Origin of the sequence: Nostoc sp. (genome assembly GCF_036919675.1) — a bacterium.
Lineage (GTDB): Bacteria > Cyanobacteriota > Cyanobacteriia > Cyanobacteriales > Nostocaceae > Nostoc.
In genome coordinates, this window is the sequence record NZ_JBALCP010000102.1 from 57672 (window position 1) to 173014 (window position 115343).

A 115343-nucleotide genomic window follows, 5' to 3' on the forward strand; every position below is an offset into this window, starting at 1 on the left:
GAAACGCCTGAATAAAGCATATCCGGAATTGAATCTTCAACCAGAAGAGTGTTTGGCAATTGAAGATACTCCAGCTGGTATAGCAGCAGCAAAGCGATCACAAATGCAAGTTGTAGGTGTAGCGAATACTTACCCATTCCATATGCTCCAGCGCTGCTGTAACTGGACTGTTGATTATCTCAGTGATTTGGAACTGGAACGTGTGCAGAAGGTTTATTCCCAAAAACAGCCTCAGCCATCGGTAACTGAGTGTTAGAATACTTTATGGTGAGCGGGTGTTGAGCTAAGGAGTGATATTACTCTTAACTCACCGCTCATTAAGGGGAATTAGCTCAGTTGGTAGAGCGCTGCGATCGCACCGCAGAGGTCATCGGTTCAAATCCGTTATTCTCCATGTGTCCATTAAATAATTATTGTCAGTTTTAAAGAATTATTGTCCAATTTTACGAAATTCGGGAACATAGGTCACCCATTTTCGAGACTTTCAGCAATTAAACCAGTTTTAAAGAATTGTTGTCCAGAGTTGAAACCAGTTTTAAAGAATTATTGTCCAAAATTAGCTTGTAAAACTCGGACAAATATATGTTTTCTAATTTAATAGATTACAGCAAGCCCAAGGCTCTTGAATTACAAGACTAGCTTTAAAGCGTTTTATTTGCAGTCTAATCACAAAAATATACTACCTCTTCTTTTCTTGTTTTTACTCAAGCAGAGGCATCACTACTATAAAATAGCTACGTCTTACGTGCGATCGCAGCGCTCCTTTCAAACCACCCTAATGCAAAATTATATAACCAAAGCGCCTACTTCGGTGATCAGAACTTTCAACCCACCACCTAACGAGAGGGCTTTGGAAACACCGCTAAACAAGCCCGTCAGAGATATCCTGATTCTTTCAACCCACCACCTAACGAGAGGGCTTTGGAAACCTTTTCCGTTAGCTTTGTGAGATGGATCTGTCATTCTTTCAACCCACCACCTAACGAGAGGGCTTTGGAAACCGCACCCGTGAAAACTCTTGCCAACAAGGGTTTCTGAAGGCAAAATTGACAAGCCTCCTTTAATTCCTATTTTCTACAGTCAATGAATAAAATTTTCTTCATGACTAAAATAGTAATACCCAGTGCAGACACGAGTTTTGAACATTTGGCAGCACCCCAGGGATTTTGCCCCCGCTTTGACCTGCCAAAAATAAAAATTAGGGGGTGGTAGTTCGGTAGCCACCATGACGGTATACCCGTACCCTTACTTTAGTTGTAAAGTAAGAGGTAATGACACTCCTCGTAAAACCAAAATCTAAGATTTTAGTAGTACAGGCCGCTCTGGCACTTAACACCAAGCTAAAAGAGTTTGATGTCAAGAGCAAAGGTTCTGGGCTGTTTGGAACCCTAACACCTTATACTTCCCATGCGTCTCGGTGCGAGTACTTTCTCATCTACCAGCAACATTAGCTTACCCAAGCAATTACTGCTAACAAACATTTAGATGACCGCATAGGTAGAGTTGGCAGCTACCAGGGTCAGAAAGAATACGCTTTTCCAAACGTTAAACTAACCCATTCCACAGTATTTACATAAAGGGGTTAATACTGTAGCATCATACAGTTAAGGCTCAAAAGAGCATGTACGACGGCACCGATTTAACGTCTATTAAATCACAATACGGTTCAGTTAAGGCTAAAACTTTTTGTCAAACTTAATATCTTTTAACGTAGACGCCGAGGGTAGCCTGCGGCAATCTACTCTACGCGCAGAGGACACAGAGAGAAGGGAGAAATGCTTAACTAAACCGTGTCCTATTAAATCATACTTTTTGAATAGAAATTTTATTTACTAATAGTATTAATTCGACATTGGTAAGCATAAAATGCTAAATCTCTGGCTTGTTCTTGCAGAGTACCATAATGGGGCTGAATGCCAAATTCAATACTAATTTTTAATTCAGCAGATTTCGACTTTATGCATTCTTGGAGTCTGTTGTAACTCCAATTGTGTATTTGACGGTTATATTCTTTAACGTATAATTTTTGACCATTTACATCTCCGGGAATTTTAGTCTCAGCTTTTGCTTGAATTGCACTGGTGCGAATTTCTCTTATGTCTTTTAATGTAGGTAGTGCAATACAACCTGCCTGATAGGACTTAGCGATTTCTACTATTCTCTTTGCTAGTAATTTATCAACGTATTCCCCTAGTTCCGATTCACCCATATTGCATAGCGAATCTTTTTTCTGAGCTTTTTCTCTCTCTTTTCTTAAATGTACTTGTTGTCGTTGTCTACGGCTTAACAGGTGAAAAGCATTGCCTAGTAACTGGTTTACTGTTTTACATACAAGTACTTTTTTGGTATTTATATCAATTATAGCAACCGTTGCTAACTCAACAGGATGAAAACTGATGCCAACAATTATGTTAGATTGACCTTGATAAGCTAGCTTACTAGGACGAGTGAATGAATTATTAAGTCGAGACAGCGAAGATTGATTTGCTTTCAGGTTTTTTTGTTCCTGTTCATCTAAACTTTTATTTTTATTATCCTCTGCTTCACTTACTACTTTTTGCACCTGAGCAGTCTTTTTTTTTCTAACCTCCTCAGTACCCTCTACTGTCCATAGATGAGCATCATAGGTGCAATGTAGCGCTAATTTATGAACTTTCCACGGTTCACCCTTGCCTTCACCTTGTTGCCATAATAACTGTATAGAACGTAGTGTAGACAAGCTGCCTGAAAGCTTTTCTTCACCTTTTTCGCTTTCTTTAAAAGTTTTGTAGTCTTCTAGAAAGCGTTCAAAAAAATGACGTTGCCGTTGATTGCAACAAATTTTTAAGTGATAATTAGCCCAGCCATTAAAGTAAACGAAAATATGTCCTTTTTCGTTTTTATAACAACCTCTTAAATCATCATACAAATAATGGATTGGATATGGTAAATTAGATGTTTTTTTAGATAGATTATCTATCCATTCCTTGTACTCTTCATTATTTTTAGGTACTTGATTTATTAAATTATCAAATGCCTCATTATATATTTCTCCAGTTATATCTCTACCATTAGGCAATCGGTTATTTTGAATCTGTTTCTCCAAACGTCTAATCTGGACTTCTTTTTCAGTACGACGTTTTTCAAGTTTTTTGATATTTTCCTCTACTTCACTGACCTTATTATAATTTTTGAGCAAATAACTAACTGCACAGCGTGTTACAACTTCCTGTGTTGTTCTGTGAATCTCATATAAAATTCCATTCAATGTTTTGGGAATATTTTTATTGACATCTTGTTTTGGAGCGCTATTTTGTTTTCCACTATTTTTTTTACTTCTTTTCGGGCTGGATTTTGTTTGTTTTTTATTCGCATTATTAATTTGTTTTAAGAATTCTTCCGGTTGACTAAGTATTTCTTGTGCTTTAGAACGTATTGTCTGTAAATCGCAATTACTTTCTTCCACAAGTTCAACATCACTTTTGAGTATATTGTTAAGAAAGTACTCTTTACCCTCTTTTTGTTTTTCTCGTTTTTGATATGAAGTAAGCCATGCAGAATAAACCTCTTTTACAAAAGAGTCTGCTGATGATCCAAGACGACCTGACTGTTCCTCCAATTCTGAATCCTTTGTTATAGATTTACGTAAATTTGTGATTTCTTTATTAGTTATATTTCCGTTTTGTTTATTGGTTTCAAATTCCGGTTGTTTGCTTACACTTTTTAACAATTTAATAATTAGAGGAGTATTCTTTTGAGTCATTTCTTCCCATATTTTACGAAGTATATCTTCGCTAGCGTCTAGATGACATCGTATAGTTTTTAGGGTTGAACCTTTGGAATTATTCTTACTATTGCGGCTCATAGTTACCAAATCTCCACTAAATAAATAATTTTTATTTGTGTACTTAGAACTAATTACTTATTCGTCTTCATCAGATGACGATCGCCACTTGACACGATCGCCATAAAAAAAATCTCGATAGTTTTCAATCTACCATAAAAACATTGCTGCACATTGTTAAACATTATTGAGCCTTGTAACAAGGTTGTGAGGCTATGATGGATTGGCGACAAATCCTTATAGAGTTGATGAGCCAGAGCGATCGCGTACAAACTTCGATATATTTCCCCAAAGATATCCATGAGGCTTTGGTGAGATGGGCGGAGGAAGAAGACCGTCCCATCAGTAATCTTGTGGTGCGAATTGTCAGTAAGGCAGTTGAAGAACGAGACAAGAAGCAGAATTCGCCGCAATAATTATGTTGTATCCGTTACAAGTAAGACAATTTTCGGATTCGTGGTATACGATATATCCTCAGCCACTACATGAGCAAAATCCTTGCGTGTGGTATGTTATTGGTTCTTTGAACGATGTAAAAACTTCAAAGCAAAGTGTCAGATGGGCTTGAAAACGTCTGGCAAAGTTGAGCAGGGGATGTCTGTTGAAGGCTACACGAAATGGCAATTAAGAAAAGTGAACTATATAGTTCGTTATGGAAAAGCTGTGATGAACTGCGGGGTGGTATGGATGCCTCGCAGTATAAAGATTATGTACTGGTATTATTGTTCGTTAAATATGTATCTGATAAATATGCTGGTGTAGCAGATGCCCTGATTGAAGTGCCTGAAGGTGGAGGCTTTCAGGATATCGTTGCCCTGAAAGGACAGAAAAATATCGGGGATGGTATCAATAAAATTATCGCCAATTTAGCCGAAGCTAATGATTTAAAGGGTGTTATTGATGTAGCTGATTTCAATAATGCCGACAAGCTGGGCAAAGGTCAGGAAATGCAGGACAGGCTTTCCAATTTAGTGCGTATTTTTGAGAACTCAGCACTTAATTTTAGTAAAAATCGCGCCGATGGTGATGATATTCTGGGCGATGCTTATGAGTACCTGATGCGGAACTTTGCCACACAATCAGGTAAAAGTAAGGGACAATTTTATACTCCGGCGGAAGTCTCCCGCGTCATCTCTAAAGTTATTGGCGTTAATTTAGCCAAAAGCCAGGATCAAACAATTTATGACCCAACCTGTGGTAGTGCTTCTCTGTTAATTAAGGCTGCGGATGAGGCGGAACACGGTTTAACTATCTACGGGCAGGAAATGGACAACGCTACTCGCGCGTTGGCTAAGATGAACATGATTCTGCACGGACATGATACGGCAGAGATTTGGCAGGACAATACTTTATCAACTCCTTACTTTAAAGAAGTGGATGGTAGCCTCAAAACTTTTGATTTCGCTGTGGCTAATCCTCCGTTTTCCTCCAAGGCTTGGAGTAACGGAATTGATCTAGTTAAGGATAAGTTTCAACGGTTTGATGGCTATGGCATCCCTCCGGCTAAAAATGGCGACTATACTTTTTTGCTGCATATAGTGCGATCGCTCAAAAGCAACGGTAAAGGTGCAATTATTCTGCCGCATGGGGTACTGTTTCGGGGGAATGCAGAGGCGGAAATTCGGAAAAATCTGATTAGCAAGGGCATTGTCAAAGGCATTATTGGGCTACCGCCGAACTTATTTTTTGGGACAGGTATTCCTGCGTGCATTATTGTTTTAGACAAAGAAAATGCCGAAAATCGCCAAGGCATTTTTATGATTGATGCCAGCAAGACTTTTGTTAAAGACGGCAATAAAAACCGCCTGCGGGAGCAAGATATTCATAAAATTGTTGATGTCTTCAACAAACAGCTTGAGGTGGCGAAATATTCGCGGATGGTGTCGCTTGGGGAAATTGAGGGGCATGAGTACAACCTGAATATTCCCCGTTATATCGACTCTCAGGAAGAGGAAGATATTCAGGATATTGAGGCGCATCTTTTGGGGGGGATACCCAAGCAAGATATTGAAGCTTTGAGCAATTATTGGCAGGTTTACCCGACGCTGCAACAGGATTTATTTACGGTAGCAGATCGGCCAGGTTACTTAATGCTGAAAATTCCAAGTTCGGAGGTGAAAGCCTGTATTTTTGCCCATCCTGAATTTATCAGCTATGGGGAAGAAATTCGGGCAGTTTTTGAAAGATGGCAAGGGAAACACACGCCTTTGCCGCAGTTGACGAGTAAGGTTGACGAGTTGACGGCTAAGGTTGAGGGGCATTTGCAGAGAATGGGGTTTGTGTGGTGATTAGCATGAACATACCACAAGGCTATAAACAGACTAAGATAGGTTTGCTCTCGGAGGATTGGGAGATTCATTTTTTAGGTGAAAAAACTACCAAGATCGGAAGTGGAATAACCCCTACTGGTGGTGCAAAAGTTTACAAAAAGGAAGGTAGACCTTTTGTGAGAAGTCAGAATGTAGGATGGGGACAGATATCATTAGAAGATATTGCATATATTGATGATGTAACTCATGACACTTTTAAAAATACTGAAATTATGGAGGGTGATGTTTTTTTAAATATAACTGGTGCTTCAATTGGCAGAAGTGCTGTTGCTGATAAAAGAGTGGTTAACGGAAATGTTAATCAGCACGTTTGCATCATTCGACCAATAGAGGAAGAACTCAATTCCTATTTCCTCAATTGCTTTTTGCTTTCAAATAAAGGTCAAAAGCAAATAGATGCTTTTCAGGCAGGTGGAAATAGACAAGGGCTAAATTTTGGACAAATAAAATCCTTTGAAATTCCTCTCCCTCCAACACTAGAAGAACAAAAAACGATCGCCCAATCCCTCAGTGATGTCGATGCCCTAATTACAGAGTGCGATCGACTCATCACCAAAAAGCGTAACACCAAGCAAAGCACGATGCAGCAACTCCTCACGGGCAAAAAAGGCCTGCCTGGTTTTAGTGGCGAGTGGGAGGTGAAGACGTTGGGGAACTATATCACTGATTTTAAAGGAGGCGCACCTCTTGCTCCAAGTGATTTTACAAAAAATGGAGTTAAAGTTTTGCCGAAAGGGGCAGTTAGTAAAGGAGGTATTTTAACTATTGAAAAAGATAAATTGCAATATTGCAGTGTTAAGTATGCAGACATTCATAAATCAAATCTTGTAGACAACACATACACAATAGTAGTGCTGAGAGATTTAGTTCCCAGTGGCCCAGCTATTGGTCTAATCGTAAAAATTAAAACTAATGATATTTTTATTCTTGCACAAGGAGTTTATGGATTTAAAGTTAAGGATGAAGATATTGATATAGACTTCATTATTCAACTGTCCAACAGTTGGGAATATAGAAATCTCATGAAAAATATCATGGTTGGAAGTACCCAAGTTCATATTACTAATACAGAATTTTTAAAATTACAAATCTATCTCCCCCCACTACCCGAACAAAAAGCGATCGCCCAAGTCCTCAGCGACATGGATGCAGAAATCGCAGCCATAGAACAAAAGCGCGATAAATACAAAACCATAAAACAGGGCATGATGCAAGAACTTCTCACCGGAAAAACGCGCTTAAAAGTAGAAGGAGAAGAAAATGACCCCGATTGAATTATATAGAAAAGGATTTCAAGCCCTAGTAGATGCTTTGGGTTATGCTGATGCCGTGCGATTTATTCATTTACTTGACAGTGGGAAAAGAGACTATATCCAATAACGTCATCAATGGTTAGATAATGTCAGCAAAGAGCAAATATTTGCAGATATTAAAAAGATACAAAATAATCTAGATGATCCTAACCAATATAATGAAATTATAGATTAATCATACTTAACTATAGAAGCAGGAATAAGAGCTAAATCGTACTATGGAACACATTGCTACTAGCGAACTACCTGAAACCCTGCAACAAATATTTGCAGAAATACAACGCACTAAAACACCCGTAACCGTCACCCATGACGGAGAACCCTTAGTTATTATCTATCCTGCCACTCCTCAACCCCAACGCCCAGCATTTGGAGTAATGAAGGGTAGCGGCGAAATATTGGGAGACGTAATTGCTCCAGTAATCCCTGCTACCACATGGGAAGCACTCCAGTGAAGCTATTACTTGATACTCACATCTGGCTTTGGTATTTGCTGGGTAACGAACGCCTATCTCCTGGGCTGCAAACCACCATCGCAGCAGCAACAACCGAACTTTGGCTTAGTCCAATTAGTATCTGGGAAACGCTACTTTTAGCAGAAAAAGGACGAATATCTTTACAGCCTAATCCAGTTACATGGATCGATTTAGCCTTAAATACCTTAGAAATGCGTGAAGCTCCACTTAACCACCACATCGCTATTTTAAGCCGTCAGATTAAGCTACCACATCAAGACCCAGGCGATCGCTTTATTGCAGCCGCCGCAGTTTACCACCAGTTGACATTAGCTACAGTTGATACCAATCTCACGGGTACTTCCTGGTTACAAACATTAAGCTAGACAGAAAATTCACGGTTGACACAAATTAAAGATGACATACTTTGATAAATAGTGTCATCTTTAAAGCTGAGTAAATCAGTGATTATAACAGTGAGAGAGTTGCTATGAGCCAGTTCGCACAACCAGAACGCCAAACCCAAAACCGCATAGTGCAACTATTCCAACAACAATTAAGCTATCGCTATCTGGGTAATTGGCAAGACCGACCGAACAACAGCAACATCGAAACCGACATCCTCACCGCCTTCCTGTGCGACAAACAAGGCTACAGCAACAGCCTTATCACCAAAGCCTTGGATGAACTCAACAAAGTCGCAGGCGACCAAAGCAAAGGTCTTTATGACATCAACAAAGAAGTTTACAGCCTGCTGCGCTATGGGGTCAAAGTTAAAGAAGAAGTTGGCGAGAACACCCAAACCCTTTGGCTAATTAACTGGGAAGAACCCCAAGAAAACGACTTCGGCATTGCCGAAGAAGTCACCGTCAAAGGCGAAAACACCAAACGCCCAGACATTGTACTGTATGTTAACGGCATCGCCCTTGGTGTCCTCGAACTTAAACGCAGCACTATCTCCGTTTCCCAAGGCATCCGCCAGAACCTCGACAACCAAAAATCAATCTTTATTAAATCCTTCTTCCACACCATGCAGTTTGTCATGGCAGGTAACGACACCGAAGGACTCCGCTACGCCACCATAGAAACCCCAGAAAAGTATTACCTCACCTGGAAAGAAGATAGTCACAGCCACATCGAAAAACTCTTAGACAGAAATCTGCTGCAACTGTGTGAAAAAGAGCGTTTTTTAGAACTCATCCACAACTTTGTTGTCTTTGACAGTGGTATCAAAAAACTCTGCCGTCATAACCAGTATTTTGGCGTTAAAGCTTCCCAAACTTACATCCACCGTCGAGAAGGGGGAATTATATGGCACACCCAAGGCAGTGGTAAAAGCCTGACAATGGTTTGGCTGACCAAATGGATTCGGGAATATAACTCTAATGCTCGTGTCTTAATTATTACTGACCGTGATGAACTCGACCAGCAAATTAAAAGCGTGTTTTTAGGGGTCAATGAAAATATCTATCGCACTACAAGCGGTGCAGACTTAATTACCCAACTGAATAATACTACTCCTTGGTTGCTCTGCTCTTTAATTCATAAATTTGGCAGAAAAGACGGTAAAAAAACTCAAGCCGACTACGACAACTACATAGCCGAACTCAAGCGCAGTTTACCCCAAGATTTTCAAGCCAAAGGCGATATTTATGTCTTTGTCGATGAATGTCACCGCAGCCAGTCAGACAAATTGCACAAAGCGATGAAAAAAATTCTGCCTAATGCTTTGTTTATCGGTTTTACTGGTACACCCCTACTCAAAAAAGACAAACAAACAACCATCGAAGTTTTTGGTGATTACATTCACACCTACAAATTTAATGAAGCTGTAACCGATAAAGTTGTCTTAGATTTACGCTACGAAGCCCGCAACGTTGACCAGTACATTACCTCACCAGCCAAAATTGATCAGTGGTTTGAAGCCAAAACTAGAAACTTAACCGAATCTGCCAAAACCGAACTCAAAAAACGCTGGGGTACGATGCAAAAAGTCCTCAGTTCCAAATCACGACTAGAAAAAATTGTTGCCGACATCATCCTAGATTTTAATACTAAAGACCGCCTGCAAAACGGTCGAGGCAATGCCATGCTCGTCAGTAGCAGTATTTATGAAGCTTGCAAATATTACGAGTTATTCCAAAATGCTGGCTTGACAAAATGTGCCATTCTTACTTCCTATGATGCCTCTCCCCAGAGTATTAAAGGTGAAAGCACGGGAGAAGATGAACTCACCCAAAAGCTAAAGCAGTACGAAATTTATCAAAAAATGCTCAATGGCAAAACGCTAGAGAAATTTGAGGAAGAAGTCAAAAAGAAATTTATCGAATCACCCGCGCAAATGAAGCTGTTGATTGTAGTGGATAAGCTGCTGACGGGTTTCGATACTCCTCCAACCACCTATCTTTACATCGATAAATCTATGCGTGACCATAGTTTATTTCAAGCCGTTTGTCGCGTTAATCGCCTAGATGGGGAAGATAAAGAATGTGGTTACATTATCGACTACAAAGACCTATTTAAAATCTTAGAAAAATCAGTAAATGACTATACTTATGAAGCCTTTGAAGATTATGAAATAGACGATGTTGATGGGCTATTAAGCGACAGATTAATCAAGGGTAGGGAGCGCCTAGAAATTGCCAGAGAAAGCATCAAAGCTCTGTGTGAACCAGTGGAGCCACCCAAAGACACCGATGCTTATGGACGCTATTTTGGTGGTGCTAACGACGAGCCAGACAAGCTCAAAGACAACCAGCAAAAACGCCTTGCACTCTATAAATACACAGCCGTTTTAATTCGAGCCTACGCCAACCTAGCTAATGACATGGTGGAAGCCGGATATACCCCAGCAGAAATCGAAATTATTAAACAAGAAGTTAAATATTACGAACAGGTACGCGCCGAAGTAAAACTACGCAGTGGCGATTATATCGACTTAAAAACCTATGAACCCGCCATGCGTCACTTGATTGATAGCTATATCGGTGCAGAAGAAAGCGAAGTTATCTCAGCCTTTGACGACATGACACTAATTCAGTTGATTGTCGATCGCGGTGTAGATGCAGTTGACGCATTACCCAAAAGCATCAAGCAAAACTCAACAGCCGTAGCCGAAACCATCGAAAATAACTTACGCAAAGTCATTATTGATCAGCAGCCAACTAACCCCAAATACTTCGACAAAATGTCCACGCTGCTGGATGAGTTAATCCAAGTCCGAAAAGCAGCCAGCCAAGACTATCAAGCCTACTTGCAGAAAATTGTTGAGTTAAGTAAACAAGTTGTTCAACCTAGCAGTTCCTCACAGTATCCTCAATCATTGAACTCTCGCGCTAAAAGGGCGTTATACGACAACCTGAATCAAGATGAAGTATTAGCTTTAGCGATAGATGCAGCGATTCGCAAAACCAAAAAAGATGGTTGGCGGGGAAACAAAATCAAAGAACGCGAAGTAAAAAATGTGATTAAACAACATCTAGATTCTTCGGAAGATTTAGAACGCATTTTTGAAATAGTCAAAAGCCAAAGTGAGTATTAAAATGCACCAAATAACCATCGGTGAACTCATCATAGACGTTGCCAGAAAAGACATTAAAAACCTACACTTAGCAGTGCATCCCCCTGATGGTCGGGTACGTATCGCCACACCCCTACACATAGATGACGAAGCAGTGCGTTTATTCGCCATCTCCAAACTAGGCTGGATTAAAAAGCATCAAGCTAACTTTGCAGCACAAGAACGCCAATCCCCAAGAGAATTTGTATCTGGTGAAAGCCATTATTTTCAAGGTAAACGCTATTTACTAAATGTCATTTATTACCAGGGAACTGGCAAAGTAGAAGTTAGAAATAATACATATATTGACCTTTATGTAAAAGAAGGAAGTAATGAAGCGCAACGCCAACAAGTCATGATGTCCTGGTATCGACAGCAGTTAAAACAGGAGATTCCCCAATTAATCGCCAAGTGGCAACAGAACATGGGCGTTCATGTTGAGGACTGGGGGATAAAACTGATGAAAACCAAATGGGGTACTTGCAACATCCAAGCCAAACGCATCTGGCTAAACCTGGAACTAGCGAAAAAAGACAAGCACTGCCTAGAGTATGTTGTAGTTCATGAAATGGTACATCTGTTAGAACGTCATCATGGCGATCGCTTCGTGGCTTTGATGAATAAATTTCTGCCGAATTGGAGATTTTATAAGGATGAGTTAAAGCGTTCTCCCCTTGGAAGTTACTAAGTTTGACTTCTAGATATCCAATTCTCAGGTACTAACGCCCTTCCGTCAGTCCAAGGTTCTTCTACTAAAGCATTTTGAAACCTCTCATTATTACCGAGATTTGCGTGTTCCATAATGATGATTTGAAAATTGGGAGATAGTTCTTCACATACATCAAATATAAAATTAAACATCCTTTCAACTGCTGCCATGTCAGTATTCGCACCACTGATTTCATCTGATGGTGTTGCCTGTAAATTTAGATACCCTTCGTTTGATGGAAAATAAATTTGAGTAGGCTGATCTAAAAATAAAAAATGCGGCACTGGACGTTTGCGTTCAACAAAATGTTTGTGTAGAGCAAGAAGTGTAATCAAGTGACAACCAAGCCAGTTTTCTCCTCCTCCCATTCTTGCCATAGGGATTGGTCGTTCAGGTCGGTCTGCAATTACAGTCAATTTATTTAATTCAAATCGGTAGGGAGAGTCACTATGTTCAAGTTTTAGTTGTTTAGCCCATTCTGTCATCTGTTGTCCAATTCGATTTAATATGGAAACTAAAATTGCTTTTATTTCACCAATATTTAGTTGTTGTTCGTAACTGGCAATTAGTTGCTTCAATTGCTCAATATCTGAGCGTATTTGAGAATTTTCATCTGTAAATTCTAAAGTTTCGAGATATAGACTAATACGACCCACTGTGCGAGCTATATGAGCGTTAGTATCACGAATTTGTTGGGCTGCTTCTTGCTCATCTATAGCAGCTTTAATAGCTATTTCTTTTTCTTGAATCTCTAATCTTAGCGTTTCACGCTGTTCTTTAAGTTGTTGAATATGCTCAAGTAGCCTTGGCTGGCTAACTTCTACATTTTTGACATTATTTTGTAAACTTATCAAAGATTCTTTCATTGCGGACAGACTGGGAATAGGTTCTGGTAAACTAGAGTTACAGAAAGGACACTCATTTGGATAACTATTCTCAGTTTTAAACAAATTTATAGATTCTAGTCTTAATAGTTGTTGATTGGCTTCTTTGGAAAAACCTGTTTCTTTTTTTAAAAAAGTTTCTGTAGCAATAATTTTTTCATGTATTTGTTTGAAATTTTGGCGAATTTCTTCAACTTCAGCCTGTAGTTCTGGAAACTGATCATTTCCTGGAAGTATAACTTCAGTTACTCCCCATTGCAAAGTAGACTGGAGTGCATCGAAAATATCAGTCGCATCTTTAGCAATAAAATTAGAATGTATTAAACCTACTTGTTGAGCCTCAATCAGAAGATTACTACCTATAACAACTCTTTTTTTTGTAATCGTTTCTACTTCTTTAAGGCTACTTTGAGCTTCCCCTAACTTCTGACGAGCTTGATGCAGTTCTTTTTGCAATTTAAGTCTATCTTCTTGAATTGCACCTAAAAAATATGGAATTGTATCTTTGATTGTTTGTGGGATATAATTCTCTTGCTGACGATGAAATAAAATATCCTGATTTGCAATAGTACCCTGTTTTTGAAAAAGATAATAAACCGCGTGTCTTATATTTGTTTCAAATTGTTGTCTTGATCCTCCTTCTTCAACAATAGTTTGGTTAGCAGAAATTCCAATTAATTCCGATAAAGAATTCTTTATCGCATCGTCGTTAGAGTTTGGTTCTAGTTGAGCTAACTCAGGAATGACAATATTAGTGCCGAAATCATAATAGACTTGATTCTGTGAAGCACTATTTTCCGATGGCTTAGGTTTTGCAATAAAAACCTGATTTTTATTAATTTGAAAAAGAACTGCATACCAAGCAACTTTATCTCGTATAACACCATCAGGAATCCGAAATTCTGTCCGTCCAAGGCAATAGTCCACAATTTCAAGGAGAGCAGATTTACCTCTACTGGAATCGCCAGTAATTATATTAACTTTTCCTAATTTAAAGTCTATAGTTCGTTTATTCCCGACAGAATTGTAGAGAGTTATGGACTTGATTTGCATACAGAGTAACTTTACGGACAAATGCCCCACATAGTATAAATTGTTGATACTTCTCCTGCTTGAGCAAGCCAACGTCCAACAAATTCAGCTTTCTTGCAGCAGCTATATGGTTCCGTATCTTCAGACCATGATACAGCCAATATACGCTTTAATTTACCGTTTACATAAGTGAATTTTCCATCGTCACAGATATTAACGATACCAGTTTGCATTCCAAAAGCTAAAGCTTCTTTTGTGTAAGGGACTAAGTAACTTGTGCGATCGCCAAATCCAACACGAGCTTCAGGCTGTCTTTGCAGCCAAATATGTAACTTAGTTACTGTTGTTTTTGGTAAAGCATTTCTCGTTGAGCCATGAAGAACAAGCGGCAGAACGAGAAAAAGAAGAGAATATGGCATACCCTGCTTCTTTTGAGCGTGATAGTTCTTGATGGCATTTCGCAGCAGAATCGAACAAAAAGCCGGATTTAGAAGATTGGCATATTCAAATGGACGCTGCTCCCAAGATTGCACAAATTTCTCTCCTAGACACTAGCTAATAACTGAGTTAGTCTTTCTAAAAATTTGGGATGCCAGTGTACGCGGCGTTCATCTGCAAGTATGTGATAACTACCACGCATTACGTATGGTTCTGTAACTTGATCACGAATACAAATGTTAGCATCTCGCTCCATCCAATTAAATACTTTTCTACCGAATTTCTTATATTCAAGCTCATCATCATTACCGTCTAACATTTCATCTTGAAGCGCAAGCTTATAACGCTCCCATTCATCTATTAGCTTTCTCTCATATTTTTCAATTTCGCCTCCAAACAATAGTTCCTCACGCGCCCACCGAGAACGCTGCTCAAATGCTCTGTAGTAGTCTAATATGGCGTTTTCAATTCGCTTGTGATGAACAGCAATTTCTTTTAACTGATCAACAAAACATCTATTGTCTTGTGAAATATCAGGTTGTTCAGGAATTTCTAAATCATAAAAGTCAATTGGCAAAGCATCAGGTTTAAATTGGTCGTTAATCTCGCAAATTTTCTCGCGCACTTCAAAACCCGATATGAAGTTAACAGAATCGTCACGAAGATGCTTTACAACTTTCGCAAACCACCAGCCTTCTAGCCGTTCATAAACACCATCTCGATGTTCTCTCCTAACTGCAACCAACTTTTCTTTAATTTTCGGTGTTATGTCAATAATATCTGGAGAACCATCAATAATTTGTATAGAGTCAATTAGGAGTTCTTTTCGTGTATGATCTAAAGCTTTAAATGCTTCAAAAGATTTAGTTAGAGCTTGGTTATTTGATTTATTGGCAACCTCAATAAGTTTTTGGAGAGCAAGTTTAGCGTTTCTAGCTTTAATAGGACGCAATAAAAATGCAGCAGAAGTTTCAGGAGCTTCAGCCGTAGTTACTAAAGTTAGCAACGTATCAGGTAAAGAAATTTTGTTTTCTTGCAGTTGGGTACTCCAGACACGAAGAGTTTTCCAAAGGTCAGTGCTACTGTCTGTTAAAGAAGCTTGAGTCGTATGATGCTTCAACTGTAATAATTCTGTAGGATTATTTTCTTCCTCAAAAAATGTGATATCGTCTAAACTCTCAACTGCAAGCTCTAATTCTTCTTTATTAGTTAAAATTAAATACAGAGCATAGCGTGCTTGGAACATATATCCAAGCGCTTGTGAACCTGCTGAAAACCCTGTACTCATATCGTTTACTCACCTCGACTAAGTTAACTTACTAGCCAAAGCCAATTTGTCTATCTCGTACAACTTTTTTTATATATTAGAATCAAAATCTAACCTATGTTATTTGTCATTCCTCAAAGTACTGTGACATATAAAGAACTTAGTATATTAGCTTGATACATGGCTGACTGTAATTCATGGTCACTTACTGGTCATAGTCGCATATTTCAAAAAACTATGCTAGCAATCTTCAAAATTCAATAATGTACTAATATTTTTTGCTCATGTTGAACTTATGTAAACACACTCAGAACTCGTTTAACTTTTAGTATATAGAATATTTGTACTATAAGATATATCTTGCAACAAAATTTGGTTAGCAGACGTAAATCGGGTTTTTGATCCAAATGATAGGTAATGGCAAGCTCTGAAACGCCTGGGTAAAGCAATAAAAAATCAAATGGAAGTATTGCTTAATAAGCTTTCTGTCGCTTTGCCATACTTCTAAAAGGAGCATGACATTTTTTGCATTCTCCGTTTTCCCACAAAGCAGGGATAGAAAAACGTTCTTTGCAATAGGGGCACTCTGATAACAAACGTAGTTTATGACTATCACACCCCACCTTTGATTGAAACTGCCACTCCAATCTATGAAATGCTTGCTCTCCATAACACGCAGCACACAAGCGTATTGGCTCTATTTTCATTTTTTCACCCTTGGGAGGGAACATTAGAGCAATTCGGTCTGCTTCCAAGCCAATTAATTTACCGATCGCCTCTAATTCCTTTTGACTAGGAAACGGATTAAATCGAAATTTCTCCCATCTTGCTAATACTGGGCCAATTCCTGCGGCTTTACTTAAAGTTCCTGGATACGATACGCAAACTGCTTCGTGTCGCCTAAATCTACCAAAATAGTGGCTGATACTCTCCCCTTCCTGGGGTTCGATATACCAAGGTGGATGTTGAACAGTTTCTGGCTCCATAAGTTACATTTCAATACCTAAAGGGCTTGCCATAAACCAGGAAAATAAAACTGTTGAACAACTGCCATAGCAGTTCAGTCAGGTATATTGGCAGCAAGCTGGTTGAAATTCTGGATGTTTAGAGTATTATTCGGTTAACCGAACAATTAGATTCGGTTAACCGAATAATACTACAGATAAGTGCGAACATAAATTTTAGGAATTTTGCCTCAGAGTTTTTAGACACCCGAATCCTCAACTGTCTTACTAACTGTCTTCACGACAAGATCACTAATGGAGATGGCGTTCTTCGTGCGCCAATCTCACCAAAGCCTCGTGGATATCTTTGGGAAATTATACAGAAGTTTGTACGCGATCGCTCTAGCTCATCATCTCTAGAAAGATTTATCGCCAGTTCATCATATCACTGCAAAATGTTTAACAATGTTTAATAATGTGTAGCAAGGTTCTTCTGTTAAAGTAACAATATTGGAAAAAATTAATTTAATGTTTGCAATCACCCGAAAAATGCCTAATTTTTGAGGTATGAGAAAACCCTATGCCTGATATTCTCCCCCAAATACCGCCAGTGGCCTTACCGGAGGTTATTCCCAGCAAATTACCTCAGCAGAAATTTCATCTCGGTGAATGGGTACGATGGTTTCAAGTACCCAACGGCGATTTTGGTCGCATCATTGGAGTCATATACACCCAACAAGCTAGTTGTATTGCCACTGGATTACACTACCTAGTTCTTTTTGATCAGCGCAGTCCCTCTCGTGAAATTTGCACCTGCGATTTCGCTTTCGAGGAAGATATCGAACCTCTGGATAATTCATCATTGTCAAGGCTTCAGGGCAATCATGTCTGAAGCTCAACAACATCAGCAATTGCTAGAATTACACAACAAAATGTTTATGTCTCCCCAAGAGTTTAGTTACCGTTGGGGATTGGGTTATGAAGAATTAGCAAAAATCTGTACCATCTCTAAATCGACGGCTTATCACTGGTTGGGTGGACAAGCTAGCCGCCGAGAAGCTGGATTACCTTACCAGAGAATTATGGCTGTGGCTGATTTTCTTTTCGCCAACACCGAAGTAATTAATCCTCTCTTGGAACAGTGGCATAATTCTCAACCACCAAATTAATTTTTCAATTTTTGCAAATTGACAAAACTTTTCTCCATCACCTTGACCGATATAAAAAATAGGTAGTAGGGTGCAATTTATCGTCACCAGCCTACTTACTGTTCATGAACTCCTCCACCAATGACTCCTATTACCTGCCCCCCAGTATTGAATTAACAGAAAACCATGTCCTAATTTATCGCATGGCAATCCCTCTCAAAAATGCCATCAGCTACTTACAACAATTTCACCAGTCAGAATACGAGGATATTTGTCGGGATGCTTTTGAGTTAGGATTTCTTTGCTTGCAAACGGCTCAAACCCGTCATGGCAATGAATTAATTAAGCAGCAGATGGAATCTTTATTGGTGGAGTTTCAGCAGGCAGTTAGGGTAATAGCTGAGTCTTTTGGGCAGGAATTAGTTAATCAAGTAGGGACAGATAATGGTCAATTGTTAGCTCCACTACAAAATCAAATTAATCTCACTTCAGCCATCCTCACTGAAAAACTCAATAGCGTAGGCACTTTGCTTACACACGAAATTGACCCCGCCAGGGAAACTTCTGTTGTTGGCCGCTTTCTCTGTTCATTACGTCAACTTTTAGATGCTAAACGCTCTGATTCTATTCAGGGGGCATTTAAAGCAGCATTAGTAAATGCCACTAAGGAAAACGGTACTCTGGCAGTGGCAGTAAAAAATGTGGTTTCTGAGTCGGTCAAACCGCTAGCTGAACAAGTAGAAAAACTGACTAGGGAAATTCGAGATCAACAGGTAACACAACAAGTACTTTCGCAGACAACTACAAAAGGCATAACTTATGAGGAACTAGTCGTTGTCGATCTGCAAAATTGGTCAAAGTTGAGTGGCGCAGAGGTAGAGTATATTGGTCATGATGGAGACACTGGCGATATTCTGGTAAAGTTTACGAGTAAATCGCTAGCTGCAATCGAAGTATCAATTGTGATCGAGCTAAGAAACCGGCCCTCAAAACCTTTTGGTCGCCAAGCAATCACTCAACATTTACAATCAGCAATGGTGCGACGTTCTGCGAATTCGGCAATTTTTTTAAGTTATTCCCGTGAAGGGTTAGCGCAGGAAATAGGCGACTGGGCAGAGGGAGTTACTGAGTCAGGTTATTGGATCGCCACAACCCATCCATTTTTAATCATTGCTATCCGCTTTTTGGTAATCCAGCAAAGGTTAAATAAATTACGTACCTTTCAATCAGAACTGGATGTGATTGCTGTTGAACAACAAATTCAGCAAATTCGCACAGCTTTGGGCAGAATTAGAACCATGAAAAAATCCCTGACAGAAGTTGGTAAGAGTGTGGCTGTAATTAAAGCTGAGGCGGATGCTATGAGTACAGATATTCAATCAGCCCTGAAATCAATTGAGCAAACGCTGAGTTTTGTAACTGGTGAAAATCTCGGCTAACAGATTAAGTTCCATAATCCTGCAATATTTATTCGCCGATAACTTGCCCAAAAGGTTTTTTTATAAGTAAGGTTGTAAAGTATTACCGTTAAACTCCTAACAGCTTTAGATATAGAGCAAGCAAAAATTCAGCCTTTTCTATTAAATTTAACTTTTGGTTCTTTTCGTCTCCCAAATTTTCTAGTCAGATTAGCTTGGCTCAATTCAAAGGCTGGCTCATCTAGTTTCAATATTGCAATTTTGCGAAGTAAATCATATAAAGGCTCTATCAAGCCTCCAGACTTTAGCCGCAAATAAGAAACTACGTTCTGAATTTTAGTAAGATTTAATCGACGATTTTCAGGAAGAAATTTTTTCTCCCAGTCGTCTACAACTTCAATAATGTCTTCTTCCGCTAAATTAGGAAACTCGTATGACTCTAAAAATGAGTCATGAACACGCACGTATGGAAGACTTTTCCGTTCAATAATATTATCACCTAGATAGTAAGTCCCAACTAAGATAACGGGGATTCGCAGTTTTGTAAAAATATCAATTAGCTCATTAAAGGCTTCCAAAGTTAAATAGTCGGCATTACCAATTATGAGTATTTTGACACCATAAGCTTTGAGAGTTCCCCATGCCCGCGATCGCAAATCTCGAAGTGTTCCAACATGAGCAAGTGGATGACCTATTTCTTCCATAATGGAGCAATATAAATCCGTTGGCCCACCATGTTGATGAATTTCTGCATAGATAACAGTTGCAGGAATTTCCAAAAGCGTCCCTCGTCGTTTAACATATTGCGTCCTGTACAGTTGACTGGCTTTTAATAAGCCAGAACCCGTAGCAGATGCAACATAACCACAGAGTTTTGCATCACGCTGGTCATCAAGCCAGTCAAACAATTCTGTATCGCGGTCTAGGGGAAAGTAAGTGTCAGCTTTACCAATCCGCTCAACCTCAGCCTGAATTTCTCGCGATCGCCGTTGTTCCTCGGCAGATTGAAAACCTGCATTAGACTGCTGTTGAAATTTGAGATTGACATGGGCTAAGTTTGTCTCCGACATTTCACTTACCAATTATCCCTCATGAATTGATTCCAATCATTTACACCTACCCTCGGTCGTCGTCTAGCTTTGGCTGTTTGATTAGTATCAGGTTTATTCTGTGTAACTTGCTTATCTACTGAATTTACAATGTCTTGTGAACCTGCGTCAAATGTAGATGTTAAATTTTCTTGTAATACGGTTATTTCCTCCACTGCTGCATTTTGAGGAAATAACTCAACTACTGTTGATTTATTAGACTTAACCTCATGTTGATGTTGGGCCTGTTTACGGCGTTGTCTGCGTCTCTCCTTGCGCTTTTGCTCAACATCCTCGAATCTAGACAACCGCTCATTCAAAATAGAAGAATTATCAACTTCTTTACCTTCATCCCGCAATTTTTTCTTGATGTAATTCAATTCGGCCAGAGACATCCTTTCTCGTTCACAATCTCTAGCTTGCATAATCCCAATAAACTCTCCTGGCTCACCGTTAATAGGGCGACTATAAGCAAGAACTGTTGTAATATTACGCTTATCATATCTTAAAGAAACTTGCTTACCTTCATAATCTAATAAGTAATCTCCTTGATATACCCAACCAAGAAAATTCACAGAACCATGTTTTTCTACATTGCGATACGCAACTTTCATTAAACAAATGTCTAGTTCACGCTCATCAATAAGCTCAGGTTCTTCTAGTAAAAAACTTGAATTCCATCGCTTAATACGTTTTTGATTTTTGACTCTTGGATAATTATGACAATTATAGTGATCTACAAAATATCTCACTAATATTTTCTCTAGATCATCCAGCGTCAGACAGGCAGTTCTTTCTGCTTCTCGAGGACGTTCTTCAATACTTGAACCAGTGTATCCACCATAGAAAGACAAAATTTCTTTATTAATCTTGTCAAATATCGATTCAATTAAACCACCTGCTTGGGGAAAAGCACGCAAACGTCGTATAAAACCTAACTGTAGTGAAATTTGTTTTAAATGTTCCGACTTAAATTCCTTTGCACGGTCTGTCATTATATATTCTGGAATTCCACAAATCTGCCATGTTTTTTGGAGTTCGTACTCCGCTCCGTAGTGCTTTGGCAGAATTGCATGACGTAGAGCCAAGCCAACTTCATGTGAGCCAGCAGATTCAAAACCTAGATAAAAACCTGTGACACAACCAGAATAACTATCCATTACCAAGGTGATGTATGGACGACTGATAACTTTCCTATCTTTTTCGTCAATCAATAAAATATCTAATATAGTATGGTCTATTTGCCAAATCTGATTGCTGTGGGTGATTTCTAAAATACCTTCAGTTGTTTGAAGAATTTTTCCTTCTATCGGTAAACCTGGATGGCGAACTGTACTATCTTGTTCTTGTAGATAGGAATTAATGATTTTATAAACAGTGACATGAGAAGGGTACTTTCCTAATATTAAATCTTCTCTCACCTGAGAGTATCCTTGAAAATTTTCATCATATTTATTATGTTGCAGTTTCTCTCCTTTGAAAGCTAAAGCTTTTAAATACACAAAAATCTGATTGTGATTGATCCGAGAACCTTCTTTGTTACCCCATTCATGAAGGTTCACAATAAAATCATGCCACTGTTTAGAAATACGATATTGTCCCTTATCCTTACGCCCAACAGCTAGAGTCGCAACCCCTACCTGTTCAACTTTCTCTACCATGCGCTTAATAGTTCGAGTGCTTTTATCCAGAGCTTTCGCTGCATCTGCGATCGCATCCCTACGAGCTGCTTTGTTAGGTGCTTGACGGATACCATCAATTAATTCCACCTTTTTAAGATAATCTGGTGAATCTTCGTTAACAAGCAGGTGCTTTGTATGTTCTTCCTCCATTTTTGCTGCCTTCTCAGTCTCCAATGCTGGAAAGACTTTGCTCGTAGGCTTCCTGGGCATAAGCGGCTCTCAAAAAATATGTCATCATTTACTTTAAAAGTTTACAGTATTTCTGACATCATTTGATTTAAAAGTGTTTGCAGAATGATTAAGATAATAAAATCGTCACAACCCTTGACTATTATGAGTTTTGACGATTATTGCTATTCATTGCAAAGATGACAAGAATTATTTAAATTGGACAATAATTATTTAATGCACACCATGTTCACTAAATGTAGGATGCGTTATTGCGAACATCAATTTTCATCTTACAGGTTTTCAGGTAGATAATTAATATCAAGTAACTGTTCTAAGCTATAAGTGCAATATTGAGGTAAGCTATCTAGTTTACCCTCAGTTTTTTCAATTACATATCCTAAAGCATCATCATAAATAGATGCTAATTCCTTTTCTAAATATTGATATAAATTCGTTGTCAAGTTGCGTTTTAATTGATTCCTAAAACTTCTAACTTCTGCTTTCCAATGTCCAGAATTAAATTGAGATTCTTCTTGCCAATATTGCAACAATAAAAGATGTCTAATAACTTGTTCTAGTAAACTAGCCACCTTCGCTTTGTCTCGACGACCCAAATTTTCTAGTTCCTCAATTAAATTTTCTAAATCTAATTCTTCTAAATGATTAGATTTCAATAGCTTGATTGTTTCTTCTAACCAGAGATGCTCATCAATTTCATAAAGATTTTTTAAACTCAAATTAGAGCTAACTCTTTGCATAAAACCTCCTTGACTTAAATCTGACAAGATTAGGTTAAGTATTGCTTATCCTACTGTATTATAACTTGTACTGCGATCGCCTATTAGAGTTAACGTGAGTTCAACGAACCTCTTCCTGCCTTGAACTAAAATTCAAGTCTATATCTCTGGGAGTCGGAGAGGGACGGTTTTGCGTAGTAAAATATCTTAGAGGTCTTTTAACTCAGCCCTCTTCATAAACTACTAATTAATTGCCCCAGAGTTTCTGTAATATTTTTTTAGGATGGGATTCTAGAAACTCTAAAAACTGTTCTGACTGATCAGAATTATTAGGAAAGAATGTTAAAAGCTCTAAATATTGATTCGTTTTTTTGGGCATTGGTTGATTCTGTTTTTTCGGGTCTTGAAGTAATCGGACAACAGGATACATTCGATGCCAAAGTTTGCCAATTTGCCCAACTTCACCAGTCACGGATGAGCGATAGATAGAACCTTCAGAAATTTTGGTTCTGGGAATCGCTTCCCGGTAGGGACTATGTAACCAACGAATCGCTTCACAGTCTTCTGCTTCATCAGCCAAACGTCCCCAAATTTGCACGGTTTCTGGATGCCATGCTTCCCACCAAGGTGCATAATTATGAGGATCAGGAGTAATGCCTTGCAAGTGCATCCAATTGCTAGCAGCTTGACGCACTTCCTGAATAAACTGGCTGACTTGTTCCAGCTTGCGGACTCGCACATCTTGGATTAAGGATTTTGTTCCTAACCACTGCCAATGACAACCAATCAATGGTTTTGGATCTTCTTGCTCATAATATTCTGGTAAGAATAACCGATGATCTGCTCGTCGCCAAGATTTGCCAAACCCACCCAGCAGCATTGCAAACCGAGTTAATGCTTTGACTAATTTCTGCAATGCTTCGCGTTCTGTATCGCCTAAGTTTTGCGTTAATAACCAAGAAAGATATCCTTTAACTTTGTAGGTAGGCGTTGTGTAAGAACGCTGTCCAAATTCTTCTAGTTCTAATTCAGTTTCGCCAAAAGCCATGCTCAACAAACCGAACTTTTCTTGATGGGAACGCACGCCACCAAACAAAGTTTCTACCAAACGGTCAGCTGTATCAGCATTAGTTAAGCCGCCAAAGATTCGCAAAGCATGACCCCGCAGTGCATCTCTAAATATATTCGGGCGAAACTCACCAGTACCATCCAACTGTTTAGATACTTGACCTTGCCCTTGTATTTGAACGCGGTAAATAAGTTCACCTGTGTGGTGTTCCGGTTGTCCATAGCCTGCACAAACTCGACAACCTATTCCGGTAGAAAGTGCTTTTTCCCAGATGTTCCAGATAGTTTCCCACTCACTTGCTTTTAGGGTAATCGTGCTGGAAATACCAAATATTAATTCTGGTTTATACAGCGAGATTTGCACAAAAGCACCTGCTGACTTTTTATCGTCTTTAACTTGCCAATCCTGTTGGGGATGGACAATATCAACGAGTTTTTCTTGCCAAGTGTCAGTGGTGGGATAGCCGCCATGAAAGCGGAGAATTCCTGGCTCAAAGTCTCCAGCTTTGATGTCTTTGCCGCAGTAGCGTTCTGCTTGTTCTATTGTGCAAGCGCGGCGAAAAATCCCTTTCATTCTGCTACCAGGATAAAAGGGCCATCCTCTAGCACCAATTACCGGACGAATCACACCATCATCCTGTCCGCTATTGGTAACAAAGCGCCAACTGATGGTGTAAGAGCGAGTTTGCACCTCGTCACCAAATATCGGAGGATTCGGGTAGGCTTTGTCTATTCATTGTTCAGCCCAGCGTTCTGACTGTTGCGATCGCTTTTCCTTTCGGGCTTGATCATCTATATATTGTATCTGGCAACGCCCTTTGGTTTGCGCTTGAAACATCAAGGGGACTTTTTTGGCAGCGTCAGGGATGTTGTTAGGCATATAGGGGATTTTCAGCCGATGAATATGTAGTAGGATGTATGGTGTCAAAATTGGGTTAAAACATCATTTATTTCATAGGACAAAGGTTCACTTTGAAAGGGCTAGGATAAAGGGATGTGGGAGTTGCGCTCCAGCAATTCATTGTTCATTTTGATTATCTAAGGTTTCCCGATGTCAAAACCTCCCTCCATTATCAATGCTGATATAAGTCGCTCGGTTACTCCAGAACTTCTCTTAGGTCTGCAAGGTTTCGTTGCCTTTATCGATAACGGAGCAGATATCGAGGCAGTTTTTGATATTGCTGCTGCGTTAGCCAACCATGAAGTTTCTACTGCCGCGATTACCTATCTCAAGTCTCATCCTGAAATCGCTCAACTTTTTGAAGAACAATATATTGCACCGACTCCCAATCTAGAAGCGTTACTCAAGCTGCCATCTGATTCGTTAGGCTTTGTCTATGCCTCTCACATGCGAGCCGCTAACCTTAATCCAGAGTTTTATCGCAAAGTCGAGCTTCAAGATGACGCAAGCTATTTAGCTCTGCGGATGCGACAAACCCATGATATTTGGCATACCGTTACAGGATTTGGCATCGATTCTGCTGGGGAACTTGGGCTGCAAGCATTTCAGCTCGCGCAAAATCGCTCTCCGCTTGCAGTGATGTTGATTGCCGCAATAACGCTGAATATGATCAAGATGAACAGCGATTTAAACCCGCTTGTACGTATCATTCAGCAGGGTTACGATTTGGGGTATCAGGCAAAACCCTTTCTGGCGCAGAAGTGGGAAGAGGCTTGGGAAAAGCCGCTAGTAGACTGGCGTAAAGAGTTAAATGTCACTCCTCTAAGATAAAGCCTGATCACAAGATGGCAGAGAATGATAGGGCAATCGGCTTTGAGGCAGGCGTGTGAAGAGGGGTTTTCCAAGTCGCGGTTTAGTTGTAACTGTGATGATTTTGCGCGGATTCTGGCAAATCTTCAAAACCCTGATTCTGTCGTTGCGATCCGCGCTGTTTGTCCAGTCAGGGTTTCAGCGATTTTGTTTGAATGTTGCGGTTGAGTTGTGGCAACATAATTTGCAATTCGCGCAAATCATCTCTGGATGCTATTGTTTGTATGGGTTTCAAAACCCTGCAATTCCCAGCGACAGGGTAAGGTCGCTTTGTTGGAAACCCCTTTTGCTCGATAACAAAAGTTAGGTAAGAATGGATTCCCGGCGACAGGGTAACGTCGCTTTGTTGGAAACCGCACAACTTTGGTGCTTAGTTTATGGTTAAAGGCATATTCCCGGCGACAGGGTAACGTCGCTTTGTTGGAAACACCAGCATTACCTATCGGCCGTTTAATTCCACCATGAAATATTCCCGGCGACAGGGTAACGTCGCTTTGTTGGAAACATTTGGTTCCCAGTTTCATCGAAGTTGAGGGGGAAATTCCCGGCGACAGGGTAACGTCGCTTTGTTGGAAACCCAAAATTATCTTTTTTCCCTTAGGTTAGATATTGAATTCCCGGCGACAGGGTAACGTCGCTTTGTTGGAAACATATCTGGTAGAAGACCTGCGATCGCACCCACGGATTCCCGGCGACAGGGTGACATCGCTTTGTTGAAATAATCAAACAAATAACCGTCAGCGAACAGTGCCAAACACTGCTGACGGCTTTATAGTGGTTCTCAATCAGCCTGCAATGCGATTGTTTCGACTGCAATGGCATTGTATTGACTAACAATGCCATTATTTCGACCTACAATGCGATTGTTTCGACTGCAATGGCATTGTATTGACTAACAATGCCATTGTTCCGACTGACAATGTGATTGTTTCAACTTACAATGCCATTGAATCAACTTACAAAAATTAACTTATACCAATTTCAACAATGATTGCAACAGATGAAACACCAAAAGCTCATCCCATAACTCTTTCTCTACAAGACACTACACATAGCTTGCTTCACCATCGGAGTACACAATTCAAAATCTAAAATCCAAATTGGGACTTGTTCGGCTCGTTTTTCTGAAGGCGTAAATGCTCACCCCAAAAGCGTTCCAGTCCGTAAGCAACAGCCATTCGCATTTTATACGACTGCTTGAGAGAAGTTTGATCGCGCAGTTTTGCTGCTAAAACTAGCTTTTGCGCTTCTTGATCTAAACCGTAAGAATTCCAAGCCATTATAGATAATCTCCTCCCAAGGTGACACGGTAACGACCAAACCCGATTGATTCCAAACCGCCAAAATACAGTTCACTGGATGCAGAATTACCAAAAGGTTTCCACCCCTTTTGTTTCAAAGCGACGGGAAACACTAAGACGCTACCTTCTGGCAAAGCTTCCACATCAAAAAACGCTCCCTTTTTCGCTTTTTTCTGTGTATCTTCCAATGCGACTCGACTTTGACGATAGAGTGCCATGTCGTGCAGAATGGCAATATCGTTATCTCCCACCACCACAAGGTTAGATTCTGGTAAGTCAGCACCGATTGGTATCCATTGTGATAAATCTGCTGACTGTTCTATCTCCATAAATCCCAAGTTGAAAAATAGGACTTTGCGATTTACTCCTACCTGTCTACCTTGGAGAGTCTTCGGTGCAGTGTAAGTAGCCGGAAGTTCTGCGGAAATTCCCGCAATCATTTTGTATCTTTTTAATAATCTGGGACAAGTAATCCAGACAACGGGTTGACCGGGACAAAACACTGGCAACCACACTAAGGAGGCATATTCAAACTTTACCAGTGCTTCAGTAGTGCCGCCGTCTTCTTGGTTTTCGACAACATGCTGTCCATACCATAAGGCTTCTAGACCTTCTTTAGTTAGCACGCATATCGGCACGGAAGCGATACCAGCCATCTGCCAGAGAAATGTTACTGAGGTAAATTAAGCAAGCATCAGGATGCATCTGCACGGCGTTTTCTAAAAAGAGACTGCCTTGGGTGCTGTCTCTATCAACTTTGCGCTGATTCAGTTCGATTCTGGGATGCAAGTGCGGCAAGAATTCCCAAGGTTCTTGATATATTTTTTCCGGTTGATGCCAAGAATTAATTGGAATCCAGTGATTTCCCTTGTCAAACTTGCCGCTTACCGATTCACCTGTTTCTGTTAGCCATTCCTGTGTTTCAGAATACCAACGCAATTGGTGTATTTCCCCCTGTTTCACCAAGGAACTAAAGGGTATGGGGACGTAAAAATTTTCTGGTTGCTGACTACACGCCCAAAAAGGCCCAGCGATTTTCAGAGAGGCGATCGCTTCTTCGTTTAAACTGGCAGCATATAACCCCGATACTGTAGCAGCACTGGGGGGAAAGCTGATACCAGAACGCCCGACTAAATTTTCTGGTGAAAGGAACCTGCCTGCACTGCCATACAGCAATCCCAGAGGTTCAATAACAATTAGATATTGGAACAACATATAGTGCTTTTTGTTTGACCTCTCTCCAAACCTCTCTCCTAAAAGGAGAGAGGCTTTGAATTCTTACTCCCCTTCCCACACTCCGTGCCGCTATGCAAACGTAGGGAAGGGGTTGGGGGTTAGGTCTCTATTGGACTCTGTTGTACCTGACATTAGATGAAACCCAACTTTAGCAAGGTTAATAATCCACTCGTTGAGACTTTGATGCTTGTCTTTACAGTCTTCCAGACGATTCCCCAAAATCCCAGTTTTGCCGTCACAGTCCCACAAGTATTTCTCCAAGGTGGCGCGATTATCTTTACCAAAGTAAACTTCAAACATTGCCAAAGCGACTTCTGATTGATTTTCCCCGAAAGCGTGCCGAGATTTCAGCACGGCGACATCATTCTATATATGTGTCCAATTTTTACCGTGGTTGCGATCGCCATAATTCTCTAAAACATCCTCCAGAAACCACCAAGGACAAACCCATTCCATCCAGTTACCACCGTTAAAAAGGATTCGCAAGCCAATGCGATCGCGTCCCATGCCGAACCAAGCGATCGCATCTGCACCAGATAGAGTAGAACTTTCACCTTGCCAGTTGATGCCAATCCAGTCGCGCGATCGCTTAATATTGTTCAGCTTTCGCCTGACATCGCCAATACTGTTACCTTGCTGCCAAAAGAACTCCCAAGCATGATTTGTCCACAATTCCCACTCTTGCCGCCATTGATACTCTTGTTTAATCTGATCTACAATCCACTGCTGACAAGTGAACAACGGCTAAAAGCCATTCCAGATCAAGAGCGAATTCTCGGAATGCTGTTACCGCCTGACGCTGATAATTATATTTTCCTTTCCCCAGCAGGTGAGATTCTCTGGCGACGAGTTACCCAACAACACCAAGCAGCAGAAATAGTAGCAGAACCTTCCGTTTCAGAAATCCAAATCTCAGAAAAAATCAGCAATTCTGTTAAAAGTGTCAAACATCATTATCCGCAAGGAACTTTAGAATTTGCCGAAAACCTTGCTCAACTCGCTTTTGTAGAATCTGTTATTGGTGGTCATTTTGAAAACACCACAATGCGACGCATCAAAAGTGTGAATGATGATGGTTCGATTCGCCTGTTGTGGGCAGATAATCAAAAAGCAGTTAACATTACTGTTCAGACTACCGCACGGGGACAAGTTCAAACATTAAAAGTGTGCGATTTTATCCGTCCACTACTGGATGCTTAACAATTTCTAGCGATCGCTTCAACCAATCTAGTATTTCTATTTTTACAAAAACCGTAATAAAAAAAGGAGCCTGACTCAGACTCCTTAATAAAAAACTAGTAATAAAATTGTGACTACTTAACAGTCACCTTACCGCCAGCTTCTTCGATCCGCTTCTTAGCATCTTCAGCAGCATCCTTAGCAATACCTTCTTTAACTGCCTTGGGTGCAGCTTCTACCAAGTCTTTAGCTTCTTTTAGACCCAAACCGGTCAATTCCCGGACAATCTTCAGCACAGCAATCTTCTTATCAGCTGGGACTGATTCAAGAACCACTTCAAACTCGGTTTGCTCAACAACTTCCTCAGCAGCAGCAGGACCACCAGTACCAGGCATCATCATCATGCCACCAACCGGTGCAGCAGCACTCACGCCAAAAGCTTCTTCAATTTGCTTGACTAACTCAGAAGCTTCCAGCAAAGAAAGGGTTTTTAGTTGTTCTAAAATTTGATCGGTTGCAGTAGACATTGATATAACTCCTGTAATTTTGATTATTTATTTGTCATGGGTCATTGGTCTTTAACTATTGACTTTTGACTCTTGACTAATGAACCACGAAATCTATTCAGCAGCGGTTTCGGTGCTGCTATCTGGTTCAGCAGCGGTTTCGGTGCTGCTATCTTGTACAGCAGCAGTTTCAGTACTGCTATCTTGTACAGCAGCAGTTTCGGTGCTGCTATCTTGTACAGCAGTAGTTTCGGTACTGCTATCTTGTACAGCAGCGGTTTCGGTGCTACCACCACTTTGCTCTTGGTCAGCCACAGCCTGCAAAGCACGAGCCAGTGAACCAGGAACTTCGTTGATACCCACAGCAATCTTGGTAGCCAAGGCGTTGATAGCTCCAGCAATTTGGGCTATGAGTTGTTCCTTAGATGGCAAGTCTCCCAGTACCTTGACATCAGGTTCTTTGAGTAGACGACCTTCCAGTACACCACCGCGAAGTTCTGTTTTCTTGGTGACTTTTTGGAATTCTTGGTATGCCTTAATTGCCGATGAAAAATCTTCTTTTACCAGCAAAAAGGCGGAAGCACCCTTAAGCAATTCTGACAAAGGCTGCCATTTTTCATCATCTTTAATGGCAATGCCCATTAGGGTGTTCTTCGTCACCTTACAAACGGTGCCACTGGGACGCAGCCGCCGCCGTAAATCGGTGATTTCAGAAACTGTTAGCCCCTGATAGTCAATTACCAGTGCCAGAGTTGACTCACTCAAAGTTTCTTTGAGGTCAGCTACTATCTCTTTTTTATTTTCTACTGTTCTACCCATTCCAATCTCACCTCCTTAAAATAATCGGTGATTGCCCTAGTTGTACGTTTCTTCTAAACTTGAACCCAAACAACAAACCCCAGCTAATATAGCCGGGGTTGAGTAGTAAGACTCCTGATGCCATAGTTATCACACCTTTATAGGTGGTAATTCTGACAATTAGAGTTTTAACCTCGGCAGGATATTAAGCTATTAGCACCTGCTGTCTCCGGCTTTGCCTATTTAATTTAAAGTTAGGAACAAGTAGTTAGGAGGAGAGACGCGATTAATCGCGTCTGTACAGGAGTTAGGAATAAAACTCATAACTCTTAACTCCTAACTTATAACTCTTATTAACCTGCTTCGCTCAGTTTCAAATCTCGTAGGGCGGTGATATCAATTTTAATCGATGGCCCCATAGTGGCTGACACATAAAATGTGCGCCAATAACGACCTTTAGCTCCTGAAGGACGGTTACGGTCAATCGTCTCCTGCAATGCCTTCAGGTTGACTAACAAATCTTCAGGCGAGAAAGTTGCCTTACCAAACATAACATGGACAATACCAGTTCGATCGGCTCGAAATTCTAATTTACCAGCTTTAAATTCGGCGATCGCACTTGCTAAATCAAATGTCACGGTTCCACCCTTAGGCGATGGCATTAAACCACGTGGCCCAAGCAACTTACCCAGCTTTGCCACCTGTGGCATCACATCGGGTGTGGCAATCAGCTTGTCAAAATCCATCCTACCTTTCTGGATTTCGTCAATCAGTTCTTCTGAACCTACTATATCAGCACCAGCGTTGCTTGCTTCGTTTACCTTTTCGCCTCTGGCTATCACCGCCACCCGGACGATTTGTCCTGTACCTTTAGGCAGTCCTACTGTTGTCCGTAACTGTTGGTCTGTATACTTGGGGTCAATTCCCAGCCTGATATGCGCTTCAGCAGCTTCAGCAAATTTAGCTGTTGCTGTGTCTTTGAGAAGGGCTAAAGCCTCTAGGGGTTGATAGTCCTTATCTTCTACTTTTGCTTGCAGGGTCTGCAAACGACGCGATATTTTTACCATTTTTTTCTCCTGGGGTAATTCCGAAGCTTCGCCTCTCCCCCGATACAATTTTGGATTTTAGAGTAGGAAGTTAAAAGTGAGGAATGAGGAGTTACTAATTTAAAATTCATAACTCTACCAATTTTAGATTTTGAATTTTGGATTTTGGATTAAAAAAAATTTAAAATCTAAAATCGTTCGACTGAGCGTAGCCGAAGTCTAAAATCCAAAATTGAATGACTCATAACTCATAACTTTTTTAATCTGTGACTGTTACACCCATATTCTTAGCCGTTCCTGCCACAATCTTCATTGCCGCGTCTATGTCGTTGGCATTAAGATCGGGGAGTTTCGTTTGGGCTATTTCTTGCAATTGTGCTTTGGTAATTGACCCAACCTTCTTTTTGTTGGGTTCATTTGAGCCTTTTTCAACTTTCGCCGCCTTCCGAATCAGCACTGATGCTGGTGGCGTCTTGAGTACAAATGTAAAACTCCGGTCTTCAAAAACCGAAATTTCTACAGGGATCACCATTCCAGCTTGATCTGCTGTTTTGGCGTTGTATTCTTTACAAAACATCATAATGTTGACGCCGTGTTGACCCAACGCGGGCCCCACTGGCGGCGCTGGATTGGCTTTTCCAGCATTCAGGGCCAGTTTAATGACCGCTACTATTTTCTTCGCCATTTGTATTTAGCTCTGTTTCTCTACCTGATTAAATTCCAATTCTACTGGTGTATCCCTGCCAAAAATTGAGAGCAAGGCTTTGAGCTTACTCCGCTCTGGAGAGACTTCAATCACCTCGCCTTCAAAGTCTTTAAATGGACCAGAAAGCACCATTATCTTATCACCAGTAGCCATGTCAATTTTGACAACAGCTTCCTGTTCGCTGGTTTGTTTGAATATGCGTTCGACTTCTGAAGAACTCAGTGGTATCGGGTTGACATGACCGCGACCCTTACTACTACCACGTTTTTGTTCTGAACCCACAAAATTAATTACATGGGAGGTGTTTCGTACCACCTGCCAGGTATCATCATCCATCATCATCCGCACCAGCACATAGCCAGGGAAAACTTTTTCTTCTGTATGCTGGCGACTCCCATCTTTGCGGATTTTCACCGCTGGCGTTTGCGGAATTTCTACCTGGACAATTTTGTCAGCTACATCAAAAGTTTGAATGCGTTGCTCTAAGTTAGTCTTTACACGCTTTTCACAGCCTGAGGCTACTTGCACTGCATACCAGCGTGCTTCTTTTGACGCTGCTTCTGCTGTTTCTCCTGTTTCCTCGGACTGCAACGTGGAGTTGCGAGGTTCGTCTGTTGCAAAAGTCATCAGAACACCTGTTTTGCTGCCCAACCAAACAATCCATCGACCAAGTATATCAAAGATGCGGAGAGTGCCACCATTAACAACACAGCGGCGGATTCGCTCACTATTTGTTTCCGACTGGGCCAGACTACTTTCTCAAGTTCTTCTTTGATTCCCTGTATGAACTTGCCCAAGCTAAACCCATTTGTGGTTTCTGGCAATTCTGCTTCGCTTTTTTTGGCCACGACCCTTTATTCCCCCGTTTGTCACTCAATTTTGGATTTTGGATTTTAGATTTACCCCATACCTTAAGGCAAAGGCATTTAATTTTAGATTTTGGGTTGTCGATTTTAAATTTATTCTCAATCTAAAATCGGCAGATTTTGTCTTTTTAATCCAAAATCTAAAATCTAAAATTCGGTTATCCCAGTTTGCAGTTTCGACTTTATTTCACTTAACTGAAAGCAAAACAACTGCAAATACAATAAGTTTACCCAAAATTATTATCGCTAACTGCCATATTAGCAGCTGCGTAATTATTTTGGGCTTTGTTTTTTGCTCTTGAGCGCGCCCTGGAGGACTCGAACCTCCGACATCAGGTTTTGGAGACCTGCGTTCTACCAACTGAACTAAAGGCGCACAAGCTGTTTTTGATTCAGTCATTGCGCTGAACTAAATTTCAGTTTAACGCAATATGCGATTTATATCATACCTCAATTTTGCCTTTGGGAACAAGTCAGCGGCAGATGCCGCTTGAGGCTTGAGATTTCTCCCATACTTTTGAAGAACGAATCACAAAGGGCGGTCAAACCGTTGCTTGATCCGGGTTGCCTTACCTACGCGATCGCGGAGATAATACAGTTTAGCACGGCGTACCTTACCGCGGCGTAATACCTTGATGCTGTCAATCCGGGGAGAATGCAACAGAAACACCCGCTCAACGCCCACGCCTTGAAAAACCTTACGGACTGTAATAGTTTCGTTGATGCCACCATTCCGCATGGCAATCACTACTCCCTCGTAGGGTTGTACACGGTACTTTTCGCCTTCCTTGATTTTCACTCCGACTTTTACTGTGTCGCCCACATAAATGTCGGGCAGATTCGATTTTTTCTGTTCCGCTTCAATGGAGCGGATAATCTCTTGAGCGTTCATAGTCTTTCCGTCTGCTTACAAAAAACTCACAATCATCTATGATAAATCGATAATCTTCTTTCAGTCTACTTATTAAAATTGATAATTTTACTGATACAACAGCCTACAGATCAAAGCTATATTCACAGAATGCTGTACCACAGAGGTGAAATTTATGAAATTTAGCGTCGTCATCACTACCTATAATCGCTTGAACTTGCTGCAAAGAGCAATTGACTCGGCTCGTAACCAAACGATTGAGTGCGAGGTGGTTGTTGCTGACGATTGTTCATCTGATCACACCCAAACATATCTCAAAAGCTTGGGGGACAAGGTTGTTTACCATCGTAACGAAGTTAACCAAGGTCATGCAGCAACCGTAAATGCTGGAGTTGCTAAAGCTAGCGGCGACTGGATTAAGTTTTTAGATGATGACGACTATTTAGCACCCAACTGTATAGAAGAGATGGCGAAGGCGATCGCACTTCGTCCCAATGCTGTAATCTGCTCTTGTGTGGCGGCTCAGGTGGATGGTAATGAAGTTGAACTCAGTCGTACCCCCCAAGTTGGCCCTGGTTTAGCTTTTTATGTCCCACAAGCTGATATTCACTACGGTATGCTCTTAGAGATTGTACCTTTTGGCACACCTGTACAAGTAGCTTGCCGGCGTGATGCTTTTCTACAAACTGGTGGTTGGGACTCCAGACTCGATGCTAACTGTGATGACATCGATTCCTGGATTCGGATTGCTCAGTTTGGTGATGCTATTTTCTTCAACCAGCGTCTTGCTTACCGCACTATTTGGCCGGGTGCGTATAATCAAAAGTTTTCTTTGTCTCGGCGGTTGGCTACAAATATTTTGATGAAGGAGAAAATTTACTCTTTGGTAAATGAACAACATCGCTCAAAGATTCCCGTCTTTCAGGATATAAAAAATTACCTGAAACTCCATTGGATTCTAGTAGCGCTGAAGCAAAAAAATATCAAGAGTTTTCTTTCAATGATAGATGCGTCTATAATTTCTCCTCAGTCTTGGAAGTTTTTGCTAACTGCTGTTTCATCACGCCACTTTCAGGGAAACAATTCTCAGGTTCGCAAACTTGTATTAGACATCTCCAGAAAAGAATCTAGAGACGCGAAATTTCGCGTCTCTACAATGGTTCTGGATAACGCATATTTAATTTCTGAAAATGTCTATTAGACATCTCCGAAAACAATCAAAGCCTTGGTATGGCTAGGATATAGGACGTAAAGGCAATCATCGGAAATTAGCTATAGCGGTTCCCAACCTAGTCAGGTACGTATTTAAAGCTGCTTATTTTACTATAAAAAATTTAGGTGTACCTCAGTTGTTTAGGAAAAGCTATAGTATGTACGATAAAATAAGGCTTTGAGATATTTTTTATTGATAATTAAGCAAAAATATTTAGGCAATGTGCGTTAATTTTAACCTGATGACATAGCGGATATTTCTGCTGGTAATATTAGCCCTCTAATTCGCAACCTTACTAGTCCACAAATCGTCAACAGTTCGGCTTCTCTACGAGACGCTACGCGAGCCCCTGAGCGACTTGTACTGACTTCTACTGAGCGGCGTCGTTGGCGCAGCCTCTCGTAGAGAAATAGCGCAGTCGAAGTAAGCCAAGGGTTAAAATTACTTGTTCATATTTTTGGGGATTTCACCTAAATCTTTCTTGGACAATTCAAAATATTTTAACTAACCGAATTAGATGCTCAACATATATTCGTTTGGCTGAAAATGCTTTGTTTAGTTCTGTCTTGAAAAATTGCTCCTCTTGGGGTAAACCCCAAGACCGCATTTTCTGCTTTTTGTTCACTTGTTAAGTCTCTATTTCTGGGTTTTTTAATTGGAGTTGTAATTAAATCTTCTCCTTGATAAGCCTTATCTCCTTTAAATCTTTGTTTGGGGTCAAACTCCGAGCGATATTCTCGGAATAAAGTTATATCACTTTTTGGGAATTAGAATTTTAGCTCCCTTTTTAAGGAGGTTGGGCGATCTAAAACGATGGAAAATTGGGTGTTTGAGCTTAAGTTGACACCAATGAACCTGACTTACCACCCACTCACACAGAATACATTCTCTATTCTGACTCCTGAATTCTGAGTTCTTTCTTGGTGTGCTGTAAGTCCGATGCCAGGGTATTGGCTTATGCTGGTCATAGCCATTGGGGAATATAAAATAAGGCTATAGCGACTGAAATAGCAGATTCAGTCTTCAGAATTTTGGAGTTTTACCCCGATTTATCGAGCCGTTACTGAATAAGTCTTTAAGCTAAGTAACTGGTTATAAGCGCTCTTAGTCAGTAGTTATTGGTCAATTTTATGTATTACTGGCTACTTTTGAGTTGTCACTGAAAACCTCAATAATTATGTTGATTTACACTCAGTTACTTATCTTGATTTTTTATACATATCTCAAAGATTATGCAAATCATACATATTTTGAACGACGTTCAAGAAATAGGTAACGGTATTGTGAATGTGGCAGTGGATTTGGCTTGTTTACAGGCAAAATCTGGTCATGAGGTAGCGGTTATTTCTGCTGGTGGTGAATATGAGAAATTACTAGATACATATGGTGTCAAACACTACCAACTAGACCAAACTAGGAAACCGATAAATATTATCAAAGCAGCTGGGCGTTACCGAGCGATCGCAGCAGAATTTCAGCCGGATATCGTTCATGCACATATGATGACCGGAGTCATACTAGCACGCATTTTTAAAGGGCACAAATATGCTTTAGTTTCTACAGTCCACAACGAATTTCAGCGTTCTAGCCTGCTGATGGGTTTAGCTGACAGGGTAATTGCCGTTAGTAAAGCTGTAGGAATATCTATGGCACGGCGCGGTATTTCAGAAAACAAGTTGCGGGTAGTATGTAACGGAACTTTAGGCAGTCCCCGCACCCGGCAAATACAAGATTATCAACCTTTACCATTACAACGTCCAGCGATCGCCACCGTAGCCGGGATGTATCAACGCAAGGGAATTACTGAGTTAATCGCTGCCTTTGAACAAATTGCCTCAGATTTTCCCCAAGCGCACCTTTATTTGGTAGGAAATGGTCCTGATAAACAGCTATTTGAGGCACAAGCACAAGCAACTTCTGTAAAAGAACGCATTCATTTTGAAGGCTTCCAGCCGGAACCTCAACGCTATCTCATATCTTGTGACATATTTGTGTTGGCTTCTCACCGTGACCCTTGCCCCCTGGTACTTTCCGAAGCTAGAGAAGCTGGAACTGCGATCATTGGCACTCAGGTAGACGGGATTCCTGAAGCTTTGGACAATGGGCAAGCAGGTCTTTTAGTCCCAGTAAAAGATAGTAATGCTTTGGCTGGAGTTTTAGTGCAATTACTGAGCAATGCCGATATGTTGCATGAGTGGAAACAGCGGGCAAATCAAAACCTACAGTGGCTGAGTGTTGCCCGCGTCCATCAGGAAACACTGGCAGTGTATCGTGAATTAATTACAGAGTGAGGGCATTGGTGATTAGTCAGTTATGTTGTACTAATCCCCAGTCCCCCGTAACAGCGTTAACAGTGTAGCGATCGCTTTAGTTTTAAAGCTACGCCTAAAGCGCCAAAGAGCAGTACACTCGAAACGCTAGTTGATTCAGGAACAGCAGTATAATAGCTAGCCACTCTGATCGGCCCATCTTTATCCACTTTCTCTGGTGGCACTGATGGAATGATTCCAGCACCTGGCGCTAGATTGGGCAGGGTAGCGAATGGATTGTAAAACAGGGTTCCGTTTGGGATTACGCCACCACTAAAAGTGATGATGTTATCTTTGATGGTAACGTCTGTAAAAATATTCTTTAGTTCAGGGTTATTGGAGTAACCAATCTTGCCATCTCCATTAACATCTCCCCACTGCACTGGTTCATTATCAAATGGTGGAGTAGAATTCTGATTACTATAGGACAGCGTTTTTAAATCAAAGACCAAGCTATTTATATCGTACCCGGTGGCATTGAGAAAGTTATTAGCCACATCTGGGACACCATATTCTACTATTTGCCCTGGTTGATATTCTGGCCCAAGGGTTCTTGGCTTTTTCGTGTCGAGTATATCTTGATTTTTAGTCGTCACAATCGGTTCTACCAAGATGAAGGCTCTGGCTGGTGTCAAAGACAAAAAACTAATTCCTGCTGCTCCTAGAACAGACAAGGCTATTTTGGTTGCTATTGTAGTCATATTTGTGTCCTCTTCATATTGAGCGAGAGAATGTGATACCGCGTAGGTTAAATCAAACAGCAAAACTTACTTTGAAACTGCTATCTACCTGCTAGATAAATAGTGGTTAATATATGCCTGCTTGGTGAGTTTAGATTTACTCATAGGTTGATTTATAAAGCAATTCTTGTAATGCTTTATCACCATAACTAGTAATTTCACGCAATCTTTATAAAAAATCTAAATTAGAAGTTATGCGTTGACAGATTGAGCAATATGTGGATTAAAAAAATTTGATTTAGATTCTCAGTGTGCAAGTATGCTGACAAAATTTAATTTGTCGTTAGGATGCTAACCATTTCATGGTTAGGTATCGTTTATTCTCTTGATAAGTGCCTGCTGGGGCATTTATTACTAAAATAAAGTTGACGTTTGTTAAAGTCACACTACGTCTTTGAACTCAGGACTTACGCACGGACTACGATTTTACGTCATTACGAGCGAAGCGAAGTAATCGCAAAGGCTTGGTTTTTCGTCACGATTGCGTAAGTCCTAGAACTATCAAAAATACATCATTTTCATCGCCGTTAGTTTACACCGACTACGAACAATGGCGCTAGTAAGTAGATGGATCTAAATAAATATATTTGTACTAAAATTCTGGGGCAAGAATGAATGATGCATATCAAGATTCGGCGTAGGCGTAGCCAGCCTTCTCTACGAGACGCACTCGGATTCAGCATTGCCTGACCAAAAATTGTCTTAGGGTAGCAAATGGATTGTAAAACAGGGTTCTGTTTGGGATTACGCCACCACTTTTCCCTGTAGTGGGTTACTGTGGAGGGTTTATCCGTTGCCCCGTGAAAGTGAACGTCCCCTCTAGCGGGACATTATCTTTGAGCGGATTTGCCTTTAGTGAGAACAACCTCAGTGTTACTGTTCCTTGGACTATCCCAGTTTTCGGATCAAATGTTGCACGATAATCGGTTCTGGTAATTTTGCCGGGTAATGTCGCTGTTGGGTAATTAAAGTCGAGTCCCGTGGCAGTAATCTCTCTGTCGGAGGTACACTTCCAACTGCCCTGTATATTACCAAAAGGTTGAAAAGGGGGAACATTACTTTGGACTGAGGCAGTGGAAACAAAGTTGCCATCTTGAGTGAACGTTGTAATCCCACGAAACGAACCGAAGTTACCAGAGTTTGTCGTAAGGTACGTGCCTGTCACCAATTTGCGACAATCCGTTATAGATTCAGCTTCGGCTTTGTGCAGATTCACAAAGTTCGGAATAGTGAGTGCCGACAATACACAAATCGTTAACGTGGCAAAAGGATTAAAAGGGCTGCGGATAAATGACTCTAACATAATCAAATAGCCTGGTAATTTCAGCAGTAGATGATCTTAACTGGAAATAATTGTCAATTTTGGGTGAGTGTGGGCTACTGCGGTAGTATCCACTCCCGACAATTCTATGTATAAACAAATAAACTTATTCAACTTCATGAAAAGTTTATAACTGGATACTTTTCGGTAACAACTACCAACAGCTAGTTGATAAGCGTTAAGTATGCTGTGGTCAGATGCTTTTTCCAACCAGCCCTTTGCCAGTTTTGTCCTGACGAAGGGCTATTAAATGCTCTTAAAATCCTGTGGATAAACATCATGGAGGTTGGGTTATGGGCAATGAATGGAGGAGTTAGAGAGAAACAAACTTGATAAGGAAGGTTGAGTATTAAAGGAGGGATAGTTTTTTATTAATCCCTCTCAGGAACTCAAATAAATTTTTTCGTAAATCTACGTAACCGGATAAACACTGGCTTTGCCCAATTCCCACCCAGCAAATCGTGCAGCAGGATATAAAAACAGGGGATGATAAATAATGTCAGCATTGTTGCGATCGCCATTCCAAAGAAAACTACAATCCCTAAAGGCTGCAAAAACTCGGAACCTTCGCCAATGCCCAATGCCAAAGGAAACAGTCCCAAGATAGTGGTGACTGTGGTCATGATAATTGGGCGCAAGCGTTGAGGAGCAGCTTTCATGATCGCAATTTGGCGAGTACAACCTTCTTCATCGCGAATTTGGTTTGCTAGTTCGACCATTAGAATCCCTGCGTTCACCACAATTCCCACCAGCAGCACAACGCCAACAATTACAGTTGCACCAATTGCAGTTTTGGTAATGTAAAGTCCAAAAATTCCCCCAGCTAACGCCAGTGGTACGGTGAACATGATTACCAATGGGTCAATTAGCGAATTGTATTGCACCGCCATGACTACAAAGATTAAGAACGTTGCCAACGCCCCCAAAGTTTTTAAAGCATCCTGAAGTTGCTGATTAGTTTCTTGGGCAGAACTAGTACCGCAAGGCGGAAGTCAAAAGTCAAAAGTCAAAAGTCAAAAGTATTATGGAATGGGCTTTTTAGGGATTTTAAATGGTTGCTCTATTTACGCCGTGGCGTACTAGGCACAATTGAAACGCCATCAGGTAAGTCTACATCCTTGAGTACCTCGTTGACTTCTGCGATCGCTTCACCAAGACTAGCTCCCTCGCTGAGATTGCCTGCCACAATAAAAGCTTGGCGCTGATTAATCCGTTGCACCTCACCAGGGGCTTGACCTTCTTGAATGTTTGCAACATCTGAAAGCCGGATTAGGTGATTGTTTCCTGTAAATAGCGGTAATTGCTCTAGCTGGGAAGGACGCTGAATGGCTTGTTTATTTAGCTGCACCCGCACATCAACTAAACGATTACCGCGTTGAATTTGCGTGGGAACTGAACCTTCAATTGCTGTTTGAACTGTTGCACCAATTTGCCCGGCGCTCAACCCTAAAGCCGAAACCCTTTCCCAGTCGGGGCGAATTTGGATTTCCGGTTGTCGGGGGTCGGCATCTGGTCGGAATGTCGCTAATTTTGCCCTTTCCTGCAAAGCTTGCAGCACTTGCGCCCCTGCTTGCGTTAAGTTTTCTTCATTTTCACCTTGCAGAATCACGTCAACTTCTGACCCTTGCACTGGAGAATTACTCAAGATTAAACCCCGCACCTGACCAGGATTGAGGCGCAGCAGAATTCCTGCTAAGTTGAGTTTGTTAAATTCCTGAGTTACTTTTTTGACGAAGGCTTCGACATCTGTGCCTGGTTTAAGATTGATGGTGCTGCTGGCACGTAAAGGATTTTCTGTAGTATTGCTGCCAAATAAATTACCACCCACGGTTGTGAAAGCAGACTCGGTTTCTGGTTGTTTGAGCAAAATGTCATCGACAATTTGCATAACTTTTTCAGAAGTTGCTAAAGGTGTACCGGGAGGAAACTGCGCTCTCAAGTTAGCTTGACCAGTACTGATCCGGGGTAAAATTTATTGGGGAATTTGACCAAACATAAAGAAGCTGCTACCGCCTAAAATTACCAAAGCAGCGGTAACTACGAGGAGCCGATAGCGTAAAACTCTGGTTAAGAAGTTACCGTATCCCCGCGTAGCATCTTCAAATCGGTGATTAAATTGTTTAAGCAGCCAAAATTCGCTGATCCGACTCGACCAAGGAATTCCCAAGGGTCGAGAAGACAGCATCGGCACTACTGTGATTGCGACGACAAGAGATGCTGCAACTGCGAAGCTAATTGTCAGAATCAGTTCATTAAATAGCAGTGCGATAAAGCCGCCAATTAAGAGGAATGGCACTACAGAAACTAAGTTAGCACCTGTAGCAGCAACTAAAGCAGATTCTACTTCTTGGGACGCAGCGATCGCACTGTCAATAAAGAATTTTTTATTGAGATTTCTCCCCTTTGCCTCTTCTCCCCCTCTCTGTTTGTCCAACTCTCTCTGATTGGGAGTCATGCCTGTTTTTTCGGAAATGTTTTCTAGGATCACAACCGATGTGTCAATTGCTTGTCCGACTCCTAATGTCAGACCTGCTAAACTAAACACATTCAAAGTCAAGCCAAATATTTTCATCAAAGCGATCGCTGCCAGAGTACACAGCGGAATCGTCAAACTGATAATCAATGTTTGCCTGAATGATCCCAAAAATAACAACACTGCTGCTGCTGCTAACAATGCCCCAGAAATCCCTGAAAAGATGACATCATTTAAAGAATTGCGGATGAAGAGAGATTCATCTGTGGTGGGACTCAAAGTCATGTCTGCTGGAATTAAACCCGATTGTCGTAATTGTTCAATTCGCCGCTTCACAGCATCTACAACTGTGATTGTGTTGGCCTCAGGCTGCTTTTGGACTGAAAATTTCACAGCAGGCTGACGGTTGAGGTAAACAAATAGTCGCTGGTCTTCTGTATCATCAATTACCTCCGCAAAGTCTCGCAAATAAACGCGGCGGGGAGGTGTAGGGGAGGCAGGGGAGGCAGGGGAAGTAGAGGGAGAGGAAACTTCCAAGGAGAGGTTTTCAATTTCCCTGGCATTTTGGAAGCGTCCTACAGTCCGAGTTAATGGCTCAGAATTTTGTCCCAGAATCCGGCCACCAGAAGTGTCTTGGTTACGGGCTGTTAACTCATTTAATACATCATTTAACCCCACACCCAAAGCTTGCAATCGGTTTAAGTCAACAAGCACTCGTACTTCTTCTTCAGCACCGCCAGATACATCAACTGAGGCAACCCCTGGTACGACACTGAGTTCACGCGTTAACTGTTCATCAGCAAATACGCGTAAATCTTCACCTGGCAACGAGGCAGATGTCAACGCCAATTCATAAATCGGCAATTGGGAGGGATCGACTTTAAATAAGCGCGGCTCCTCTATCGTATCTGGCAGTTGTCCCCGTCCTCGGTTAAAAGCAGCAGTAGCATCGTTGAGGGCTTGGTCAATATCGCCCCCTGGTTGGAAGTATAAATCGAGGCTTACTTGTCCTTCACGAGTCCGGGAGAAAACTTGCACTACATTCTCGGTTGCCGATAAAGCTTCTTCTAAGGGTCTGGTGATTTCATCTACTGCTACTTCTGGTGAAATACCAGGGGCTTCTAGCCGAACCCCAATTCGCGGATAGGTAATTGACGGTAGGAGATCGACTTGGATAGTTGTCAGAAAAAATACCCCAATGACAATTACTGCCACCGTGAGCATGAGTGTGCCAATGTGTTGGCGGATAGCGATCGCACTAAGGCTAAATCCGCCATTGCCATTATTATTATTTACCTGTTGCATGATCCTAAGTGATAAGTGCTGACTACTGAGTACTGAGTACTTTTTTCATTGGTATGGTGGTTATTGTTCACCCTACTATCGCTTTTCTGAAAGAATTGAAAGACTTACAGTGTCACCTTCTTTTAACGGCTTACCACTACGAACAACATAGCGCTCTCCCGCTTGCAAACCGGATAAAATTTCCACTCTCCCATCAGCCCTTTTTCCCAACATTACAGCTCGTGCTGTTACCTTCGTTTTGCCTTCTATGTCTTTGACGACAAATATTGCCCCACTTTGGTCTTGTAACTTTGCCTCTGCTGTACTAGATGTGTTAGGCAAAGAAGAGTCCTGCCGCACATTTGTTTGCGTCTCCCCTGTACCCTTGGAGTTATTACTGCCTGCTTGTTTTTGAATAGCTGTTTGCGGCACTACAACCCGTTGTTGTGTCTGGTTTTCAAAATTGACTCGCGCCAGCAGTCCGCTACCAATCTTGCCTTGAGTGTTGGGAATCACTACCTCTACAGGTATCAAGTGAGCGGTGGCATCGGCAGCTGGAGAAATGCGCGTAACTCTGCCAATTAATGGTTGATCCGGAAAGGCATCTAAGCGCACTTGTACAGACTGCCCAACCTGAATTTGTGCCAGTTCTAATTCGGAAACTTGGACGACGACTTTAACACGGTTAAAGTCGCCAATTTTTAAGACTTCATTACCTGCTTGCAGAAGATTGCCAGGTTCTGTCACCTTTTGTGTGACTACGCCAGTGATCGGGGATGTGAGTTGAGCGTAAGACCTGCGCTCTTTGGTTTGGGCAACTAATGCCTGTTGGGCCAATACTCTGCCTTGAGCGGCAGCGACAAGCTTGCTGTTCTGTACGGACTTGTTCTTGAGTTGCCCGCAGCGCCTGAGCAGCTGTTTGCGCCTGGGTACGTGCTCGTTGAGCGACTTGTTCAGCGATCGCTCCAGCTTTAAATAGATTTTGTTGGCGTTGTGAGTCTGCCTGAGCTTGTACCACTTCTAGTCGCGCCCGTTCAACGTTTGCACGGGCATTGCTTACCTGATTGGTTGCCCTAGCTACTTCTGATTTGAGGGCTGCTAGTTCTGCTTCTGCTTGCTTTAATTCGGTCAAAAGTATGGCATCATCTAACTGCCCGATGTTTTGTCCAAGCTTTACCGAATCGCCCACATCTAAGTTCAAAGCCAATAACCGGGCTTCCACCTGCGATCGCACTGATACAATCCGAAAGGGTGTTGTATTACCTGTATATTCTGGTTGTTTTTGCAGCAAATCAGTTCGAGCGATCGCCACATCTACAGCCGTTGCACTACCACCACGTTGTCCACTACCAGGACTTTGAGATTCTGCATCAGCCGATTCCTTGGGTAGTGATCCGCAATTCGCCATCAGCAGTCCTATGCCCAGCAAACAGGGAATCAATAATATTGATGCAAAAGGAGAAGACACCTTTGTGTGAACGCTACTCTTTACATCTGCGACAGCCACATCAGTCTTCACAACTGAATCTAGCAGGGTATTAATTACCTGGTTAGCGGCTGCGAAAGGTGAGATTTTCGCCTGCTTTTGCGGCTTATTTCTGTCCAAAATCATTTATTTTTCTCCTATTTGGGGAGCTTTTGGGATTAAACAGCCGTGCATTACCAAGTAATTTTGAGACATTATGACCAATGAAAAGCGGCGAGAGTAAATTAACTATCTTCTTGCAGAATTATGTATCAAAAATTACTTTTTATCGCAAAAAATTCTCACCACTTTAACTCATTACATCGAGGAGGCAATTTTTTCGCTGACGATGCAATTATTAATTTAGTATAAATACTTTTAAATTTATTGCAATCTGCCCTTAGTAGAAGACTTGCGTTTCCTGAAGATATCGGACTTTCACGCCCCTACTTCTAAAATGGGCAGTATCAAATAACTATACTTATGCTTACATACCAAAACTTAACTATAGCAAAATGCCTAGTAATTTTTACGGTTGATTAGATATATTAAGAATAGTAAAGATAAATTGCTTTTTTTGATGCTGTAATATCTCGATCAAGCAATTGCATATACAGCAAAGAAAAGACCGATATTTACTACAGCCACAAATCTTAAATGAGGAAAGTTACGAGTGACATCATTATTAAAAATTGTCCAAACTACAGATGAATCCCAGATTTCGGAATTTTTCCAGGAATCAGCGGGTAAGTGGCGATCGCAACGACGCTATTACACCCTACCTCAGGGAGAAACCAAGGAGATGGAGAGTATAGTTACGATCAATTTTCTAGAGCAGGGCTGTGATGAATTGCAAAAGCTAGCTCAGATGCACGATTTGGCTGATACAGTCAGTTTGATCTGTGGTGCAGCAGTTACATGGGAAAGTACGGATGTGGCCAAGGACAGGAAAGAGTCGCAAGGTTCAACGATATTTGGGGCTATGGGAAACATTTTGTATCGCGATCGCGGTTTTGCCATATCCAAACCAGTCACCGCCCAGTATTATTTCTCCAACCCGAAAACACTGTGTTTGCGAACTGAATACAACGGTTCAGTGTTTGAAGAAGAGTTAAAGCTAATTGGCAGCAAATACCGCACCAGACAGACCATCATCTCCCGTGCTGGTGAGCAGTTGATGATTGGTCAATATTTAGAAAAGAGAGTGGAGGATTAGTTTATCGGGTGGGTGTGGCTGGCAGCTATAGCTTCACCCGTTTTGGTATTACCCAGCACTTAGCGATTAACTGCTATATAACTTTTTATAACATTTTGTCAAACTTTACTCCAGAAAATTAGTTGCCATGTCATCATGGGAAGTGAAATGAGAATTAATTCGGCGACAGTGTTTGTTTTTAGTATTGACAGGCTTTTTCCTCTTGGTATTACAGACTTCTCTCCGAAATCTAAATCTCTACAAACTTATGATTTTGGAGACATTTAATGTCAATTTACGTTGGTAACCTCTCCTATGAAGTTACACAAGATGCGCTGAGTGCTGTTTTTGCAGAATATGGTGCTGTAAAACGTGTTCAGTTGCCTACTGACCGTGAAACAGGTCGTTTACGCGGCTTTGCTTTTGTGGAAATGAGTTCGGAAGATGAAGAAACAAAAGCTATTGAAGCTCTTGATGGAGCTGAATGGCTGGGTCGTGACCTGAAAGTAAATAAGGCCAAGCCCAGAGAAGACCGAGGTGGTTCCTTCGGTGGTGGTGGTAATCGTGGCGGTGGTGGCGGCGGCTACAACCGTGGCGGTGGTGGTCGCTACTAAGCTAAATAGGCGAAAGCAACTTAGTTGAATCTAGAAAAGGCTCAGGCAGCAATGCTTGAGCCTTTTCTATGCAAAACTTGAACTATGAATAATTTCGGATAGTTGCTAATCATAACCGCACCTATGATTCTCTAAATAAAACTTCAGCGGGTTTTGGAGTGTGTGCCGGCGAAGCCCCAAGTTTTGCCTCACGGGGTAAATATATGTCCTTTAGTGTCCGTTGCAGTTAATCTTGATTGGACATCCTAATTCACCCTCGGAGAATTGAATGCGCTTTGGTTTTTTTACTTTATGTGTTCTCGCACTAGTGACAACAAGTGGGCACGCCGCTGAGTCTCCCAAGATCCCAGTACTGGTGATGACCAGCCCGGATTCAGCTGACGCCAACTACGAAGATAAATGCAGCAACGGCGGCAACCTTGACAAGGTAAATCGCGATAAGTATCTTTTACTTATGCTTGCTGATAAAAAATCAAAGCTATCTCAACTGAAAGTAGCTCTCCTCAATGAAATTAAACAAAGTGGTGATCAGCCACGAGGCGAGGGTGTCCATATTGGTGAATGGAATCAAACCTTCCATGACCGAAGTGGTTGTAGCACAAACACTAACAGTTACTCAGCATTTGTTGTCACCGTGACTGGTGGAAATGCAAACCATACGGTCGTGAAATACCTGGTCACGATTGATGACGACGATAACGCAGGCAAAAGAACCCTCAAGATCCGCGACATCCGCCCAATTAACCTACGAAATGATAACTGACCGTTTATGCGGTCATATAGCAGTTCTAAATCATTTGTAAAAATAAATTAACCGCAGAGGCTAAAGAGACGCAGAGGAGGAATCAGAGGTTTTCACGACTCATTTAGGATTGCTATAAAGGACGGATTTAACAATTCCGTACTTATCAGGAAGTTGGGCTAATTGATTAATAATGAGTTGCCGACTTGCGATGATGCACGGCTGTAACGCCATCTTGATTTAGCACTTTGCCACTCTCGACAGTTGCATAAACTAGCCAGTGGTCGCCAGATTCCATCCGGTTTTGTACAGAACATTCGAGATATGCTAGGGCGTCCGTAAGGATGGGAGAACCGTTTTCCGCTTCTTGGGCGGCGACATCGGCAAATCGGTCTTGTCCTGGGCCGAAGGGTTTAAGGAAGTGCTTCATCAAACCCAAATGATTCCCTTCTTTGAGGATGTTGAGGACAAATTTATTGCCTGAGTGTGTCAGTGTTTCTACTGCGCGTTCTTTAGCTACAGCTATGGTTAAACCAGGGGGACTAAAGCTGGCTTGAGACACCCAAGAGGCTAACATGGCACTGGAACGATCGCCTTCCTTGGCTGTGAGAACACAAAGAGAACCGACAATCCGACCAACTGCTTGTTCTACACTTGTTGCAGGTTGACTTGGCGATCGCACTTTTCTAGCTTTTTTCAGGGCTTGAGCAAAGTCAGTTCCAGCTTCTTCACACAATTGTAAGGTGGCATCGTTGGGTTTGAATTTTACACGGATGGTGTCAAAACCAAACCGATAGCCAGCATCTTTCAATTTACCTTCGATTAAATCAACCGCTTCCCCACTCCAGCCAAAGGAACCAAAAACACCAGCGAGTTTATTGTTAGTAGCGGTGGATAGCACAATTCCTAAAGCTGTTTGCACGGGTGTGGGTGCATGACCGCCGAGGGTAGGAGAACCGATGATGAAACCACCGGCTTTTTCCACAGCAGCCCGGATTTCTTCTGGTTCAGTAAATTCGCAGTTAATCGATTCTACGGCAATGCCAGCTTTTGTGATCCCACGAGCGATCGCTTGAGCCAATGTAGCTGTATTCCCATAAGCTGATGCATAAATCAACGCTACTGTCAAGTCAGCAGATGTTTCCTGTTGACTCCATTCCCGATAAGCTTTAGTCAGGTCGATTAAGCCATAGCGTACCAAAGGCCCGTGTCCATTGGCATACATTCGCACGGGAAAATCGGCAAGTTTATCCAGTGCTGTTTCAACTTGACGGGCATGGGGAGCCATCAAGCAATCAAAATAATAGCGCCGATCTTCGTTATATATTTCCCAACCTTCATCAAATACCTGATCTCCGCAAACATGCGCCCCAAATAACTTATCTGTGTAGAGAATTTCTGTTTGCGGGTCGTAGGTGCAAAGTTGATCTGCATAGCGGGGATTGGGGGTAGGAATAAATTGTAAATTATGCCCATTGCCCAAATCTAGAGTTTCTTCTCCCCGCATGACAAGAATTTGCAAATCTGGATTTTCCAGCGCCCCACGTAAATTTTTTGCCCCCGGATTAGAACAAACAAAAGTGATTTGCGGGGCAATTTCCAACAAAGCTTTTAAAGTCGCAGCGCGGTTGGGGTTGACATGTCCCAAAATTACATAATCTAACTCTTCGACATGGAAACGCTGCTGTAAAGCTTCTAAATAAATTTCCGTAAAGGTTTCCCCTGGAGGATCAATGATGGCAGTTTTATCGCTTTCTATTAAATAAGAATTGGCAGTTGTACCCTTAGCAAGAGCATATTCAATTTCAAATCTAAGCCTTGACCAACTGCGCGATCGCAGTATTCTTGTATCTGTAGCTATTGGATAAACTTGAACGTCACGGGGTTTGTTTGTTGACATGGCAAAAAAATTTTAGATTTTAGACTTCGGCTACGCTCAGTCGAACGATTTTAGATTTTGGATTGTTAATTAAAGATCCAAATTCTGGATATTAAGGAGGAAGGGCTATACTGCACAAATGCTTTATTGATAATTTTGGGATTTTGGATTATTAATCTAAAATCCCAAATCCCAAATCCCAAATTAATAGTGGTTTCCGACTTTCCGGTGATGCACAGCAGTCAAAGCATCTGGCTTAGAAACCCGTCCGGCGTAGACGGTGCTGTATACTGCCCAATGGTCGCCGCAGTCCATTCTACTGACGACTTCGCACTCCATGTAGGCGAGGGCGTCGGTGAGGATGGGGGCACCATTTTCGGCTGGCTGGGTTCTCACTCCTTCAAAGCGATCGGCGCCAGGGGCGAACCGCTTCAAAAAGTGCTTCATTAGTGGTTGAAAATTACCTTCTTCTAAGATGTTAAGAACAAAGCGATCGCCTACTTGCATGAGTGATTCAATTGCCCGATCTTTGGCGACTGCAATGGAAAATCCCAAGGGTTTGAAGCTAGCTTGATTCACCCACGAGGCTAGCATGGCACTGGAAACATCGCCTTTTTTGGCAGTAATAATATACAATCCGCCGCTGAGTCTACCAAGTGCTTTATCCAAGTCAGCACCCAGAGATTTCATGGCTTTGATACTGCGATCGCGTGTTACCCATTGAGCTAAGTCTGTACCCGCTTCTTCACACAGCTTGTAGGTATTTTCTGTGGGTGTTTGTTTAATCCGAATCGCTGGAAAAACCGTTGTCAAACCCAAATTGCGGAATTTACTCACCAAAGGATCTATCGGCTCATCATCGCCACCGCCAGTTTCAAATACGCCGATGGCTTGCTTTTCTTTGGCAGATCCTAAAACTGTACTGAGTGCAGCTTGGATGCTAGCAGCGCCAGAAGCCGGAGGTAGACCAACGACCAGTCCAGTACAGCGGCTAACTAGTTCCCGCAGTTCTTGTAAATCGACTTCAGATCCCAAATCGACAATTTCCACGGCGACACCAGTTTTCCCGATACCGTTGGCAATTGCTTGAGCAAGGCGATCGCTATATCCGTATTCTGAAACGTAAAATATCCCAATTGTTGTTTCTGCCTTGGTTTGTGTTTGGCTCCAAGTGCGGTAACGTCCAGTTAGTTCCTCAACATTATGGGATAATAATGGGCCGTGTCCTGTGGCAATCATCTTAATGGTTTTTAGTTCCGCCATCCGCTTCAGGGCAGACAAAACTGAGCGTGCATTCGGCCCCATCAAGCAATCGTAATAGTAATGAAAGTCTTCTTCGATAGCCGCCAAGTCTTCATCAAAGGTGCTATCTGAGCAATAGTGCAGCCCAAAGGCATCGCAGGTATAGAGAATTTTGGTTTTGTGGTCAAAGCTGAAAATTGTATCAGGCCAGTGTAAATTTGGGGCAATCACGAATTCAAATTCATGACCATTGCCCAAATCTAAGCGATCGCCATTTTTCACAATCCGCCGTTTGAATGGCTGATGTATCAAATCCTCCAGAAACTGAATTGCCACCCTAGAGCCGACAACGGTAATTTCTGGAGCCATTTGCAGCAAATCTTTAACTAAACCGCTGTGGTCTGGTTCGGTGTGGCTGATAATCAAATAGTCAATCTCTGTTGGCTTGATTAGTCCGGTAAGCGTATCAAAGTATAGTTGACGAAACTTTTCGTGGGAGGTATCAACTAAGGCAGTCTGCTCCCCACGGATGATAAACGAGTTATAAGTAGTACCGTTTTGCAGACCAAACTCAATATCGAAGCGATCGCGATCCCAATCCAAAGAGCGAATAGCCGTCGTCTCTTGAGCGATTTCCACAGTCTCTATGGTGAGCCGTTTTTCAGTTTTTTCGGTGAGCGCTACCATAACTCCCCTCCTTGACAAATTGAGTATTTATTCCTCTAGGTTTATTGTTACACGGCTGGAATGTTAATTTTTATTAAAAAAGCTATGACTGACTTAAAAAAGTTAAAACAGTGAAACCGCATAAGCACCCAGAACAAACAGAGAATGTTTGGCTAGCTTTGGAAATTGGGAATTCTCGGCTGCATTGGGTATTTTTTCTAGGCGAGACCCTTTCCTCAGCTTGGGATACTGACTATCTACCTAAGTCTGTTATACAGCAGTTGGCTGAATGTCAAACCCTAGATGATTTTCTAGAGAAAATTTTTCCACTTCATCAGCAAAGTGATTTTTTCACTCTCACAAACATTCCCCCCCTCTCCGTTTCCTTCCCTCTTCCCGTCCTCATAGCCTCCGTAGTTCCCAGCCAAACTGCTATTTGGCAAATTTATCCCAACGTTCGCGTTATTACTTTAGACCAAGTACCACTAAAAGGTGTTTATCTCACATTAGGAATTGACCGCGCTTTAGCTTTGTGGGGTGCAGGGAAAACGTGGGGTTTTCCAATGTTAGTGATTGATGCTGGGACAGCGCTGACTTTTACAGCTGCGGATGATAATCAATGTCTGATTGGAGGTGCAATTCTGCCAGGACTAAGTTTGCAGTTTGCGAGTCTCGGTCAACAAACAGGACAATTACCATTAGTAGAAATGCAAAATTTTGCCTCTCTTCCACCACGTTTTGCGCTGAATACTACAGAAGCAATTAAAAGTGGAGTTATTTATATTTTATTAGCTGGAATAAAAGATTTTATTGAGGCGTGGTGGCAATTATTTCCTAATGGGAAGATTGCAATTAAAGGGGGCGATCGCACTTTATTACTAAACTATCTACAAGCCTTATATCCTGAAATTGCAGCATGTTTAATTGTAGAACCAAATTTAATTTTTTGGGGAATGCGGGAAATAGTAATGGAGCATAAGGAATAGGAATCAGAATTTTCACGGCAAAGAGACAAGCCAAAACCCAGATAGCATAGAATTAAAAGAGAAGTTTACCCCTAAATAAACTTATGCCCAAAACTTCACAGCTAGATGTAATTATGCAGCAATTGGATGCCCTTTCTTCAGCGGAATTGCTAGCAGTTAGGGCAAGAGTCGATGCCTTGATTGAGGGACAATCGTTGCCATTGGGCAAAGGTCAACTACCTTTGTTTCGTTGGTATAACGTTCAGATGCCTGAAAATACTGTATATACTAGGAGTTTTAGTAGATATATATTCATTCGTAATGAGAATAACGACGTAGACATCCTTGCTGCACCTGCAACCATAAACACACCAAGAACAAATGCAACAAATCTCTTGCCAACCTGGTTACAAGAATTAAGGCAAAATAAACTTGCCCAATTTTCTGAATCGGAAGCAAAAGTGGATGATACCTTAGAAAAAGTAATAGGATTGGTTGACGAATGGATGGCTGATGAATCGGGATATGATGAACAAACCTACCCACAAATTGAGACTGGCTTGAATCAAAATCGGATGTCAGTGTAAAAACACAGATGACTAGAGCCGTATTGCTAGACACTCATCCTTTGAGTCAAGTAACGCATCCAAAACCAAACCCAAAAGTCCAACAGTGGTTGCGATCGTTAGGGAAAACCGAAACTGTTATACGTGTACCAGAAATAGCCGATTATGAGCTTCGGCGTAAACTATTGAGACAAGGAAAACAAAAGAGTATAGACCGCCTCAATAAACTTAGCCAAATTTGTCTCATACCACTGACTCCCGAAACGATGCGAAAAGCAGCCGAACTATGGGCATGGGTACGAAACCAAGGGAAGCCTACGGCAAGTAATGACAGCTTGGATGGTGATGTAATTCTAGCTGCTCAAGCAATTCTCCAATTGAAGAGTTTTGATTAGGTGATAGTTGTAACAACAAACTTGAGACATATATCACGCTTTGAAAGCGAAGGAATATGTGTAGCAGATTGGGAGCAAACTCTCAATGATTTAGCTTAATTGGTTGAGTTTACGGCTTTTGAGATACGTAACCCGCTTGACTCTAATTACTAGTTCCCTTTAATAAAATCTCGAATCTCGATCGCCACAATCCCAGCACAAGATTTTGGTAAGTCGTTTCCGGCATGAGGAATCATTTTTAACTCGACTTTCGGCATTAGTTGAGCATAAACCCGGCTCTTAGCTAAAGCATCTGGTGTATCTTGACCACCTTGTAAAATAAAAACCGGGACATCTATCATGTAAAGCTGCTTTTGCACTAATTCCGCTTCAATTTCTGCTTGTCGCCGTTTGAAAAGTAACTGACAACCTATGGGATACGGCAAAAGTGTCTGACGCAGCTGCAAGTCCTGGGCAATTTTTTCATGCCAACCTAAGATTTTAGTCAAAGGAGTGAGCGATCGCAAGAATTTAACTATTAGTGGTGGATAGTTCAGTAATCGCCGCATCTTTTGGTAATACTGTTCTTGTCCTGCTATTTCTACGCCCTCTGGTGCTAGCAGTACCACACCATCAACTTTCTCTGGATACTTTAAAGCATAGCTAGCAGCAATCCAACCCCCAAGAGAATGCCCTACTAAATACACCTTTTCTAGCTTGACAGCTTGCATAAATTCAGCTAAACATTCTACTTGTAAATCTATCGAATGGTGGATATTAGGATTCTCTGACTCACCAAACCCTAACAAATCAGGTGCAAAGCAATGAAAATCTTGTGCAAGGGACTCCATCACAGATAACCATTGACTGCTCTCATTCCAAGCACCATGTAAAAAAATTATAGGAGTTTTTTCACCGACTTCACGCCAGAATATCAGCCCTTGAGAGAGCTTTCTCCGGGAGTTACGGAATAGTGTACCCATTTTATTTAGTAGTTAACTTTTAGCACCATAATTAATAGTCATTAGTCATTAGCATCTGACAAAAGACAAATGACTAATGACAAAATATTATTATGCCAATGTTGTCAAACCTTTCAAGTAGTCTTGCAACTGCCGAGTATGGTCGTGAGACATTTGTCCTAAAGGTAGAAAATTGGGACAGAAAGCCTGGATTTCCATGACTTCTAAAGTATCATGAATTTCCATTGTCCCATGTACCTCAGTTTCAACCACAATACAAATTGAGTGGATTCTGGGATCACGGTCTGGTGCGGAGTAAACTCCTACCAAACGATTAATTTTCACCAATTCTAGCCCGGTTTCCTCCATCAATTCCCGGTGGACTGTGTTGGGAATATCTTCTCCCCAATCTACTATCCCTCCAGGCAATGCCCAAAGACCATCATCACGTCGCCGGATCAGTACTATCCGACCATCAGGTAAAATTGGAATGATACTAGTGCCAGTAATGGGATGACGAAATATGATACCCAATACTGTTTGTCCAATCCGCCATAAGCTACGTGTGGACTGGACAGCTGCCGGAAAAAAAGCAATAACGTTCAATCTTTAAAATTTCTGTGTTGTATTCTATAGTTCCCTACCACTTACATAGCCTCAACTAATAAAATTTTTGTTGAGTTTTGTTTTATACAAAAATGTTTGTGGTTTGAGATTTTATTCTGACGATTTACGTAGAATATTACTAATTCTAACATCAAGTTTCAATAGAAGCACTGTATTTATATATACATAATATTTGTTAAATAATAAAATCTTTCAGTTTCTAACTAACATTAGTCTTGCCCAAACCAGCTATCACTAATAGTTTTTCAGCAGACATTCAAAAAATTAATCTGGATAATAAGTTAGAATCCAGAATTCAGAATTTAGAAGAGAAAATTAAGCGGGGTTTGAGACCGCCACCTAATTCTTGATAAGATTGATTGGTTTGTCCCAAGAACAACAATTAGTTAGCAAATTTATATATATATTGACAGATTTGAATCTAAGAAAGGGTATTTTTCGTCTAGCTGGTGGGGATAATTCTAAATTTTTATTGACATAACAAGTTGAATGCGGTAGACTAGTACATTGTTTAAAGCGTATTGATTGCTGCACTAGGCTACAAGTATATCAATAACATTGGTAGCTGATATTGCCTACGTGATGCCTAGTTGCGACTTTTTTGTTGTTTATTAATGAGGTGAACATGGCCAAGCGCCGTAACCCGAAAAAAGAAAAGGCGCTACGGAACCAGGCGTATGCCAGAAAGTTTCGTAAACGGACTACGACAGGAAGAATGCAGAGAAGGTTCCAACAAAGACCACCGAAGAGTGAAGAAGAAGAAGGCGCAGCAACAGCAGCTGACACTGACTAAGCTGTCCGCTTAAATCCTTGTTATTTAGATTATTTATTTTTTAGGGCGCACATTTATTTGTACGCCCTTATTTATTACTCGACAGCAATTTGAGCGCGGGCGGCTATGAGTGCTTTGCTTACCTGTACAAAGCCAGTACCACCGTAACTATTGCGGGCTGCCACAACTTGACGCGGGGATATCGCCTCATAAATATCTGCTGCAAATGTGGGATGTAGTTGTTGCCACTCTTCCAATTTCAAATCTTTCAGGAGTTTACCTGCGGCAATGCTAGTTTTTACCACCTTACCCACAAGGTTATAAGCTTCCCGGAAAGGAACGCCCCGTGCTGCCAGATAATCTGCTACATCGGTAGCATTGGAAAAATCTTCCGCCACAGCTTCTGCTAACCGCTGGGTACGAAATTCCAAGCCTTCCCTGAGCAAAACCGTCATCGCTTCTAGAGAGGCTTTGACTGTGTTGACGCTATCAAATAGACCTTCTTTATCTTCTTGCAGGTCTTTGTTATATGCCAGGGGTAGCCCCTTCATAATCACTAACATCGCCTGGAGATGACCGAATACACGCCCCGTTTTCCCCCGCACCAATTCTGGCACATCGGGGTTTTTCTTTTGGGGCATGATACTGGAACCCGTGGCACAGCTATCTTTGAGGGTGACAAAGCGGAATTCTTCAGATGACCAAAGAATGACTTCTTCTGCAAGGCGGCTGAGGTGAACCATAATCAAGCTAGCAGCACACAAGAATTCGATCGCAAAATCGCGATCGCTGACTCCATCAAGGCTATTAGCATAAATATCCTCAAAATCCAAGAGTTTGGCTGTGTAGTGGCGATCAATCGGGAAAGTCGTTCCCGCTAAAGCACCGCACCCCAAAGGTGAGATATTCACGCGGCGAGAAACATCTCCTAAGCGTTCCCAGTCGCGTTGCGCCATTTGAAAATATGCCAAGAGGTGGTGAGCTAAACTCAGGGGTTGGGCGCGTTGTAGGTGAGTATAACCAGGAATCAGGGTTTCAACGTGCTTTTCAGCTATATCTAGTAAAACACCTTGAAATTCTCGCAATTCGCTTTTGATTTGTTGAATTTGGGCGCGCAGGTAGAGTCTGGTATCGGTGCCAACTTGGTCATTACGCGATCGCGCTGTATGCAGCTTTTTTCCCACATCGCCGACAATTTCTGTCAGTCGTCGTTCAACTGCAAAATGGACATCTTCAGCATCAATACCAGGCTGAAATTTGCCCTGGCGGTATTCTTGGCGAATTTTTTCTAAACCTGCAACCAGTTGCTCTCCTTCTTGTTGGGAGATAATGCCCGTGTGAGCTAGCATTTTGGCATGAGCTTGAGAACCAGTGAGGTCATATTCTATTAATTCAATATCAAAACCGATACTGGCATTAAAACGAGCGATCGCCGGATGCAAAGCTGATTCAAATCGCTGACTCCAAGTTTGTTCTTTGGTCATAAATATGAGGGGAGTGGGCATCAATTTTGGATTCTAGATTAATCATCAATCTAAAATCCAAAATCCAAAATTGCTTTAACCGTAGCTAGTTAGATTCCGAATCATATAGCCAATGACTAAACCAATCAACAATGCCCACACTTGACCTGTTTGTATAAAATGGCTCCAAGATTTTTGAATCTGACCCATAACGTCTGGGTCGGTAATTGTTTGTGCTAGCACCATCAAATTTACAGGTAAATGCCAAAATAGCTGAGATATCAAATCGTTGTAGTGGCTCATATTTGGTGATTAAGAAGTTGGGGGTGGCAAATTTCAGTATCAGTTTATTTTTTACATTAAATACTGATATGGTACTGAAATATTGGGTATAACTTTAATGTCTTAACTCAAGATCCAGGCGATGCCAACCGCAATTTCTCGGCTGTTCGCAAAATTTGCCCCGCCAACACTGCTGCACCAAAACCATTATCGATATTTACTACGCCTACTCCCGCAGCACAAGAGTTAAGCATTGTCAATAAAGGTGCTAAACCGCCAAAACTTGCGCCATAACCGATGCTGGTGGGTACGGCAATCACAGGACAACTCGCTAAACCAGCGACAACGCTGGGTAAAGCGCCTTCCATCCCCGCCACGACAATCAACACCGATGCTGACTCAATCAGGTGGCGGTTACTTAATAAGCGGTGAATCCCAGCAACACCAACATCCCAGAGGCGCTGTACCCGAAAACCAGAAAGTTCAGCGGTGACAGCAGCTTCTTCGGCAACGGGTAAATCAGCTGTACCAGCAGAAAGAATGCCAATTTCACCCCAGAATTGTGGTTCGATAATAGGAGGAGCGATCGCACAAATTCGCGCCGATTCGTAATATTGCAAACCGCTAACTTTTGATTGCAGTGCGGCATAAATTGCTGGTTCAATGCGGGTTGCCATCACTACCGGGTTACGAAGGCGCATCACCTCCATAATTTGAGCAATTTGATCGGGAGTTTTACCAGGGCCCCAAATCACCTCTGGGAAACCAGTTCTTAGCTGGCGATGGTGGTCAATTTTGGCAAACTCACCCACAGATTCATAGGCTAAGTCTTTGAGTGAGTCTAATGCCATATCTGGTGTAACTTTACCATTGGCAACCGCTTCGAGGAGCGATCGCAAGGTTTTTTCATCGGTCATTAGTCGTTTGTCCTTTGTGCTTTGTTATTTATAATTAGCCATTAGTTAATGGACAACTAATGACTAATGACTAATGACTAATCAATTACTTTAATTTCATAAATGTTCCATAATGCGCCACCAAGGGCGGAGAATCTGATACCTTCAAAACGATTACGTACAGCTGACAGTGACAAGGGGTTAACTAGATAAATAAACGGTAAATTTTCCTGGGTAATCCGTTGGGTCTCGGCATAAATTTCTTTTCGCTTCGCTTCGTCTAACTCCCTTGCTCCTTTAATATAAAGCTTACCAATTTCTGCTTCCCAAGGAGCCACTTCCCGACCCTCAATCGGCTTTTGTCCTGCTTGGGGTTTTTGATTAAACATATGCAATCCACCTTCGGGAGACCAGACGTTAGCCCCATCATTCGGTTCTAATCCACCTGTTAAACCCAGCATCGAAGCTTCCCAGTCTAAGGAGTTAGAAAGCTTATCTGTATAAGTATTCCATGCCAGTGGAGTGAAATCGACTTGAATCCCGATTTTACTCAAGTCTTGTTTAATCTGCGAGCCAATTGCTTCACGGATCTTGTTCCCAGCATTAGTGAATAACGAGAAGCGGACGCGGTTCCCCTGAGCATCTATTAGTTGGTTTTTGTCGTTATATTTAAATCCTGCTTTTAATAGCAGTTCTTTCGCTTTTTGCGTATCGTAATTATAAACTTTTAGCCCTTCCTTAGGTGAAAGGTAATAGGGGCTTTGCACAGAAATTGATGAATCTTGTGGAGTACCTAAACCGCGAAAAGTGTTGTTAATCATTGTTTGGCGATCAATAGCATAAGCTACTGCCTGCCGAAATTCCACAGTGTTGAACCAACTCGACTTTACCGAATTTATCAGGGGTTTTCCATCCCTTTTACCTTTATTCAAATTAAACAAAATAAACGTCGTACCAGTTGCTGGTCCACCATTGTAAATTTTAAAATTACCCTGCTTTTCTTGCCCCTTCAGCAAAGAAAAATATTCTGGTGAAACTCCTTCAGTATCTAAACTGCCAGAACGAAATTGTAGCAGTGAAGTATCTGTTGATTCCACAATTGGCCACACTATCCGTTCAATATAAGGTTGGGGTTCTCCTTTTGGTCCTTTGCGCCAATAGTAAGGGTTGCGCCGGAAAATTACACGTTGACTTGTGTCATAGCGCTCTAACTTATAAGGACCGTTGACAACAATTTGATCGGGAGGAGTATCAACGCCCCACATTGATAGAAATGTTGGCTTACCCTCTTGGTCTTTTGTCTTTACAGATTTTTCTAAGCTATGGGCAGGCAAAATTGGTAATCCTATAGTTACCAAGAACGGCGCAAATGGTTCCGGATTAATGAATTCAACTTGCCGAGCATCAATTTTTCGCACCTTGGGTAATGCACGACTTTCACCAATCCGTAAGACATCTCTAGCATCCGTCGGAATCGCTTCATTGAGGTAAATATCGTTGAAGGTAAACACCACATCATCTGTCGTTAATGGCTGACCATCAGACCATTTCAATCCCTCTCTTAGAGTAAAAACAAATCGCAATTTGTCGTCAGAAATTTGCCATGATTCGGCTAAGTCTGGCTCGATTTTCCCAGTTATAGGATTTTGGGTAGTTAATCCTTCATAAGTCAGACCAAAAATATTTGGTGACTCTTGGCTAAGAGGGTAGTTAAAGGTTTTGGGGTCAGTCAGAATACTATCTACTAATTGAGATACTTGAGCAGCCGAGCTTTTAAAGTTAGCTGGGTTGCAGGCACTAACTGTAAGTGCTATGGCTGAAACCAAAATTATTAAAAACCAAAAGCGTTTAATTAAAAGAAGAATAATATTAGCAAATTTCATAGTTTTAATACACAAATACTGGAATGAATTTTACTAAGATTGTAACCAATCAAAAAAATTTTGGATTTTATCGAAAAACTGAGTATCAGTATTCTGTATAACCTCTAAAACTTTCTATTTACCGAATTTATTAGAACTTTGGTGTGCATATTTGCGGGATGATTTATCTCACGCATAGGCACAGAGAGGATAAGAAGTTTTAGACTTCAATACATCAAATTTCATCCCTTGATTTAGCGATGCTAGAATTTATACTATTTGTATTTATTCACGATGTAAATGTTCATAGTGAATTATGCACTCTAAAATCAACTTGTGTACAATGCTTTTCTCTAGAATAGTTCTATTTAAGCTCTTATTCAGGATGCTAGTAGACAATGTAATCATTTCTGCTTGGTTGTTATCTCATATCAATCTATTAATTTAAATCCTCACGATTATGATGCACCAAAAACAAGTTACTCAAAAGCAACTAGCAAGACAACAGCATAAGCACATATACCTTCTTCTCGTCCAACGGGGCCTAATTTTTCATTCGTAGTAGCTTTGATGCCAATTTGATTTGGTTGTAATTCTAAAATAGCCGCTAGTTTGTCGCGCATATTGTGAATATGCGGTTTTAATTTTGGACGTTCTGCTACTACCACCGAGTCAATATTTCCCACCTGCCAGCCTTGATCCTGAATCAGTTGATGTACTTGAGTTAATAGTACTAAACTATCTGCTCCCGCCCATTGAGGATCGCTAGGGGGAAAATAATGACCAATATCCCCCAAAGATAATGCCCCAAGCATCGCATCCATAATTGCGTGCGTTAACACATCAGCGTCACTGTGACCTAACAAACCCAGTTCATGGGGAATTTTAATTCCGCCTAAAATCAAAGCGCGATCGCTTACCAATTGGTGAATATCGTAGCCGTTACCAATCCGAATTTTTGTCATTTGTTATTTATTATTGGGGATTGTTTATTAGTTATTTTCAATCTCCTTCATCTTCCCCTGCTCCTCCTGCTCCAATTTTTCCAGGAGATCAGGGCGGCGATCGCGGGTTTTTTGAATTTGTTGTTCGTAACGCCACCGGGCGATCGCTGCGTGATTTCCACTGAGCAATACATCAGGCACTTTCAAACCACGAAAATTGGCAGGACGAGTATATTGAGGATAGTCCAACAACCCCTCCTCAAAACTTTCTGCTGTCAGGGACTCTGTTTTGGCAACGGTTCCTGGTATTAGTCGCACTACGCCATTAATTAAAGCCATTGCTGGAATTTCGCCGCCAGTCAGAATAAAATCGCCTAAAGATACTTCCCGAGTTACCAAATGCAGCACCCTCTCATCCACTCCTTCGTAATGCCCGCAAATAACTACTAACTGGTCATAATTTGTCACCAATTCTTTCAAAAGAGGTTGATTAATTGTTTGACCCTGTGGACTCATCAAAATTATTTCTCTTCGGGGTAGAGTTGGCAGCGACTCCACAGCGGTAAAAATAGGTTCTGGCTTCATTAGCATCCCTACGCCGCCCCCGTAGGGTTCATCATCCACCTTCCGGTGTTTGTCAGTGGTAAAGTCCCGTGGATTAATCAGATGCACTTGGGCAATCTGTTTGGCTAAGGCTTTACTCAGTAACCCAGAATTGAGAACAGAGTTAAAACAGTCAGGAAAAAGTGTAACTATATCAAAGCGCACAGTTATTCGTATTCGAGGACACTAATCTTAAATTTGGATGTCTAGCAAACACCGCCAAGCCAAGGTCGAGTCAAACTCCAGTTAAACTTTATCAATAGTATCTAAAACTACCAGGTCTCTTGGATTTTAGATGGGATCAAAAGTTTTTCTAATTACTTAATTTATGTTTAAATGTTGTCACAAGTACATTTAAATTAATAATCATATCAAGTTAACAACTTCCAGGATGCATCGAGCCAGCCTCATAAAAAAGCATAGTCTTAACTGCTCGTCCCCAGCCCCAGAGGGGGAATCTAGCCCCCTAAAGACTATTTTGCCCTGCTGCAAGTGGACAGGTGAAAAACAAGGCCCTGGCTTTGAGGATGGGAATGAACACGTTTAGACTGAGGCAACGCGAGCGTTAAGCGAGAATTTGGAGAGTGGCTGACTCAGTTCCAAACTTCCAAAAAGTGTCCTCTCAAAGAAGCAAAGCGCAAAAATCATCAGGCAACTGATCCTTGTTAAATTCACCTGAAGTTGTTGACAGGAGAAACAAAATGCCGCAATTACAAGCTAAATCGCTGGAAATGAGGACACCCCAAGCAACTAAAACCGCCGTTCTAGTTATCGGAGGCGCAGAAGACAAAGTTCATGGGCGCGAAATCCTACGAACTTTTTTTGGACGTGCCGGTGCTAGTAAGGCTTATATTACAATTATTCCATCTGCCTCTCGCGAACCCGCCATCATCGGTGGTCGGTATATTCGCATTTTTGAAGAAATGGGTGCCCAGAAGGTAGAAATTTTAGACATCCGCGAACGGGAACAGTGTGAAGCCTCCCAAATCAAAGCATCCTTAGAAGCCTGTAGTGGGGTATTTTTGACAGGAGGAGACCAACTGCGTCTCTGTGGCGTATTGGCAGATACGCCAGCAATGGAAATTATTCGGCAGCGAGTTAGGGCGGGGCAACTTACCTTAGCAGGCACCAGTGCCGGAGCGGCAGTGATGGGGCATCATATGATTGCTGGCGGCGGTAGTGGAGAGACGCCAAATCGTTCCCTAGTCGATATGGCAACGGGTTTGGGATTTATTCCGGAAGTAATCGTTGACCAACACTTTCACAACCGGAATCGGATGGGGCGGCTGATTAGTGCGATCGCAGCTCATCCCGATCGCTTAGGTATTGGCATTGACGAAGATACTTGTGCAGTGTTTGAACGTGATGGTTGGCTACAAGTTATGGGTAAAGGCAGTGTCACCATTGTTGATCCCACTGAACTCACCCACACCAACGAACCCCATGTTGGTGCTAATGAACCATTAACCGTGCATAATTTACGTCTGCATATCCTCAGCTATGGCGATCGCTTCCACTTGTACCAGCGCACTGTATTGCCTGCTGTACACCGAATCTCCAGCTGACGGGATAGAGTATCTGAGGTTACACTGAGTTGACCGCAAATTTTAGATTTTGGATTTTGCGAAAAGTTGTAAGGAGGAGCCACTGCGTTGCACGTGTTAAGAACGTTGTTGCAAGTGGCGTTGGTTTCTCTCCATAGCAAACTTTTCAAGACGGATTTTAGATTCAAAGAGCTTTTCGGCACATGCCGCCAGAAAGTGGGCAAAACAAATCAAAAAAACCCTCAAAGACTCCTTAACGCTACGCTATCGTCAATCTAAAATTCCCACAGCTAAGTACCCTAATTGTCTCTTTCAATCCAAAATCATAAATCTCAAATCTAAAGTCGGTTGACCGCACATTTATTTCTTATTGTAGAAAAATGATGAGAATACTATGTAAAAAGAAAAAACTGTTTGTAATGAACAGTTTAGCGGTCAATTCCAGTAAGAAACTAGAATTTTGGTTCCGAATCTCCATCTACCTATTCCCATGAGAATCCTCAAGATCCAGACCTTACGCGGCCCAAACTATTGGAGCATTCGACGCCACAAGCTGATCGTCATGCGCCTCGATTTAGAAACCCTTGGTGAGACGCCCTCGAATGAAATCCCTGGCTTTTATGAAGGATTAGTTGAGGCGCTGCCGAGTCTGGAGGGTCACTATTGTTCGCCTGGCTGTCGTGGTGGTTTTCTAATGCGAGTCAAAGAAGGCACTATGATCGGCCACGTTGTGGAACACGTAGCCTTAGAACTCCAGGAATTAGCTGGAATGAATGTCGGCTTTGGTCGCACCCGCGAAACTGCCACACCCGGAATTTACCAAGTAGTGCTTGAGTACCTGAATGAGGAAGCGGGACGCTACGCTGGACGAGCCGCGGTGCGGTTATGCCAGAGTATTGTTGATCGAGGCCGTTATCCTAAGGCAGAACTAGAGCAAGATATCCAAGACCTGAAAGACTTCACCCGTGATGCTTCCTTAGGCCCTTCCACAGAAGCGATCGTCAAAGAAGCAGAAAAAAGAGGTATTCCCTGGATGTCTCTGGAAGCCCGCTTTTTGATTCAGCTAGGCTACGGCGTCAACCAGAAGCGGATGCAGGCCACAATGACGGACAACACCAGCATTTTGGGCGTAGAACTAGCTTGCGATAAAGAAGCCACTAAACGCATCCTCGCTGCCGCTGGTGCGCCAGTACCTAGAGGTACAGTGATCAACTTCCTAGACGATTTGGAACAAGCCATTGAATACGTTGGCGGCTATCCGATCGTCATCAAGCCCGTAGATGGCAATCATGGACGTGGGATCACCATTGATATCAGAACTTGGGAAGAAGCTGAAGCCGGATACGAAGCTGCTAGACAAGTTTCCCGGTCAATTATCGTCGAAAGATATTACGTTGGACGCGACCACAGGGTACTGGTAGTAAATGGCAAAGTAGTAGCAGTAGCCGAACGCGTTCCGGCTCATGTGATTGGCAATGGCAGATCGACCATTGCCGAACTGATTGAACAAACAAACCTTGACCCAAATCGCGGTGAAGGACATGATAATGTCCTAACGAAGATTGAACTAGACCGCACCAGCTACCAGCTGCTAGAAAGGCAAGGCTATACCCTAAATAGCGTGCCACCCAAAGGAACCCTTTGTTATCTCAGAGCAACGGCAAACTTAAGTACAGGTGGTAGTGCCGTAGACCGTACCGATGAAATTCACCCAGAAAATCTCTGGTTGGCACAACGGGTAGTCAAGATTATCGGTTTGGATATCGCCGGACTGGATATCGTCACCACAGATATTGGTCGTCCGCTGCGGGAAGTGGATGGGGTGATTGTCGAAGTTAATGCCGCTCCTGGTTTCCGAATGCACGTCGCCCCAAGCGTGGGTATCCCCCGCAACGTCGCCGGCGCAGTCATGGATATGCTATTTCCCAACGAGCAATCTAGCCAAATTCCAATCCTCAGCGTTACTGGTACTAATGGCAAAACTACTACTACCCGACTACTAGCACATATTTATAAACAGACGGGGAAGGTAGTAGGTTATACTACGACCGATGGAACATATATTGGTGATTATTTAGTAGAAGCTGGCGATAACACAGGCCCCCAAAGTGCCCACGTCATCCTCCAAGATCCCACAGTGGAAGTAGCAGTGCTAGAAACGGCTCGCGGTGGAATTCTCCGTTCTGGATTGGGCTTCGAAGCAGCAAATGTGGGGGTGGTATTGAATGTAGCCTCCGACCACTTAGGAATAGGTGATATAGATACCATTGAGCAGTTAGCTAACCTCAAGAGTGTAGTAGCGGAATCTGTATTCCCTGATGGCTACGCGGTACTTAACGCCGACGATCGCCGCGTCGCCGCCATGTCAGAAAAAACTAAGGCTAATATTGCTTACTTCACAATGAACCTCGACTCGGAATTGGTGCGAAAGCATATCCAAAAGGGCGGAGTAGCGGCAGTATATGAAAATGGTTATTTGTCAATTGTTAAAGGTGATTGGACACACCGCATAGAAAGAGCAGAAAATATACCTTTAACAATGGGCGGACGTGCACCGTTTATGATTGCCAACGCTTTAGCAGCAAGTTTGGCAGCATTCGTACAAAACGTCACGATTGAGCAGATTCGTGCTGGTTTGAAGACCTTCCGGGCTTCAGTTAGTCAAACGCCAGGACGAATGAATTTATTTAATTTAGGAAACTACCACGCTTTGGTAGACTATGCCCACAACGCAGCCAGTTACGAAGCTGTAGGTTCCTTTGTTCGCAACTGGACTACAGGACAACGGATTGGCGTAATTGGTGGGCCAGGCGATCGCCGCGACGAAGACTTTGTTACTTTGGGCAAATTAGCAGCGCAAATTTTTGATTACATCATTGTCAAAGAAGACGATGACACACGGGGACGCCAACGAGGTTCAGCCGCCCAGTTGATTATTCAAGGCATTACCCAAGTTAAACCGGATAGCCGCTATGAATCAATTCTGGATGAAACCCAAGCGATAAATAAAGGCTTAGATATGGCTCCTAATAACAGTCTGGTGGTAATTTTGCCAGAAAGCGTCACTAGGGCTATTAAGTTAATTAGGGCGCGTGGTTTAGTCAAAGAAGAGACACATCAACAAAATACTGGCACAACTGCTATCGATTCCCAAAATGGGATCGCTCCTTCTTCTGTTGTTAATACACTTTTGTAGTCAAAAGTCAAGACTCCAAAGTTCAGCATCTAAAAGTTTTTCACTTTTGACCCTGGACTATTGTTTTTCTTGTTCCGAATTGGTTTCGTCACTGGGAGTTTTCATCTCCTCCTTAAAACCTCGTAGGGTTTTGCCCAGTGCGGTTCCCAGTTCGGGAATTTTTTTAGGGCCAAAAATTAGAACAGCGACTATGGCAATTACAGCGATTTCTGGCCATCCCAATCCAAACATATAAATTTCCTCTAAGGCATCTTTAATTAAATATAGACATTGATGGCTCAAATCCGATCAGTTCGCCACTGATAAGCGCTCCACCTTCTTGGAGAAAAGGGTATAAATAAAATCAATATAAATAAGTCTTTTTGTCCTCAAAAACTTTTGGCAAAGCAACTAGGCATAATCTGCCAAAGTGGCTCAGTCTGTGATTCACCAACTCAAATCCGTGAAAATGCAACTAAATCTTCTCAGTCTATTCAGCCTGTAACCTTGTCAGAGCATGAGCTAGAGGTGCTGCGGCTGATTTAAAAAATGTAGCAGTTTATAGTAATAGAGCTATCACCTAGACTTGATAGAGAAACTTTTAGTGTGCGGTCTTTAAGGCTATTTTTTAATCAGAGTATAAATCTTTGATGTAAGCGTGAAAATACTTACCATGTGAGTAAGCAGCCATTAGTCCCCTATAAATGAATACGCTTGTGTTAAGGATAATTGTAGGTTGGGTTGAACGTAGTGAAACCCAACAAAGTCCCGAAAATGTTGGGTTTCGTCCCTCAACCTAACCTCCGTAGGTTAAGGTTTTTGGCTTTAACTCAAGCGTATTGCTCTATAAATAGTTTCTGGAACTTTAAAATACTGGTATATGCCTCCACTATGAAATTTAATTTCAAGTGTGCAAGTTGGGGCATCGTAACCAACACTTTGTAAATCGCTTGAGCTAACTCGTGTTCGTAGCATTCTTTATTCCTATAAAAAAATAAATATCAGGTAAAATTACTCACCTGACAGTCCATCTTGAACTAATGCACTAATCTTTAACCTTTAGGTGGGTGCGGGTCATTGCCATAGCTGTTCCGCTCTCGAATTTGCCCTTCTCGGTTATGTATTAATAATTCCGACTGCTGATTAATAGCAATCTCACGCCCTTTCTCAATGGCCTCTTGTTGGGTGTGGAATATTTTAGTAGCCTTACTAGCACCCTCAGACTTAACTGCCCAACCTTCAGAGTGAGGGACGATATGTTGGTTTTTACCTTTAGACATTAGTGATATTATTTATACTTAACTACTTTTACACCTTAACACAACCTTTACTAATGTAAGTATCTTGTAGTAGAAACAATATTAAATAATTATTAAATAATTGTTATTCTTTGAAAATCAACTTTTAAAACTATTCTCTCTCAAAAGTCATTTTGATTTTAGATTTTAATATTAATACCTTTTTCTTGACAAGTTGAAACTATCTCTACATGACGGACAATTTGATGCTTGTCAACAAATAAAGGAGCATTTTCTTCAAATCTCAGTTTTGAGCTTATGATGTAGTCTTCATTAATCTCAAAAGCTAACTAGCGTCTTTGTAAAGTTTCTGCAACTCGACCTGTCATATTAGAATCAGCAAAAGGTTCTAAAACAATATCGCCGCAACTAACTTCTAATTGGATTGGTAATTGGCAAACCTAACCAATCGCTTAATTCATGAGCTAGCCATTCCAGTTCTGCTTCAGATTTAATAACACCACTAATACCACCAAGTTGATATTTTCTTACTCCTACCCAAATATCCAATTGTGCTGGAACGGCAATCCTAGTGCCTTCAGAATCTTTAGTAAAATGTTTGGGAATGTAAACCAACTTAGTAACACTTTGCCTTGGTGATGCACGGGGACGATAAGATTTCCAAGCAAACAACTCCCAGGTTAGGGCAATTTCTTTGGCATTCAAGCGTAAGCAGATGCATCCAAACAAGTTAAAGAAAAATTTATACACCATCAGAAATCCAGCACTCCAAAAAGGAACTGAAAACAAGGCAAAGGGGATATTGGCAGGAAAAGGGGCCGAAAGAGCGATAATTGTCCAAATTAGGATAAATGAATTCCAGGCGATCGCAAATAAACCTGTGAATACTATTGATGGATTAAAACCAGCTGGTGGAACGATAATTTCTAAAGAATCCCAATTTTTGGTTAGTTGAATCTTACTCCCATCTGGTTTGCCTACAACTAAAGCAGGCAAATTTATCGGTTGTGGTTTTTCTAAAGCTGCGAGCGCAACAGCAGCAGAACTAAAACGCCGTTCTAAAGTGGGTTCAGTCATCGACTTTAACCAATTGGTAAAGCTGGGACTCAAATGAGCCGCTTGTTCAAACTGAATGCGAAAATCCTTTTGGGGTAAATCGGCTGGGTAAGTACCCGTTACCAAATAAATTAAGGTTGCGCCTAAACTATAAATGTCAGAGGCAGGAACGGTACGCCCACCAAATTGCTCCTGTGGCATATATCCATAAGTACCCACCACAGTCCTAGTCCCAGTTTCTGCACCGAGGACAGTTTGCACTGAACCAAAATCTACTAGATAAACTTGACCAACAGTATTACCAGAACGCTCTCCCAATAAAATATTGCTAGGCTTAATATCACGGTGGATAACAGGCGGATACAGCCCATGTAGATAAATGAGAATTTCTAAAAGTGCTTTGGCTATCTGTTTGACTTCTGCTTCAGTAAAAGTCCGCCCAGTTTGTAAGTATTGCTCTAAAGTTTGTGCGGGGATATAAGTTTGTACTAAAGCAAATCCTTTGATAGTTGGTGAATTTACCTCAAAATAGTCTAAATAGCGAGGTATTAAGGGATGTGACAAAGATTTTAGAGTTTCAGCTTCCCGCTCAAACAACTTGAGTGAATCCCATTCAAAATCACCACCAAAAGAGAGTAACTTGATGACAACTAATTCTTGAGTTTTCAAATCACGAGCTAACAGCGTCCGCCGCCCTGCTTTTTTTCCTAATAGCTGCTGAACTTGGTAGCACAGACCCGTAGCATCTTGTCCTTGGACATCGCCTAATATTTCGCCAATCATTATAGTTTGTTATAACGCTACGTTTGAAAAGTTTTCATAGCTTATGGCTTTTCAATGTGGTCTGCCAATATCTTTAGTATAATTGCGTAGTTTTATGCCCTCCCAACTTTGGCCTTATATTACCCCTGGTATTCCCGATGATTTATTCGAGCATTTGCCAGGAATTCCCCTGAGCCAGCGAGAAGTCCGACTACTGTTAATTGCCCAACTGCGATTAAAATCAGATTCTGTGTTGTGGGATATTGGCGCAGGGACAGGTACAATTCCGGTAGAGGTAGGGCTATTATGTCCAAAAGGACAGATTATCGCTATAGAAAGGGATGAAGAAGTAGCTAATCTGATCAAGCGTAACTGCGATCGCTTTGAGGTGAAAAACGTCGAAGTAATTGAAGGTAGCGCCCCAGAGTGTTTACATGATCTTAAGATTACTCCTCACCGCGTTTGTATCGAGGGAGGACGCCCCATTCAGGAAATTCTGCAAGCAGCTTGGCATTATTTACCACCATCCGGTCGGGTTGTAGCCACAGCTGCTAATCTAGAAAGCTTGTATGCTATTTCCCAGAGCTTTTCCCTGTTAAGGGCTAGAAATATCGAAGTTGTCCAATCTGCGGTTAACCGCCTAGAGACGCGCGGCTTTTCTCAAACCTTTACTGCCGTTGATCCCATTTTTATCCTCAGTGGTGAGAAACTAGACTAAATCAAAAAGATTTTAGATTTTAGATTTTAGATTTTAGATTGGGGATTTAGGTCATAGTTGATCACAAACCAAGCCACAATTACCAATCCCTAATCTCGAATACCTAATCTCTAATCCAAAATCCAAAATCCAAAATCCAAAATACTTTTATGCCTTGGTCTCGGATTATTAGTGGAATTGTTGCGATCGCTCTTGCTCTTTGTGTGACCCTTTTGGGGGGTTGGTACTTTACCATCATGTTTGCGGTTATCGTCTTTTTGGGTCAAGAGGAATATTTTAATTTGGTGCGAGCCAGAGGCATCGCTCCCGCCGCTAAAACCACTATGGCTGTCAGCCAAGTCTTGCTGGTGATTTGTACCCTTGATGGCAGTTTAGCTGACGCTGTAATGCCCTTAGCTGGTACACTTATTTGTTTTTATTTACTGTTTCAACCCAAATTTGCCACGATCGCTGATGTTTCCGCTTCTATTATGGGGCTATTTTACGTAGGTTATTTGCCGAGTTACTGGGTGCGGTTACGAGCGATTGATAGTGCTGCTTTTAGCAATCTTCCTTTCGGAGGTTACTGGCCCATAACCTGGACAGATTTCTGGGAAAAGGCAAATTCGGCGTCTTTACCACAAGGTTTTACAGCAACACTGCTGACTTTTTTGTGTATTTGGGCAGCCGATATCGGCGCTTACACTATTGGCAAATTCTTTGGGAAAACCCGTCTGTCTGAGATTAGCCCGAAAAAAACTGTAGAAGGTGCTGTTTTTGGCATTACTTCAAGTGTTGCTGTAGCCATAGCAGGAGCCTATTATCTCCACTTGCCCAGATCCCTTTTTACTGGTTTAGCATTGGGTTTGTTGATTGGCATTGCTAGTCTTTTAGGGGATCTTACCGAGTCTATGCTCAAGCGGGATGCTGGAGTTAAAGATTCTGGACAATTAATCCCCGGTCACGGTGGTATTTTAGACCGTACCGATAGTTATATTTTCACAGCTCCTCTGGTTTACTATTTCGTAACACTACTTTTGCCGCTGATAACAGAATAGATGAGTTGGGTATTGGGCACTTGTACTGAGCGAACGCAACAGCGTCTCGTAGAGAAGTATTGGGCATTGGACATGGGGAATAAGGGATGAGTCTTTGATACTCGTGAATGAGTCTTTGATACTCGCTGACGAGTTTTTGAACTCCACTCCTTTGCCCCCCTGGTTACTGAGCTTGTCCTGAATGTAGCCGTTGGCGCAGCCTCTCCAAGAGTTGGGCGCAGCCTCTCGTAGAGAAGTATGCCCCCTGCCCTTATTTCGAGAAGCGTTATATTATTTACAGCAGAATTCAAGTATTTGAACCACATCTGTCGTAGGGGCGCAAGGACTTGCGCCCCTACCTCGTGGTCTATTTACCTGAAAATAGCTGTAAAGTAAGTAATTGGTATTTTTAATTTTTAATTTCTAATCATCAAGGATTAACGTTAATGCGCCCACGACACACTAGCTTGCCTGGGATCAGCGTTAGTTCTTGGATATCAACATCTGAGCCAAGATCCAAATTGTACTCATGATTGTCCTCTAATATATTTCCTTGGTCGGGCTTGATTTGGATATTTGCCAGTCGCAACTCATGGCCATTGAGTAATTGTAAGCCCAGACAAATCTCTAGAGGTGTTGTTTGACTATTGGTTACTTTGATGCCTCGCAGTATAATTTGGTTGTTCTGAAGGAGAATTTCTTGCCAATTAATTGGTTGTGGCTCTGGGTAATGTGTTGGTGAAACCTTAACCAATAGATCACTCAAAGCAGTCGATAATAAGTTAGATGAGAGAGAAGCATTCAGATCCTTCTCGTCTACGATCAAATCGCCAACCACTGGTACTGTTTCTAACAGTCGCAGTGGCTGTCCCTTGACTATTGAGCCGATATTTATCCGAATATTTTCTGCAATTAATTGAATTTTTGTAATCAGGAGACCTTGATAAACGGCATGAGTAGCAAATATAGATACCAAGGGAATGCGTCCAGAGAGAATTTGGCGATCGCTCGCTTTAATCTCCACTTCTAATTCAGATATTTGGCTGACTTGCGTTCTCAACCAGAGCTTTAGGGCTGTTGTGAGTACCTGCGTAATTATGCGGATTTTATTGGTATTTCTTGTTTGGGAATTTTGCTCTGGCATCTAACCAATTTGTTTATGAGTATTTGCTTAACGACCGAACATAGATTAAAACTTGCCTTAAATGTAACATTTATGCCTACTCGCTACAAAATGCAAATATCATTTAATTGTTAACAGTAAATAAGCAATTTCCACATGGAGGCACGGTTACAAAAAATTCTTGCTCAATGGGGTATCGCCTCACGTCGTGAAGCCGAAGAAATGATTAGGCACTCACGGGTGCGAATTAATGGGGTAATAGCACATTTAGGTCAAAAAGTTGATCCCCAAAAAGATGCGATCGCGATCGATGGTAAGCCTATATCCGAAAAGCAGCGTCCGGCTTTAATATATCTATTGCTGCATAAACCAGCAGGCGTGGTTTCTACTTGCTACGACCCTCACCGCAGACCAACAGTCCTGGATCTACTATCGACAGAATTACGAGAGGGTTCAGGTATTCACCCAGTTGGGCGTTTAGATGCAGACTCTACAGGAGCATTAATCCTGACAAACGACGGAAATCTGACATTTGGACTAACGCATCCACGCCACAGCATTTCCAAGACATATCATGTTTTGGTCAAAGGACATCCTCCAGAAACAGTGCTGCAAATGTGGCGTCAGGGTGTGATGTTGGAAGGTAGAAAAACCAGGGCCGCCAAGGTACACCTCATAGAACGTCGTGCCGAGCAAAGCTTTTTAGAAATCGTGTTGCAGGAGGGAAGAAATCGCCAAATTCGCCGGATAGCGCAACAGTTAGGATACCCAGTAATCAAGCTGCATCGGACTGCTATCGGCCCAATTCAATTACAAACTTTAAAAGAACCCTTTTTGTCAGAGGGGAAATATCGTTCCCTCAAAGATCAAGAGATTCAGTTTTTGCAAGAACAGATAACGCAACCTATTAAAGATTCAGCGGAGTTAAGGAGTGTCAGCAGGCATGAAATGGCTAAGAAAGAAGAAGAATAATCACCAGCCATCAATTTCATTAGAGCAAGAACGAGCCGAAAAGTTAGCAGAATTGGGCGCTCAACTTTGGGCATTGCGTCAAGAACAGGGTCTATCTTTAGAGCAAGTAGTTGTATCGACCAGGATTTCTCGGCGATTATTGCAGGCGATCGAAGAAGGTAATTTAACCGAGCTGCCAGAACCAATTTATATTCAGGGTTTGATTAGGCAATTTGCCGAGGCACTAGGTTTGAATGGAGTAGAATTTTCTGGCACTTTTCCGATCAGTTCTGCACAAGTGAACCCCCAAGGTATGGGGAATACTTCACCTCTGAGTCAACTACGCCCGATTCATCTTTACTTTCTTTACATATTTCTAATTGTATGCTCTGTAAATGGCTTATCTCAGTTATTAAATAATGCTGTACTACAAGCAAATAATAGTCAAAACCAGCCATCTCCAAAACAAAAATCTGTCGTTAAACCAGAAATAGCCCAACTAAAAGAGTCAGTGAAAGTTCAGCCTGTCAGCGATACCCTTAGCGGCGTCAAACAGGGACGGGCTGTACAGATTGGTGTCACTTTGAAAGCGTCATCTTGGATTCGCGTAGTGGCCGATGGCAAAACCGAGTTTGAGGGTATTCTGCCAGAGGGAACTCACCGGATTTGGAAAGCCCAAAAGCAACTGACAGTGAAAACTGATAATGCTGGTGGTGTGTTGATGAGCGTCAATCAACAAAAAGCAAAGGAAATGGGAGAGCCGGGGAAAGAGGAAGAAGTTAGGATTGCTGCCAAGCCTAAGTTTTGAAATATGGGGTATGAGGCATTGGGCATTGGGCACTTGTACTGAGCGTACCCCTGCGGGGAAGCAAGCTACGCCTAGCGTCTCGTAGAGAAGCCGAAGTATTGGTTATTCTTTCTTCCCCTGCTCCCCCTGCTTCTGCTTCCCCTGCTCCCCCTACCTCACTGTTGTTGTGGGGCGCGTCCATTTAGTTCGGTAAGAACTTTCAAGCGATCGCCTAATTCCTGTGTCAACGCTGCTGTTTGATAGCGCCACTCCCAGTTACCCTCAGGAATACTGGGAAAATTCATCCGCGCTTGGTTCCCTAATCCCAAAATATCTTGCAAGGGAATAATCGCTTGGTTGGCTATGGAACTCAAAGCTAGGCGAATTAAATCCCAGTGGATGCCTTCAGGACTGATAGAACCTAAATAAAGCAACAAGTTTTGCTTTTCCTGGTCGCTTGCTGTATCGAACCAGCCTAAAGTAGTGTCATTATCGTGAGTCCCGGTATAAACTACAGCATTGCGCGGATAATTGAATGGTAAAAATGGATTAGCGGCATCAGCACTAAAGGCAAATTGCAAAATTTTCATCCCCGGAAATTCATACTTGTCTCGCAGCGCTTCTACTCCTGGTGTAATTACTCCCAAATCTTCTGCTAAGACGGGTAGTTTGCCCAACTTTTGCCTAATCACTTCAAAAAAAGCATCTCCAGGCGCTTCCACCCATTTACCATTCATGGCAGTTTCTTCACCTTGAGGCACAGACCAATAAGCCTCGAAGCCCCGGAAGTGGTCAATGCGAATTATATCTACATAATCCAGCATTGCCTCAAAGCGCTGTACCCACCACTTAAAGTCTTGTTTTTGCAATTCCTCCCAGTTGTAAACTGGGTTGCCCCACAATTGACCGGTGGCGCTAAAGTAATCTGGTGGGACTCCTGCCATTTGGGCGGCAGCTCCTGTCTGTTCATCTAGACAAAAGATGTTGGGATGCGCCCACACATCAGCGCTATCATGAGCTACGTAGATGGGAATATCGCCGATAATGTCAATACCGCGCATATTGGCGTAGCTTTTAAGCTCTGACCACTGGCGGAAAAACTCAAATTGGACAAACTTGTAATAAGAAATCTCTCCATTGAGCCGCTCCTGTACTTGCTCCATTGCTTGTGGATCACGCTTGACAAGTTCTGACGGCCATGTATGCCAGTTTGCATTCTCGTTAGCATCTTTCAACGCCATAAATAAGGCGTAATTATCTAGCCAATAGGCTTTGCTGTCGCAAAAACCTTCAAACTCTTTTTGGAGGATGGGTGTGGCATTGGCTCTAAAATGTTCATAGGCTTTTTTGAGTAGCCCAATCTTAACCGGCACAACCTCCTTGAAATCTACCTTTTCTTCCGGAAATCCTGGTAAATTAGCAAAGTCTTCTTCTGTTAGCAAACCCTCATCTCGCAGTTTTTCTGGGCTAATCAGCAGGGGATTTCCCGCCATTGCCGAGTAGCACATATACGGGGAATTACCGTATGCAGTGGGGCCCAAAGGTAAAACTTGCCAATATTGTTGATGGCTTTCTTTGAGAAAATCGATGAAGCGATAAGCTTCTAAGCCTAAATCCCCAATGCCAAATCGACTGGGAAAAGATGTGGGATGCAGCAAAATGCCACTTGATCTAGGAAAAGGCATATTTAACCTGAATTATGAGAGGAAGCAATTATCTGATCGACACGCTAGGCGATCGCATCGAATCTATCACGGAACAGCATTCGGTTATCAGTTATCAGTTGTCACAGAGCTAACAAATACAGTTAACTATTAACTGTTCACTGTTAACAGATTATGACTTACCGAAATCCTACACCGACAGTTGATATCATCATTGAACTAGTAGATCGACCTCATCGGCCAATAGTGTTAATTGAAAGACATAATCTACCCTTGGGTTGGGCTATTCCTGGTGGTTTTGTGGATTATGGGGAAGCCGTGGAAGTTGCGGCGCAGCGGGAAGCTGAGGAAGAAACGGGTTTGCAGGTGGAGTTAGTTGAACAATTACTGGTGTATTCTAACCCCGATCGCGATCCGCGTCAGCATACGATTAGCATTGTGTTTTTGGCGACAGCGACGGGGAAACCGATGGCTGGGGATGATGCTAAGGGTGTAGGCATTTTTGAGTCTTGGCGTGTGCCTGGTAATTTATGTTTTGATCACGATCGCATTTTGCAGGATTATTGGCGATATCGGCATTATGGGATACGTCCGAGGTTGGGGTAGGAGGGACGAACCGCCAAGACGCCAAGGAAGAGGGGAGAGGAATACCTATGACACAAAGTTTTTGTGATTATACTGTGTCAGTGGTATTTAAAGGTGCATTATGGACGCTGAGGAACTGTTAGAGAAATACGCCGCGGGGGGACGGCAGTTTACTAAAAATCGTCAAGGCATAGACCTTAAAGGTGCAAACCTAAGTGATATAGACCTATCTAGTGCAAATTGGAATGGAGCAGATTTGAGTGACGCAAACCTGACTAGGGCGAAACTTAATAATACTAGCCTCAGCAGAGCATCTTTAATAAATACAAATTTGAGTAAGATAGAGGGTTGTTCAATCAATCTTAGTTGGGCAGACTTGAGTGGTGCGGATTTAAGTTGTGCAAGTTTGAGTAATGCAAATCTAAGTGGGGCAGACTTGACTAAAGCAAACTTTACTCAGATAAAACTAACTGAAGTAAATCTTCAAGGTGCAAATCTCCAGAAAGCCATACTCCGGGGAGTCACTTTGGAGAAATGTAATTTATCAGAGGTAAATTTAGCTCAGACAGATTTAGTTAGGGTCTTCTTAGAAAAAGCAAACCTAAAAAAAGCTTGTCTGCAAGAAGCAAATTTAGAAAGAGCTTGTCTGTCAGATGCAAACTTGATGATGGCAAATCTTAATGGTGCAAACTTGAGAAGGGCTGATTTAACTGGGGCAAATATCTATGGGGCAACCTTTAAAGATGCAGACCTCACTGGTGCGATAATGCCAGATGGAGAAGTCTACAAGCCGATCGCTTCTGAGGGTGAAATCGGTAAACAGGAAACATCATTAGAAAAAGTAATATCTATGACTCGTAAAGTAATTCGTACTGATAACGCACCCGCACCAGTCGGCCCTTATAATCAAGCGATCGCAGCTTCAGGTCAATTTGTATTCATCGCTGGACAAATTGCCATCGATCCCCGCCTTGGTGATGTCGTCTACACTGATGATGTCAAAAAGCAAACCGAGCAGGTTTTAGCTAACCTTGAAGCCATCCTCACAGCATCTGGTGCGACTTTTCAAGATGTGGTGAAAACCACTGTATTTCTAGCTGATATGAATGATTTTGCGGCGGTGAATGCCATTTATGCTAAATATTTTCCTGAAGATACAGCCCCGGCGCGGGCTTGTGTTCAGGTATCGCGCTTACCTAAAGATGTGTTGGTAGAAATTGATGCGATCGCTGTAATTAGCGGTTAGAAGGAACGTATCAATGAGCAAAATCTTAACGGTTACATTTGATGGTTCTGTTTTGCGATGCAAATTCCATATTCCTTAATACTTTTGACTTTTGACTTTTGACTTCCGCCTTGCGGTACTAGTGGGTTAAAAGCCTATGACGAAAATTTTTACCAACTTACATTAGAAATGTTTACCGCAGTCCTACAAAATTCTAAAATTGAGGTTAAATGGCAATCAATTGCTCTAGGTTGGCGTGGTGAGATTTACCGTCTAATGAAGCGTTACGAAGAAGCTCTTCCAGATTTTGACCGCGCTATTGAACTTGACTCTAAATATGCCTGGGCGATCGCAAATCGTGGTGTAACTTACCATTTAATGAAGCGTTACACGGAAGCCCTAGAAGATTTTGACCGTTTAATTGAACTTAACCCAAAATATGACTGGGCGATCACAATTCGTGGTGTAACTTACCGTTTAATTGAACTTAACCCAAAATATGAGTGGGTGATCGCAAGTAGAGGTGAAACTTACCGTTTAATGGAGCGTTATACGCAAGCCTTGGAAGATTTTGACCGCGCGATTGAACTTAACCCCAAACTTGACTGGGCGATCGCAAGTCGCGGTCAAACTTTCCTCCAACTTAAGCGGTACAATGAAGCTCTTGCAGATTTCAACTGCGCTATTGGCTTAAAATCTCACGATGATTGGTATTTGTATGATCGCGCTTTAAGCTACCTAGCTCTTAACCAAGCAAACAAAGCGCTAATTGACTTAGCACTTGCTATCAAGCTTGCTAAACAGCATTATGAAAAAGATACTAAAGACTGGCGTAACACCTTTAATTTAGCCCTTTATTATTTAGCTGCTCAATATACTCAACCAGCAGAGCAATTTATCGGTATACCTTATCTCAAGGTGCTTCCTTAGAGCGTATCCATGTAGCTATCCAAGACCTAAATTACTTTTTAACTGTCTTTCCTAATCATGTGCAGGCTACATCCATGCGACAGTTGTTGCAGTCTTCTCTAACTGAGGTGATCTAATTTCCAGTAGAAATAGCGATCGCTTTTACAACTGTGCCCTTTTGATAATGGCGATCGCCTTTATAACTAACTTTGGAAATACTGAAATTAAGTATCCTAAAAAAGTATGTATAATACACGTTATTTATAGCGGTACAACAATGTTATGCCCCTACCAGGTTTTGTATCCCAAGATTCTTGTAACCTGCGGAGGCAGGTTTTGTCTGTATAGCCGCGACTTCCAGTCGCCAGGGCATTTTTGAGCTTTTGAGGGTGACAGTTGAGCCTTTGAGCCTGGAATTAGAAGTTTATCTTGATAAATTATTAAATTTACTGCTGGTTTTCAGGAAAAATATCATAAAACCTTGTTGAAATATATTGGCTCAGTACATCTACCAGCGTCATACAACAGTTATGAGCAATACCTCTGGATTTTCAGTCAGCAAACCTGTTGCATTATGGAATAAACCCATTAAAGCTGACTTTAAGGAACTATTCAAATCACTAAGCAAAGGTGTGATAGATGGGGTCTTGGGTAAGTGGGAAGAGGTAGCCAAAGATGCTGTGGAAGCTACAGCAGCACTAGGTTTAGCAGCAGCACCAGAGGAAGTTGCTTGGTTACTAATTTACCGTTCTTTGGTAGAAGCAATAGTGAGTTTGGTAAAAGGAAATCAAGGGTTACTGCTTAAAAAACCAAACGAGACTCATCTTGAGCTATTGTGCGATCGCCTTAACGATTCCCTAGAAAGTATAGAATTGCGTATTGACCAAAATTTTTTTAGCCGTCCCAAAGATTTGCCGATTCTGGAAGCGATTAAAACTGCTTTTGCCGACTGGTTAAAATACTTTAGCGTCAATCAAGCACAGGCACAGACAATTAGTCATCGTTTTCCTACCTATTTTGTGTTTGCTTTACATGAAGAGTGGGCAAAACATCCAGAAAAATATGCCTGTTTAAAAGAAGAACTGGATACCCCCTTTACTCAAGCCAATGAACGGGAACAGTCATGGCAGCGTTATTTAGCTTGGCTACAAAAACAGGTTGAAGAACCGATGCTTTTAGAAGCTTTTGGTTTAAAACAAGTTTATGTTCCCTTACAGAATACCTTTTTAACTTTGTTGCGGATGAAATGCCTTTACAGAATACATCGGATGTTGGCAATTGGCAGCAGACATTATGCCATCTGATTGGTTTTATGTTGCGTCATGGAATGCCGATGGAATGCTTGAATCCCAGACCTGATTTTCAAGAAGAAAATCGACAAGCACGAAATGCAGAAGAAGCGTTGTTGGCTGTCTTAAATGCTTGCGCTAGAGTGACAAAGACAGTTTCAAAGATTCAATGGCATACTCCTGAAGCTTTCGGTATCTGGATTTCCCGTTTGCAAGGGCAAAGAATCAATACTTATAGTGATGTGTTTTGCTTGAATTGCCTGAGTTTTTTGGATTTGCAAGGTTGCGTTTTAGTTTTTAAAGACTTTTTAGGGGCGATTCTTAAAGGGGCGATTCTTAAAGGGGCGATTCTTGAAGGGGCGATTCTTGAAGGGGCGAATCTTGTATGGGCGTATCTTGTAGGGGCGAATCTTTATGAGGCGAATCTTTATGAGGCGAATCTTGTAGAGACGAATCTTGGAGGGGCAAATCTTGGAGGGGCAAATCTTGGAGGGGCAAATCTTAAAGGGGCGATTCTTGTAGGGGCAAATCTTGAAGGCGAAAATTTAGCAGACTTGAATGAGGGTTTAGGTTTAGACTCCGATGAGTGACTTACAAACATTAAGAATTTGTAGAGTGCATTACATTCTTAATGCATCATTCTAGATACTTTCGATGCGTTACGCTGCTGCTAACGCATCCTACCAAACCAGCGATCGCTCAAGGTAATTGTATAAAAATATTAAGCGATCGCCTTTACAACTGTGCCCTTCTTAGAAGGTGTAGGCGATCGCTCAGGTAATTCTGTATAAATATAGCACTTGCAGCTTGCGTTAAATACAAGCGATGCCTGTGGTGGGCTACGCCTACGTAATGCTGTACTCCTACCGCATATAGGAGATATAAGGGAGAAAATTCAAAGTCTCTCTCCTTTGAGGCTACGGTGTATACATAAGTCTGAAAATAGCTGAAGAAGACAGGTTTTACCCCACCCTAACCCTCCCCTTGTGAAGGCGAGGGAACCGGAAATCTCATTTCCCCCCTTTATAAGGGGGGATTAAGGGGGGTGATACGACTTGTGTGTACACCGTAGCCTCAAAGGAGAGAGATTTAGAGAGAGGTTTTCCACATCCTGTGAAAAGTCAAGTCTAAATCCACTCAAATCCCTGTGTAGCTAAAAATTCTTTAGCCGGTTCCAAAATATCTCTGCTTAAAATCAGGGTGACTTTTGGGGAATTAAGATACAAACGAAAACGCTTAATAATAAATAGTTCGTTAGCAGGTTCAATTTTCCTAATGGCACTCCAGGGAATCAACAACGGCGTAAGTCCAAAGCTAAACAAGAAAATACTCAGATAAATCCCTTGAGGAGTTGTACCAACATTTAAAGTTCCTTTGTAGTACACCAAACCCACAGAACCACTTTGCATTCGGGAAAAGTTTAGTGGCGGCGCTTCTTGGGTGCGGTAGAGTTTGGCGAGGCGATTCCAGTCATGACGGAATAGAAAAATCATGACTATCGTGGAAAATACAAAATAAACGATGTATATCCACTGAGGGATATGTGGCATTTGTTTTTAAGTCATTGATGATTGACGCTTCCACTGTAAGCGATGTTTAACGACAAGCCTCTGTGCGTCTACGGACTCACCAATCAACCACGTTGCCTTGATATCTTTACAAATTATGGGAGCATCCCGGTTAAAAATTGCTCAACAAAGACCCTATTAACTCAAAAAACTGGCTTTAATTAAAGCCAGTTTTTTGATTTTATTGCAAACTTTTAGCAAAGTTTACAGCCGAGTCTTAATGGAACACACTTGAAAAGCTATTATTAAACCTTCTCATTAAAATGTCAAGATTTCACTATTTATTTCAGTAAAGCTTGCCATTATATTTCGCCACTTCCCCTAAATTCTCAGACTGTGCTGACATCTTGTCACCAAAATGCTGATTCATCAGTGCGGGGACTTGTGAGGCTTGAATTCGGCTATGGCGCGTTTTATCTGGCATAACTAGGTTAGGCCCAGCTTTACAGTTCTTCATACAACCAGTGCCCTTGATTGTAACTTGGTCTTCTAAACCGCGATCGCTTAAAGCCGCCTCCAACGCTTGACAAACTGCTTTGCCACCGCGTTTTATACAATCAGACTTTTGACACACCAAAATCGTAGCTTTAGTCTTAGCTGGTTTTGCCTTGGCATTATCAATTGATGGGGGTTCTTGTACTGGAGTAGGCGTTTCAACTCTCCCCATCTCAGAACGCACCGCCATCACCCGTTCAGCTTTCAGTGTAACTGTGCCATCCTTCAAATCATGTATTTTGTAACCAACAACTTGCAGCCAAGTCCCTGGTGGTAAGCGCAAGTCAAAAGCAGCCCGTAAATGTTTAGCAAGTTTAATATAAGACTCACCCTCATGAGTCGCCAGCAGTAAGCCTTTGAGCTTATAGCCATCTTTAATAACAAAATTTATAAATCTGCCTTCAAGACAAAATTCTGATACTTCCATACTGTGAGATCCACCCATTTTTTTGACCTCCTTTTAACTTATACAAGCTACTAAGTAAGATATTTTCAGCAGCAGCTAAAAATTATAACTGTTAGTAGCGACTTTGCCAGCAGTACTCAAGAGTCCAAATCTGGTCTTGACGGGAAGCTGTTAATTGCCGTATCACACTCCAAAGTTGAACAGCTGCTATAGGAGAGCCAATTTCAACTTTCAATGGCTGGTTAGCCGTACAACTACAGGGAATGTCTAACTCCTTTAGGCGTTGATAGACTTGCCAGCGATCTGCCCAATTCACCTCTACAAGGTGCTTTATTTCTATTTCTGAACTAAACGATTTCAAGAGAATTGCCCTCAAGTGCAACAAACTTGCAGTAACTACCGCGATTTAACTCCCGACTTTTTAAAAGTCTTAGGAGTCTAACCTCTTAAAACAGCATACCTTAAGTGCAAAGAATTCTCAGTAATTTTGGAAAAAAAAATCAAATTTTTACAGCGATCGCATATTCAAAAGGGGATAAGGGAGATCAGCAAGACAAGGAGGATAAGGTAAAATTTTCTCTCTCTGCTCCTTTTTTGTAGTATGCATATTTAAGGATAGATGTCAACAATAATGATAAATACATGCAACTTGATGAGCGTGCCATCATCCAGCAAACAATAAACTTGAGACTTTTTGTAGGCAAAAATACAAAACCTTGTAATGGCAAATCGGCTTGTTATTATTATTAAAATGTTAATATGTAAGGAATAAGCAGTTAAAACCTATAACTGCTAAAGAGCGAGGAGAACAATGTCTGAAACGCAAACTTTGTTACGGAATTTTGGTCATGTATATGACAATCCTGTGTTGCTGGATCACAGCGTAACTGCTCCAGTTACAGAAGGATTCAACGTTGTATTAGCCAGTTTCCAGGCACTATACTTGCAGTACCAAAAGCATCATTTTGTAGTTGAAGGCTCAGAATTTTACTCTCTGCATGAGTTCTTTAACGAAAGCTACAACCAAGTACAAGACCACATCCATGAAATTGGAGAACGCTTGGATGGACTAGGTGGTGTGCCAGTAGCTACCTTCAGCAAATTAGCAGAATTAACCTGTTTTGAGCAAGAATCTGAGGGCGTATATTCCTCTCGCAAAATGGTGGAAAATGACCTAGCCGCAGAACAAGCCATTCTAGGCGTGATTCGTCGTCAAGCTGCTCAGGCAGAGAGTTTAGGCGATCGCGGTACACGCTATCTATATGAAAAGATTTTGTTGAAAACAGAGGAACGTGCATATCATTTGTCTCACTTCCTTGCCAAGGACAGCTTAACCTTAGGGTTTGTTCAAGCTGCTCAAAGCTAAAACTCTCATAATCTAGATTTGTCTAGCTAGACTGAAAGAAAAAGTTGGCAGCGCTAACTCTTAAAATATTATAAAAAATGGCAGAAAATGATATCCCTATCTCTCTGCCATTTTTTAATCTAAGTAAACATATTCACATAATATTTAACGTTTAAAATATTTAGCAATTAGCTAGTTAATAAAGATTTTTAGCTAAGAAATTTCTTTGTGCTGAATAATCAGATAGATATATGCCAGAATAAATCACCATCAGTTACAAAGTCTCACCAAATTAAATAATAAAATTCGCAAAAGCTTTAAAAATTTGAGCATCACAATTAAATAAAATTAGAAATACAAAATAATCGTTGGGCATTGGCAAACCCCTTTAAAACCTCGTTTCCAGCTAGAGGCTGGAAATGTTCCTCATTGCGGTTCTGCCGCGAGTAAGGGAGGCAGAGCCTCAATGAGGGGGCATTCCCAGTCTCCGACTGGGAACGAGGTAATCCCCCACTCCCCTCTCTGTGATCAAACTTAGAAAACTTAATAATAAAAAGGACCACAGAGGGTAAAGACCCTTAAAATAATCAGGATTTGTATTCTCGTATTCCAAGGCAACACCACTATGCCCCGCCGTGACGACCTCCGGAAGATTCTACTGTTAGGCTCTGGTCCAATTGTGATCGGACAAGCCTGTGAGTTTGACTACTCTGGCACTCAAGCTTGCAAAGCGCTGCGAGAAGAAGGCTATGAAGTGGTTTTGGTCAACTCCAACCCTGCAACGATTATGACCGACCCGGAAACAGCTGATCGCACTTACATTGAGCCGCTGACTCCGGAATTGGTCGAAAAAGTCATCGAGAAAGAACGCCCTGATGCTTTACTACCCACGATGGGTGGACAAACCGCCCTCAACCTCGCCGTTGCTTTAGCCAAAAATGGGGTGTTGGAAAAGTACAGCGTTGAGTTAATCGGCGCAAAACTACCAGCCATTGAGAAAGCCGAAGATAGAAAACTTTTTGGTGAGGCAATGGCAAGGATTGGAGTAGCTGTGTGTCCCAGCGGTACAGCCGAATCTTTGGAAGAAGCCAAAGCTGTTGCCCGTCAAATTGGTACTTATCCCCTAATTATTCGTCCAGCTTTCACAATGGGTGGAAGTGGCGGCGGTATTGCCTACAACCAAGAAGAATTTGAAGAAATGGCCCAGGTAGGTATAGATGCCAGCCCCGTTTCGCAAATTTTGATTGACCAGTCTTTACTCGGCTGGAAAGAATACGAACTCGAAGTGATGCGTGACTTGGCAGATAACGTGGTGATTATCTGCTCCATCGAAAACCTTGACCCTATGGGCATCCACACTGGAGACTCGATTACCATCGCTCCCGCGCAAACCCTCACTGATAAAGAATATCAAAGGCTGCGGGATATGGCAATTAAAATCATCCGCGAGATCGGTGTGGAAACTGGCGGTTCAAATATCCAGTTTGCCGTCAATCCAGTTACAGGGGATGTAGTTGTAATTGAGATGAACCCCCGCGTTTCCCGCAGTTCGGCTTTGTCTTCCAAAGCCACGGGTTTCCCGATCGCCAAAATGGCAGCAAAATTGGCTGTAGGCTACACCCTGGATGAAATTAAAAATGACATCACCAAGAAAACTCCTGCATCCTTTGAGCCGACAATTGACTATGTGGTGACAAAAATCCCCCGCTTCGCCTTTGAAAAGTTCCCAGGTTCAGAACCAGTACTGACAACCCAAATGAAGTCAGTCGGGGAAGCAATGGCAATTGGGCGGACTTTCAACGAATCCTTCCAAAAAGCGCTGCGATCGCTGGAAACAGGACGTGCTGGTTGGGGTTGCGATAAAGCCGAGAAATTACCCAGTGGTGAACAAATTCGCGCCCAATTGCGGACACCTAACCCTGATCGTATTTTCTCCGTGCGCCATGCCTTGCAGCAAGGGATGACTATTGAGGAAATCTACGAACTCACTGGTATTGACCGATGGTTCTTAGATAAATTGCAGCAACTGTTAGATGTCGAGAAATTCCTGAAGCGGACACCTTTGCACCAATTGACAAAAGAGCAACTTTATGAAGTGAAGCGGGACGGATATAGCGATCGCCAGATTGCCTATGCCACCAAAACCACCGAAGATGAAGTTCGCGCCTACCGCAAGTCACTAGGGATTATCCCAGTTTACAAAACAGTGGATACCTGCGCCGCTGAGTTTGAAGCATTTACTCCCTACTACTATTCTACCTACGAAGAAGAAACAGAGGTCTTACCAGCAACCAAGCCAAAAGTATTGATTTTGGGTGGTGGCCCCAACCGCATTGGGCAGGGAATTGAGTTTGATTATTGTTGTTGTCACGCCGCCTATGCTTTGAAGAAAGCGGGGTATGAGACGATTATGGTCAACTCTAACCCAGAGACGGTTTCGACTGACTATGATACCAGCGATCGCCTTTACTTTGAGCCGTTAACAAAAGAAGATGTCCTTAACATCATCGAAACTGAAAATCCAGTCGGGGTAATTATCCAGTTTGGCGGCCAAACACCGCTGAAGTTGGCTCTGCCGTTACAAGAATTTCTTAACAATGACACTTCCGGACTAATCACTAAAATTTGGGGTACATCACCAGATTCTATCGACATGGCAGAAAACCGGGAGCGGTTTGAAAAGATTCTCCAACAGTTGAATATTGCTCAACCGCCGAATGGGATTGCGCGGAGTTACGAAGATGCGCTGATTGTCGCCAAACGCATTGGCTATCCTGTGGTGGTGCGTCCCAGCTATGTGTTAGGGGGACGGGCGATGGAAATCGTTTATTCCGATGCTGAATTGGAACGCTACATGACTTTTGCTGTACTAGTGGAACCAGAACATCCGATTTTGATTGATAAGTTTTTGGAAAACGCGATTGAAGTCGATGTAGATGCGATCGCCGATCACACAGGACGGGTAGTGATTGGTGGCATCATGGAACACATCGAACAAGCTGGGATTCACTCAGGAGATTCCGCCTGTTCTTTACCCTCCATTTCCCTATCACCAGCAGTTCTCAATCAAATCCGCACTTGGACGGTGCAGCTAGCACAAGCGCTGTCAGTCGTGGGGTTGATGAATATCCAATTTGCCGTTATTGGCGCAAGTAGTTATTCTCCCCAAGTTTACATTTTGGAAGCCAACCCCCGCGCCTCCCGCACAGTCCCATTTGTTTCTAAAGCAACGGGCGTACAGTTAGCGAAACTAGCATCCTTAATTATGTCAGGTAAAACCTTAGAGGAGCTACATTTCACCGAGGAAGTCATTCCCACACATATTGCTGTAAAAGAAGCAGTATTACCCTTTAATAAATTCCCAGGAACTGATACAATATTGGGCCCAGAAATGCGATCGACTGGTGAGGTGATGGGGATTGACAGCGACTTTGGCCGGGCCTTTGCCAAAGCGGAAATGGGTGCTGGGGAGCGTTTACCACTGACGGGAACTGTATTTGTATCAATGAGCGATCGCGATAAAGCTGCTGCGGGTGCTGTGGTGAAGGAATTTATCGATTTGGGCTTTAAAGTGATGGCTACCCTTGGTACACGGCGAGTTCTCCTCGAACAGGGATTAAATATTGAATTAGTGTTAAAACTCCATGAAGGTCGTCCCCACGTCCTAGATGCAATCAAAAACCAGAAAATCCAACTTATTATCAACACACCTTCAGGGGAAGAAGCCCAGACTGATGCTAGGTTAATCCGCCGCACAGCCTTAGCTTACAAAATTCCCATCATTACTACCATCGCCGGCGCAAAAGCTACCGTCGCCGCCATCCGTTCTTTACAAAATACGACTTTGGATGTAAAAACCATTCAAGAGTACTGCCCGATTACCAGGGAGTAGGAAGTAGGGAGTGGGGAACAGGGGAGCAGAGGGGAAGTTGCTTGCAGTAAGTCTTTCTCCTCTGCCCCAATGACGCCACTTGCTTCTCCTATTCGGAGACGCTCTTGCTAGCAAGATCCCCGTAGGGGTACAACCGGGGGAACCCCGGCAACGCAGTGGCTCCCCAATGACGCCGCTTACTTCTCCTGTTCGGAGACGCAACTCTTAGAGAGGCTTTGCCAACGCGAACAACCGGGGAAACCCCGGCAACGCAGTGGCTCCCCAATGTCCAAGAAAATTAAGTAATTGTTATAAGAGAATGACTATAGTTCTCATTAGATATATTTTAACAAATATGAGGAAGCTTATGTCAACCAAATAATTTCTTAAATTGACTTCTAGTCAGCCTTGAGAGAAAGCACAATATTGGATGAACTGGAATAACCAGGAAATTTAATGTCGCCATATAGCCAAAACATTCTCATAAATGTTACAATTGTTAATAAGGTTTCTCTAAAAAAATGTTTAAAAAACTACCTTTTATCTAACTGTAGATACTTGTGAGAAGTAGGAAATAACTGTAAGTTTTAGCAGTTAAGAAGCCTAAATTTGATTATTATGAGCGCTACGTGTTTATCGGGCGCGTAAATTGCAAACCATAGTATGGGTTCCCAGTCTGACTGGGTAGCACCCTAATAAAGCATCTATCCCTTAATGACCCTACCGCCAAACCCATCATTACCAAAGAGTAGCGCCATGAAGACCGCTCAGACAGCCACAGACCTCGTGCGGACTTACCTGCGTGAGATTGGCCGTGTGCCACTCTTAACCCACGAGGAAGAGATTTTCTATGGGAAGCAGGTGCAACGTTCCTGCGCTTTGCACGAATCAAGGGAATCTCTTGCCACCCAGTTAGGTCGTCAACCGACTTTAGAAGAGTGGGCCAAAGCGACAAAGTTAGAACCAGCAGATTTGAACGAAGTGATCGCTGATGGTGAAATTGCCAAGCGTAAGATGGTAGAAGCCAATTTGCGGCTGGTAGTCTCTGTTGCCAAAAAGTACATAAAACGCAACGTCGATTTACTGGACTTGATCCAAGAAGGTAGTATTGGTATGCAACGGGGCGTAGAAAAGTTTGACCCCACCAAAGGGTACAGGTTTTCTACCTATGCCTATTGGTGGATTCGGCAAGCGATCACCCGTGCCATAGCCGAAAAAGCTCGTACCATTCGGCTGCCTATCCATATCACTGAAAAATTAAATAAAATTAAAAAGGCACAGCGCCAATTGTCTCAAAAGTTGGGACGCGCTCCGACCGCTGGCGAGCTAGCTCAAGAATTAGAATTAACCCCCAAACAAGTGCGAGAGTATCTAGAAAAGGCGCGTTTGCCCCTTTCCTTGGATTTGCGGCTGGGTGATAATTATGACACCGAACTCGGAGAAATGCTGGAAGACCCAGGAGCATCTCCAGAAGAGTTTGTCATGCAAGCTTCCCTATCTTATGACTTAGATCGCCTGATGGGCGACCTCACGTCACAGCAGAGGGAAGTGATCACGCTGCGCTTTGGCTTAACTGATGGGCAAGCGCTGACTCTAGCTAGAATCGGTGAAATACTGAATATCAGCCGGGAACGAGTCCGGCAAATAGAGCGGGAAGCCTTAACCAAACTTCGCAAATCTAAAGCCAACATGGATGAATATTTGGCAAGTTAGGGAAAGTTAGGAGTTATGAGTTTTTAATTAACTCTTTACTCCTGACTTTATTTATTAGGGTGAGAAAATACCCTGACTTTGGTACGGTTACACCTACTTCCACTCTTACGTTAGGCTGTTACATTAGTTGACAGGAAGACGAAATAGCTAGCTAAGTCAAATCCAAAACAGGCATTTAATATTCAAATCACAAGCACCGCAGCCAGGAGTGGTAGTTAAGGAGCTAAAAAATGAATAACCAATCCAATCATGTCTCAGAGTTTTTCAATAGCGAATCAGAAACTAGCGATTTACTATGGCAGTACGTTAAATCCTTGAATCCTGAGGCAGTTACCCAACTATCTAAACCCACATCTGCCGAAGTGTTTCAGGTGATGGAACGGAATATTACAGGACTATTGGGTAATCTACCCTCAGAACATTTTGGCATCAGCGTAACCACCAGTCGGGAAAGTCTGGGTCGGCTTCTGGCTTCTGCGATGATTAGTGGTTATTTCTTGCGTAACGCTGAACAGAGAATGAATTTTGAAATTGCCCTACAAGGGACTGAAAGCAACAACAGCGAAGTTGACTAAAAACATAAAATTTGGGAAATTCAATATTGTTGGGCTGATAGCTACTCACAGTCACGGCGATCCGAACTGAAAATAAGCCTCTGCAAAATCTTCGCCGCTAATTCCCAGTCATGCATCAGCTAAATTTTTTAAATATCCAAAAATAGTGACAAATTAGGGTTGAAATTTAAATGCATAGACGCTTGCCTTGCGGCAGCGTATGAGTGCAGAGGTTATCGTAGAGGAACGCGGAGTTTTTGGATTTGGTTATCTGTGAACTCCTGTAAGTTGGTGATTAGTTCAACTAGAGGCGTATTGCTAAATGATTAATACACATTTGTGGATAAACTAACAGCGGTAGACGACCTTCGCAATAAATCAAAACTCGGCAGAATTCAAACTAATCTGCCGAGTTTTGTTATTAGAAGTTAGTATCCCTTATCATCTAATCCGCTTAGGTTAAGGCTAAAACTCTGTTATCAAAGTCAATTTTTTAACGAATGATCTACACTTACTTAAGCTATTCTAAATCTACACCATGTTTTCCGAGGTCTTAATATTTTCGTGTTCTCTAAGAATTATTAATACCACCTTTGTACGGATATGAATAGTACATGGATTTACCATTTGCAAAAGTAGTTCCTCATCTCCCCAATCAATTATGAGTGAAACCAGTTTTTTGCCACCCCATAAAATTATTGGTGTTGCAGTAATTTGGAATGACCAAAAGCAAATTTTAATCGATCGCCGTCGTCCAGAAGGAGTGATGGGGGGTTGGTGGGAATTTCCTGGTGGTAAAATTGAGCCTGGTGAAACTATCCAAGAGTGTATTCAACGGGAAATTTCCGAAGAACTGGGAATAGTAATTGAAGTGGGAGAGCATCTGATTACTATCGACCACAGCTATACGAACTTGCGCGTTACCCTCACAGTACATCACTGCCGCTATGTTACAGGTGTTCCCCAACCTTTGGAATCCGATGAAATTCGCTGGGTAACTTTGGAAGAACTGGAGCAGTTTACTTTTCCTAAAGCAAATACTCAAATTATTGCTGCCTTAAAAGGGACTGAGGACTAGAAAGAAGCAGGGGAAGCAGGGAGTGGGGGGGAAAGAGGGGAAACAAGTAATTTTAATTCTCCCCCTTGCCCCGAGCAAGAACTGCCCCTCTACCTCTTGTGCCCAATCCCCAATGCCCAATCACCGTAACAATCTATTAATTGCATCAGGTTGAGTCCCACAATTTTCTACAATAGGCGCAGGGACTTTGATTAAAGGTGTCAGCAAACAAATGCCTAAAACCGTTGCCGATGTGATGAGCCGCGATCCAGTTGTCGTTCGGACAGAAACTCCACTCAACGAAGCTATCCAAATTCTCGCAGAACGCCACTTCAGCGGATTACCTGTTGTGGATGATGTCGGTAAATTGGTGGGCATTATCTCGGAAACCGATTTAATGTGGCAAGAAACTGGTGTTACTCCACCTGCGTACATTATGTTTCTTGATAGCGTTATCTATTTAAAAAATCCTGCTACATATGAACGTGACTTGCACAAGGCACTAGGGCAAACCGTTGGGGAGGTGATGAGTAAAAACCCGATCGCTATTTCCCCTGATAAAACTTTAAAGGAAGCCGCTACAATCATGCACGATCGCAGTGTTCACCGATTACCAGTACTTGAGGGCGCGGGTGAAGTAATTGGTATCCTCACTCGTGGTGATATTATTCGGGCAATGGCAGCAAGTCAAGATTAGTCAGTTATCAGTCTGATAACTGTTAACTATTTTTTACACCTTTGAAAATCAAGGATAACTAAATGAGTATTAATCCGGAGTCTGTTAAGCAATTGCTCAGTTCTGAGGATTTAGGCGATCGCTTACGTGCAGTAAATCAAATCCGCCAACTGGAACCTGCGATCGGCTTTGAATTAATTCAAAATGCTATTGGCGATCGCAATTCTCGTGTCCGTTACTCGGCGGTGAGTCAAATGGATACACTCGGAACACAAGATTTACAGTTATCCTTAGATATCTTGCGCGATCGCTTGCTTCATGACTCTGAAGTAGATGTACAAGCAGCAGCAGCAGACTGTTTAGGTGCTCTGAAGTTACATGAAGCCTTTGAAGACTTGCAACAGCTTTACCATACAACCGATGAATGGCTAATCCAATTCAGTATCATTGCTACATTAGGAGAGTTGGGCGATCCACGAGCCTTTGAACTACTCAAAGAGGCACTCTCATCAGAAAACGAATTAGTTCAAACTGCTGCTATTAGTTCTTTGGGTGACTTGGGAGATTTACAAGCAGTTCCCCTTTTAGCTCCCTATGCTAACAATCCAGATTGGCAAATTCGTTACAGAGTTGTACAAGCCTTGGCTCGTTTGGGTAGTGCAGAAGCCAAATCTATATTAGAAACTCTGGCTGATGATCAAGTAGAAGCGATCGCAACTGAAGCGAAACAATCTTTGCAGTCAGTTTAAGTCTATCTAAGGTTAAAAAAATTCACCTTTAATATAGATTTGTCTTACAGGATAAAAAAAATCGACCTGGCTGGTACAATGTTGCATTCCAGCCAGATCGAATAGATAAATTAGAGTTACTTTTAGTTTCTAAAAGTAACTTTTTTATATTTAGGATCGGTCTATTGAACGACACCTTTGCGGCGGCGAGACATAACCATGCCAGCACCAACTAAACCTAAGCCTAGCATTGTGGTTGGCTCAGGAACAGTGGTGAGACTTAACTGGTAACTGCTTGAAGCCCCAGAAACAGAAGCGCTCAGAGCACCCTGCCCAATAGTTTGTCCATTGAAATTAAATTTCCCCGTAATCCCCGCTATATCCAAAATGGTATCACCAAACAATGACATTCTGGTAACTACAGAATCATCCAGATCAAAGGTAAGAAGAGCATTAGTGCTACCCAGGGTTCGGACTCCGAAATTAATGAATGGAGTGTAAATGCCTGTAGAGTATGTAGCGCTTGTGGGTGTTTGATCAGTTATCTTGGTTAACTTTAGAGTGTCAATGGTAATACCTGTGGGTGATAAGGTTGGTAAGAAGGCTGTAAAATCACCGCTAGGATTACTAACACCATCAACATCGATAAATGTAATACTAGTACTAGCTGGATTCGTTCCATCATGAGGAACGACAGATGTACCATTAAGACTGATACTACCGCTCAGAGTTACAGCTTGAGCAGAACCAGCAGAGGTAAACAACCCAGTAGTAGCCAAGGGAATTGCAACAGTAACAGCTAGAGTTGCGTTTAGTAATATAGATTTAAAACTAATCATTGTTATTTGAGGCTCCTAGTAATAACTTTAAATCAGAGCGATCGCTTTACTTTTAATCTCAGTAATTTATGGAAACTACTGTCAGTGAAAGCGAAACTTGTCTGATGTATTTCTTATCTCCATGAAATCACATAGACTTAGAGCCTGCAAGATTTACTGAGTGGTCTTCATCACATCTTCAATGCATTACTATCCTTAATGAAATTTTAATTACTTACATACCTGTGCTTCGTATATCTTTCATTTCACAGGGTTTAAATTGTTGGCAATAGCTCTGACTTGAAGAAAGGTAATTTTCGTATAAATACAATGGATATTTTTAATACTTAAACTTACTCAACCATATTTTAGATAAATGGAGTATGCAGTTTATCTATAATCTCTCCAGTTACTAATATTTACTGAAACGGTTCCTCTCAGAGAATAAATGGGAGGAACCGCTGTATTTGTTTACTATGGATAGTCTTTGTTATCAAATTGAATGTTTGTAATAAATAGCTAACTGCTAGCTATTACCTCTGTTCTCAAATCTGTCAGATTTTTCAAATGCTAAGAGCCAAATACCTGTGGCCAAGTTGTCACAACGAAAACTACAACTGCGGCGATCGCTAACAACCCTTGAATCAAATTTCCAATCAAAGACCCGACTATAATTCCTATACCCGCCTTAACCGCCAACCCTAATTCACGTCGGTAAAGGTACTCACCAATAATTGCTCCCAAAAGCGGCCCTAATAAAATTCCTAACAGTGGGCCCCCAAAAGGCAACGTTGGTAATAATCCCAAAAATCCCACGACCAAACCGACAATTGCGCCAATTTGCCCCCACTTGCTAGCTCCAGCTTGTCTTGCTCCCACATAGCTAGCTAAAAAATCCACTCCGACACTGAGCAGTAAAACTATAACTGTCACAATTAGTGGAATCTTGATAGCTGCAAAGGAACTACTAACGATTCCCCAAACGATAATTGCAATTAAAATTAAGCTGCTACCAGGAATGGCTGGAACTACGGCACCGATAATACCCACAACCATTACGGCAATTAATAACCAATAAGTAATTTGCATAGATCAATTGTAAATTTCCTCGTAAGGGCGCACAGCTGTGCGTCCCTACTGTATATTCTATCTGGGCAAGATGGTGACAAATGCCTAGTACACTGTGGTGGAAGTTTGCGTAAGTCCTGTCTTAATTGAGATGGTAGCTGGATTTATGCCATATCGCCTAATGCTTCCTAAACTGCTATTTTAAAGCTTAAAACCCATGACGAGAAAAATATTAACTGGACTAAGTTCTAAAACCTACGAACACCCCTTTGATCGCAAAGCCTTGGCTTCTTTACAAAATATGCCCGGTGTCTCCCTGTTACTCAAAAAAGTTAACGAATACGGCATTGATCGCTTACTCAGATTGCAAAGCCTTGGTAGTGAAATCAGAATTTCGCCCCGTAATTTTCCGCAATTGCATCAGACATTTCTAGAAACCTGCCAAATTCTTGATGTTGCTCCACTTCCTGAACTGTATCTGTTTCAAGGCACAGGTCACATTCAAACCTACATTGTTGGGGTGGAAAAACCCCTTGTTGGTATCAATTTAGATGGAATGGAGTGGCTTGACCCTGATGAGTTACTTTACGTTTTTGGACACGAAGTTGCTCGCATCAAGAGTCAGCATATGGTTTATCACCAAATGGCAATTGTGATGCCGACTTTGAAAAATTTGTTGAGCAGTACCACACTGGGTGTGGGTGGCTTAGTAGCCAGTGGAATGGAACTGGGTTTGTATAATTGGCGAATGATGGCTAGGTTCACTGCTGATCGGGCTGGTTTGCTGGCTTGTCAGGATATTGAGGTAGCAACCACTACACTGATGAAACTCGCGGGTTTACCAGACGAGTACTTGACTACTGCTGTAATCGAAGATTTCCTCGGACAAGCCCGTGAGTTTGCATCCAATAACTTGGATAGTGTTGATCGGGTCACCAAAATATTAAGCTATACAGAATCTGGGCTTTCCTGGGTGGTTATGCGGGCTGGCGAGTTATTAAAATGGGTTGATTCAGGAGAATATGATAATTTAATTCAACAGAAAAATTTAAAGGTACCGGAAGAACCCGAAGAAAAAGAAGGAGAGACACCACAGGAAAAGGAAGGTTGGAATTTTTTGACTTCTTGGTGATGGAATTTTAGATTTTAGACTTTGGCAACTCTTAGAGACGCTCTTGCGTTCGCTCAGTCCTTCGACTTCGCTCAGGAACCATCGAACGATTTTGGATTGCTGATAGCGTAGCGTAAAGCCTGCGGCATGGCAACTCTTAGAAACGCTCTTGCGTTCGCTCAGAGCGAGTCCGCGTACCCCTTCGGGGAAGCAAGCTACGCGCAGCGTCTCGTAGAGAGCGTCTTTTAGATGAAATTTTTTAATCCAAAATACGCTCGTGACACTCAATGACTTGCTAATACCGATTACCTGTGACTTTGCTCCAGAACTTGGGGCAAAATCCCCAAGTCTCACCAAAATTGGCTGACTTCTAAAACTAGCGAATAACCTAAGTATTAAGAGTAACGGCTAATTTATCAGCAATTCCCGCAATCCAGTTTTCATCTTGTTTGGTGTAACTGCGAGGAGCATTCGCTCCCAAAATAAGCGCACCTTGATTGCCAATAGGTTGACAAATTACACCTTGAGTATTTTCTGGTAAATAATCAAATTCAAGCTTACCTGGATATATTTTTAGAGCAACTAGATAAATCGGCTTTTGTTTTTCGAGTACCTGTTTTAAGATTACTCCTGGTACAACCTCAGATTTAGTACCCAGAATACCGCGACGCAACAAAACTTTACCTTGATAAAAAACCACCAGCGATCGCGTTACTGTATTGGTCAACAATAAGTGAGATGCCCAAGCTAGTTCTGTTTTGACAGCTTCAGGTAAATCTGCTGCTAGGACAAAACCTTCTTCTCCAATTAGTTCTACAGTATCAGGCGATCGCGGCTGAACTTGCTGCCAAATTAAACCCGTCAAAATTAACACCGCACTCAAAATCACGCCTACCACATCACCACGCGATTGAGATTGGGTTAGTTCCAGTGTCAACAGACGGTTAATCAACAAAAGCACAGCGCCTAGCCCACCCACAACAATGGGTAGACGCCGCAAAACTCGATTAGGATCAGGTTTAATCATTAGTCATTGAGCATTGGGCAATAATCAATAGTTCTTCTCCTCTGCTTCCCCTGCTCCCCCTGCTCCTCTGCTTCCCCTGCTCCCTCATCTCCTCACTCCTCCCCTGGTTCAATAATCCGCTGGAAAAGATAACCAGTACCCCGCGCTGTGAGAATCAATTCTGGGTTGCTAGGATCATCTTCTAACTTTGCCCGTAAACGGGATATATGCACATCTACTACACGGGTATCCACATGACGTTCTGGTGTGTAACCCCAAACTTCCTGCAAAATTTCCGAACGGGAAAAAGCTTCTCCAGAGCGACTTACTAACAACTCTAATAAGCTGAACTCCATACCTGTCAATCGAATGCGCTCATCACCTTTGTAGACTTGTCGCTTATTCGTATCGATTTTAATAATAGCGACATGGATTACCCCAGAACTGGGAATACCAGATCCACTGGTTTTGTCTACCCGCCGCAGCACCGAGCGAATTCGAGCTTCTAGCTCCTTCGGGGAGAATGGTTTAACTACGTAGTCATCAGCACCTAATTCTAGCCCAGTGATGCGATCGGCTACATCCCCCAAGGCTGTTAGCATAATAATGGGGACATCTGATTCTTTTCGTAATTCTTGACATACACCGTAGCCGTCTAGCTTTGGCATCATTACATCCAAAACTACCAGGTCGGGATCAGTTTTGCGAAAAGTTTCCAAAGCTTCTTCCCCATCGCCAGCTGTCACTACATCGTAGCCAATCATGGAAAGGCGCGTTTCCAAAATCCGGCGAATGCTGGCTTCGTCATCTACCACCAAGATTTTTTCTTTATGGCTTTCCAAGTTTTTCAACGCTCCTTCACTAAAAATTTACATGATTAATTTTTAATACCATAATATTAAGATATCATTCCATCAATTGATTTGGAAAAAGCTCTAAATACTACTATTATTGGTTTTTAGTTTTTCCCAAGAACTAAGCAAATATTAAGAATATTTAATAAGATTTAAGAATGGCAAAGCCAAAAACCTTTTACGTTTGTAACGAATGTGGAGCAGAATCGCCCCAGTGGTTTGGTAAGTGTCCAGCTTGCGGCACATACAATTCTCTAGAAGAACAGATCACTATCCAGTCTTCAGTAGATGTACCCAGTCGAGGGGGAGTTAGTAGTTGGCAATCAACTCAAACCAATGGCAAATCTCACGCTAAACCAGCTAAAGCACGAGCCTCCTTAACGTTTGACCAAATTACCGATCGCCAAATTGCTCGATGGGAGTCTGGTTATGCAGAATTAGATCGGGTGCTTGGTGGTGGAGTTGTCCCAGGTTCTATGGTGCTGATTGGTGGTGATCCGGGTATTGGTAAATCGACTTTATTGTTGCAAGTATCAAATCAATTAGCACAGAAATATCGCATCCTTTACGTAACTGGTGAAGAATCGGGACAGCAGGTAAAATTACGAGCTTCTCGTTTGGGAGTATCAAAAAGCGTAAATCTGGTTAATGATCAGAAGGTAACAGTGGTAGCAGATAGTACACTACCCATAGACCCTGACAGTATAGGTGCAGATTTATATGTATTGCCAGAAACAGATTTAGAAGAAATTTTACGGGAAATAGACTCTCTAAAACCAAATGTGGCGGTGATTGATAGTATCCAAACGGTGTTCTTTCCGGCGCTGACTTCTGCGCCCGGTTCGGTGGCTCAGGTACGGGAATGTACAGCAGCATTGATGAAGGTGGCGAAGCACGAAGATGTGACTATGCTGATTGTGGGACACGTCACCAAAGAAGGAGCGATCGCTGGTCCAAAAGTTTTAGAACATTTAGTAGATACAGTTTTGTATTTTGAAGGCGATCGCTTTGCCTCCCATCGGTTATTACGGACAGTGAAAAACCGCTTCGGCGCAACTCACGAAATCGGCATCTTTGAAATGGTAGCCGAGGGACTGCGGGAAGTTGCCAACCCCTCAGAGTTATTTTTAGGCAACCGTGACGATCCTGCGCCTGGTACTGCCATTGTCGTTGCTTGCGAAGGCACCCGCCCGATTGTTGTGGAATTGCAAGCTTTGGTGAGTCCTACCAGCTACCCCTCCCCCCGGCGTGCAGGTACTGGCGTAGATTACAACCGCTTGGTACAAATTCTCGCTGTCTTAGAAAAACGGGTGGGAATTCCGATGTCCAAGTTAGATTCCTACGTTGCTTCTGCGGGTGGGTTGAATGTGGAAGAACCAGCCGTAGATTTAGGAATAGCGATCGCGATCGTTGCCAGTTTCCGCGATCGCATCGTCGATCCCGGTACAGTATTAATCGGTGAAGTTGGGTTAGGCGGACAAGTGCGATCGGTTTCCCAAATGGAACTGCGGTTGAAAGAAGCTGCTAAGTTGGGATTTAAACGAGCGATCGTGCCAAAAGGGACAAAATTTCCCGATCTTAATATTGAGATATTACCAGTATCCAAAGTAATAGATGCAATTATCGCCGCCATACCCCATCAGGAACTGACAACTGACGATTTAGAACCCGATGAAGATGAGTAACCATAGCCCCCTTTTTTAAGAGGGTTGGAGGGATCTAAATAGAGTCAAACACCAGGGTAAAATCCGAGACTTTAACACCACACCAAAGGACAACTCATCATGACAGCCCTTACCCAAGACTACCAAATCACTTGGGAAAAACTACCCGATGATTACAAACTGCCAGATGATCCAGTGGACAACATCAACCAACCAGCCTTAGCCGCAGCACTTACACAAAGCTTAGAACTTGCTGGAGAACTCCCACCTAACGCCCTCACATCAACAAATTACGGCATCTGCGCCACCTTGAATGGCAGAATCGTCGTTAAAGCTCCCGACTGGGCGTATATTCCCAAAATCAGCGTTGATAGAGAGGAAGTAATCCGTAGTTACACTCCCCAGCTACAAGGAGACATCCCCGTAATTGTAATGGAATTTCTTTCTGATACAGATGGTACAGAGTATTCCGTCAAACCGACATATCCCCCAGGAAAATGGTTTTTTTACGAGCGGATCTTAAAAGTGCCTAACTACATTGCTCAATCTTTGATCCAAATAGCGGCAGTTTAGAGATGTATCGCTTGTTTCACACAGAACAGTACATTTTGCAAGAGTCTGATGAAAATCAAAGCTACTGGATAGCCCAAATGAATCTTTACCTTGGGGTATGGCAAGGGACTCGGGAAAACCGCGCCGGAAAATGGTTACGGTGGTGGGATGAACAAGGAAACCTTCTGCTTTGGGGTGGAGAATTAGCTGAACAAGAACGCCAACATGCTGAACGACTAGCAGCACAATTGCGGGCAGCGGGGATTGAGCCAGAGGTGTGATGACTTCTTTTAGGAAAAATTACTGAAAACCCCAGATGCCCGACAACTTTTACAAAGTCGGGGATCTTGTTTCTCACAAATGATTTAGTAGAGCTATATTTTTGACTTTTTCGACTCGAATACCAGTCGTTAGCCAAGATGAGGGTTTAACAACTGCGATCGCCATAGGTTTATGAGATTGAATATACTGCTTATTGTAGGCTCCATCAGAATTGCCTAAAATCTCCCTTGCCAAACACCGATATTTATGATGTGCCAAAATTAATACCAGTAGAACTACGGTTTTGACCAATAGCGTGGAATCCGGGGCAGCAGTTATTTGGCGATCGCTACATAATCGAGAGAAAATTGGGTGAAGGTGGCATAAGCATAACCTATCTTGCCAAAAATCGACGCGGTGAATAGCGAGTCATCAAAACCCTCTGAGAACAAATCCTGAATCATCCCGCCTGGGTAAGCAAGCAAGAGAAATTACGCCAAGCTCGCAGCACGCTTTTGGATAATTTTAGAAAGCGGAAATAGTAGCCCATGAACACGCGATTGGTCGATTCACTGGTGCAGATAATTGAATCCCTCACCCCAGAAGAGCGCATTTTTTTACAAGAACAACTGAACAGCAAGCCAATTCAAGTGACAGTTGGTGTATGCGGTGGACAGCCACGCATTCGCAACACACGCATTCCTGTGTGGACGCTGGTTGCTTTTCGCCAACAGGGGGCAGATGAAGAAGAGTTACTGCGAAATTACCCTACCCTAACCGATGACGATCTCACAGATGCATGGGCTTATTATGAACAGCACCGCGAACAATTAGATCAAGCAATCATCATGTTCACTGAGGACAACGATGGTTAAGCTCTACTCTAATGAGAACTTTCCAATGGATATAGTTAGATAACTGCGCCAGTTAGGCTACGATGTTTTGACTTCCTACGAAGCAGGGCAAGCAAATCAAGGTATCCCCGATGAAGATGTTCTTACCTTTGCAACCCAAAACGAGCGATCTGTCATCACCCTTAACCGTGACGACTTCATCACCTTACATAGTAGCGGCTATTTCTCACAACGGCATCATTATTTGCAAAACCGATAGAGACTATGTAGGACAAACTCAAACCCTCCACGCCTACCTGCAAGGTATAGAGTCATAAAGTCATGCTTTTGCGCTGACACTGCAAAATCGTCTGATTCGTGTCAAAAAGCAGAATCAGCCCAAATCCAGCAGACAAGTTTTCATTATTCAAGAATACTCAAGGTAAGCATCAAAAAGTAAAATTGCTTTTCATGACATGACTTCTAAATTCAGCTAGGCGTAGCGACTGTGCTAAATTACAAGCGATCGCAACACCATTTAGGATCATTTCAATATATCAGTGAAACCTTGCTAATCATCAGCTTTGTTGCGTGCCGTCTAATAAAATTGCGATCGCAGTTTTTCCACAAGATGAACGTGTAACTTTCCCTTCAATGCTGAATGGAATTGAAAGTTTTATCCTACTAAAGAAATTAAGTCAATCGCCGTTCAAGAAGAACAATAGTGGTTAGTTATTACAGTAATCATCAAATATTTTTAAGTGGGAAATCCCAATGAAAGTTACTTACGATCTAAGATACAACATAGCTTATATCTATCTCCAATCAAAAAAATTTGCGGATTCCCTACTATATTATTTTTAGTCCCTACACTAATGAATTCCGGGCTTTTCAGTTAGTAGGCAGTCACTATGAACCAATGAATTTGACCCAAGGGCGCTTACTAATGCCAGAGATAGATTTAAGTTTATGCTTATGGCAGGGTTCATTTCGAGATATTGAAAAGTTGTGGTTGAGGTGGTTTATTTTAGCGGGAGGATTAATTCCCGCACCTACAGAGAAAGCTGCTGCTGCAACTGAACGAGCTATCATTGCAGAACAAGAAGCTACGGAAGCTAAACAAGAAGCTGCTCAAGGAAGGCAAAAAGCGGAACAACTAGCAGAACGTTTGCGTCATTTAGGCGTGAATCCTGATGATCTAGATGAATTATTGTGGCTTTAGGAGTCTTTTTTTGTACGCAGCATAATTTTCTACTTTGAGGAATTATTGTACCGAAAGCTTTGATAGTCGATACCGAAGCAGCTATTTAATAACAATATTTGCTCCCAGAAAGATTAACTTTTGAGAGCGATCGCATATTCAGCACTTGAAATACATATAATATTCCCTTTGGGAAGTCTATAGCAACCTCAGTTTTCTGAAAAACCATAATGTCACGCTATATGCTTACTGTTCCAAAACTCAGTGCCAATTGAGTTGCTATGGGTAAGATGTGGTTCAGCAGCAAATCCAAAAGGCGATGCCCTGAACACTCGCAGATATTACCGCAGACACTAATTATGTTCCGGCTGCTAAAATACGTAAGTATGAGTAGTATGATCGAACTACTCAAGTAAAAATTGTCTATTTAGTCATACAAGACCGGAGAAAGATGTAGAAAAGTGTGTTTCCCTGTATTGATAGTAGTGCTAACCTCAATTTTAAGGATGTTATCAGCCTTTATCTGCTAGAGTTTCTGACTTTCAGCAAACAAGATAATCTATCAATAATAAAATCGCTAGGAGTGCGATGAGATGTCACAGTCCCCGATGACAAGACCAGAAATAACTGCTGGAACTCTAATCGATAACCGCTATACTATCCAAAAACTTCTAGGACAGGGAGGATTGGGACGAACTTACTTGGCGTTTGACACTCGTCGGTTTAATGAAGCTTGTGTTCTCAAGGAGTTTGCACCCATTGGCACAGGGGAGAGTGGACTGGAACAATATCGCAACTTATTTAAAAGAGAGGCAAAAATCCTTCATCAATTGCAACATCCTCAAATTCCCAAGTTTTTAGCTTGCTTTGAAGGAGATAATCGGCTGTTTCTAGTACAAGAATATGTTGACGGTAAAACATATTCTCGGCTGCTGGGAGAACTTCAACGTCAAGGAAGAAACTTTTCCGAAGAGGAAGTTATAGAGTGGCTAAAGAATTTACTGCCTGTTTTGGAATATGTCCATCAACACAACATCATCCATCGAGATATTTCTCCTGACAATATCATGTTACCCGATGGCAAGGATCTGCCAGTGCTAATTGATTTCGGTGTAGGCAAGCAAATTGCTGATATCAACGAGGGGAGAAGTTCTAACCATCAGGTGACCTTTGTTGGCAAAATGTCCCTTGTAGGCAAAGTGGGATACGCTCCCCGCGAACAAATTAGCTTGGGTTTATGCTCCCCCTCTAGTGACCTTTATGCTTTGGGGGTAACAGCTATTGTATTACTCACAGGTAGAGATCCATCTTTACTAATGGATCAGTACTCCTTAGAATGGAACTGGCGTTATTATACTTACGTTACTGATGATTTGGCTCAAGTACTTGATTATATGTTGGCAGATAGGCCTAACAACCGATATCAAACAGCCAGGGAAGTTCTTATAGATTTAGAGCGGATTGGAGAACCAGAAATGGCAGTGTCTCCTCCAATCATGGTTGATGATTTGCCTGCCACGATATTTAATCCTGAATTTCAGGCTATGTCGGCAATATCGTCGTCATCCAACCAACCTGGAGAAACAATTTTTAGTCCACCTAGTTCACCTATTAGTCCGCAAATTGGGCGAATTGAACAACAAGCTCCACTCAAACCAGCATTTATCAAACATTGTCAGCAAGAGTTAGCTTACCACATCGGGCCAATGGCAAATCTGATTATAGAAGAAATATTAGCTGAAAATCCTTACATTTCGCCTGACCAATTTGTTGAACTTATCATCAGGGAAATTCCTGATTTTCAAGCAGCTTTTGAATTTAAAAAAAGCTTATTTTCATAGACATTTAGACCACCGTTAATTTAGAGAATTTTGAATTGTTTAATCCACTGCACCTCCCTGAGTGCGTTTAATTCTTTTCATTGCCATTTCTAGACTTAACTGCATCCGTTTAAAGGCTTTAGCTAAATTACCGATTTCATCATTAGACATTTGCTCAAATTCAACTTCCATATGTCCCGTACTGACTTCTTCAGCTATGCGAGTCATGCGTTTGAGAGGCAAAACAACTTGTCGATTCAAGAACAAGTTAACTAACAGGATAGTTGCTATAAATATAGTTGATACAATTAGGATAATAAGTAAAGAAGACTGATTAGCTTTGCTGATGACATTATTCGCCGGCACTGATATAATCTGAGCGCCGACAATTTCATTCAGCTTCCACCCAAATCCATTAGCTGTACCATACTGAGTAATCATACTTTGAGGTGCAGCTTCAGGTACGCTATGACATACGAGACAGCTTTGTTCAGAAATTGGCAGCGGACGAGCAATGTAAAAGATATCCCCACCAGGAATTGAGCGAAATCCACTCACTTCTTTAAGGTCTGATTTATTTCTGAACCTTTCTACAATTTCCGTCTCAAAACTGTCAGCCTTATCCCGAAGATTTGTGGGATTGAGAGTTGCTTCTTTATAAAAGAAGTCACGGTAATCTGTCGTTTTTCGTAAAATTTCAAATACCTCCCGTGCTGAGTATGCAGGAACACTTTGCGGCAAAAACTCAGTTGCCAATTTATCAGCTAGCTCTGGATTAACTTGAGTACTGGTGTATTTACGAACAGAACTCATTGTTTGCATGAGTATGAGACCTGTTGAGCTAATATCTTGTTTAGCATTCTCCCTGAGCAGAGAAGAAAGAGCAAAGCCACTCAAGCTCAGACCGAATGTTAGAATTACCAGTAGTAAAATTGTAAATTTTTGTTTCAGTTTCAGATTCTTTAGCATAATTCTAGATCACCTACAAATCAAATTCTTATGAACAAATATGGCGAAACTTATCGTTTACTTTATCATGATCAATCAACTCTCATATTTGGGTGTGAAAACATAGTTTAGCTAAAACTATTAGGGTAGACCCAACTTTATACTATTAGTAATTATTCAGGTTAATGAAAATGTTCTCTAAGTAACTAAGTCCCAAAAAGCTACAACAGCAATTCAAATAGAATTCCCAAAAATTTCTATTGCTGTTTTGATCCCGTGCCAAAATAAATACTATCAATTGTCAAATATTACTAATGGTGTGGAATGCAAGAAAGTCTTTATTCGGGGGACGCTACATTATTGAAAGCCAACTAGGTGAAGGCGGAATTGGCATTACTTACCTTGCCAGAAATCAACGGAATCAACTGCGAGTAATTAAAACCCTCAAAGAAGAAATCCTGAACCACCCTGCCTGGATACTCCACCGAAACAAGTTACGGCAAGACTTCCGTGATGAAGCAGTTCGGCTGGCTGTGTGTCACCATCCTCATATAGTACAGATAGAAACCATCTTCGATGAGGGAAATTTGCCCTGCATGGTGATGGAGTACATTGAAGGCGAAGACTTAGCACAGTACTTGAGACGGATGGGGGTGCTATCAGAAGCAGAAGCGCTGCTGTACATCCGGCAAATTGGCGATGCTTTGACGCTAATTCATTCTAAAGGACTGCTGCATCGGGATTTGAAACCACGTAATATTATGATCCGCATTGATAAATCAGAAGCAGTGCTAATAGACTTTGGCATCGCTAGAGAATTTATTCCCAATATGATCCAAAGACATACAGTGTATCGTACTCCTGGTTTTGCCCCACCTGAGCAATATGAATCGGAAGCACCACGAGGAGAATACATTGATATCTACGCCTTAGCTGCTACCTTGTATAATTTACTCACCGCCGTTATCCCGACGAGTGCAGATGATAGGCGTCACAATATTAATTTAGAACCACCACAATATTTTAATCCTAACATCAGCAACAGAGTCAATCAGGCTATTATGTGCGGCATGGATTTGGAGTCAACCTATCGTCCCCAGTCTGTGCAGGAGTGGTTGGATTTATTGGGATCTGATACAGGAAAAAATGTAGCCTTAGTAACATCTAGTTTAGTGAGAACGCTTAGACTTAAACCACCTCCACCTGTTGTATTAAATCAGCATAACTGGCAATGCATACAGACCCTCAAAGGTCATTCTAGTATGGTTCATGCGATCGCCATTAGCTCAGACGGGCAATTTATTGCTAGTGGCAGTAATGACATGACTATCAAACTTTGGCAACTGGGTACTGGCAAGCTAGTGCGTCAACTGGGTCGTTGGTCTTCTGGTCATTCCAGTATGGTTCATTCTGTCGCCTTTAGCCCAATCTCCTCAAAGCTTTTTTATCAAGGGGAGTCAGGCAAATCTGCGGGAATTACAGACCAGAATTGGGGGATTTTGGCTAGCGGTAGTTGGGATAACACAATCAAATTGTGGGATGTAAACACAGGCAAAGAAATTCGTACTCTCATTGGTCATGCTAATTGGGTGAATTCCGTTGCCTTTAGTCGAGATGGCAAGTTTCTGGCTAGTGGCAGTGCTGACTGCACAATTAAACTGTGGCAGGTACACACAGGCATAGAAATCCAAACTTTCAGAGGTCATTCTGACTCAGTTTCGTCAGTCGCCTACTCTCCGAGAACGCCAACAACGAATAGCAAGGATAGACAACTTGTGGCTAGTGGCAGTAATGATTACACTATCAAACTATGGCAAGTAGAAACAGGCAGAAACATTTGCACACTTAAAGGTCATTCCTTCTTTGTCAACTGTATCGCCTTCAGCCAGGATGGGGAAATTATCGCCAGTGGCAGTGGTGACAACACGATTAAACTGTGGCATGTAAATACAGGCAGAGAAATTCGTACTCTCATTGGTCATTCTGATTCAGTTTGGTCAGTCGCCTTTAGTGAGCATGGGCAACTTCTGGCTAGTGGCAGTTGGGATAACACTATCAAACTATGGCACGTAAACAGTGCCAGAGAAATCAGCACACTTACAGGGCATTCCAACTATGTTAGATGCGTCGCCTTCAGTCCCAATGGCCAAACCCTAGTCAGCGGTGGTGATGACGATACTATCAAGATTTGGCGACGGGCATAATATAATAATTCCTAATGACGCTCTTACGTTGCTCTAAGCGTACCGCTGCGGGGAAGCAAGCTACGCGTAGCGTCTCCAAGAGTTGCCATACCGTTGACGCATCCTCTCGTAGAGAAGGCTTTACGCTGCGAAGAGAGTAATTCGTAATTCCAAATCTTTTTGCTTAGTGTGGTTAGATACTTTTAGTCTACAGATAGAACTGCGATCGCCCAAAACTTGTGACAATAATGACGACAACCGTTATTTTTGAACAATAAATTATATGGGCTTTGGTATCGGTGATTTATTCTGGATTTTCCTCCTTCTGACTTCTTTGCAACCCCTTTGGCAAAAACGTCAAATAGAATATCGGCGCTTGCGTGCTTTACAAGAATTCCAGCAGGAACGCAAAAGTCGGGTGATTTTGCTGATTCACCGCCAAGAGTCTATTAGCTTTCTAGGAATTCCCTTATCTCGCTACATTACTATCGAAGACTCAGAACAGATACTGCGAGCAATTCGCCTCACACCCCCAGATGTGCCGATTGACTTAATTTTGCACACTCCTGGTGGTTTGGTTTTGGCTACCGAACAAATCGCCAGAGCATTAATTCGCCACCAGGCAAAAAAAAGTTACAGTCTTTGTACCTCACTACGCCATGAGTGGCGGTACCATGCTTGCCCTCGCCTCTGATGAAATTATTATGGATGCTAACGCTGTCTTAGGGCCAGTTGATCCCCAATTGGGTAATTACCCCGCAGCGAGTATCCTGAAAGTTGTTGAAGATAAACCTATTGGTGAGATTGATGACCAAACCCTAATTATGGCCGACCTCTCACGCAAAGCAATTCAGCAGGTACAGCGGTTTGTACGGACTCTGCTTAAAGACAGTATACCCAAACAAAAAGTTTTGCCAGAAAATATTGAATCAATTATCGAAGCCTTGACAACCGGGCGCGTCACCCACGACTATCCCATCACTATTGAGGAAGCAACAGAAATGGGGCTGCCCGTAACTGTCGGACTGCCCCATTTTATTTATGATCTCATGGATTTGTACCCACAACCACAAGGAGGGCGACCCAGCGTCCAGTACATTCCTATGCCTTACAATGACCGCCGTCCAACTCTACCTACACCCAAGGGCAGACCCTTAGAAGAACCAAATCAAATGATTTGAGACTTTGGGGTAGGAATTTTTTTGTGACGTCTAGGGTGTAGTTGTTGGCGTAGTTGTTGGCGTAGTTGTTGGCGTAGCTGTTGGCGTAGCTGTTGGCGTAGCTGTTGGTGTAGACATCGGTGTAGACATCGGTGTAGACATCGGTGTAGACATCGGTGTAGACATCGGTGTAGCCGTCGGTGTAGCTGTTGGTGTAGCCGTCGGTGTAGCTCTTGGCGTAGCTCTTGGTGTAGCCGTCGGTGTAGCTCTTGGCGTAGCTCTTGGCGTAGGCGTCGGTGTAGCTGTCGGCTGACTGAAGACTGTCTTTGCTTCTTCATTCAGCTTTTGGCGGAGTGCTAAATTAGCAATTCCAGTTTCTTGCAACTGATATTTCTTCTGATACTCCTTCACCACTGCTTCCGTGCGGGAACCATAAAAATAATCGCGGGGAAGGGGAGGATTTGGCTTCACCACTGCATTCAAATTTGTTTGCAGAATTTTTATGATGTTAGCAGCAAAATCTTGGGTTTTTCGTCCCGCTATCCCATCAACTGGTTGTAGCTTATACCCCGTTTGAAATTCACGAATTGCCTTTTTAGTTTGAGCATCCGTCAAAGGCGTATTTGTTACCTTGACGTTATAGCCTAATCCTCGCAATACAGCACGAAATTGCTGTGGCGTATAGCTACGTTGAGAGGCCGCGAAACCTGTGTCTGCAATTACCAAACTAGCAGTTATCAGGCAGGTAGCTGCAAAAGTCGCGCTTGATTTTCCAAACCCACACCACATATTTAAAACTCCTTTGGATTAAATCAGCAGGATTATAAAGGTTAACAGCTGCATTTTAAGTTTGTTTAATAACTTTTTTCGCTATTTTTTAATGATTTTTGAATAATTTATGATTTATTTTTGTCAAATTTAACTAAAACTACAAAAACTAATTTGTGTCATCCATCAAAAGAAGTATCTTGTATTAGCAGGGATACAGCGGTTATCATTTGAATCGAATACACTCCTTGAACACTAAATTAAAGTAGGGGCGTACATCTGTGCGCTTCTGAGTTGAGTTCAATACAGACCTAACAAGAACAGCCACAACCCTTGTAGCGTTGAGGAGTAAGATTCAAAGCTTCTGACGCCACATGCAAGGCTCGTCGGCACCTGATGCCAGTCGCTCATGGGGAGGCAGTGTGTTGGACGGGTTCCCCGGCATAAAGGAGGCAGTGTGTTGGGCGGGTTTCCCGACTTGTCCCTTGCGCGTCTCCCCTTCTCCCAAAGGGAGAGGCTAGCGCCTGCCGTAGGATGCCCGAAGGGCTGTAGGGAGAAGCAACTGTCGTCAAGTAGCGTGGAAACCCCCTGTGCCTGCGCTGGCTCCCCAACACAGTGGCTCCTCCTTTGAGGAGAGAAGAATGGAAGTGAGGTCAGAGTGTATTGGATACAAACGAGAAACGCTATATTCCAAATATCCAAAAAGCGTATAATATATGACAAAAAATGAAAAATATCAAATCTTCTAAGCAGCGGAATCTTTGGTTTGAAAGATTTATGGCAATTACTGCCACCGTAAATTTAGGTTTAGTTTTGTTTGATTTAAGTTACGTACCTTGGCGAGATTTCTACTTGCGAAAACTTCCCCAAATTATTGAGATTTATGACCCAATAAAAGGTATTGAACCCCATCGAGAGACGAAAAATTATTTAGAACTAGTAAAGGCATTAGAAGAACAAGTCAGCCAAACAGGATTACAGTCGCCTCAGGTAAATAGCAGGCTAGAGGAAATAAGGCGTCTGAGCAATGAGATGATTGACACTAACCCATTTGCGGGAGTGAACAAGAGTGGTACTCTAGAAAAAATCAAAAAGCGGATGCGATCGCACATCGGTAACGAATCAGCAAAACAGTCTTTCGCCACTTTTTGGAGTCAGCCTCATATATCACAAAATGGCTGGGTTAAAGAAATTAATTTTTTCAACCAGAGCATCCGCCCTTTGATTGCCTCTAACTACTACCGCCAAATCGGTGAAAATGGTGAATTTGTTGATAATTTCTGGGAAATTGACTTACCCTTTGTGATTTTATTTGGCGTAGAATTGCTGGGGCGGACCTTCCTTCTCAGACGCCAACATCGTGGTTTTAGCTGGTTGGAAGCAGTATTGTGGCGTTGGTATGATTTATTTTTACTACTGCCATTTTGGCGGGGGTTGCGAATCATACCTGTATTAATTCGCCTCGATCAAGCGCGGTTATTGGAGCTGCATCCAGTACGAAAGCAAATTAATCAGGGGATTGTCGCCAATTTTGCCGAAGAACTCACAGAAATTGTAGTGGTAAGGGTAATTAATCAGGTTCAGGGTTCAATTCAGCGAGGTGAGTTAACGCGCTGGCTCTCACAACAGGAAAATTTACGTCCCTACATAGATATTAATAATGTGAATGAAGTAGAAGCGATCGCAGGTCTTTTGGTAAAAACAATTGTCTACCAAGTGCTACCCAAAATTCAACCTGCGATCGTTGCCATTTTGTGTCACAACATCGAAACCGTCTTCGATCAAGTCCCCATCTACCGCAACCTCCAGAACCTCCCTGGCATGGGACAGGCCCAAACTCAGTTAAGTGAACAACTAGCGACCCAAATCACAACGAATCTTTACAACACTTTAGTTAGTGCTGTTGAAGACCCTGTGGGAGCAAAACTCACTAGTCAACTGGTACAAAGCTTTAGCGACGCCTTGGGAGCGGAAATAAAGGAAAAACATGTACTCTCAGAAATTCAGAGTTTACTTTTTGACTTCTTAGAGGAAATCAAACTCAACTATGTCCAGCGTTTATCTCAAGAAGATATAGACCAAATTATCGAGCAAACCAGACAGCTACGAACACAAGTATCAGTTCCAGCAGTAGTGGATAAAGGCACTACTCTCCCAAAAATACGGGAAGGGTATGAGAGAGCAGGGGAGGCAGGGGGAGAATAATAATGCCCAATGCCCAATGCCCAATCCCTAATGCACGACTATAAAAGAAATGCGCTAAACTCGAATCAGGCGAATCATCATTGGTTCGTCACAAGACTTCTTGAAAGATATATCTATCGCAGGAAGTGGGTCGATGCCCACTTTTTTTATTGAATTCTCTCATGGCTCATTTTTTAGTTCCACAAATTATTGATTTGGCGACACCAGTGGCAGAAGAACTGGGATTGGAAGTGGTTGGCGTGGTTTTTCACACTAACCAAAGTCCACCAGTGTTGCGGGTAGACATTCGCAATCCTGAGCAAGACACTGGGTTGAATGATTGTGAGAGGATGAGCCGTGCTTTAGAAGCCTCCTTAGATGCTGCCCAAATCGTTCCAGATGCCTATGTCTTGGAAGTGTCCAGTCCTGGTATTTCGCGGCAACTGGTAACAGACAGGGAGTTTATTTCCTTTAAAGGATTTCCTGTCATCGTCTCCACAACGCCCCCCTACGACGGACAACAAGAGTGGACTGGTCAGTTGATTCGCCGGGATGAGACAGCACTTTACTTAAACCAAAAAGGTCGTGTAGTCGAAATTCCCTGCTCCCTAATTACTAAGGTGCAGTTAGACGAGCGCCGATAAACTAAGGGCTAGGGCTTAGGAGTTAGAGACTAGAGCACCTTGGCTCAAGTCTAAAGATTAGGGGCTAGAGGTTATGAACTAAGGGCTAGAGATTAGGGTTTAGTGTAAAGCTATTCTCTAATCCCTAGCTCTATCTAATGCGTAGTTTTCAGTCCCCATTACCCCTTATCCCCTCCAGGGGCCCCGAGTTCCCCACTCCCTAATTTTTAAAGGAGATTGCTTATGTCAATGGTTACTTTACCTGGATTAAAAGAATTAATTGAAAGTATAAGTCGCGAACGGAATTTACCCCGGCTTGCAGTTCAATCAGCTATTAGAGAAGCACTACTCAAAGGCTACGAACGTTATCGTCGCGCCCAAAATTTAGAACGCAAACAGTTTGATGAAGATTATTTTGAGAATTTTGAAGTAGAACTCGATATTGAAGGAGAAGGATTTCGCGTTCTTTCTACCAAAACCATTGTCGAAGAAGTCAATAACACAGACCACCAGATTTCCCTAGACGAAGTTCAACAAGTAGCTCCCGAAGCGCAATTAGGAGACTCTGTGGTGCTGGATGTTACCCCTGACCAAGGAGAATTTGGTCGGATGGCGGCGATGCAAACCAAGCAGGTACTGGCGCAAAAATTACGGGATCAACAGCGCCAAATGGTGCAAGAAGAGTTCCAAGATTTGGAGGGAACTGTCCTGCAAGCAAGAGTCCTGCGGTTTGAACGGCAATCAGTGGTTCTAGCAGTTAGCAGTAACTTTGGTCAGCCAGAAGTAGAAGCCGAATTACCCAAGCGCGAACAGCTGCCCAATGATAATTATCGGGCAAATGCCACCTTCAAGGTATATCTTAAAAAAGTATCTCAAGGTCAGCAACGAGGGCCACAGCTACTTGTGTCTCGTGCTGATGCTGGTTTGGTGGTTTATCTTTTCGCCAACGAAGTCCCAGAAATCGAAGATGAAGTGGTACGGATTGTTGCCGTAGCTAGGGAGGCAAACCCCCCTTCCCGTTATGTCGGTCCCCGGACTAAAATAGCTGTAGATACTCTTGATCGCGATGTAGACCCAGTTGGCGCTTGTATTGGAGCCAGGGGATCGCGAATTCAAGTGGTAGTCAACGAATTACGCGGTGAAAAAATAGATGTAATTCGCTGGTCGCCAGACCCAGCAACATATATTGCTAATGCCTTAAGTCCAGCCCGGGTGGATGAAGTACGCCTAATGGATCCAGATTCCCGGCAAACTCACGTACTAGTGGCTGAAGATCAACTAAGTTTGGCCATAGGCAAAGAAGGACAAAATGTCCGTTTGGCAGCCCGCCTGACTGGTTGGAAAATTGACATTAAAGATAAAGCTAAGTATGACTATGCAGGAGAGGATGCCAAATTTATAGCTGTAAGAACAAAATATCAATCAGAGGAAGATGATCTTGACTTTGAGGAAGAAGAGTTGGATGAAAATCAGGACGAATTAGAAGAGGAGGATACTTTTGACACTAACGATGATGAATAATTGATTAATTTTGTAAAGTTTTGATACTGTTGATTGTAGTCTTAGTCTCAAGGATTATTTTCTCAAAGGCTACTTGGTATAAGTAAAAAATAGTAATAATAAACTTCTTTTTACATCCCAAATCCTAGACTGAGATTGCAGAGAACCGATGAAACCAAATTATCGGCGCTGTATTAGTTGCCGCAAAGTAGGCTCAAAAGATGAGTTTTGGCGGATTGTCCGCGTCTTTCCATCGGGAAAGGTACAATTAGATCAGGGCATGGGGCGTTCTGCCTATATTTGTCCAAAAACGAGTTGCTTACAAGCGGCTCAAAAAAAAAATCGACTAGGGCGATCGCTACATGCATCAGTGCCAGAAACACTGTACCAAAGCTTGTCGCAACGTCTAGCCCGCACCAATACGCAAAACCAAATTTAGTTGGAATAACTTTGTGAGGTGATCACCAGAGGAATTGTTCCAAAGCCGAAGTCGTGCTTTCATCACACCCTCTGTTGATCGTTAAGGTTAGTGTCAAAATAGTAAATGGGTGTAAAAGGCATTCGGCTCTCCAATAATTAAGAGGGGCGAGGCAACATTCCCAGAACAAGATGTAATCGATTGTGTTGTGGAAGACTCAGAATCAACAAAACAAGAAACTACAAAATGGCAACCTGGTAGCGCTCAGGCGCAGTTCGGCGTCAAGGGTTCCCATAAAAATCTTTTAAAGAAATTTTTATGGGTCTCCCTCAACCATCATTCCTGGTGGGGATGCCATTATTAAACCGAAACATCTCTCTTTCCTGATTGGAGGCACCGGCAAAAACTGAACGGCAATCTAAAAACAGTAATCCAAGGATGGAGATGTCGCAAACCAGGCAACCATCCGCTAAAACTGTAAATTAAAGGGGAAGAGTGGATGAACAACGGCAAAGTTAGAATCTATGAATTATCAAAGGAATTGAATTTGGATAACAAAGAGCTACTAGCAATTTGCGACCAGCTCGACATCGCGGTCAAAAGCCATAGCAGCACGATTTCAGAATCCGAGGCAGAAAACATCCGGGCGGCAGCAGAAAAGCTTGCAGCTACGAGTGTGTCCGCCAAAAAGGAACTAGGTACAACCAGCCATAAATCAAATTCACCACCGAACGGCGGACCCCCGCGACCTGCTGCACCCCACAAACAGCAAATTTTGGAAATACGCAAACCCAAAATATTGAGAAATACTACCTCCAACGCCCCAGAGGCGTCACTTGCTACCAATACCCAAGCTGCCTTGTCTGAAGCTAATCCTCCCTCTCCTCCACGGCCCTTCGCTACACCAGTCTCACCCATGAAGCCGACGGCACCAACTCGACCTGTACCCCGGAATCAAGCTGAGACCCAAGAGCAACCTACGATCACAGACTTGGAACAAACGCCTAATCCAAATCAGGCTCCGGAAAAAATAGCATCCCAAAAACCGGAAAAAATAGTTCCACCCAGACCGAAATCGGAAAAACCTCAAAAACCGCAACTAGTTGCCCCTCCAGCAAGACCTGCGGAAGAAGTTGTCCTGGTGGCAGATGAGCACGCATCTCAGGCAGACAAACCGATCCTCAAACGCGACCAACGGCTACGGCCCGTTGAAGGCGATCGCGATCAAATTAAGCCAAAAGTCGCGAAGCTGCCAACTGACCAGTCCCCACAATCTGCACCACAAAGGCAGGCTCGTCCCACTCCTGCACCTAGCAGACCAGAGCAGAGGGGCAATAGACCATCTTCACCATCACAACTACCAGAGGGGCAACGGCCCAGACCAGCTCGTCCTGGTGAAGCTGTAGCAGCCGCAATGCCGATCGCTACTCCACCCAGACAGATATCAGGAATAGCAGGCAAATCTCAAGGATTGGGTGATGAGCCAGTCGCACCTGATCTCCTCGATTTGAAACGCCCAAGTCCGCCTCGCCCGACCAAAGGCGGCAAAAAGTGGGTAGAAGAGGAAATAATTGACGAAGTTAAAGAGAAGGCTAAAGCTGGCGTCAAAGGCAAGCGGATCAAGCCGATACTGGATGATGAGTTTGAAGAAGATTTGCTGGATGATGACGATATCGACTCACCAGCCACCGTCCAAGTCAGCCTTTCCATCGCCCGTCCTCCCAAACCTAAAGCGACTCGACCTGTACAGATGCCAGGCGCAACCCTTGCTAGCGCCCCAACTGCTAGAGGAAGTAGAAAGTCTGGTTCCAAATCTGGTTCCAGCCGGGACCATCACCAGAACCGTCGCCAAGAAGCCGAGACAAAGCGTGACCGTCCAGAAAAAGTGGTGGTAACAGGCCCGTTGACTGTGCAAGAGCTGTCTGACGTTTTAGGCGTTGCGGATACAGAGATTGTAAAAATCCTCTTCCTTAAAGGCATGGCGGTGAGTATCACCCAAAATCTGGATATTCCAACAATAACCCTGGTAGGAAAAGAACTAGAAATAGAAGTTGAAACCGCCGAGCCAGAAGCAGAAGCTCGGAAAATTA

103 protein-coding genes, 2 tRNA genes, 8 pseudogenes, 1 CRISPR repeat array and 1 other annotated feature (2 of these 115 cut by a window edge) are annotated in these 115343 nt (G+C 42.3%); of the genes and pseudogenes, 58 read left to right on the forward strand and 55 right to left on the reverse strand.

Going from position 1 to position 115343, the window contains the following annotated elements:
- Positions 1 to 256, forward strand: partial view of an HAD family hydrolase gene (locus V7K49_RS22595; RefSeq protein ID WP_335207578.1) — the 3' portion only. Its footprint begins 473 nt before the window's first position; 256 of the gene's 729 nt are visible here — the last part of the coding sequence; its start codon lies off the left edge, out of view; it ends in the stop codon at positions 254 to 256.
- Positions 257 to 321: 65 nt separating this feature from the next.
- Positions 322 to 394 (forward strand) — tRNA-Ala (locus V7K49_RS22600).
- Between the two features lie 392 nt (positions 395 to 786).
- Here V7K49_RS22600 and V7K49_RS22605 read toward each other — a convergent pair.
- Entirely contained in the window at positions 787 to 963 is a 177-nt protein-coding gene (locus tag V7K49_RS22605) for a hypothetical protein (protein WP_335207580.1), read from the reverse strand.
- Between the two features lie 308 nt (positions 964 to 1271).
- Between V7K49_RS22605 and V7K49_RS22610 the strand changes: the two genes are divergently transcribed.
- On the forward strand, positions 1272 to 1451 hold the full coding sequence (locus tag V7K49_RS22610; protein WP_335207581.1) for a hypothetical protein: 180 nt from the start codon (positions 1272 to 1274) through the stop codon (positions 1449 to 1451).
- A gap of 374 nt (positions 1452 to 1825) precedes the next feature.
- Here V7K49_RS22610 and cas12k read toward each other — a convergent pair whose 3' ends face one another.
- Positions 1826 to 3844, reverse strand: coding sequence for a type V CRISPR-associated protein Cas12k (gene cas12k, locus V7K49_RS22615; RefSeq protein ID WP_335207582.1), 2019 nt, complete (start codon positions 3842 to 3844; stop codon positions 1826 to 1828).
- A gap of 194 nt (positions 3845 to 4038) precedes the next feature.
- Between cas12k and V7K49_RS22620 the strand changes: the two genes are divergently transcribed.
- The 7 genes from V7K49_RS22620 (at position 4039) to V7K49_RS22650 (ending at position 12168) form a co-directional block, all read left to right on the forward strand.
- Positions 4039 to 4239, forward strand: coding sequence for a ribbon-helix-helix domain-containing protein (locus V7K49_RS22620; protein WP_335207584.1), 201 nt, complete (start codon positions 4039 to 4041; stop codon positions 4237 to 4239).
- A gap of 201 nt (positions 4240 to 4440) precedes the next feature.
- Positions 4441 to 6111, forward strand: coding sequence for a type I restriction-modification system subunit M (locus V7K49_RS22625; RefSeq protein ID WP_335207586.1), 1671 nt, complete (start codon positions 4441 to 4443; stop codon positions 6109 to 6111).
- Between the two features lie 5 nt (positions 6112 to 6116).
- A complete protein-coding gene (locus V7K49_RS22630; protein WP_335207588.1) occupies positions 6117 to 7427 on the forward strand; it encodes a restriction endonuclease subunit S in 1311 nt (436 codons plus the stop codon).
- A gap of 257 nt (positions 7428 to 7684) precedes the next feature.
- Entirely contained in the window at positions 7685 to 7921 is a 237-nt protein-coding gene (locus V7K49_RS22635) for a type II toxin-antitoxin system Phd/YefM family antitoxin (protein ID WP_335207590.1), read from the forward strand.
- Positions 7918 to 8307, forward strand: a complete 390-nt coding sequence (locus V7K49_RS22640) for a type II toxin-antitoxin system VapC family toxin (protein WP_335207591.1) — start codon at positions 7918 to 7920, stop codon at positions 8305 to 8307. The genes V7K49_RS22635 and V7K49_RS22640 overlap by 4 nt, the downstream gene beginning before the upstream one ends.
- 104 nt (positions 8308 to 8411) lie before the next feature.
- Complete coding sequence (locus V7K49_RS22645) at positions 8412 to 11462, forward strand: type I restriction endonuclease subunit R (RefSeq protein ID WP_335207592.1); 3051 nt, start codon at positions 8412 to 8414, stop codon at positions 11460 to 11462.
- A gap of 1 nt (position 11463) precedes the next feature.
- Positions 11464 to 12168 carry a M48 family metallopeptidase gene (locus V7K49_RS22650; protein WP_335207593.1) on the forward strand — a complete coding sequence of 235 codons (705 nt, stop codon included), beginning with the start codon at positions 11464 to 11466 and terminating at the stop codon, positions 12166 to 12168.
- Here the strand turns inward: V7K49_RS22650 and V7K49_RS22655 are convergent.
- The 4 genes from V7K49_RS22655 to V7K49_RS22670 form a co-directional block, all read right to left on the reverse strand.
- Complete coding sequence (locus tag V7K49_RS22655; protein ID WP_335207595.1) at positions 12165 to 14126, reverse strand: DUF3732 domain-containing protein; 1962 nt, start codon at positions 14124 to 14126, stop codon at positions 12165 to 12167. The two genes, V7K49_RS22650 and V7K49_RS22655, sit on opposite strands and share 4 nt — an antisense overlap.
- Before the next feature lie 11 nt (positions 14127 to 14137).
- Entirely contained in the window at positions 14138 to 14638 is a 501-nt protein-coding gene (locus V7K49_RS22660) for a three component ABC system middle component (protein ID WP_335207597.1), read from the reverse strand.
- An 11-nt stretch (positions 14639 to 14649) separates the two neighbouring features.
- Positions 14650 to 15831, reverse strand: a complete 1182-nt coding sequence (locus V7K49_RS22665) for an ABC-three component system protein (protein ID WP_335207599.1) — start codon at positions 15829 to 15831, stop codon at positions 14650 to 14652.
- Positions 15832 to 16283: 452 nt separating this feature from the next.
- Positions 16284 to 16796, reverse strand: a complete 513-nt coding sequence (locus V7K49_RS22670) for a TniQ family protein (protein ID WP_335207601.1) — start codon at positions 16794 to 16796, stop codon at positions 16284 to 16286.
- A 538-nt stretch (positions 16797 to 17334) separates the two neighbouring features.
- On the opposite strand from V7K49_RS22670, the gene V7K49_RS22675 reads away from it, so the two are divergent.
- The 3 genes from V7K49_RS22675 (at position 17335) to V7K49_RS22685 (ending at position 19341) form a co-directional block, all read left to right on the forward strand.
- A complete protein-coding gene (locus V7K49_RS22675; protein WP_335207603.1) occupies positions 17335 to 17646 on the forward strand; it encodes a hypothetical protein in 312 nt (103 codons plus the stop codon).
- Positions 17639 to 17923: a helix-turn-helix domain-containing protein gene (locus V7K49_RS22680; protein ID WP_335207605.1), complete on the forward strand. Its 285-nt coding sequence runs from the start codon at positions 17639 to 17641 to the stop codon at positions 17921 to 17923. Before V7K49_RS22675 ends, V7K49_RS22680 begins: the two co-directional genes overlap by 8 nt.
- 104 nt (positions 17924 to 18027) lie before the next feature.
- Positions 18028 to 19341 (forward strand): hypothetical protein, encoded by a 1314-nt coding sequence (locus tag V7K49_RS22685; protein ID WP_335207607.1) that lies wholly within the window; start codon positions 18028 to 18030, stop codon positions 19339 to 19341.
- A 128-nt stretch (positions 19342 to 19469) separates the two neighbouring features.
- Here V7K49_RS22685 and V7K49_RS22690 read toward each other — a convergent pair whose 3' ends face one another.
- The 5 genes from V7K49_RS22690 to V7K49_RS22710 form a co-directional block, all read right to left on the reverse strand.
- Positions 19470 to 20390 carry an ATP-binding protein gene (locus V7K49_RS22690; RefSeq protein WP_335207608.1) on the reverse strand — a complete coding sequence of 307 codons (921 nt, stop codon included), beginning with the start codon at positions 20388 to 20390 and terminating at the stop codon, positions 19470 to 19472.
- Positions 20391 to 20395: 5 nt separating this feature from the next.
- Positions 20396 to 22240, reverse strand: coding sequence for a transposase family protein (locus V7K49_RS22695; RefSeq protein ID WP_335207610.1), 1845 nt, complete (start codon positions 22238 to 22240; stop codon positions 20396 to 20398).
- Between the two features lie 311 nt (positions 22241 to 22551).
- Entirely contained in the window at positions 22552 to 23019 is a 468-nt protein-coding gene (locus tag V7K49_RS22700) for a DUF29 domain-containing protein (RefSeq protein ID WP_335207611.1), read from the reverse strand.
- 226 nt (positions 23020 to 23245) lie between these two features.
- On the reverse strand, positions 23246 to 24757 hold the full coding sequence (locus V7K49_RS22705) for an RAMP superfamily protein (protein WP_335207612.1): 1512 nt from the start codon (positions 24755 to 24757) through the stop codon (positions 23246 to 23248).
- 42 nt (positions 24758 to 24799) lie between these two features.
- Positions 24800 to 24994, reverse strand: a complete 195-nt coding sequence (locus tag V7K49_RS22710; protein ID WP_335207613.1) for a hypothetical protein — start codon at positions 24992 to 24994, stop codon at positions 24800 to 24802.
- Positions 24995 to 25117: 123 nt separating this feature from the next.
- Here V7K49_RS22710 and V7K49_RS22715 point away from each other — a divergent pair, with 123 nt between their 5' ends.
- Positions 25118 to 25798: a Coq4 family protein gene (locus tag V7K49_RS22715; RefSeq protein WP_334873363.1), complete on the forward strand. Its 681-nt coding sequence runs from the start codon at positions 25118 to 25120 to the stop codon at positions 25796 to 25798.
- 283 nt (positions 25799 to 26081) lie between these two features.
- Positions 26082 to 26558: direct repeats of the CRISPR family, unit length 37 nt; unit sequence ATTCCCGGCGACAGGGTAACGTCGCTTTGTTGGAAAC.
- A gap of 367 nt (positions 26559 to 26925) precedes the next feature.
- On the opposite strand, the gene V7K49_RS22720 is transcribed toward V7K49_RS22715, so the two are convergent.
- From V7K49_RS22720 to V7K49_RS22740, 5 genes are all read right to left on the reverse strand, one after another.
- Positions 26926 to 27117 carry a hypothetical protein gene (locus tag V7K49_RS22720; RefSeq protein WP_335207743.1) on the reverse strand — a complete coding sequence of 64 codons (192 nt, stop codon included), beginning with the start codon at positions 27115 to 27117 and terminating at the stop codon, positions 26926 to 26928.
- Positions 27117 to 27794: an RAMP superfamily CRISPR-associated protein gene (locus V7K49_RS22725; RefSeq protein WP_335207614.1), complete on the reverse strand. Its 678-nt coding sequence runs from the start codon at positions 27792 to 27794 to the stop codon at positions 27117 to 27119. The genes V7K49_RS22720 and V7K49_RS22725 overlap by 1 nt, the downstream gene beginning before the upstream one ends.
- Complete coding sequence (locus V7K49_RS22730) at positions 27754 to 28353, reverse strand: hypothetical protein (RefSeq protein ID WP_335207615.1); 600 nt, start codon at positions 28351 to 28353, stop codon at positions 27754 to 27756. Before V7K49_RS22730 ends, V7K49_RS22725 begins: the two co-directional genes overlap by 41 nt.
- Before the next feature lie 90 nt (positions 28354 to 28443).
- On the reverse strand, positions 28444 to 28728 hold the full coding sequence (locus V7K49_RS22735) for a hypothetical protein (protein ID WP_335207617.1): 285 nt from the start codon (positions 28726 to 28728) through the stop codon (positions 28444 to 28446).
- A gap of 12 nt (positions 28729 to 28740) precedes the next feature.
- The gene (locus V7K49_RS22740) at positions 28741 to 29046 is read right to left on the reverse strand and encodes a hypothetical protein (protein WP_335207618.1); all 306 of its coding nucleotides are present in this window, start codon (positions 29044 to 29046) and stop codon (positions 28741 to 28743) included.
- A gap of 27 nt (positions 29047 to 29073) precedes the next feature.
- On the opposite strand from V7K49_RS22740, the gene V7K49_RS22745 reads away from it, so the two are divergent.
- Positions 29074 to 29574: a hypothetical protein gene (locus V7K49_RS22745; protein WP_335207620.1), complete on the forward strand. Its 501-nt coding sequence runs from the start codon at positions 29074 to 29076 to the stop codon at positions 29572 to 29574.
- Between the two features lie 113 nt (positions 29575 to 29687).
- On the opposite strand, the gene rplL is transcribed toward V7K49_RS22745, so the two are convergent.
- The 8 genes and pseudogenes from rplL to rplS form a co-directional block, all read right to left on the reverse strand.
- On the reverse strand, positions 29688 to 30080 hold the full coding sequence (rplL, locus tag V7K49_RS22750) for a 50S ribosomal protein L7/L12 (protein ID WP_334873350.1): 393 nt from the start codon (positions 30078 to 30080) through the stop codon (positions 29688 to 29690).
- Between the two features lie 270 nt (positions 30081 to 30350).
- Positions 30351 to 30878, reverse strand: a pseudogene (rplJ, locus tag V7K49_RS22755) (50S ribosomal protein L10); the annotation flags it as partial.
- 62 nt (positions 30879 to 30940) lie between these two features.
- Positions 30941 to 31108, reverse strand: a sequence feature (ribosomal protein L10 leader region).
- 102 nt (positions 31109 to 31210) lie between these two features.
- Positions 31211 to 31924: a 50S ribosomal protein L1 gene (gene rplA, locus V7K49_RS22760; protein ID WP_335207621.1), complete on the reverse strand. Its 714-nt coding sequence runs from the start codon at positions 31922 to 31924 to the stop codon at positions 31211 to 31213.
- 238 nt (positions 31925 to 32162) lie between these two features.
- Positions 32163 to 32588, reverse strand: a complete 426-nt coding sequence (gene rplK / locus V7K49_RS22765; RefSeq protein WP_273766606.1) for a 50S ribosomal protein L11 — start codon at positions 32586 to 32588, stop codon at positions 32163 to 32165.
- Positions 32589 to 32594: 6 nt separating this feature from the next.
- Positions 32595 to 33236 (reverse strand): transcription termination/antitermination protein NusG, encoded by a 642-nt coding sequence (gene nusG / locus V7K49_RS22770; protein ID WP_273766608.1) that lies wholly within the window; start codon positions 33234 to 33236, stop codon positions 32595 to 32597.
- Positions 33236 to 33457: a preprotein translocase subunit SecE gene (gene secE, locus V7K49_RS22775; RefSeq protein WP_298920969.1), complete on the reverse strand. Its 222-nt coding sequence runs from the start codon at positions 33455 to 33457 to the stop codon at positions 33236 to 33238. The genes nusG and secE overlap by 1 nt, the downstream gene beginning before the upstream one ends.
- A gap of 321 nt (positions 33458 to 33778) precedes the next feature.
- Positions 33779 to 33851: transfer RNA gene (locus V7K49_RS22780), tRNA-Trp, on the reverse strand.
- 153 nt (positions 33852 to 34004) lie between these two features.
- The gene (rplS, locus tag V7K49_RS22785; protein WP_298920971.1) at positions 34005 to 34367 is read right to left on the reverse strand and encodes a 50S ribosomal protein L19; all 363 of its coding nucleotides are present in this window, start codon (positions 34365 to 34367) and stop codon (positions 34005 to 34007) included.
- Positions 34368 to 34521: 154 nt separating this feature from the next.
- On the opposite strand from rplS, the gene V7K49_RS22790 reads away from it, so the two are divergent.
- Both V7K49_RS22790 and V7K49_RS22795 read left to right on the forward strand, forming a co-directional pair.
- Positions 34522 to 35547 (forward strand): glycosyltransferase family 2 protein, encoded by a 1026-nt coding sequence (locus tag V7K49_RS22790; RefSeq protein ID WP_335207622.1) that lies wholly within the window; start codon positions 34522 to 34524, stop codon positions 35545 to 35547.
- A gap of 1244 nt (positions 35548 to 36791) precedes the next feature.
- Positions 36792 to 37850 (forward strand): glycosyltransferase family 4 protein, encoded by a 1059-nt coding sequence (locus V7K49_RS22795; protein ID WP_335207624.1) that lies wholly within the window; start codon positions 36792 to 36794, stop codon positions 37848 to 37850.
- A gap of 56 nt (positions 37851 to 37906) precedes the next feature.
- On the opposite strand, the gene V7K49_RS22800 is transcribed toward V7K49_RS22795, so the two are convergent.
- The 5 genes and pseudogenes from V7K49_RS22800 to V7K49_RS22820 all read right to left on the reverse strand — a co-directional run bounded on the left by V7K49_RS22800 (position 37907) and on the right by V7K49_RS22820 (position 44667).
- Complete coding sequence (locus tag V7K49_RS22800; RefSeq protein ID WP_335207625.1) at positions 37907 to 38569, reverse strand: hypothetical protein; 663 nt, start codon at positions 38567 to 38569, stop codon at positions 37907 to 37909.
- A gap of 811 nt (positions 38570 to 39380) precedes the next feature.
- Entirely contained in the window at positions 39381 to 39911 is a 531-nt protein-coding gene (locus V7K49_RS22805; protein WP_334873339.1) for a hypothetical protein, read from the reverse strand.
- 407 nt (positions 39912 to 40318) lie between these two features.
- Positions 40319 to 40903: pseudogene (locus tag V7K49_RS22810) on the reverse strand (efflux RND transporter permease subunit); the annotation flags it as partial.
- A gap of 107 nt (positions 40904 to 41010) precedes the next feature.
- Positions 41011 to 43707, reverse strand: a pseudogene (locus V7K49_RS22815) (efflux RND transporter permease subunit); the annotation flags it as partial.
- A gap of 75 nt (positions 43708 to 43782) precedes the next feature.
- Positions 43783 to 44667 (reverse strand): efflux RND transporter periplasmic adaptor subunit, encoded by an 885-nt coding sequence (locus V7K49_RS22820; RefSeq protein WP_335207738.1) that lies wholly within the window; start codon positions 44665 to 44667, stop codon positions 43783 to 43785.
- Between the two features lie 1157 nt (positions 44668 to 45824).
- Here V7K49_RS22820 and V7K49_RS22830 point away from each other — a divergent pair.
- From V7K49_RS22830 to V7K49_RS22840, 3 genes are all read left to right on the forward strand, one after another.
- Positions 45825 to 46367 carry a phycobiliprotein lyase gene (locus V7K49_RS22830; RefSeq protein ID WP_335207626.1) on the forward strand — a complete coding sequence of 181 codons (543 nt, stop codon included), beginning with the start codon at positions 45825 to 45827 and terminating at the stop codon, positions 46365 to 46367.
- A gap of 266 nt (positions 46368 to 46633) precedes the next feature.
- Positions 46634 to 46960, forward strand: coding sequence for an RNA recognition motif domain-containing protein (locus V7K49_RS22835; RefSeq protein WP_190894729.1), 327 nt, complete (start codon positions 46634 to 46636; stop codon positions 46958 to 46960).
- Positions 46961 to 47228: 268 nt separating this feature from the next.
- Complete coding sequence (locus V7K49_RS22840; protein WP_335207628.1) at positions 47229 to 47723, forward strand: hypothetical protein; 495 nt, start codon at positions 47229 to 47231, stop codon at positions 47721 to 47723.
- A gap of 166 nt (positions 47724 to 47889) precedes the next feature.
- Here the strand turns inward: V7K49_RS22840 and V7K49_RS22845 are convergent, their stop codons facing one another.
- Positions 47890 to 49602: a diflavin flavoprotein gene (locus tag V7K49_RS22845; RefSeq protein ID WP_335207629.1), complete on the reverse strand. Its 1713-nt coding sequence runs from the start codon at positions 49600 to 49602 to the stop codon at positions 47890 to 47892.
- Between the two features lie 183 nt (positions 49603 to 49785).
- Positions 49786 to 51510 (reverse strand): diflavin flavoprotein, encoded by a 1725-nt coding sequence (locus V7K49_RS22850; RefSeq protein WP_335207631.1) that lies wholly within the window; start codon positions 51508 to 51510, stop codon positions 49786 to 49788.
- Between the two features lie 110 nt (positions 51511 to 51620).
- On the opposite strand from V7K49_RS22850, the gene V7K49_RS22855 reads away from it, so the two are divergent.
- The 3 genes and pseudogenes from V7K49_RS22855 (at position 51621) to V7K49_RS22865 (ending at position 53514) form a co-directional block, all read left to right on the forward strand.
- Positions 51621 to 52475, forward strand: a complete 855-nt coding sequence (locus V7K49_RS22855; protein WP_334873324.1) for a pantothenate kinase — start codon at positions 51621 to 51623, stop codon at positions 52473 to 52475.
- A gap of 83 nt (positions 52476 to 52558) precedes the next feature.
- Positions 52559 to 53041 (forward strand): hypothetical protein, encoded by a 483-nt coding sequence (locus V7K49_RS22860; RefSeq protein ID WP_335207632.1) that lies wholly within the window; start codon positions 52559 to 52561, stop codon positions 53039 to 53041.
- A gap of 8 nt (positions 53042 to 53049) precedes the next feature.
- Positions 53050 to 53514: pseudogene (locus V7K49_RS22865) on the forward strand (type II toxin-antitoxin system VapC family toxin).
- A gap of 50 nt (positions 53515 to 53564) precedes the next feature.
- On the opposite strand, the gene V7K49_RS22870 reads toward V7K49_RS22865, so the two are convergent.
- Positions 53565 to 54377: an alpha/beta fold hydrolase gene (locus V7K49_RS22870; protein ID WP_335207633.1), complete on the reverse strand. Its 813-nt coding sequence runs from the start codon at positions 54375 to 54377 to the stop codon at positions 53565 to 53567.
- A gap of 90 nt (positions 54378 to 54467) precedes the next feature.
- Positions 54468 to 54962, reverse strand: coding sequence for an NUDIX hydrolase (locus V7K49_RS22875; RefSeq protein ID WP_335207634.1), 495 nt, complete (start codon positions 54960 to 54962; stop codon positions 54468 to 54470).
- Between the two features lie 646 nt (positions 54963 to 55608).
- Here V7K49_RS22875 and V7K49_RS22880 point away from each other — a divergent pair.
- A complete protein-coding gene (locus V7K49_RS22880; RefSeq protein WP_012412073.1) occupies positions 55609 to 55776 on the forward strand; it encodes a hypothetical protein in 168 nt (55 codons plus the stop codon).
- A 74-nt stretch (positions 55777 to 55850) separates the two neighbouring features.
- Here the strand turns inward: V7K49_RS22880 and argH are convergent, their stop codons facing one another.
- From argH to trmD, 6 genes are all read right to left on the reverse strand, one after another.
- Positions 55851 to 57239: an argininosuccinate lyase gene (gene argH, locus V7K49_RS22885; protein WP_335207635.1), complete on the reverse strand. Its 1389-nt coding sequence runs from the start codon at positions 57237 to 57239 to the stop codon at positions 55851 to 55853.
- A gap of 75 nt (positions 57240 to 57314) precedes the next feature.
- Positions 57315 to 57521, reverse strand: coding sequence for a hypothetical protein (locus V7K49_RS22890; protein ID WP_335207636.1), 207 nt, complete (start codon positions 57519 to 57521; stop codon positions 57315 to 57317).
- A gap of 107 nt (positions 57522 to 57628) precedes the next feature.
- Complete coding sequence (gene larB, locus V7K49_RS22895) at positions 57629 to 58417, reverse strand: nickel pincer cofactor biosynthesis protein LarB (protein ID WP_335207637.1); 789 nt, start codon at positions 58415 to 58417, stop codon at positions 57629 to 57631.
- Between the two features lie 77 nt (positions 58418 to 58494).
- Positions 58495 to 60279 carry an ABC transporter substrate-binding protein gene (locus tag V7K49_RS22900; RefSeq protein WP_335207639.1) on the reverse strand — a complete coding sequence of 595 codons (1785 nt, stop codon included), beginning with the start codon at positions 60277 to 60279 and terminating at the stop codon, positions 58495 to 58497.
- A gap of 458 nt (positions 60280 to 60737) precedes the next feature.
- Positions 60738 to 61223, reverse strand: coding sequence for a 2-C-methyl-D-erythritol 2,4-cyclodiphosphate synthase (ispF, locus tag V7K49_RS22905; protein WP_335207641.1), 486 nt, complete (start codon positions 61221 to 61223; stop codon positions 60738 to 60740).
- 27 nt (positions 61224 to 61250) lie between these two features.
- Positions 61251 to 61970: a tRNA (guanosine(37)-N1)-methyltransferase TrmD gene (gene trmD / locus V7K49_RS22910; RefSeq protein ID WP_334873307.1), complete on the reverse strand. Its 720-nt coding sequence runs from the start codon at positions 61968 to 61970 to the stop codon at positions 61251 to 61253.
- Positions 61971 to 62506: 536 nt separating this feature from the next.
- Between trmD and V7K49_RS22915 the strand changes: the two genes are divergently transcribed.
- Together V7K49_RS22915 and cphA are read left to right on the forward strand one after the other, a co-directional pair.
- Positions 62507 to 63370, forward strand: coding sequence for a cyanophycinase (locus V7K49_RS22915; RefSeq protein WP_094348499.1), 864 nt, complete (start codon positions 62507 to 62509; stop codon positions 63368 to 63370).
- Between the two features lie 469 nt (positions 63371 to 63839).
- On the forward strand, positions 63840 to 66545 hold the full coding sequence (gene cphA / locus V7K49_RS22920) for a cyanophycin synthetase (RefSeq protein WP_335067991.1): 2706 nt from the start codon (positions 63840 to 63842) through the stop codon (positions 66543 to 66545).
- A gap of 57 nt (positions 66546 to 66602) precedes the next feature.
- Here cphA and V7K49_RS22925 read toward each other — a convergent pair whose 3' ends face one another.
- A complete protein-coding gene (locus V7K49_RS22925; RefSeq protein ID WP_334724757.1) occupies positions 66603 to 66776 on the reverse strand; it encodes a Sec-independent protein translocase subunit TatA/TatB in 174 nt (57 codons plus the stop codon).
- Between the two features lie 147 nt (positions 66777 to 66923).
- Between V7K49_RS22925 and V7K49_RS22930 the strand changes: the two genes are divergently transcribed.
- Positions 66924 to 67070, forward strand: coding sequence for a hypothetical protein (locus V7K49_RS22930; RefSeq protein WP_334873303.1), 147 nt, complete (start codon positions 66924 to 66926; stop codon positions 67068 to 67070).
- Between the two features lie 279 nt (positions 67071 to 67349).
- On the opposite strand, the gene V7K49_RS34770 is transcribed toward V7K49_RS22930, so the two are convergent.
- From V7K49_RS34770 to V7K49_RS22945, 3 genes are all read right to left on the reverse strand, one after another.
- A complete protein-coding gene (locus V7K49_RS34770) occupies positions 67350 to 67499 on the reverse strand; it encodes a KTSC domain-containing protein (protein ID WP_442942320.1) in 150 nt (49 codons plus the stop codon).
- A 77-nt stretch (positions 67500 to 67576) separates the two neighbouring features.
- A complete protein-coding gene (locus tag V7K49_RS22935) occupies positions 67577 to 67804 on the reverse strand; it encodes a DUF2188 domain-containing protein (RefSeq protein ID WP_334873301.1) in 228 nt (75 codons plus the stop codon).
- A gap of 387 nt (positions 67805 to 68191) precedes the next feature.
- Positions 68192 to 69622, reverse strand: coding sequence for a serine/threonine protein kinase (locus V7K49_RS22945; RefSeq protein ID WP_334873298.1), 1431 nt, complete (start codon positions 69620 to 69622; stop codon positions 68192 to 68194).
- A 94-nt stretch (positions 69623 to 69716) separates the two neighbouring features.
- Between V7K49_RS22945 and cbiT the strand changes: the two genes are divergently transcribed.
- Both cbiT and V7K49_RS22955 read left to right on the forward strand, forming a co-directional pair.
- Positions 69717 to 70319: a precorrin-6Y C5,15-methyltransferase subunit CbiT gene (cbiT, locus tag V7K49_RS22950; protein WP_334873296.1), complete on the forward strand. Its 603-nt coding sequence runs from the start codon at positions 69717 to 69719 to the stop codon at positions 70317 to 70319.
- A gap of 149 nt (positions 70320 to 70468) precedes the next feature.
- Complete coding sequence (locus V7K49_RS22955) at positions 70469 to 71356, forward strand: phosphatidate cytidylyltransferase (RefSeq protein WP_273766656.1); 888 nt, start codon at positions 70469 to 70471, stop codon at positions 71354 to 71356.
- Positions 71357 to 71765: 409 nt separating this feature from the next.
- Here V7K49_RS22955 and V7K49_RS22960 read toward each other — a convergent pair whose 3' ends face one another.
- On the reverse strand, positions 71766 to 72479 hold the full coding sequence (locus V7K49_RS22960; RefSeq protein ID WP_334873292.1) for an LmeA family phospholipid-binding protein: 714 nt from the start codon (positions 72477 to 72479) through the stop codon (positions 71766 to 71768).
- 135 nt (positions 72480 to 72614) lie between these two features.
- On the opposite strand from V7K49_RS22960, the gene V7K49_RS22965 reads away from it, so the two are divergent.
- Complete coding sequence (locus tag V7K49_RS22965; RefSeq protein ID WP_335207642.1) at positions 72615 to 73430, forward strand: pseudouridine synthase; 816 nt, start codon at positions 72615 to 72617, stop codon at positions 73428 to 73430.
- On the forward strand, positions 73402 to 74217 hold the full coding sequence (locus tag V7K49_RS22970) for a helix-turn-helix domain-containing protein (protein ID WP_335207644.1): 816 nt from the start codon (positions 73402 to 73404) through the stop codon (positions 74215 to 74217). Before V7K49_RS22965 ends, V7K49_RS22970 begins: the two co-directional genes overlap by 29 nt.
- 155 nt (positions 74218 to 74372) lie before the next feature.
- Here the strand turns inward: V7K49_RS22970 and malQ are convergent, their stop codons facing one another.
- A complete protein-coding gene (gene malQ / locus V7K49_RS22975; protein WP_335207645.1) occupies positions 74373 to 75881 on the reverse strand; it encodes a 4-alpha-glucanotransferase in 1509 nt (502 codons plus the stop codon).
- A gap of 153 nt (positions 75882 to 76034) precedes the next feature.
- Between malQ and V7K49_RS22980 the strand changes: the two genes are divergently transcribed.
- From V7K49_RS22980 to V7K49_RS23000, 5 genes are all read left to right on the forward strand, one after another.
- The gene (locus tag V7K49_RS22980; protein WP_335207647.1) at positions 76035 to 76466 is read left to right on the forward strand and encodes an NUDIX hydrolase; all 432 of its coding nucleotides are present in this window, start codon (positions 76035 to 76037) and stop codon (positions 76464 to 76466) included.
- 100 nt (positions 76467 to 76566) lie between these two features.
- The gene (locus tag V7K49_RS22985; RefSeq protein ID WP_335207649.1) at positions 76567 to 77691 is read left to right on the forward strand and encodes a Rid family detoxifying hydrolase; all 1125 of its coding nucleotides are present in this window, start codon (positions 76567 to 76569) and stop codon (positions 77689 to 77691) included.
- 168 nt (positions 77692 to 77859) lie between these two features.
- Complete coding sequence (locus tag V7K49_RS22990) at positions 77860 to 78600, forward strand: tetratricopeptide repeat protein (protein ID WP_335207651.1); 741 nt, start codon at positions 77860 to 77862, stop codon at positions 78598 to 78600.
- A gap of 509 nt (positions 78601 to 79109) precedes the next feature.
- Positions 79110 to 79883, forward strand: coding sequence for a hypothetical protein (locus V7K49_RS22995; protein WP_335207652.1), 774 nt, complete (start codon positions 79110 to 79112; stop codon positions 79881 to 79883).
- Positions 79826 to 80458, forward strand: coding sequence for a pentapeptide repeat-containing protein (locus V7K49_RS23000; protein WP_335207653.1), 633 nt, complete (start codon positions 79826 to 79828; stop codon positions 80456 to 80458). Before V7K49_RS22995 ends, V7K49_RS23000 begins: the two co-directional genes overlap by 58 nt.
- Before the next feature lie 537 nt (positions 80459 to 80995).
- Here V7K49_RS23000 and V7K49_RS23005 read toward each other — a convergent pair.
- The 3 genes from V7K49_RS23005 to V7K49_RS23015 form a co-directional block, all read right to left on the reverse strand.
- On the reverse strand, positions 80996 to 81418 hold the full coding sequence (locus V7K49_RS23005) for a hypothetical protein (RefSeq protein ID WP_335207655.1): 423 nt from the start codon (positions 81416 to 81418) through the stop codon (positions 80996 to 80998).
- A 304-nt stretch (positions 81419 to 81722) separates the two neighbouring features.
- Positions 81723 to 82376, reverse strand: a complete 654-nt coding sequence (locus V7K49_RS23010; protein ID WP_335207657.1) for a (2Fe-2S) ferredoxin domain-containing protein — start codon at positions 82374 to 82376, stop codon at positions 81723 to 81725.
- A 73-nt stretch (positions 82377 to 82449) separates the two neighbouring features.
- The gene (locus tag V7K49_RS23015; RefSeq protein WP_298918066.1) at positions 82450 to 82698 is read right to left on the reverse strand and encodes an Asr1405/Asl0597 family protein; all 249 of its coding nucleotides are present in this window, start codon (positions 82696 to 82698) and stop codon (positions 82450 to 82452) included.
- Positions 82699 to 83148: 450 nt separating this feature from the next.
- Between V7K49_RS23015 and V7K49_RS23020 the strand changes: the two genes are divergently transcribed.
- From V7K49_RS23020 to nblB, 7 genes are all read left to right on the forward strand, one after another.
- The gene (locus V7K49_RS23020) at positions 83149 to 83703 is read left to right on the forward strand and encodes a Dps family protein (RefSeq protein WP_335068451.1); all 555 of its coding nucleotides are present in this window, start codon (positions 83149 to 83151) and stop codon (positions 83701 to 83703) included.
- Between the two features lie 604 nt (positions 83704 to 84307).
- Positions 84308 to 87574 (forward strand): carbamoyl-phosphate synthase large subunit, encoded by a 3267-nt coding sequence (gene carB / locus V7K49_RS23025; protein ID WP_335207659.1) that lies wholly within the window; start codon positions 84308 to 84310, stop codon positions 87572 to 87574.
- A 735-nt stretch (positions 87575 to 88309) separates the two neighbouring features.
- Positions 88310 to 89266: an RNA polymerase sigma factor, RpoD/SigA family gene (locus V7K49_RS23030; protein WP_335207661.1), complete on the forward strand. Its 957-nt coding sequence runs from the start codon at positions 88310 to 88312 to the stop codon at positions 89264 to 89266.
- Between the two features lie 230 nt (positions 89267 to 89496).
- Positions 89497 to 89841, forward strand: a complete 345-nt coding sequence (locus V7K49_RS23035) for a DUF760 domain-containing protein (RefSeq protein WP_335207663.1) — start codon at positions 89497 to 89499, stop codon at positions 89839 to 89841.
- A 640-nt stretch (positions 89842 to 90481) separates the two neighbouring features.
- Positions 90482 to 90898 (forward strand): 8-oxo-dGTP diphosphatase MutT, encoded by a 417-nt coding sequence (gene mutT / locus V7K49_RS23040; RefSeq protein WP_335207665.1) that lies wholly within the window; start codon positions 90482 to 90484, stop codon positions 90896 to 90898.
- A gap of 211 nt (positions 90899 to 91109) precedes the next feature.
- The gene (locus V7K49_RS23045) at positions 91110 to 91574 is read left to right on the forward strand and encodes a CBS domain-containing protein (protein WP_334798000.1); all 465 of its coding nucleotides are present in this window, start codon (positions 91110 to 91112) and stop codon (positions 91572 to 91574) included.
- 62 nt (positions 91575 to 91636) lie between these two features.
- Entirely contained in the window at positions 91637 to 92302 is a 666-nt protein-coding gene (gene nblB, locus V7K49_RS23050; protein WP_334873260.1) for a phycobilisome degradation protein NblB, read from the forward strand.
- A gap of 161 nt (positions 92303 to 92463) precedes the next feature.
- On the opposite strand, the gene V7K49_RS23055 is transcribed toward nblB, so the two are convergent.
- A complete protein-coding gene (locus tag V7K49_RS23055) occupies positions 92464 to 93120 on the reverse strand; it encodes a PEP-CTERM sorting domain-containing protein (RefSeq protein WP_335207667.1) in 657 nt (218 codons plus the stop codon).
- Between the two features lie 549 nt (positions 93121 to 93669).
- Positions 93670 to 94188, reverse strand: a complete 519-nt coding sequence (locus V7K49_RS23060) for a DUF456 domain-containing protein (RefSeq protein WP_334873256.1) — start codon at positions 94186 to 94188, stop codon at positions 93670 to 93672.
- Between the two features lie 196 nt (positions 94189 to 94384).
- Here V7K49_RS23060 and V7K49_RS23065 point away from each other — a divergent pair, with 196 nt between their 5' ends.
- Positions 94385 to 95299 carry a M48 family metallopeptidase gene (locus V7K49_RS23065; RefSeq protein WP_335207668.1) on the forward strand — a complete coding sequence of 305 codons (915 nt, stop codon included), beginning with the start codon at positions 94385 to 94387 and terminating at the stop codon, positions 95297 to 95299.
- Positions 95300 to 95666: 367 nt separating this feature from the next.
- On the opposite strand, the gene V7K49_RS23070 is transcribed toward V7K49_RS23065, so the two are convergent.
- Together V7K49_RS23070 and rpaB are read right to left on the reverse strand one after the other, a co-directional pair.
- Entirely contained in the window at positions 95667 to 96305 is a 639-nt protein-coding gene (locus V7K49_RS23070; RefSeq protein WP_273766688.1) for a cofactor assembly of complex C subunit B, read from the reverse strand.
- Positions 96306 to 96397: 92 nt separating this feature from the next.
- On the reverse strand, positions 96398 to 97126 hold the full coding sequence (gene rpaB / locus V7K49_RS23075) for a response regulator transcription factor RpaB (protein WP_273769721.1): 729 nt from the start codon (positions 97124 to 97126) through the stop codon (positions 96398 to 96400).
- A 170-nt stretch (positions 97127 to 97296) separates the two neighbouring features.
- On the opposite strand from rpaB, the gene radA reads away from it, so the two are divergent.
- A complete protein-coding gene (gene radA / locus V7K49_RS23080; RefSeq protein ID WP_335207670.1) occupies positions 97297 to 98823 on the forward strand; it encodes a DNA repair protein RadA in 1527 nt (508 codons plus the stop codon).
- 99 nt (positions 98824 to 98922) lie between these two features.
- A pseudogene (locus V7K49_RS23085) lies at positions 98923 to 99635 on the forward strand (Uma2 family endonuclease).
- A 73-nt stretch (positions 99636 to 99708) separates the two neighbouring features.
- On the opposite strand, the gene V7K49_RS23090 reads toward V7K49_RS23085, so the two are convergent.
- A complete protein-coding gene (locus tag V7K49_RS23090) occupies positions 99709 to 99927 on the reverse strand; it encodes a hypothetical protein (RefSeq protein WP_335207671.1) in 219 nt (72 codons plus the stop codon).
- Here V7K49_RS23090 and V7K49_RS23095 point away from each other — a divergent pair.
- From V7K49_RS23095 to V7K49_RS23115, 5 genes and pseudogenes are all read left to right on the forward strand, one after another.
- Positions 99927 to 100058 (forward strand): annotated as a pseudogene (locus V7K49_RS23095) (serine/threonine protein kinase); the annotation flags it as partial. The gene V7K49_RS23090 and the pseudogene V7K49_RS23095 overlap by 1 nt on opposite strands.
- A gap of 105 nt (positions 100059 to 100163) precedes the next feature.
- Positions 100164 to 100490: a DUF433 domain-containing protein gene (locus V7K49_RS23100; protein WP_335207673.1), complete on the forward strand. Its 327-nt coding sequence runs from the start codon at positions 100164 to 100166 to the stop codon at positions 100488 to 100490.
- 67 nt (positions 100491 to 100557) lie between these two features.
- On the forward strand, positions 100558 to 100728 hold the full coding sequence (locus V7K49_RS23105; RefSeq protein ID WP_335207675.1) for a DUF5615 family PIN-like protein: 171 nt from the start codon (positions 100558 to 100560) through the stop codon (positions 100726 to 100728).
- A 546-nt stretch (positions 100729 to 101274) separates the two neighbouring features.
- Positions 101275 to 101670, forward strand: a pseudogene (locus V7K49_RS23110) (Uma2 family endonuclease); the annotation flags it as partial.
- 572 nt (positions 101671 to 102242) lie between these two features.
- On the forward strand, positions 102243 to 103490 hold the full coding sequence (locus V7K49_RS23115; RefSeq protein ID WP_335207677.1) for a serine/threonine-protein kinase: 1248 nt from the start codon (positions 102243 to 102245) through the stop codon (positions 103488 to 103490).
- 39 nt (positions 103491 to 103529) lie between these two features.
- Here the strand turns inward: V7K49_RS23115 and V7K49_RS23120 are convergent, their stop codons facing one another.
- Positions 103530 to 104438, reverse strand: coding sequence for a Tll0287-like domain-containing protein (locus V7K49_RS23120; protein ID WP_334873242.1), 909 nt, complete (start codon positions 104436 to 104438; stop codon positions 103530 to 103532).
- Positions 104439 to 104731: 293 nt separating this feature from the next.
- Between V7K49_RS23120 and V7K49_RS23125 the strand changes: the two genes are divergently transcribed.
- Positions 104732 to 106621: a serine/threonine-protein kinase gene (locus V7K49_RS23125; RefSeq protein WP_335207679.1), complete on the forward strand. Its 1890-nt coding sequence runs from the start codon at positions 104732 to 104734 to the stop codon at positions 106619 to 106621.
- Positions 106622 to 106883: 262 nt separating this feature from the next.
- Positions 106884 to 107781 (forward strand): annotated as a pseudogene (locus tag V7K49_RS23130) (SDH family Clp fold serine proteinase).
- 30 nt (positions 107782 to 107811) lie between these two features.
- On the opposite strand, the gene V7K49_RS23135 reads toward V7K49_RS23130, so the two are convergent.
- On the reverse strand, positions 107812 to 108549 hold the full coding sequence (locus V7K49_RS23135) for a peptidoglycan-binding domain-containing protein (RefSeq protein WP_335207681.1): 738 nt from the start codon (positions 108547 to 108549) through the stop codon (positions 107812 to 107814).
- Between the two features lie 705 nt (positions 108550 to 109254).
- Here V7K49_RS23135 and V7K49_RS23140 point away from each other — a divergent pair.
- The 5 genes from V7K49_RS23140 to infB all read left to right on the forward strand — a co-directional run.
- Complete coding sequence (locus V7K49_RS23140; RefSeq protein ID WP_335207683.1) at positions 109255 to 110733, forward strand: hypothetical protein; 1479 nt, start codon at positions 109255 to 109257, stop codon at positions 110731 to 110733.
- A 161-nt stretch (positions 110734 to 110894) separates the two neighbouring features.
- Positions 110895 to 111356, forward strand: coding sequence for a ribosome maturation factor RimP (rimP, locus tag V7K49_RS23145; RefSeq protein ID WP_335207684.1), 462 nt, complete (start codon positions 110895 to 110897; stop codon positions 111354 to 111356).
- A 222-nt stretch (positions 111357 to 111578) separates the two neighbouring features.
- Entirely contained in the window at positions 111579 to 112856 is a 1278-nt protein-coding gene (gene nusA / locus V7K49_RS23150; protein ID WP_334975418.1) for a transcription termination factor NusA, read from the forward strand.
- A 148-nt stretch (positions 112857 to 113004) separates the two neighbouring features.
- On the forward strand, positions 113005 to 113274 hold the full coding sequence (locus V7K49_RS23155) for a YlxR family protein (RefSeq protein ID WP_335207686.1): 270 nt from the start codon (positions 113005 to 113007) through the stop codon (positions 113272 to 113274).
- Positions 113275 to 113752: 478 nt separating this feature from the next.
- On the forward strand, positions 113753 to 115343 hold the 5' portion of the coding sequence (gene infB / locus V7K49_RS23160) for a translation initiation factor IF-2 (protein ID WP_335207688.1). The gene runs 1562 nt beyond the window's last position; the window shows 1591 of its 3153 coding nt (coding positions 1–1591); it begins with the start codon at positions 113753 to 113755; its stop codon lies beyond the right edge, outside the window.

Bases quoted from the DNA above. Each gene is read 5' to 3' on its own strand.
- malQ (WP_335207645.1), bottom strand. From the start codon at position 75,881: ATGCCTTTTCCTAGATCAAGTGGCATTTTGCTGCATCCCACATCTTTT.
- V7K49_RS22795 (WP_335207624.1), top strand. From the start codon at position 36,792: ATGCAAATCATACATATTTTGAACGACGTTCAAGAAATAGGTAACGGT.
- V7K49_RS22965 (WP_335207642.1), top strand. From the start codon at position 72,615: ATGGAGGCACGGTTACAAAAAATTCTTGCTCAATGGGGTATCGCCTCA.
- V7K49_RS22880 (WP_012412073.1), top strand. From the start codon at position 55,609: ATGGCCAAGCGCCGTAACCCGAAAAAAGAAAAGGCGCTACGGAACCAG.
- V7K49_RS22630 (WP_335207588.1), top strand. From the start codon at position 6,117: ATGAACATACCACAAGGCTATAAACAGACTAAGATAGGTTTGCTCTCG.
- V7K49_RS22870 (WP_335207633.1), bottom strand. From the start codon at position 54,377: ATGGGTACACTATTCCGTAACTCCCGGAGAAAGCTCTCTCAAGGGCTG.
- rplS (WP_298920971.1), bottom strand. From the start codon at position 34,367: ATGAACGCTCAAGAGATTATCCGCTCCATTGAAGCGGAACAGAAAAAA.
- cas12k (WP_335207582.1), bottom strand. From the start codon at position 3,844: ATGAGCCGCAATAGTAAGAATAATTCCAAAGGTTCAACCCTAAAAACT.
- V7K49_RS22725 (WP_335207614.1), bottom strand. From the start codon at position 27,794: ATGGCTGGTATCGCTTCCGTGCCGATATGCGTGCTAACTAAAGAAGGT.
- V7K49_RS22605 (WP_335207580.1), bottom strand. From the start codon at position 963: ATGACAGATCCATCTCACAAAGCTAACGGAAAAGGTTTCCAAAGCCCT.
- V7K49_RS22980 (WP_335207647.1), top strand. From the start codon at position 76,035: ATGACTTACCGAAATCCTACACCGACAGTTGATATCATCATTGAACTA.
- V7K49_RS22665 (WP_335207599.1), bottom strand. From the start codon at position 15,831: ATGAGTACAGGGTTTTCAGCAGGTTCACAAGCGCTTGGATATATGTTC.
- V7K49_RS22840 (WP_335207628.1), top strand. From the start codon at position 47,229: ATGCGCTTTGGTTTTTTTACTTTATGTGTTCTCGCACTAGTGACAACA.
- V7K49_RS23115 (WP_335207677.1), top strand. From the start codon at position 102,243: ATGTCACAGTCCCCGATGACAAGACCAGAAATAACTGCTGGAACTCTA.
- V7K49_RS22650 (WP_335207593.1), top strand. From the start codon at position 11,464: ATGCACCAAATAACCATCGGTGAACTCATCATAGACGTTGCCAGAAAA.
- rplA (WP_335207621.1), bottom strand. From the start codon at position 31,924: ATGGTAAAAATATCGCGTCGTTTGCAGACCCTGCAAGCAAAAGTAGAA.
- V7K49_RS22850 (WP_335207631.1), bottom strand. From the start codon at position 51,510: ATGGTAGCGCTCACCGAAAAAACTGAAAAACGGCTCACCATAGAGACT.
- larB (WP_335207637.1), bottom strand. From the start codon at position 58,417: ATGACCGATGAAAAAACCTTGCGATCGCTCCTCGAAGCGGTTGCCAAT.
- V7K49_RS22670 (WP_335207601.1), bottom strand. From the start codon at position 16,796: ATGGAGCCAGAAACTGTTCAACATCCACCTTGGTATATCGAACCCCAG.
- V7K49_RS23125 (WP_335207679.1), top strand. From the start codon at position 104,732: ATGGTGTGGAATGCAAGAAAGTCTTTATTCGGGGGACGCTACATTATT.
- V7K49_RS22935 (WP_334873301.1), bottom strand. From the start codon at position 67,804: ATGTCTAAAGGTAAAAACCAACATATCGTCCCTCACTCTGAAGGTTGG.
- V7K49_RS22715 (WP_334873363.1), top strand. From the start codon at position 25,118: ATGTCAAAACCTCCCTCCATTATCAATGCTGATATAAGTCGCTCGGTT.
- V7K49_RS22680 (WP_335207605.1), top strand. From the start codon at position 17,639: ATGTCTGAAGCTCAACAACATCAGCAATTGCTAGAATTACACAACAAA.
- nusG (WP_273766608.1), bottom strand. From the start codon at position 33,236: ATGACTTTTGCAACAGACGAACCTCGCAACTCCACGTTGCAGTCCGAG.
- V7K49_RS22990 (WP_335207651.1), top strand. From the start codon at position 77,860: ATGTTTACCGCAGTCCTACAAAATTCTAAAATTGAGGTTAAATGGCAA.
- cphA (WP_335067991.1), top strand. From the start codon at position 63,840: ATGAGAATCCTCAAGATCCAGACCTTACGCGGCCCAAACTATTGGAGC.
- nblB (WP_334873260.1), top strand. From the start codon at position 91,637: ATGAGTATTAATCCGGAGTCTGTTAAGCAATTGCTCAGTTCTGAGGAT.
- radA (WP_335207670.1), top strand. From the start codon at position 97,297: ATGGCAAAGCCAAAAACCTTTTACGTTTGTAACGAATGTGGAGCAGAA.
- V7K49_RS22730 (WP_335207615.1), bottom strand. From the start codon at position 28,353: ATGTTGTTCCAATATCTAATTGTTATTGAACCTCTGGGATTGCTGTAT.
- argH (WP_335207635.1), bottom strand. From the start codon at position 57,239: ATGACCAAAGAACAAACTTGGAGTCAGCGATTTGAATCAGCTTTGCAT.
- V7K49_RS23155 (WP_335207686.1), top strand. From the start codon at position 113,005: ATGAAACCAAATTATCGGCGCTGTATTAGTTGCCGCAAAGTAGGCTCA.
- V7K49_RS22995 (WP_335207652.1), top strand. From the start codon at position 79,110: ATGAGCAATACCTCTGGATTTTCAGTCAGCAAACCTGTTGCATTATGG.
- V7K49_RS23055 (WP_335207667.1), bottom strand. From the start codon at position 93,120: ATGATTAGTTTTAAATCTATATTACTAAACGCAACTCTAGCTGTTACT.
- V7K49_RS22890 (WP_335207636.1), bottom strand. From the start codon at position 57,521: ATGAGCCACTACAACGATTTGATATCTCAGCTATTTTGGCATTTACCT.
- V7K49_RS22690 (WP_335207608.1), bottom strand. From the start codon at position 20,390: ATGTCGGAGACAAACTTAGCCCATGTCAATCTCAAATTTCAACAGCAG.
- V7K49_RS34770 (WP_442942320.1), bottom strand. From the start codon at position 67,499: ATGCTACGAACACGAGTTAGCTCAAGCGATTTACAAAGTGTTGGTTAC.
- V7K49_RS22625 (WP_335207586.1), top strand. From the start codon at position 4,441: ATGGCAATTAAGAAAAGTGAACTATATAGTTCGTTATGGAAAAGCTGT.
- V7K49_RS23035 (WP_335207663.1), top strand. From the start codon at position 89,497: ATGAATAACCAATCCAATCATGTCTCAGAGTTTTTCAATAGCGAATCA.
- V7K49_RS23010 (WP_335207657.1), bottom strand. From the start codon at position 82,376: ATGGGTGGATCTCACAGTATGGAAGTATCAGAATTTTGTCTTGAAGGC.
- V7K49_RS22960 (WP_334873292.1), bottom strand. From the start codon at position 72,479: ATGCCAGAGCAAAATTCCCAAACAAGAAATACCAATAAAATCCGCATA.
- V7K49_RS22800 (WP_335207625.1), bottom strand. From the start codon at position 38,569: ATGACTACAATAGCAACCAAAATAGCCTTGTCTGTTCTAGGAGCAGCA.
- V7K49_RS22915 (WP_094348499.1), top strand. From the start codon at position 62,507: ATGCCGCAATTACAAGCTAAATCGCTGGAAATGAGGACACCCCAAGCA.
- V7K49_RS22720 (WP_335207743.1), bottom strand. From the start codon at position 27,117: ATGGCTTGGAATTCTTACGGTTTAGATCAAGAAGCGCAAAAGCTAGTT.
- V7K49_RS22610 (WP_335207581.1), top strand. From the start codon at position 1,272: ATGACACTCCTCGTAAAACCAAAATCTAAGATTTTAGTAGTACAGGCC.
- V7K49_RS22955 (WP_273766656.1), top strand. From the start codon at position 70,469: ATGCCTTGGTCTCGGATTATTAGTGGAATTGTTGCGATCGCTCTTGCT.
- V7K49_RS23020 (WP_335068451.1), top strand. From the start codon at position 83,149: ATGTCTGAAACGCAAACTTTGTTACGGAATTTTGGTCATGTATATGAC.
- V7K49_RS22985 (WP_335207649.1), top strand. From the start codon at position 76,567: ATGGACGCTGAGGAACTGTTAGAGAAATACGCCGCGGGGGGACGGCAG.
- V7K49_RS23005 (WP_335207655.1), bottom strand. From the start codon at position 81,418: ATGCCACATATCCCTCAGTGGATATACATCGTTTATTTTGTATTTTCC.
- V7K49_RS23135 (WP_335207681.1), bottom strand. From the start codon at position 108,549: ATGTGGTGTGGGTTTGGAAAATCAAGCGCGACTTTTGCAGCTACCTGC.
- V7K49_RS22835 (WP_190894729.1), top strand. From the start codon at position 46,634: ATGTCAATTTACGTTGGTAACCTCTCCTATGAAGTTACACAAGATGCG.
- V7K49_RS22700 (WP_335207611.1), bottom strand. From the start codon at position 23,019: ATGCAAAGAGTTAGCTCTAATTTGAGTTTAAAAAATCTTTATGAAATT.
- rplK (WP_273766606.1), bottom strand. From the start codon at position 32,588: ATGGCGAAGAAAATAGTAGCGGTCATTAAACTGGCCCTGAATGCTGGA.
- carB (WP_335207659.1), top strand. From the start codon at position 84,308: ATGCCCCGCCGTGACGACCTCCGGAAGATTCTACTGTTAGGCTCTGGT.
- V7K49_RS22675 (WP_335207603.1), top strand. From the start codon at position 17,335: ATGCCTGATATTCTCCCCCAAATACCGCCAGTGGCCTTACCGGAGGTT.
- V7K49_RS22790 (WP_335207622.1), top strand. From the start codon at position 34,522: ATGAAATTTAGCGTCGTCATCACTACCTATAATCGCTTGAACTTGCTG.
- V7K49_RS22645 (WP_335207592.1), top strand. From the start codon at position 8,412: ATGAGCCAGTTCGCACAACCAGAACGCCAAACCCAAAACCGCATAGTG.
- cbiT (WP_334873296.1), top strand. From the start codon at position 69,717: ATGCCCTCCCAACTTTGGCCTTATATTACCCCTGGTATTCCCGATGAT.
- ispF (WP_335207641.1), bottom strand. From the start codon at position 61,223: ATGACAAAAATTCGGATTGGTAACGGCTACGATATTCACCAATTGGTA.
- V7K49_RS23120 (WP_334873242.1), bottom strand. From the start codon at position 104,438: ATGCTAAAGAATCTGAAACTGAAACAAAAATTTACAATTTTACTACTG.
- nusA (WP_334975418.1), top strand. From the start codon at position 111,579: ATGTCAATGGTTACTTTACCTGGATTAAAAGAATTAATTGAAAGTATA.
- V7K49_RS22945 (WP_334873298.1), bottom strand. From the start codon at position 69,622: ATGATTGGCGAAATATTAGGCGATGTCCAAGGACAAGATGCTACGGGT.
- V7K49_RS23140 (WP_335207683.1), top strand. From the start codon at position 109,255: ATGAAAAATATCAAATCTTCTAAGCAGCGGAATCTTTGGTTTGAAAGA.
- V7K49_RS23060 (WP_334873256.1), bottom strand. From the start codon at position 94,188: ATGCAAATTACTTATTGGTTATTAATTGCCGTAATGGTTGTGGGTATT.
- V7K49_RS22805 (WP_334873339.1), bottom strand. From the start codon at position 39,911: ATGTTAGAGTCATTTATCCGCAGCCCTTTTAATCCTTTTGCCACGTTA.
- V7K49_RS22900 (WP_335207639.1), bottom strand. From the start codon at position 60,279: ATGAAATTTGCTAATATTATTCTTCTTTTAATTAAACGCTTTTGGTTT.
- V7K49_RS23000 (WP_335207653.1), top strand. From the start codon at position 79,826: ATGCCTTTACAGAATACATCGGATGTTGGCAATTGGCAGCAGACATTA.
- V7K49_RS22970 (WP_335207644.1), top strand. From the start codon at position 73,402: ATGAAATGGCTAAGAAAGAAGAAGAATAATCACCAGCCATCAATTTCA.
- V7K49_RS23070 (WP_273766688.1), bottom strand. From the start codon at position 96,305: ATGATTAAACCTGATCCTAATCGAGTTTTGCGGCGTCTACCCATTGTT.
- V7K49_RS22620 (WP_335207584.1), top strand. From the start codon at position 4,039: ATGATGGATTGGCGACAAATCCTTATAGAGTTGATGAGCCAGAGCGAT.
- V7K49_RS23030 (WP_335207661.1), top strand. From the start codon at position 88,310: ATGAAGACCGCTCAGACAGCCACAGACCTCGTGCGGACTTACCTGCGT.
- rplL (WP_334873350.1), bottom strand. From the start codon at position 30,080: ATGTCTACTGCAACCGATCAAATTTTAGAACAACTAAAAACCCTTTCT.
- V7K49_RS23065 (WP_335207668.1), top strand. From the start codon at position 94,385: ATGACGAGAAAAATATTAACTGGACTAAGTTCTAAAACCTACGAACAC.
- V7K49_RS23100 (WP_335207673.1), top strand. From the start codon at position 100,164: ATGAACACGCGATTGGTCGATTCACTGGTGCAGATAATTGAATCCCTC.
- V7K49_RS22635 (WP_335207590.1), top strand. From the start codon at position 7,685: ATGGAACACATTGCTACTAGCGAACTACCTGAAACCCTGCAACAAATA.
- V7K49_RS22695 (WP_335207610.1), bottom strand. From the start codon at position 22,240: ATGGAGGAAGAACATACAAAGCACCTGCTTGTTAACGAAGATTCACCA.
- V7K49_RS22655 (WP_335207595.1), bottom strand. From the start codon at position 14,126: ATGCAAATCAAGTCCATAACTCTCTACAATTCTGTCGGGAATAAACGA.
- V7K49_RS22860 (WP_335207632.1), top strand. From the start codon at position 52,559: ATGCCCAAAACTTCACAGCTAGATGTAATTATGCAGCAATTGGATGCC.
- V7K49_RS23045 (WP_334798000.1), top strand. From the start codon at position 91,110: ATGCCTAAAACCGTTGCCGATGTGATGAGCCGCGATCCAGTTGTCGTT.
- V7K49_RS22925 (WP_334724757.1), bottom strand. From the start codon at position 66,776: ATGTTTGGATTGGGATGGCCAGAAATCGCTGTAATTGCCATAGTCGCT.
- V7K49_RS22685 (WP_335207607.1), top strand. From the start codon at position 18,028: ATGAACTCCTCCACCAATGACTCCTATTACCTGCCCCCCAGTATTGAA.
- V7K49_RS22845 (WP_335207629.1), bottom strand. From the start codon at position 49,602: ATGTCAACAAACAAACCCCGTGACGTTCAAGTTTATCCAATAGCTACA.
- mutT (WP_335207665.1), top strand. From the start codon at position 90,482: ATGAGTGAAACCAGTTTTTTGCCACCCCATAAAATTATTGGTGTTGCA.
- rimP (WP_335207684.1), top strand. From the start codon at position 110,895: ATGGCTCATTTTTTAGTTCCACAAATTATTGATTTGGCGACACCAGTG.